The 115,343-nt window shown below is 50.1% G+C and carries 128 protein-coding genes, 11 tRNA genes and 1 other RNA gene (1 of these 140 running past the window's edge); 37 read left to right on the top strand and 103 right to left on the bottom strand.

The genetic code is table 11. The features are described from left to right. A protein-coding gene (gene spoIID / locus FH749_00700) for a stage II sporulation protein D (GenBank protein MTI93996.1) crosses the window boundary here: on the bottom strand, positions 1–656 show its 5' portion. The gene continues 388 nt to the left of window position 1, outside the view; the window shows 656 of its 1,044 coding nt (coding positions 1–656); its start codon is at positions 654–656; its stop codon lies beyond the left edge, outside the window. A 135-nt stretch (positions 657–791) separates the two neighbouring features. Between spoIID and FH749_00695 the strand changes: the two genes are divergently transcribed. Then, a complete protein-coding gene (locus tag FH749_00695) occupies positions 792–1,172 on the top strand; it encodes a hypothetical protein (GenBank protein ID MTI93995.1) in 381 nt (126 codons plus the stop codon). Positions 1,173–1,278: 106 nt separating this feature from the next. Beyond that, positions 1,279–1,629 carry a hypothetical protein gene (locus FH749_00690; GenBank protein MTI93994.1) on the top strand — a complete coding sequence of 117 codons (351 nt, stop codon included), beginning with the start codon at positions 1,279–1,281 and terminating at the stop codon, positions 1,627–1,629. 58 nt (positions 1,630–1,687) lie between these two features. On the opposite strand, the gene murA is transcribed toward FH749_00690, so the two are convergent. From murA to FH749_00415, 55 genes are all read right to left on the bottom strand, one after another. After that, positions 1,688–2,935 (bottom strand): UDP-N-acetylglucosamine 1-carboxyvinyltransferase, encoded by a 1,248-nt coding sequence (murA, locus tag FH749_00685; GenBank protein ID MTI93993.1) that lies wholly within the window; start codon positions 2,933–2,935, stop codon positions 1,688–1,690. A gap of 29 nt (positions 2,936–2,964) precedes the next feature. Next, a complete protein-coding gene (locus FH749_00680; GenBank protein ID MTI93992.1) occupies positions 2,965–3,756 on the bottom strand; it encodes a hypothetical protein in 792 nt (263 codons plus the stop codon). Positions 3,757–3,799: 43 nt separating this feature from the next. After that, positions 3,800–4,378 carry a DUF1694 domain-containing protein gene (locus FH749_00675; GenBank protein ID MTI93991.1) on the bottom strand — a complete coding sequence of 193 codons (579 nt, stop codon included), beginning with the start codon at positions 4,376–4,378 and terminating at the stop codon, positions 3,800–3,802. A 5-nt stretch (positions 4,379–4,383) separates the two neighbouring features. After that, a complete protein-coding gene (locus FH749_00670; protein ID MTI93990.1) occupies positions 4,384–4,797 on the bottom strand; it encodes a F0F1 ATP synthase subunit epsilon in 414 nt (137 codons plus the stop codon). A 12-nt stretch (positions 4,798–4,809) separates the two neighbouring features. Then, complete coding sequence (gene atpD, locus FH749_00665) at positions 4,810–6,195, bottom strand: F0F1 ATP synthase subunit beta (protein MTI93989.1); 1,386 nt, start codon at positions 6,193–6,195, stop codon at positions 4,810–4,812. Between the two features lie 10 nt (positions 6,196–6,205). Continuing rightward, positions 6,206–7,054: an ATP synthase F1 subunit gamma gene (atpG, locus tag FH749_00660; GenBank protein ID MTI93988.1), complete on the bottom strand. Its 849-nt coding sequence runs from the start codon at positions 7,052–7,054 to the stop codon at positions 6,206–6,208. Positions 7,055–7,065: 11 nt separating this feature from the next. Then, complete coding sequence (locus FH749_00655) at positions 7,066–8,571, bottom strand: F0F1 ATP synthase subunit alpha (protein ID MTI93987.1); 1,506 nt, start codon at positions 8,569–8,571, stop codon at positions 7,066–7,068. Between the two features lie 10 nt (positions 8,572–8,581). Beyond that, the gene (atpH, locus tag FH749_00650) at positions 8,582–9,139 is read right to left on the bottom strand and encodes an ATP synthase F1 subunit delta (GenBank protein ID MTI93986.1); all 558 of its coding nucleotides are present in this window, start codon (positions 9,137–9,139) and stop codon (positions 8,582–8,584) included. Then, positions 9,111–9,614, bottom strand: a complete 504-nt coding sequence (gene atpF / locus FH749_00645) for a F0F1 ATP synthase subunit B (GenBank protein MTI93985.1) — start codon at positions 9,612–9,614, stop codon at positions 9,111–9,113. Before atpF ends, atpH begins: the two co-directional genes overlap by 29 nt. 64 nt (positions 9,615–9,678) lie before the next feature. Continuing rightward, complete coding sequence (gene atpE, locus FH749_00640; GenBank protein MTI93984.1) at positions 9,679–9,918, bottom strand: ATP synthase F0 subunit C; 240 nt, start codon at positions 9,916–9,918, stop codon at positions 9,679–9,681. Between the two features lie 31 nt (positions 9,919–9,949). Beyond that, on the bottom strand, positions 9,950–10,603 hold the full coding sequence (gene atpB, locus FH749_00635) for a F0F1 ATP synthase subunit A (protein ID MTI93983.1): 654 nt from the start codon (positions 10,601–10,603) through the stop codon (positions 9,950–9,952). Positions 10,604–10,606: 3 nt separating this feature from the next. Next, positions 10,607–11,062: an ATP synthase subunit I gene (locus tag FH749_00630; GenBank protein MTI93982.1), complete on the bottom strand. Its 456-nt coding sequence runs from the start codon at positions 11,060–11,062 to the stop codon at positions 10,607–10,609. Next, entirely contained in the window at positions 11,026–11,247 is a 222-nt protein-coding gene (locus FH749_00625) for an AtpZ/AtpI family protein (protein ID MTI93981.1), read from the bottom strand. The genes FH749_00630 and FH749_00625 overlap by 37 nt, the downstream gene beginning before the upstream one ends. A gap of 128 nt (positions 11,248–11,375) precedes the next feature. Beyond that, positions 11,376–13,355 carry a cell division protein FtsA gene (locus FH749_00620; protein MTI93980.1) on the bottom strand — a complete coding sequence of 660 codons (1,980 nt, stop codon included), beginning with the start codon at positions 13,353–13,355 and terminating at the stop codon, positions 11,376–11,378. 46 nt (positions 13,356–13,401) lie between these two features. Then, complete coding sequence (locus tag FH749_00615) at positions 13,402–14,391, bottom strand: flippase-like domain-containing protein (GenBank protein MTI93979.1); 990 nt, start codon at positions 14,389–14,391, stop codon at positions 13,402–13,404. An 11-nt stretch (positions 14,392–14,402) separates the two neighbouring features. Then, positions 14,403–14,852 carry a cytidine deaminase gene (locus tag FH749_00610; protein MTI93978.1) on the bottom strand — a complete coding sequence of 150 codons (450 nt, stop codon included), beginning with the start codon at positions 14,850–14,852 and terminating at the stop codon, positions 14,403–14,405. After that, complete coding sequence (locus tag FH749_00605; protein ID MTI93977.1) at positions 14,849–15,478, bottom strand: uracil phosphoribosyltransferase; 630 nt, start codon at positions 15,476–15,478, stop codon at positions 14,849–14,851. The genes FH749_00610 and FH749_00605 overlap by 4 nt, the downstream gene beginning before the upstream one ends. Positions 15,479–15,481: 3 nt before the next feature. Next, the gene (locus FH749_00600) at positions 15,482–16,729 is read right to left on the bottom strand and encodes a serine hydroxymethyltransferase (protein ID MTI93976.1); all 1,248 of its coding nucleotides are present in this window, start codon (positions 16,727–16,729) and stop codon (positions 15,482–15,484) included. Between the two features lie 18 nt (positions 16,730–16,747). Then, complete coding sequence (locus FH749_00595) at positions 16,748–17,296, bottom strand: TIGR01440 family protein (protein ID MTI93975.1); 549 nt, start codon at positions 17,294–17,296, stop codon at positions 16,748–16,750. After that, the gene (rpiB, locus tag FH749_00590; GenBank protein MTI93974.1) at positions 17,290–17,739 is read right to left on the bottom strand and encodes a ribose 5-phosphate isomerase B; all 450 of its coding nucleotides are present in this window, start codon (positions 17,737–17,739) and stop codon (positions 17,290–17,292) included. The genes FH749_00595 and rpiB overlap by 7 nt, the downstream gene beginning before the upstream one ends. Before the next feature lie 28 nt (positions 17,740–17,767). Continuing rightward, positions 17,768–18,214, bottom strand: coding sequence for a low molecular weight protein arginine phosphatase (locus FH749_00585; GenBank protein ID MTI93973.1), 447 nt, complete (start codon positions 18,212–18,214; stop codon positions 17,768–17,770). 4 nt (positions 18,215–18,218) lie between these two features. Continuing rightward, positions 18,219–18,740: a manganese efflux pump gene (locus FH749_00580; GenBank protein ID MTI93972.1), complete on the bottom strand. Its 522-nt coding sequence runs from the start codon at positions 18,738–18,740 to the stop codon at positions 18,219–18,221. A 200-nt stretch (positions 18,741–18,940) separates the two neighbouring features. After that, positions 18,941–20,095 carry a YibE/F family protein gene (locus FH749_00575; GenBank protein ID MTI93971.1) on the bottom strand — a complete coding sequence of 385 codons (1,155 nt, stop codon included), beginning with the start codon at positions 20,093–20,095 and terminating at the stop codon, positions 18,941–18,943. Positions 20,096–20,107: 12 nt separating this feature from the next. After that, positions 20,108–20,551, bottom strand: a complete 444-nt coding sequence (locus FH749_00570) for a transcriptional repressor (protein MTI93970.1) — start codon at positions 20,549–20,551, stop codon at positions 20,108–20,110. Between the two features lie 18 nt (positions 20,552–20,569). After that, positions 20,570–21,130 (bottom strand): hypothetical protein, encoded by a 561-nt coding sequence (locus tag FH749_00565; GenBank protein MTI93969.1) that lies wholly within the window; start codon positions 21,128–21,130, stop codon positions 20,570–20,572. 83 nt (positions 21,131–21,213) lie between these two features. After that, positions 21,214–22,818 carry a Na/Pi cotransporter family protein gene (locus FH749_00560; protein MTI93968.1) on the bottom strand — a complete coding sequence of 535 codons (1,605 nt, stop codon included), beginning with the start codon at positions 22,816–22,818 and terminating at the stop codon, positions 21,214–21,216. A gap of 113 nt (positions 22,819–22,931) precedes the next feature. Beyond that, complete coding sequence (nifU, locus tag FH749_00555) at positions 22,932–23,300, bottom strand: Fe-S cluster assembly scaffold protein NifU (protein ID MTI93967.1); 369 nt, start codon at positions 23,298–23,300, stop codon at positions 22,932–22,934. Further along, entirely contained in the window at positions 23,282–24,478 is a 1,197-nt protein-coding gene (nifS, locus tag FH749_00550; GenBank protein MTI93966.1) for a cysteine desulfurase NifS, read from the bottom strand. The genes nifU and nifS overlap by 19 nt, the downstream gene beginning before the upstream one ends. Next, positions 24,479–24,901: an Rrf2 family transcriptional regulator gene (locus FH749_00545; GenBank protein MTI93965.1), complete on the bottom strand. Its 423-nt coding sequence runs from the start codon at positions 24,899–24,901 to the stop codon at positions 24,479–24,481. A gap of 103 nt (positions 24,902–25,004) precedes the next feature. Further along, positions 25,005–25,451: a hypothetical protein gene (locus FH749_00540; protein MTI93964.1), complete on the bottom strand. Its 447-nt coding sequence runs from the start codon at positions 25,449–25,451 to the stop codon at positions 25,005–25,007. Further along, positions 25,429–26,010 (bottom strand): hypothetical protein, encoded by a 582-nt coding sequence (locus tag FH749_00535; GenBank protein MTI93963.1) that lies wholly within the window; start codon positions 26,008–26,010, stop codon positions 25,429–25,431. The genes FH749_00540 and FH749_00535 overlap by 23 nt, the downstream gene beginning before the upstream one ends. Before the next feature lie 2 nt (positions 26,011–26,012). Next, a complete protein-coding gene (gene sigG / locus FH749_00530) occupies positions 26,013–26,792 on the bottom strand; it encodes an RNA polymerase sporulation sigma factor SigG (protein MTI93962.1) in 780 nt (259 codons plus the stop codon). An 87-nt stretch (positions 26,793–26,879) separates the two neighbouring features. Further along, positions 26,880–27,758 carry a peptide chain release factor N(5)-glutamine methyltransferase gene (gene prmC / locus FH749_00525; protein MTI93961.1) on the bottom strand — a complete coding sequence of 293 codons (879 nt, stop codon included), beginning with the start codon at positions 27,756–27,758 and terminating at the stop codon, positions 26,880–26,882. Then, complete coding sequence (prfA, locus tag FH749_00520) at positions 27,755–28,825, bottom strand: peptide chain release factor 1 (protein MTI93960.1); 1,071 nt, start codon at positions 28,823–28,825, stop codon at positions 27,755–27,757. The genes prmC and prfA overlap by 4 nt, the downstream gene beginning before the upstream one ends. A gap of 18 nt (positions 28,826–28,843) precedes the next feature. Continuing rightward, positions 28,844–29,728: a DUF1385 domain-containing protein gene (locus FH749_00515; GenBank protein MTI93959.1), complete on the bottom strand. Its 885-nt coding sequence runs from the start codon at positions 29,726–29,728 to the stop codon at positions 28,844–28,846. 16 nt (positions 29,729–29,744) lie between these two features. Then, positions 29,745–30,332 carry a thymidine kinase gene (locus tag FH749_00510; GenBank protein MTI93958.1) on the bottom strand — a complete coding sequence of 196 codons (588 nt, stop codon included), beginning with the start codon at positions 30,330–30,332 and terminating at the stop codon, positions 29,745–29,747. Positions 30,333–30,466: 134 nt separating this feature from the next. Continuing rightward, positions 30,467–31,450, bottom strand: a complete 984-nt coding sequence (locus FH749_00505) for a M23 family metallopeptidase (GenBank protein MTI93957.1) — start codon at positions 31,448–31,450, stop codon at positions 30,467–30,469. 75 nt (positions 31,451–31,525) lie between these two features. After that, entirely contained in the window at positions 31,526–32,527 is a 1,002-nt protein-coding gene (locus FH749_00500) for a sodium:calcium antiporter (protein MTI93956.1), read from the bottom strand. A 75-nt stretch (positions 32,528–32,602) separates the two neighbouring features. Beyond that, a complete protein-coding gene (gene glpX / locus FH749_00495) occupies positions 32,603–33,580 on the bottom strand; it encodes a class II fructose-bisphosphatase (GenBank protein ID MTI93955.1) in 978 nt (325 codons plus the stop codon). Between the two features lie 103 nt (positions 33,581–33,683). Continuing rightward, positions 33,684–34,328 carry a fructose-6-phosphate aldolase gene (gene fsa / locus FH749_00490; protein ID MTI93954.1) on the bottom strand — a complete coding sequence of 215 codons (645 nt, stop codon included), beginning with the start codon at positions 34,326–34,328 and terminating at the stop codon, positions 33,684–33,686. An 11-nt stretch (positions 34,329–34,339) separates the two neighbouring features. Beyond that, positions 34,340–35,197: a class II fructose-1,6-bisphosphate aldolase gene (locus FH749_00485; protein MTI93953.1), complete on the bottom strand. Its 858-nt coding sequence runs from the start codon at positions 35,195–35,197 to the stop codon at positions 34,340–34,342. A 2-nt stretch (positions 35,198–35,199) separates the two neighbouring features. Then, complete coding sequence (locus FH749_00480) at positions 35,200–36,018, bottom strand: 3-keto-5-aminohexanoate cleavage protein (protein MTI93952.1); 819 nt, start codon at positions 36,016–36,018, stop codon at positions 35,200–35,202. Position 36,019: 1 nt separating this feature from the next. After that, on the bottom strand, positions 36,020–36,406 hold the full coding sequence (locus tag FH749_00475) for a 3-aminobutyryl-CoA ammonia lyase (protein ID MTI93951.1): 387 nt from the start codon (positions 36,404–36,406) through the stop codon (positions 36,020–36,022). Positions 36,407–36,437: 31 nt separating this feature from the next. Further along, positions 36,438–36,824, bottom strand: coding sequence for a response regulator (locus FH749_00470; protein MTI93950.1), 387 nt, complete (start codon positions 36,822–36,824; stop codon positions 36,438–36,440). 95 nt (positions 36,825–36,919) lie between these two features. Further along, a complete protein-coding gene (locus FH749_00465) occupies positions 36,920–38,521 on the bottom strand; it encodes a CTP synthase (GenBank protein ID MTI93949.1) in 1,602 nt (533 codons plus the stop codon). A 138-nt stretch (positions 38,522–38,659) separates the two neighbouring features. Next, positions 38,660–39,406, bottom strand: a complete 747-nt coding sequence (locus FH749_00460; GenBank protein ID MTI93948.1) for a hypothetical protein — start codon at positions 39,404–39,406, stop codon at positions 38,660–38,662. Then, entirely contained in the window at positions 39,407–40,960 is a 1,554-nt protein-coding gene (locus FH749_00455; GenBank protein MTI93947.1) for a D-lysine 5,6-aminomutase subunit alpha, read from the bottom strand. After that, positions 40,947–42,596 (bottom strand): hypothetical protein, encoded by a 1,650-nt coding sequence (locus tag FH749_00450; protein ID MTI93946.1) that lies wholly within the window; start codon positions 42,594–42,596, stop codon positions 40,947–40,949. Before FH749_00450 ends, FH749_00455 begins: the two co-directional genes overlap by 14 nt. Then, entirely contained in the window at positions 42,577–43,614 is a 1,038-nt protein-coding gene (locus FH749_00445) for a hypothetical protein (GenBank protein MTI93945.1), read from the bottom strand. Before FH749_00445 ends, FH749_00450 begins: the two co-directional genes overlap by 20 nt. After that, positions 43,611–44,849 carry a lysine 2,3-aminomutase gene (gene ablA / locus FH749_00440; GenBank protein ID MTI93944.1) on the bottom strand — a complete coding sequence of 413 codons (1,239 nt, stop codon included), beginning with the start codon at positions 44,847–44,849 and terminating at the stop codon, positions 43,611–43,613. Before ablA ends, FH749_00445 begins: the two co-directional genes overlap by 4 nt. Positions 44,850–44,860: 11 nt before the next feature. Continuing rightward, positions 44,861–45,901 carry a zinc-binding dehydrogenase gene (locus FH749_00435; GenBank protein MTI93943.1) on the bottom strand — a complete coding sequence of 347 codons (1,041 nt, stop codon included), beginning with the start codon at positions 45,899–45,901 and terminating at the stop codon, positions 44,861–44,863. Between the two features lie 10 nt (positions 45,902–45,911). After that, positions 45,912–47,312 (bottom strand): PAS domain S-box protein, encoded by a 1,401-nt coding sequence (locus tag FH749_00430; protein MTI93942.1) that lies wholly within the window; start codon positions 47,310–47,312, stop codon positions 45,912–45,914. A gap of 69 nt (positions 47,313–47,381) precedes the next feature. Beyond that, positions 47,382–48,248, bottom strand: a complete 867-nt coding sequence (speB, locus tag FH749_00425) for an agmatinase (GenBank protein MTI93941.1) — start codon at positions 48,246–48,248, stop codon at positions 47,382–47,384. Further along, the gene (gene speE, locus FH749_00420) at positions 48,248–49,081 is read right to left on the bottom strand and encodes a polyamine aminopropyltransferase (GenBank protein MTI93940.1); all 834 of its coding nucleotides are present in this window, start codon (positions 49,079–49,081) and stop codon (positions 48,248–48,250) included. Before speE ends, speB begins: the two co-directional genes overlap by 1 nt. A gap of 11 nt (positions 49,082–49,092) precedes the next feature. Then, on the bottom strand, positions 49,093–49,551 hold the full coding sequence (locus tag FH749_00415) for an arginine decarboxylase, pyruvoyl-dependent (GenBank protein ID MTI93939.1): 459 nt from the start codon (positions 49,549–49,551) through the stop codon (positions 49,093–49,095). Positions 49,552–49,689: 138 nt separating this feature from the next. Between FH749_00415 and FH749_00410 the strand changes: the two genes are divergently transcribed. Continuing rightward, entirely contained in the window at positions 49,690–51,918 is a 2,229-nt protein-coding gene (locus tag FH749_00410) for a hypothetical protein (protein MTI93938.1), read from the top strand. 144 nt (positions 51,919–52,062) lie between these two features. Here FH749_00410 and FH749_00405 read toward each other — a convergent pair whose 3' ends face one another. After that, positions 52,063–54,537 carry a DEAD/DEAH box helicase gene (locus tag FH749_00405; GenBank protein MTI93937.1) on the bottom strand — a complete coding sequence of 825 codons (2,475 nt, stop codon included), beginning with the start codon at positions 54,535–54,537 and terminating at the stop codon, positions 52,063–52,065. Between the two features lie 59 nt (positions 54,538–54,596). On the opposite strand from FH749_00405, the gene FH749_00400 reads away from it, so the two are divergent. After that, the gene (locus FH749_00400) at positions 54,597–55,262 is read left to right on the top strand and encodes a BON domain-containing protein (GenBank protein MTI93936.1); all 666 of its coding nucleotides are present in this window, start codon (positions 54,597–54,599) and stop codon (positions 55,260–55,262) included. Between the two features lie 29 nt (positions 55,263–55,291). Then, positions 55,292–55,630 carry a DUF1622 domain-containing protein gene (locus tag FH749_00395; protein MTI93935.1) on the top strand — a complete coding sequence of 113 codons (339 nt, stop codon included), beginning with the start codon at positions 55,292–55,294 and terminating at the stop codon, positions 55,628–55,630. Between the two features lie 23 nt (positions 55,631–55,653). Here the strand turns inward: FH749_00395 and FH749_00390 are convergent, their stop codons facing one another. The 28 genes from FH749_00390 to FH749_00255 form a co-directional block, all read right to left on the bottom strand. Continuing rightward, positions 55,654–56,394: a J domain-containing protein gene (locus tag FH749_00390; protein ID MTI93934.1), complete on the bottom strand. Its 741-nt coding sequence runs from the start codon at positions 56,392–56,394 to the stop codon at positions 55,654–55,656. A gap of 22 nt (positions 56,395–56,416) precedes the next feature. After that, on the bottom strand, positions 56,417–56,896 hold the full coding sequence (gene rlmH / locus FH749_00385; GenBank protein MTI93933.1) for a 23S rRNA (pseudouridine(1915)-N(3))-methyltransferase RlmH: 480 nt from the start codon (positions 56,894–56,896) through the stop codon (positions 56,417–56,419). Positions 56,897–56,898: 2 nt separating this feature from the next. Beyond that, positions 56,899–57,066, bottom strand: coding sequence for a CxxH/CxxC protein (locus FH749_00380; GenBank protein ID MTI93932.1), 168 nt, complete (start codon positions 57,064–57,066; stop codon positions 56,899–56,901). A 12-nt stretch (positions 57,067–57,078) separates the two neighbouring features. Then, a complete protein-coding gene (locus FH749_00375; protein MTI93931.1) occupies positions 57,079–58,218 on the bottom strand; it encodes a PDZ domain-containing protein in 1,140 nt (379 codons plus the stop codon). A 50-nt stretch (positions 58,219–58,268) separates the two neighbouring features. Next, complete coding sequence (locus FH749_00370) at positions 58,269–59,060, bottom strand: MBL fold metallo-hydrolase (GenBank protein MTI93930.1); 792 nt, start codon at positions 59,058–59,060, stop codon at positions 58,269–58,271. A gap of 36 nt (positions 59,061–59,096) precedes the next feature. Further along, positions 59,097–60,347, bottom strand: a complete 1,251-nt coding sequence (locus FH749_00365) for a UDP-N-acetylglucosamine 1-carboxyvinyltransferase (protein ID MTI93929.1) — start codon at positions 60,345–60,347, stop codon at positions 59,097–59,099. Positions 60,348–60,380: 33 nt separating this feature from the next. Next, a complete protein-coding gene (locus tag FH749_00360) occupies positions 60,381–61,250 on the bottom strand; it encodes a hypothetical protein (GenBank protein MTI93928.1) in 870 nt (289 codons plus the stop codon). Next, a complete protein-coding gene (locus FH749_00355; GenBank protein MTI93927.1) occupies positions 61,250–62,548 on the bottom strand; it encodes a hypothetical protein in 1,299 nt (432 codons plus the stop codon). Before FH749_00355 ends, FH749_00360 begins: the two co-directional genes overlap by 1 nt. Continuing rightward, complete coding sequence (locus tag FH749_00350; GenBank protein ID MTI93926.1) at positions 62,535–64,325, bottom strand: cell wall metabolism sensor histidine kinase WalK; 1,791 nt, start codon at positions 64,323–64,325, stop codon at positions 62,535–62,537. Before FH749_00350 ends, FH749_00355 begins: the two co-directional genes overlap by 14 nt. Further along, positions 64,325–65,023 carry a response regulator transcription factor gene (locus tag FH749_00345; GenBank protein ID MTI93925.1) on the bottom strand — a complete coding sequence of 233 codons (699 nt, stop codon included), beginning with the start codon at positions 65,021–65,023 and terminating at the stop codon, positions 64,325–64,327. Before FH749_00345 ends, FH749_00350 begins: the two co-directional genes overlap by 1 nt. A 23-nt stretch (positions 65,024–65,046) precedes the next feature. After that, the gene (locus tag FH749_00340; protein ID MTI93924.1) at positions 65,047–65,799 is read right to left on the bottom strand and encodes a hypothetical protein; all 753 of its coding nucleotides are present in this window, start codon (positions 65,797–65,799) and stop codon (positions 65,047–65,049) included. Between the two features lie 70 nt (positions 65,800–65,869). Beyond that, entirely contained in the window at positions 65,870–67,231 is a 1,362-nt protein-coding gene (locus FH749_00335; protein ID MTI93923.1) for a LysM peptidoglycan-binding domain-containing protein, read from the bottom strand. A 103-nt stretch (positions 67,232–67,334) separates the two neighbouring features. Beyond that, on the bottom strand, positions 67,335–68,702 hold the full coding sequence (locus FH749_00330; protein MTI93922.1) for a M23 family metallopeptidase: 1,368 nt from the start codon (positions 68,700–68,702) through the stop codon (positions 67,335–67,337). A gap of 114 nt (positions 68,703–68,816) precedes the next feature. Next, positions 68,817–68,892, bottom strand: a tRNA-Thr gene (locus FH749_00325). A gap of 10 nt (positions 68,893–68,902) precedes the next feature. Further along, positions 68,903–68,978, bottom strand: a tRNA-Phe gene (locus FH749_00320). A gap of 7 nt (positions 68,979–68,985) precedes the next feature. Beyond that, positions 68,986–69,062 (bottom strand) — tRNA-Asp (locus FH749_00315). Positions 69,063–69,067: 5 nt separating this feature from the next. After that, positions 69,068–69,144: transfer RNA gene (locus FH749_00310), tRNA-Glu, on the bottom strand. Positions 69,145–69,151: 7 nt separating this feature from the next. Then, a tRNA-Lys gene (locus FH749_00305) sits at positions 69,152–69,227 on the bottom strand. 139 nt (positions 69,228–69,366) lie between these two features. Then, positions 69,367–70,650: an adenylosuccinate synthase gene (locus FH749_00300; protein MTI93921.1), complete on the bottom strand. Its 1,284-nt coding sequence runs from the start codon at positions 70,648–70,650 to the stop codon at positions 69,367–69,369. Positions 70,651–70,850: 200 nt separating this feature from the next. Beyond that, positions 70,851–71,297 carry a 50S ribosomal protein L9 gene (locus FH749_00295; protein MTI93920.1) on the bottom strand — a complete coding sequence of 149 codons (447 nt, stop codon included), beginning with the start codon at positions 71,295–71,297 and terminating at the stop codon, positions 70,851–70,853. 11 nt (positions 71,298–71,308) lie between these two features. Further along, positions 71,309–71,662, bottom strand: a complete 354-nt coding sequence (locus tag FH749_00290) for a hypothetical protein (GenBank protein MTI93919.1) — start codon at positions 71,660–71,662, stop codon at positions 71,309–71,311. Positions 71,663–71,684: 22 nt separating this feature from the next. Then, complete coding sequence (gene rpsR, locus FH749_00285) at positions 71,685–71,912, bottom strand: 30S ribosomal protein S18 (protein ID MTI93918.1); 228 nt, start codon at positions 71,910–71,912, stop codon at positions 71,685–71,687. A 15-nt stretch (positions 71,913–71,927) separates the two neighbouring features. Then, the gene (ssb, locus tag FH749_00280; protein MTI93917.1) at positions 71,928–72,359 is read right to left on the bottom strand and encodes a single-stranded DNA-binding protein; all 432 of its coding nucleotides are present in this window, start codon (positions 72,357–72,359) and stop codon (positions 71,928–71,930) included. A 17-nt stretch (positions 72,360–72,376) separates the two neighbouring features. Next, a complete protein-coding gene (locus FH749_00275; protein ID MTI93916.1) occupies positions 72,377–72,664 on the bottom strand; it encodes a 30S ribosomal protein S6 in 288 nt (95 codons plus the stop codon). Positions 72,665–72,756: 92 nt separating this feature from the next. After that, complete coding sequence (locus FH749_00270) at positions 72,757–72,939, bottom strand: DUF951 domain-containing protein (GenBank protein ID MTI93915.1); 183 nt, start codon at positions 72,937–72,939, stop codon at positions 72,757–72,759. 13 nt (positions 72,940–72,952) lie between these two features. Then, the gene (locus FH749_00265; GenBank protein ID MTI93914.1) at positions 72,953–73,564 is read right to left on the bottom strand and encodes a hypothetical protein; all 612 of its coding nucleotides are present in this window, start codon (positions 73,562–73,564) and stop codon (positions 72,953–72,955) included. 18 nt (positions 73,565–73,582) lie between these two features. Continuing rightward, positions 73,583–73,927 carry a hypothetical protein gene (locus tag FH749_00260; protein ID MTI93913.1) on the bottom strand — a complete coding sequence of 115 codons (345 nt, stop codon included), beginning with the start codon at positions 73,925–73,927 and terminating at the stop codon, positions 73,583–73,585. 11 nt (positions 73,928–73,938) lie between these two features. Continuing rightward, positions 73,939–74,937, bottom strand: coding sequence for a hypothetical protein (locus tag FH749_00255; protein MTI93912.1), 999 nt, complete (start codon positions 74,935–74,937; stop codon positions 73,939–73,941). A gap of 93 nt (positions 74,938–75,030) precedes the next feature. Between FH749_00255 and yyaC the strand changes: the two genes are divergently transcribed. Continuing rightward, complete coding sequence (gene yyaC / locus FH749_00250; GenBank protein MTI93911.1) at positions 75,031–75,612, top strand: spore protease YyaC; 582 nt, start codon at positions 75,031–75,033, stop codon at positions 75,610–75,612. Positions 75,613–75,637: 25 nt separating this feature from the next. Here yyaC and FH749_00245 read toward each other — a convergent pair whose 3' ends face one another. The 18 genes from FH749_00245 to FH749_00160 all read right to left on the bottom strand — a co-directional run bounded on the left by FH749_00245 (position 75,638) and on the right by FH749_00160 (position 89,328). Next, the gene (locus FH749_00245) at positions 75,638–76,045 is read right to left on the bottom strand and encodes a polymer-forming cytoskeletal protein (GenBank protein ID MTI93910.1); all 408 of its coding nucleotides are present in this window, start codon (positions 76,043–76,045) and stop codon (positions 75,638–75,640) included. 18 nt (positions 76,046–76,063) lie between these two features. Beyond that, positions 76,064–76,987 carry a hypothetical protein gene (locus tag FH749_00240; protein ID MTI93909.1) on the bottom strand — a complete coding sequence of 308 codons (924 nt, stop codon included), beginning with the start codon at positions 76,985–76,987 and terminating at the stop codon, positions 76,064–76,066. 23 nt (positions 76,988–77,010) lie between these two features. Continuing rightward, positions 77,011–77,493: a DUF4446 family protein gene (locus FH749_00235; GenBank protein ID MTI93908.1), complete on the bottom strand. Its 483-nt coding sequence runs from the start codon at positions 77,491–77,493 to the stop codon at positions 77,011–77,013. 140 nt (positions 77,494–77,633) lie between these two features. Beyond that, a complete protein-coding gene (locus FH749_00230) occupies positions 77,634–77,813 on the bottom strand; it encodes a hypothetical protein (GenBank protein ID MTI93907.1) in 180 nt (59 codons plus the stop codon). 38 nt (positions 77,814–77,851) lie between these two features. Next, entirely contained in the window at positions 77,852–78,916 is a 1,065-nt protein-coding gene (locus FH749_00225) for a hypothetical protein (GenBank protein MTI93906.1), read from the bottom strand. Positions 78,917–78,926: 10 nt separating this feature from the next. After that, entirely contained in the window at positions 78,927–79,619 is a 693-nt protein-coding gene (locus FH749_00220; protein ID MTI93905.1) for a DUF554 domain-containing protein, read from the bottom strand. A 5-nt stretch (positions 79,620–79,624) separates the two neighbouring features. Beyond that, complete coding sequence (locus FH749_00215; protein MTI93904.1) at positions 79,625–80,809, bottom strand: aminotransferase class V-fold PLP-dependent enzyme; 1,185 nt, start codon at positions 80,807–80,809, stop codon at positions 79,625–79,627. Between the two features lie 16 nt (positions 80,810–80,825). After that, positions 80,826–81,701 carry a ParB/RepB/Spo0J family partition protein gene (locus tag FH749_00210; protein MTI93903.1) on the bottom strand — a complete coding sequence of 292 codons (876 nt, stop codon included), beginning with the start codon at positions 81,699–81,701 and terminating at the stop codon, positions 80,826–80,828. Next, positions 81,634–82,395 carry a ParA family protein gene (locus FH749_00205; GenBank protein MTI93902.1) on the bottom strand — a complete coding sequence of 254 codons (762 nt, stop codon included), beginning with the start codon at positions 82,393–82,395 and terminating at the stop codon, positions 81,634–81,636. Before FH749_00205 ends, FH749_00210 begins: the two co-directional genes overlap by 68 nt. A 21-nt stretch (positions 82,396–82,416) precedes the next feature. Continuing rightward, positions 82,417–83,241 (bottom strand): nucleoid occlusion protein, encoded by an 825-nt coding sequence (gene noc / locus FH749_00200; protein ID MTI93901.1) that lies wholly within the window; start codon positions 83,239–83,241, stop codon positions 82,417–82,419. Positions 83,242–83,334: 93 nt separating this feature from the next. Next, complete coding sequence (gene rsmG, locus FH749_00195) at positions 83,335–84,039, bottom strand: 16S rRNA (guanine(527)-N(7))-methyltransferase RsmG (GenBank protein ID MTI93900.1); 705 nt, start codon at positions 84,037–84,039, stop codon at positions 83,335–83,337. Further along, entirely contained in the window at positions 84,020–85,906 is a 1,887-nt protein-coding gene (gene mnmG / locus FH749_00190) for a tRNA uridine-5-carboxymethylaminomethyl(34) synthesis enzyme MnmG (protein MTI93899.1), read from the bottom strand. The genes rsmG and mnmG overlap by 20 nt, the downstream gene beginning before the upstream one ends. An 8-nt stretch (positions 85,907–85,914) precedes the next feature. Beyond that, positions 85,915–87,258: a tRNA uridine-5-carboxymethylaminomethyl(34) synthesis GTPase MnmE gene (gene mnmE, locus FH749_00185; protein ID MTI93898.1), complete on the bottom strand. Its 1,344-nt coding sequence runs from the start codon at positions 87,256–87,258 to the stop codon at positions 85,915–85,917. 53 nt (positions 87,259–87,311) lie between these two features. Continuing rightward, a complete protein-coding gene (locus FH749_00180; protein ID MTI93897.1) occupies positions 87,312–87,929 on the bottom strand; it encodes a protein jag in 618 nt (205 codons plus the stop codon). Next, positions 87,926–88,561, bottom strand: a complete 636-nt coding sequence (locus FH749_00175; GenBank protein ID MTI93896.1) for a membrane protein insertase YidC — start codon at positions 88,559–88,561, stop codon at positions 87,926–87,928. Before FH749_00175 ends, FH749_00180 begins: the two co-directional genes overlap by 4 nt. Before the next feature lie 42 nt (positions 88,562–88,603). Next, a complete protein-coding gene (gene yidD, locus FH749_00170; protein MTI93895.1) occupies positions 88,604–88,816 on the bottom strand; it encodes a membrane protein insertion efficiency factor YidD in 213 nt (70 codons plus the stop codon). Next, on the bottom strand, positions 88,810–89,181 hold the full coding sequence (gene rnpA, locus FH749_00165) for a ribonuclease P protein component (protein ID MTI93894.1): 372 nt from the start codon (positions 89,179–89,181) through the stop codon (positions 88,810–88,812). Before rnpA ends, yidD begins: the two co-directional genes overlap by 7 nt. Before the next feature lie 12 nt (positions 89,182–89,193). Beyond that, positions 89,194–89,328: a 50S ribosomal protein L34 gene (locus tag FH749_00160; GenBank protein ID MTI93893.1), complete on the bottom strand. Its 135-nt coding sequence runs from the start codon at positions 89,326–89,328 to the stop codon at positions 89,194–89,196. Between the two features lie 351 nt (positions 89,329–89,679). Here FH749_00160 and dnaA point away from each other — a divergent pair, with 351 nt between their 5' ends. The 31 genes from dnaA (at position 89,680) to FH749_00005 (ending at position 114,898) form a co-directional block, all read left to right on the top strand. Continuing rightward, entirely contained in the window at positions 89,680–90,999 is a 1,320-nt protein-coding gene (gene dnaA, locus FH749_00155) for a chromosomal replication initiator protein DnaA (GenBank protein ID MTI93892.1), read from the top strand. A 258-nt stretch (positions 91,000–91,257) separates the two neighbouring features. Continuing rightward, entirely contained in the window at positions 91,258–92,364 is a 1,107-nt protein-coding gene (gene dnaN, locus FH749_00150; GenBank protein ID MTI93891.1) for a DNA polymerase III subunit beta, read from the top strand. Between the two features lie 18 nt (positions 92,365–92,382). After that, positions 92,383–92,592: a S4 domain-containing protein YaaA gene (gene yaaA / locus FH749_00145; GenBank protein ID MTI93890.1), complete on the top strand. Its 210-nt coding sequence runs from the start codon at positions 92,383–92,385 to the stop codon at positions 92,590–92,592. Further along, complete coding sequence (gene recF / locus FH749_00140) at positions 92,593–93,675, top strand: DNA replication/repair protein RecF (protein MTI93889.1); 1,083 nt, start codon at positions 92,593–92,595, stop codon at positions 93,673–93,675. 2 nt (positions 93,676–93,677) lie between these two features. After that, complete coding sequence (locus tag FH749_00135) at positions 93,678–93,926, top strand: DUF370 domain-containing protein (protein MTI93888.1); 249 nt, start codon at positions 93,678–93,680, stop codon at positions 93,924–93,926. A gap of 2 nt (positions 93,927–93,928) precedes the next feature. Continuing rightward, positions 93,929–95,839: a DNA topoisomerase (ATP-hydrolyzing) subunit B gene (gene gyrB, locus FH749_00130; GenBank protein ID MTI93887.1), complete on the top strand. Its 1,911-nt coding sequence runs from the start codon at positions 93,929–93,931 to the stop codon at positions 95,837–95,839. A gap of 12 nt (positions 95,840–95,851) precedes the next feature. After that, positions 95,852–98,287 (top strand): DNA gyrase subunit A, encoded by a 2,436-nt coding sequence (gene gyrA / locus FH749_00125; protein MTI93886.1) that lies wholly within the window; start codon positions 95,852–95,854, stop codon positions 98,285–98,287. Positions 98,288–98,298: 11 nt separating this feature from the next. Next, a complete protein-coding gene (gene ablB, locus FH749_00120) occupies positions 98,299–99,207 on the top strand; it encodes a putative beta-lysine N-acetyltransferase (protein MTI93885.1) in 909 nt (302 codons plus the stop codon). A gap of 96 nt (positions 99,208–99,303) precedes the next feature. Further along, positions 99,304–100,125: a Ku protein gene (locus tag FH749_00115; GenBank protein ID MTI93884.1), complete on the top strand. Its 822-nt coding sequence runs from the start codon at positions 99,304–99,306 to the stop codon at positions 100,123–100,125. After that, positions 100,122–101,027: a hypothetical protein gene (locus tag FH749_00110; protein ID MTI93883.1), complete on the top strand. Its 906-nt coding sequence runs from the start codon at positions 100,122–100,124 to the stop codon at positions 101,025–101,027. Before FH749_00115 ends, FH749_00110 begins: the two co-directional genes overlap by 4 nt. Then, positions 100,990–101,907, top strand: coding sequence for a DNA polymerase domain-containing protein (locus FH749_00105; protein MTI93882.1), 918 nt, complete (start codon positions 100,990–100,992; stop codon positions 101,905–101,907). The genes FH749_00110 and FH749_00105 overlap by 38 nt, the downstream gene beginning before the upstream one ends. A 90-nt stretch (positions 101,908–101,997) precedes the next feature. Next, positions 101,998–104,067, top strand: coding sequence for an elongation factor G (gene fusA, locus FH749_00100; protein ID MTI93881.1), 2,070 nt, complete (start codon positions 101,998–102,000; stop codon positions 104,065–104,067). Positions 104,068–104,088: 21 nt separating this feature from the next. Further along, positions 104,089–105,210 (top strand): alanine--glyoxylate aminotransferase family protein, encoded by a 1,122-nt coding sequence (locus FH749_00095; protein ID MTI93880.1) that lies wholly within the window; start codon positions 104,089–104,091, stop codon positions 105,208–105,210. A gap of 64 nt (positions 105,211–105,274) precedes the next feature. Further along, the gene (gene serS / locus FH749_00090; protein MTI93879.1) at positions 105,275–106,528 is read left to right on the top strand and encodes a serine--tRNA ligase; all 1,254 of its coding nucleotides are present in this window, start codon (positions 105,275–105,277) and stop codon (positions 106,526–106,528) included. 95 nt (positions 106,529–106,623) lie between these two features. Further along, a tRNA-Ser gene (locus FH749_00085) sits at positions 106,624–106,710 on the top strand. 12 nt (positions 106,711–106,722) lie between these two features. Further along, a tRNA-Ser gene (locus FH749_00080) sits at positions 106,723–106,816 on the top strand. Positions 106,817–106,819: 3 nt separating this feature from the next. Beyond that, positions 106,820–106,896 (top strand) — tRNA-Arg (locus FH749_00075). A 56-nt stretch (positions 106,897–106,952) separates the two neighbouring features. Beyond that, positions 106,953–107,029: transfer RNA gene (locus FH749_00070), tRNA-Arg, on the top strand. A gap of 22 nt (positions 107,030–107,051) precedes the next feature. Beyond that, complete coding sequence (locus tag FH749_00065; GenBank protein ID MTI93878.1) at positions 107,052–107,498, top strand: nucleoside deaminase; 447 nt, start codon at positions 107,052–107,054, stop codon at positions 107,496–107,498. A 7-nt stretch (positions 107,499–107,505) separates the two neighbouring features. After that, positions 107,506–107,598: transfer RNA gene (locus tag FH749_00060), tRNA-Ser, on the top strand. Between the two features lie 8 nt (positions 107,599–107,606). After that, positions 107,607–107,701 (top strand) — tRNA-Ser (locus FH749_00055). Positions 107,702–107,717: 16 nt separating this feature from the next. Continuing rightward, positions 107,718–107,982, top strand: an RNA gene (ffs, locus tag FH749_00050) — signal recognition particle sRNA large type. Positions 107,983–108,086: 104 nt separating this feature from the next. After that, complete coding sequence (gene dnaX, locus FH749_00045; GenBank protein MTI93877.1) at positions 108,087–109,511, top strand: DNA polymerase III subunit gamma/tau; 1,425 nt, start codon at positions 108,087–108,089, stop codon at positions 109,509–109,511. Positions 109,512–109,527: 16 nt separating this feature from the next. Beyond that, positions 109,528–109,845, top strand: a complete 318-nt coding sequence (locus FH749_00040) for a YbaB/EbfC family nucleoid-associated protein (protein MTI93876.1) — start codon at positions 109,528–109,530, stop codon at positions 109,843–109,845. Then, positions 109,845–110,441, top strand: a complete 597-nt coding sequence (recR, locus tag FH749_00035) for a recombination protein RecR (protein MTI93875.1) — start codon at positions 109,845–109,847, stop codon at positions 110,439–110,441. Before FH749_00040 ends, recR begins: the two co-directional genes overlap by 1 nt. Before the next feature lie 515 nt (positions 110,442–110,956). Next, positions 110,957–111,199: a DUF2508 family protein gene (locus FH749_00030; GenBank protein MTI93874.1), complete on the top strand. Its 243-nt coding sequence runs from the start codon at positions 110,957–110,959 to the stop codon at positions 111,197–111,199. A gap of 137 nt (positions 111,200–111,336) precedes the next feature. Then, positions 111,337–112,050, top strand: a complete 714-nt coding sequence (locus FH749_00025) for a hypothetical protein (protein ID MTI93873.1) — start codon at positions 111,337–111,339, stop codon at positions 112,048–112,050. Positions 112,051–112,103: 53 nt separating this feature from the next. Next, positions 112,104–113,189 (top strand): ferredoxin oxidoreductase, encoded by a 1,086-nt coding sequence (locus FH749_00020; protein MTI93872.1) that lies wholly within the window; start codon positions 112,104–112,106, stop codon positions 113,187–113,189. 38 nt (positions 113,190–113,227) lie between these two features. Beyond that, on the top strand, positions 113,228–113,959 hold the full coding sequence (locus FH749_00015) for a 2-oxoglutarate synthase (GenBank protein ID MTI93871.1): 732 nt from the start codon (positions 113,228–113,230) through the stop codon (positions 113,957–113,959). Further along, positions 113,960–114,622, top strand: a complete 663-nt coding sequence (locus FH749_00010) for a pyruvate oxidoreductase subunit gamma (GenBank protein MTI93870.1) — start codon at positions 113,960–113,962, stop codon at positions 114,620–114,622. Positions 114,623–114,634: 12 nt separating this feature from the next. Continuing rightward, positions 114,635–114,898, top strand: coding sequence for a 4Fe-4S dicluster domain-containing protein (locus FH749_00005; protein ID MTI93869.1), 264 nt, complete (start codon positions 114,635–114,637; stop codon positions 114,896–114,898). Positions 114,899–115,343 lie beyond the last annotated feature (445 nt).

Raw genomic sequence — 115,343 nt, 5'->3', positions numbered from 1 at the left:
TCCACAGCCCGCAAGTACGGAATGGTATTCGTCCACACATCTTCTGAGTTTTCCGTGCTGCCGCCACAAGTTGAATGGAACACAGCGTCGATGGGCGCCCCCTGGTGGGTAATGATGCTTCCTCTGGTCTCAGAAACTGCCAAAGTAATTTTGTCCCAGTATGTTCCCTGGCGAAATAATGGCCACCGCTGCATGGCATCTTCCCTGGAGAGCCAGGCTTGGCAATGGGTATGATCGGTACAAATATCTGCTTCCGGATGCTGATCGCAACCAGCGCCCCCCCGGCTCCGCAGTTTGTTGATTGCATATGTTCTCGCCACTACGGCCTGGGCTTTCAAAGCTTCAATATGAAAAGATACCGGCATCTCTGCCGCAACCACACCCAGCAAATACTCCCCCAGGGGCATCGGCATCAATTCCCCCGTCTGATGATTCCAGACCTGCACCATCTCCGGGTCCACTGGCACCCGAGGCACATCCCGGTATCCGCCGCATCCCCGAACAATCAAGGCGGGCACGAGCAAAATAAGCACAAACATCGTTGCCAGCATTACCCCGGCTATCTTCAATGCACGCAACTTCTCGCCTCCCTTCACGACATGATATGCAGGGTGGACAAGTATTAGAAGTGCGCACATAAAAAAAATTGCTGCCACGACGCCACCGGCAGCAATTTTTAATTATTTTCCGCAGACGCATTGGCCATGCTATGATACTATTACTATAGCCAAGCACTCCCTTGAGACAGTTCCTCTGCACTTTTGACAAAATGAAACGCAGGAGGTGGTTATGTGAAGAATAATTTTTTCCCCAGGTTTGGCAATAAGCTGGCTACGGGTGTGCTGATTTTTGTTTTTTGTTACCTCGCCGCCAGCTGGGGACTGGCGTATCTGATAGACATCAGGAATATCGATGTCCTGGGTATTAAGTCCTGGCTGGAAGCTGCATATCCTGAGGCGCCGATTTTGTGGTTGCAAATGTTTCGAGAAGCATCAGTTACTGAGGTTCTGCAATGGACTTTTCTTGCCGGCTCAATTGTCACCGTTGTATTGTATTTAAATCTGAATAAGCGAACTCACGTCCCGCCGGTTACGGGCTGGAAACTGGCTGGTATCGGATTCTCTTTGATGTTCCTGGAAGACACCCTCAACATCCGTCATCGAACGGCTTAATGAAATCGCCTTTCTTTTCGGGCTGGACCCCGCGTCATTGGAGTGGAGGGCGTCTGTCTGGAAAAATCTCATCGAACTAATATTTTACATTCTTCTTAGTATCCTAATGCTAAAATTTTTGCTTGATGTGCTGCGTGACAAGTTACATCAGTTATCAACAAAAATAATGCTACTGGTCGGTTTTGCTCTCTATGGGATCGCCGCTTTCAGTTCTGCCACCAGAAACATTGGCAACTGGTATGTCGTGGTCGGCGAACGGGCGCTAAACTTTATTACAGCCGGCGCCGAGCTCGCCTGGTCGCCGGAGTCGATTATCTATCATGTCTACAGTATGAGCTTTTGGTTTATGGACTTTCTGGTGGAAGAGTCTCTAGAACTCTTGGGCGCAGCCTTTTTGTTGGCGTCGCTACTGAGATTTACTGCCCATCGGCAGACCCAAATTAACAGTACTGACTAACCACCGAAAAAAACACCCCCTGGAGCTTATCAATAGATACGCTCTAGGGGGTGTTAATCTATCCGCGCCAGATATCGGCGCCCAAAGCTTTCATTTTCTCTACGAACCCGGCATAACCGCGATCGATGTGGAAAATATTCCCGACCTCTGTTACACCGTCGGCCACCAATCCGGCCAGGACCAAAGCCGCTCCGGCTCTGAGGTCGCTGGCATTTACCGGCGCCCCGGTCAACTGCTGCACGCCCTCAACGATGGCGCTTCGCCCGTCAATTTTGATATTGGCGTTCATGCGTTTGAGCTCATCGACATGCATAAATCTGTTTTCGAAAATAGTCTCTGTTATTACGCTGGTCCCCCTGGCCATTGTCAGCACGGCCATGGACTGAGCCTGCATATCGGTGGGAAAGCCCGGGTATGGCAATGTCTTGATGTCGGTTGCACTCAACGAATCATTGCCGATAACCATCAGACCCGAATCCTGCTCAATGATACGAACACCGATTTCTTCGAATTTCGCAATTATTGGCTTCAAGTGGTCAACCAATGCATTTTTCAGCAACACTCTGCCCTGGGTAATGGCAGCGGCGGCAATAAACGTTCCAGCCTCAATGCGATCGGGGATAACAGTATAATTAGTGCCCTTCAATTCATCGACACCGGTAATTCGAATCAAGCTGGTCCCAGCGCCCCTGACTTTTGCACCCGCAGCATTGAGGTAGTTTGCAAGGTCGATAATTTCCGGCTCAGCGGCGGCGTTCTCAATGACAGTCGTCCCCTTGGCCAAAGTGGCAGCCATCATGATGTTTTCTGTGGCGCCAACACTGGGGAAATCGAGGTAAATCCGACCGCCCATCAGTCGGGGGGCGACAGCCTCGATAAAGCCGTGGCCCATGATAACCTCTGCCCCCAGTGCCATGAAACCCTTAAGGTGAAGATCTATAGGGCGGGTGCCGATATTACAGCCTCCAGGCAGTGAAACCCGGGCGCGACCTAGCCTGGCCAAGAGCGGCCCCATAACAAGAAAAGAAGCGCGCATCTTTCGAACCAATTCGTACGGGGTTTCAAACTCGCTAATACTTGCGGCGTCAACTTCAATTGCGCCCTGGTTGTTCGTCACCCTGCATCCCAAATCAGTGAGCAGCCGACTGATTGTTTTTACGTCTTCTAGAGGCGGAACCTCTTCAAATCTATTGATACCGGTGGTCAGCAAAGATGCTGCCAATACCGGCAGGGCGGAATTCTTGGCCCCGTCTATTTTTACTTCACCGGACAGCGGATTGCCACCCCGGACATATATCTTTTCCAATGAAATTCCTCCCGCATAGAATGGTGCATTTAATAACTGCCGGGCAAAACCGGGGTGGCCACGCGGACCACTGTTTGCCGGATGGCATCATCATAACTCAGAGATAAACTGAGATTTGCTTCCCCACCGCCGGCAGAGAACGCAAACCGGGGTGAATAACCGCTCCAAACTGTCAAACCGCCGATTTCAGTCCCCTTCAGATAACTGGCGTCCGCAGCGTTGAAAGCATTATAGAGCAAGTCCAGTTTTTCACCTTCTCTCAGTCTAGCATTGAGAGTGCCTTCCAGGCAAGCGGTAATTATTACTGAACCATCCGACAATTTTACAGTTTCCAGCGCGTCTGACAGTTTCTGATAGACCTGCTCAATATTATGCTGGTCTTTCTGTCTAATGTCAATACTGGCATAAGATTGATTGTTAACATACTGGACTTGGATGCGCAACCATTTGGTTTCGTCCTCATGTTCTAATACCGCATAACTATAATCACCGGTAGAGCGGAGAGTTATCTCGTGAATCGCTGGATTCAAACCTAACTCGCTGGCGATACTACCGACAATCACCTGCATTTCTTTCGGTTCCGAAGCTCGTGACAGAGGTGCCCAGCCATTGAATATTGCCCTTGTCGGCTGTGCGCCGGTCGCCGTCAATGAATGATTCAGCAAGCCAACATCGGTTTCCGAAGCGGATACCGGCCGCCAAAATGTCAAACTTCCTTGTTGCCACAAAGCTGCCATCAAAACCAAAACCAATACAGCAATGATTTTTTTCATATTTTTCCCCTCCCTGTCGTTAATAAGTGTAGACACCTTGTCCGACATTTATTCCCGGAGAGGAAAAAAGACAGGACAAAACGTCCTGTCTTTACTCACATATACATTTTTTTCCGCTTAACTTATCCAGCAAATTGTAAGTGCGGTAATTGCTCAGTTCTTCTGGCGCCTTTTCACGCAGTAGTTGTATACACTTTTTGCACACAGGTTGTCCTTTGGCGTCTATCAGAGCGCGGGGCAACCCCAGCTGCTCCAGACGCTCCACCCTGCTGGGCACTAAAACCTGTTCCCGGTCCACCGCCGATTCTGCGGCGACAACCAAGCCAACAGGTCCGGCTAAATCGCTGGAATCAACCGTTGTAAAAGACAACTGATGTTGGCGAGCGAGCCGAATATACTCGGCAGCCGCTTTGATATCTGCCCTCCGGCTAATAATGAGTTTGGCTGCTGCGGGATCGGCGATTGCCGCCTCCACTTCCGGGTATGTTCCGGGCTCGGAGATTTGGTCAAAGGTCAAGGCCTTTATAACCCTTTCCCGAAACTGGCCAAGGAAACGCCGCCGTTCCTCTTTTTTCAGTTCCGGCGTGCCGTGCATGCCCACCAGAAGCGTCTGCTCCAGCGGATCCTTGCTGCTGAATCCTCCTGATCTATGGTTACTGGAATCGGGCATCTGCGTCAACCCTGATCCCGACCGGCTACCTGGAGACGCACCAACGCACGTTGCAATGCCGCCTGGGCGCGGGCAAAGTCCACATCACCCTGATGTTGGGCTAATCTCTCCTCGGCGCGGCTACGGGCAGCTTCGGCCCGGTCGACATCAATCTGCTCGGCCATTTCTGCAGATTCGGCGAGTATTGTCATATGATCCGGTGTCACTTCCACAAAGCCGCCATTGACGGCTGCCTTGCGTTCATTGTCGCCGATTTTGATTGTCATTGGAGCAATCTCCAATGGCGCCACCAATGGGGTGTGCCCAGCAAGCACCCCGATATCGCCCTCGGTGGTGCGGACAATTACCATGTTTACAGAGTCTTGGAATACTCGACTTTCGGGAGTGACCACAGTCAACACAAAGGTTTTTTCGCTCATGCCGCTCCCTCCCTACAGGGATTCGGCCTTTTTGATGGCGTCCTCAATCGTTCCCACCATGTAAAATGCCGCTTCGGGCAGGTCATCGTGCTTGCCCTCGAGTAATTCCTTGAAGCCCCGGATTGTTTCCTTAAGCGGAACATAAACACCGGGAGAACCAGTAAATACTTCAGCCACAAACATATTTTGGGACAGAAAACGCTGAATCTTCCGAGCCCGAGAAACAGTAAGTTTATCCTCGTCGGAAAGCTCATCCATACCAAGGATGGCGATGATATCTTGGAGTTCTTTGTAGCGCTGCAACACACCCTGAACGCCTCGGGCAACATTATAATGCTCTTCGCCAATAACCTGGGGGTCAAGAATCCGCGATGAAGATTCCAAGGGGTCAACCGCCGGGTAAATCCCAAGCTCTGTCAAAGGGCGGGATAAATACGTTGTTGCATCCAAGTGAGCAAAAGTTGTTGCCGGCGCTGGGTCAGTGGGGTCATCGGCGGGAACATAAATCGCCTGCACCGAAGTGATTGAACCCTTGGTGGTTGATGTAATCCGCTCCTGAAGCTGACCCATTTCTGTCTGTAAGGTGGGCTGATAGCCAACTGCCGAAGGCATACGTCCCAACAGCGCGGACACTTCTGAACCAGCCTGGGTAAAGCGGAAGATGTTGTCGATAAACAACAATACATCCTGACCTTCCTTATCCCGGAAGTATTCGGCCATAACCAGACCAGTGAGGCCGACCCGCTGTCGGGCACCGGGCGGTTCGTTCATTTGCCCGAAGACGAGAGCTGTTTTGTCGATGACGCCTGACTCCTTCATCTCATGCCAAAGGTCGTTACCCTCCCGGGTCCGTTCACCAACCCCTGCAAAGACGGAAAAACCACCGTGTTCGTAGGCAATGTTGCGAATCAGTTCCTGGATAAGAACCGTTTTGCCGACGCCGGCACCGCCGAAAAGACCAACCTTGCCGCCCCGGGCATAAGGGGCCAACAAGTCAATAACCTTGATTCCTGTCTCCAAGATTTCAGCGGCAGTCCGCTGTTCATCAAAGGTTGGCGCTGGCCGGTGTATCGGCCACTTTTCTTCAGCAGTTACCGGTTCACCATCGTCAATTACTTCTCCAAGGACGTTAAACATCCGTCCCAAAGTGGCACGACCGACGGGGACAGTGATGGGCGCGCCTGTATCCTCAACGGGCATACCGCGGACAAGTCCGTCGGTGGATGACATGGAAACGCAGCGCACAACGCTGTCGCCTAGCTGATGTACCGCTTCTAAAACGATTGTTTCGCCTGCCTGGTTTTGCAACTTTAAGGCAGTGTTGATGTACGGCAATTGCTGTTCAAACTGCACGTCCACAACCGGACCAATAACCTGCACAATTTTTCCGATGTTCATGTTTTACCTCCTAACCTTCCAAAGCCTGGGCGCCGTTTACTACCTCAAGCAGCTCCTGGGTGATGGCGGCCTGGCGCACCCTGTTGAACGAGAGTGTCAGGGAGTCGATCATTTCGTTGGCGTTGTCGGTTGCCGATTTCATTGCTGTCATTCGGCTGCCCTCTTCGGAAGCCCGGGCCTCCAGCAACCCCTGAAAAACGAGACTGCGCACGTAACGGGGCAGCAGGGAAGCCAGCACTGTTTCTGGAGACGGCTCATATAGGTAGAGCGCCTGGGCTGTGCGTTCCTCGGTTTTCGAGACGTCAACCGGCAGGAGCGGGACCATGGTCGGACGTTGTTGGAGTGCGCTCTGAAACCGGGTATAGATTATGTTCAGGCGACCAAAAACTCCCTCTTCATAATAGCTCAAAAGCGGGTCCATGATTGTTACGGCCTGCTGGTAGCTGGGTTCATCTGCCAGGTTAAGGTACTCGGCGATGATTTCCATATCTAGTTTGCGCATAAAATCACGGGCTTTGCGGCCTACAACTGCCACTGGACCGGGGTCGGCGGCAATTTGATCCCTGGCAAATCGAAGCAGGGTTACATTGTAAGCACCGGCGAGACCTCGATTGCCAGCGATTACGATATAGGCAGTCCGGCCTTCCTTTGGTTCCAACAACGTATGGCTGCTGTCGGCCCCCCGTTCTACAATCCGGTTGATAACCTCCGTCAGTTTAGCTGTGTAGGGGCGGGCGGAAGTCACCCGGGCCTGAGCTTTGCGGAGCTTGGCCGCTGCCACCATTTCCATGGCTTTGGTTATCTGTTGCGTGCTTTTGACACTGTTTATGCGGCGCTTGATATCCCTTGTGCTCTGCATGGGCTCCCCCCTTATACGAAGCGTTCTTTAAACTCTTTAATTGCTTGTTTGAGCTGGTTTTCGCTTTCCTCGGAAAGTTGCTTGCTGAAAGCGATATCCGGACCCAGTTCGGGATATGTTTGTTCAACAAACCGATAAAACTCCTGCTCGAAGCGACTGATGTTTTCGTTTTCAACATCATCGAGATGGCCGTTAATTGCGGCGTAGATAATCATTACCTGGTTTTGAATCGGCAGCGGCTCATACTGGCTTTGTTTTAACACTTCAGATACCTTTTGGCCCCGGTTGATACGGGCCTGGGTCGCTTTATCCAGGTCAGAACCGAACTGGGCAAAGGCCTCCAGCTCGCGGAATTGGGCCAAATCCAGGCGCAAGCGACCGGCGACCTTACGCATCGCCTTAATCTGAGCGCTGCTACCAACCCGGGAAACCGAGCGGCCAACATTAATCGCCGGTCGGAATCCGGCAAAAAACAAGTCACTCTCCAAGAAAATCTGTCCGTCGGTAATAGAAATTACGTTGGTGGGAATGTATGCTGATATGTCGCCGGCCTGGGTTTCGATAATCGGCAGCGCAGTCAGCGACCCGCCGCCTTCCTTATCACTGAGCTTAGCAGCCCGTTCCAATAGCCGAGAGTGCAAGTAAAATACATCACCGGGGTAGGCTTCGCGACCAGGCGGGCGACGCAAAAGCAGAGACATTTCCCGGTATGCGGCCGCCTGCTTTGTGAGATCATCATATATTACCAGCACATGCCGGCCGTTGTATAAGAAATGCTCGCCCATGGCACAGCCGGCATAGGGCGCTATGTACAACATCGGCGCCGGTTCACTGGCCGTTGCCACGACAACGGAGGTATAATCCATCGCCCCCGCCTCAGTCAGAGTGTTTACAACTCCAGCCACTGTGGAGTTCTTCTGACCAATGGCTACGTAAATGCAATATACATCGGTGTCCTTTTGATTGAGGATAGTGTCAACAGCGATTGCAGTTTTACCGGTCCCGCGGTCGCCGATGATCAACTCCCGCTGTCCACGCCCGATGGGAACCATCGAGTCCAACGCCTTGAGCCCGGTATGCAGTGGCTCGTTGACTGACTGCCGGCTGACCACGCCAGGGGCGGGACTTTCCACCGGCCGTGTCTCTTCTGTCTGTACCGGTCCTTTGCCGTCGATAGGTATTCCCAGGGCATTGACCACACGCCCAACCAAAGCGTCACCAACCGGCACCTGAGCAATTCTCCCGGTGCGGCGCACTGTGTCGCCTTCCTTGATATGCGCGTAATCACCAAGAATAACGGCCCCGACATTATCCTGTTCCAGGTTTAGGGCCATGCCAAAGGTATTGTTGGGAAACTCTAACAGTTCATTGACCATCGCCTTCTCCAAGCCGTGGATACGGGCAATACCATCGCCAACATAAACCACGGTTCCCATCTCTGATACATCTAAATCATCTTGGTAACTTTCAATTTGTTTACGCAAGATTGCGCTGATTTCTTCAGGTCTAATTTGCATAGCGTTCACCTCAACTTCCGTGGCTTGGTTGGGCCAATTTACGACCCATACGTTCAAGGCGGCCCTTCAGGCTGCCATCAATAATTTTACCCTCGATGTTTACAACAAAACCCGCCACCAAATCAGGGTCGATAACTACCGAAAGTTCAATTTCCCGGGCACCGGTAAGTGACGCCAACTTGGCCTTTAACTGTTCCTGTTGTTGCTCGTCCAAAGCAGTGGCCGAACGGCACTGGGCGCGGATTCTCCGATTGTGCAGATCATCAAGAATCCTGTATTGGGCAGCAACTGCCGGCAAGTGGCCGATTCGGCCTTTATCCAGAAGCAAATTAAGCGTGTTGAGCAAATAGGTGTCTAAGTTTAACTGCTCTGCCAAGCTGTGCAGAACACTTTTTTTGCGTTCCACCGGCCAACGTGGATCAGTTAACACCCGGCTCAGTAACGGTTCAGCATTCCAGATTGCGGCAACCGCTGCCATTTGGGGTTCTAGCTCCAGCTTCTTATCCCGGGCCAGTTCAAATAAAGCCTGGGCGTACCGCTTAGCTACTGTACTTTGCATAGGACTCATCCAATTCTCTCACAACCGCCTGGAACAATTGGCGTTGATCATCGCTTTCCACCTGACGCCCCAGAATCTTCTGAGCCATCAGCACTGAAAGGGTAACCACTTCCTGTCGCAGCTGTTCCACTGCTTTGTCACGGCTGCGTTCAATTTCTGTATTTGCCCGGGCCAACATCGCCTCCGCTTCTTTGTTGGCAGCTTCAATGATTTCCTGGCGACGTGCCTCGCCACGGCGCTCAGCATCTTCGATAATTGTTCTGGCTTCCTCCCGACCCTTGTCCAGCATTGCCTGGTGCTCTGCCAGCAGCGCCTCGGATTTTTCCTTGTTGGCACGGGCAGTATCAATGTCATCAGCAATTGCCTGACGCCGTTTCTCCATAAATTCGCTAACTGGCTTCATCAACAGCGCGCGGAGAATTACTACCAGTACCAGGAAGTTAACCATAACAAATAATATTCTTTCGACAAAAATATCCAGCACGTTTGCTCACGCTCCTTCCCGGGATACATTAAAAGGGAAATGGGCCGCCCCATTCCCCCGAGATTTAAATCAGACCGTTTACTAGGCCAATCAGGACAAAGGCAATCAAAAGCGCGTAAATCCCAGTGGTCTCAGCAACAGCCTGACCCAGGAGCATTGTCAGCGTAATTGGGCCCCGGGCCTCCGGCTGACGGCCAACGGCTTCAACACCCTTGCCGGCGGCGTAACCCTGGCCAATCCCAGCGCCAATACCAGCAATCATAGCTATCCCGGCGCCCAAAGCAGCAAATGCAGCAACTGTCATCGTATTGTGATCCATTATCAAGTTCCTCCCTTTATTCTATCGCTAAAGTAATAAATACCATTGTCAGCATCACGAAAATAAACGACTGTAGCAGGCCAGAAAAAACATCAAAATACAGGCTCGGCACTACCGGCACAAACAAGGCAATTGCCCCGGTAATCATCGCCATAATAATTGTACCGCCTAAAATATTGCCAAACAAACGAAAGGCCAGCGAAACGGGCTTGGCCAGCTCGCTGATTATGTTTATCGGTAAAAACAAGAACACAGGTTGTGCCAACCCCCGGATATGTCCGAACCCTTTGTTACGGAATCCAGAGTAATGAATTAGGATAAATGTCAACAAGGCAAGTCCAATCGTTGTATTGACGTCCGCGGTTGGCGGCATCAATCCTAAAAGCCCCATCATATTGGACAAGCCGATAAAGAGAAACAAAGCGGCCATGTAAGGCATAAAGTCCTTGCGACTGTCGCCCATGGTGGATGTCACCAAGCCTTCAAATGCCTCAACCACCATCTCAACGACATTCTGCACCTTACCAGGGTAAAGTTCCAGGTTTCGTCGCAGGAGCAGCGCCAGCACAATCAACACCGCCATTACAAGCCAGATATTTAACATAGTCTCTGTTATCTGGAAACCATAAAACTCAAAAACTATACTGGGGCCATCAAAGAGATCTTCCATGTATCAATCCCCCCTTTCCCACCGGGCGGACAGCAGTTTAGCTGTCGCCTGCCGAACGGATACGGCAATCGCTTCTATGATTATTACCGCTTTTACAAGCAGTATCCCCACAATTGCAGCAAAAAAATCCACTTCTGGATTAAGACTCACAACATATAAAACCCCGGCATAAAGCAGATAACGCACCAGGTAACCGACAAAAGCCTGAACCTGAGCAGCGCCGGGATTGGTGTTTTCCAGAACCTGCCTGGTTTTATTCGCCAACAGGCGAAAATTCAGGACTGAGATAATTGCTCCGATGAGAACGCCTAGGGCAGCAGAACCTCGACTGAAGATCAGGGCAAAAACAGCCAATGTCAACGCGAGCAGCGTTGTGCGTCCGATTATTTGCCTGACTTTGGCGGCAACAATGTCCACACCCTTCACTCCCACGGAATCAATTTGCGAAAAGTCGACCATAAAGTGACCCCGCCGGCAGCTACTCCAAGCAAAAAACCGATAATTGTCCAGAAACTGCCCCCCAGCCACGCAGCCAGACGTCCCCCCAGCCACCAGCCAAAATAAATGGAGACAACCATCACAATCCCAACCCAGGTTATCAAAGACAGGTAACGGAGTATCTCAACCCACTCAGAGCGCTTCATGGGATTTCACCTCATAATATTATACTTTGCAGTTCCCATTTTTGCAAACCAAGTGTTTTTAAGCACATAGTGCTTAAAAACACTTGGTTAACCTGGGCTGCCGACTACAAAGCCGTTCTCCACAAACATCACATGGCAGTCCAGAACACCTCAATGCGGTCACCATCTGCTAACTCGGTGGTAAATTCCGCTTCCCGTCCGTTGACGCTAATAATCAGTCGTCCCCGGGCGGAAGAGCAATCAATGTCGGCAGCGGCCAGAGCGTGCATTAACTGATTCTGCCCCGGAGGCAAAGTAACATTCCTGCCATTTACCGAAACCGATAAGCCAGCAGAATCAGAGCTTGCACCGGAAGCGGCGACAGGTGCATCAGCCAATTCACGTTGCACAAACTCTATGCTTTGCCCGCTAGACACAGGACTTTCGCCTCCCGCCAATTGGCCGTTGATGGTAATTGCAAATTGCTCGATATCCACATCCATAAGGGCGGCCAATTCAGCTACAGTCGCCGGCAGGCGGATTTCAACCGCATCACCGGGGCCAATCTCGCTGTCTCCAGATGCAGGCAAATCGTTAATCAAACGCATTTCTGGCACCGAGACCAACTCGCCGTTGACTACCAGATCCAATGTGCAGCCCGCTTCAGCCAGATCCTCCAAATTGCACTTGGCATCGTCGCCGCGGCTGCCAACACTAACCTCGATACTGTCCCCAGGACCGATACTGCTCTCCAGGGTAGCCGGTTGTCCATTTATCCGTACACGGCCAGGAACACCCGGTTGTCCTGGAATTCTTCGGATTTGGCCGTTGAAGTTAAATTCAAGCGGCTGCCCCCTTGCCCCCAGGAGTTCGGCTAAATCCATGCCACTGTGCAACAGGGCCTGGGCAACATTACTTTGCTGCACATTAAACAAAGTGACACTGTCGCCATTTACCTGAACCTGAATGAAGTGTTCACCTTGTGGTCTCAGGGCGGTAAGGGCGATGCCAAGCGGAGTCACCACCTCCGGCCCGGCCAAATCCGGGCTGTCAAATTCGATATTATCAAGGGCTTCCCGGCGCCGAATACCCGTACGCTCCTGGGGAATGTCCAAGTGAATAGAAAGATACTCCCGGAGCAGCGGGGTCTGGCTGCCACCACCAACACAGAATACCGCCGCCGGCGCTACACCGCCATTATGTTCTTTAATTGTGCGGGCAATCGCTGCGGCCAGCTCATCGACCACAGGTTCAATAACTTTGTGTATGTCCTCCCGGGCCAAGTGGTATCTGTTCCCCAAAACATCGGTAAATTCCAGCTCTTCACGCTCGCCCAGGGCCAGTTTTACAGATTCCGCAGTATTGAAATCTAGCAAATAGTGCTGAGCCAATGCTTCCGTCACTTCGTCGCCGGCTTTATCCACCATGGCATAGGCGAATATCGTACCCTCCCGACTGATTGCAATATCAGATGTTCCGGCACCGACGTCCACTAGCGCCAGATTCAACATGCGCAGACGCGGCGGGATGGCCACAGTCATTGCGGCGATTGGCTCCAGGGTAAGACTGCCCACCGCCAATCCGGCTTTGGCAAGAGCGCTGAACAGACTGTCCACCACCACTTGCGGCAAAAAAGTTGCGATTAACTCCACACCGACTTCCGAACCCTTTTGGCCTACAGGGTTTGCAATCAATTGTTGGTTAAGGGTATATGCCACCGGACTGTAACCGACACAGTAAAGATTTTCTGATTGTCCGGAAACCTTTTCTTTGGCGACAGCCAGTCCCTGCATCTCTAGATTGCGTAAATCTTCTCTGGTGATTTCACGGGTGGCGTCAAATTTAAGCGTTGAGTCAGCCCGCAGCGTGGACAGGGCGCGGCCGGCAGCGGCGATGGAAGCTCGCTCCAAAGTGCAACCAGCTGCTGCTTCAAGCTGCTCCTTCACTCTCCGAATCACAGTACTCACTTCCGCCACGTCATGAATCTGCCCATCGAGCATCGCCCGCTGGGGGTGCGCCTCTACATGATGGGCCTCTACCCGCAATACTCCACCGGAAGCAACTTTGCATAAGAGACCGACAACAGTTCGTGTTCCAATATCAAGCGCAAACAGAATATCCTCGCTCATTGTATCACCCCCAGTAAGATTTCGCCTTTGCTTATATAGGTTCCTGCTACTTGCGCCATAAGTTCCTCAAAGCCGCCAGGGCGCCCAACAGCACCAGCAGATAAAAAGTGAACAGACGCCAACTGAGGACGAAGATGCTGATAAATGCTCGAGGAATCAAGCCCTGGTATGCTGCCACCATGGCCAATTCCAGGGCGCCACTACCGCCTGGCAGGGGGATAAAGGGCAGCGCCAACGTCAATACAAACTGGCGACTGACCAATAGCACCGGATCTACCAACACCCCCAACCCTCTGGAGAGCACCGGCAAAATGCCAAAATAGAGCGTCCAATAGGCCCCGCTCATCAGTCCGATGATAATCAGCGACAGCGGGTGTTTACGCCATACAACGTTGATGCCGCGATCAAACTCCCTGGCTTCAAAATCTAGGCGGTTTTGCCAGCGGGCAAATCGCCCCCGTTGCCAACGCTGGGGCATACGTCGCCACAGGCCGGTAACAAGCCCGGGGAATAGCACATAGCTGGCGTTTACAAGCACAGTTATAAAGAAAACCAGAGCCATTACCGAAAACACGTTGTCAGTGATAAGGCCAAATTGAACACGGCTCCGCTGGAAACCAAAGAGATAGATGATAGCGCTTAAAAACACTAGCTTAGTGATGAAACTGCGGGCCACGGCAGCGGCAGCAGCTAAACCGGTGTTTAAGCCAGCTTTTGCATACATTATTGCCAAAGTAGGCAATTCTCCCATCCCCATGGGTGTTACCAAGGCAGCAAAGCTGGTGGTCAGAAATATTGCAATTCCCTGCCGCCAGGACACGCTTCCGCCCATGATGTTGGCGACAAATGCAATGCGTCCGCCTTCAACCGCGATTGCCAGGAGCAGCAGGCCCAGGGCCAACAGCAAAAACCCGGGCCTAATCAGGCCCAGGTTGTCGATTGTATCCTGGTCGAAAGTAAAGGCGATGACAATCATAATCGCGATAATGCTTAAGCCAAGGGAAACCCCCAGGCCCCGCCTTAAATTCAGGTTCACAGAGGCCCCCCCTAACTTTGTTGAAACTGCAAAAGCTCCACTCCCGCCTGCTCCAAAAGCTCTAAGCTTAATTCATCGGGATAGTCACCGGCAAACACCACCCGCTCAATACCTGCGTTTATTAACATTTTAGCGCAGGCGATACAAGGTTGATGCGTAACATAGACGGTGGCGCCAGCGATTGCCGTGCCATGGTAAGCGGCATGGACGATGGCATTTTGCTCCGCATGCAAGCCGCGACAAAGCTCATGGCGTTGACCAGAGGGGATGCCTAATTTTTCACGCAGGCATCCCACATCCAGACAATGGGGCAACCCCCGGGGGGCGCCGTTGTAGCCGCTGGCAAGAATCCGTTTATCCTTGACCAACAACGCGCCCACCTGTCGCCGACAACAAGTGGAGCGGGTTGCAACAACGGTGACTATTTCCATAAAATAGCTGTCCCAACTGGGGCGACTCATTTTGTTCCAAACAGCCGGTCGCCGGCATCGCCAAGACCGGGAACGATGTACGCGTGCTCATTCAGCTTATCATCGACACCCGCTAGATATATCTCCACATCGGGATGTTGTTCTTGAACGCGCTGGATACCCTCTGGGGCAGCGATTAGACACATCAGTCGAATATTGGTCGCGCCCCGTTCTTTAATGAAATCGACGGCGGCGCAGGCAGAGCCCCCGGTGGCTAGCATCGGATCAACTACAATCAATTCGCGTTCAGCTATATCCCCGGGGAGTTTGCAATAATATTCCACCGGCTGCAATGTTTCTGGGTCCCGGTAGACGCCGATGTGCCCTACTTTGGCGGCAGGAATCAGTTTTAGAATGCCGTCCACCATGCCCAATCCGGCTCTGAGGATTGGTATAACGCCAATTTTTTTGCCGCTGAGAACCTGGGATGTCATCTTGCAAATTGGGGTCTGAATTTCGACATCTTGCAAGGGGAGGTCCCTGGTCACTTCATAAGCAAGCAATAACGAGAGTTCTTCCACCAACTCCCTGAACTCCTTGGGCCCTGTGTTGACATCTCTTAAGTAGCTTAATTTATGTTGAACAAGCGGGTGTTCAATAGTGACGACTTTTGACATACTTTACCTCCCGATATTTGGATAAAGAGGATGCTTGGAGCAGAGCTCAGCCACCTTTGTCCGGGCAGCGGCCAGCACTTTTTCGTCTTCATGGTTTTTCAGCACATCGGCTATCAAGCGTCCGATTGCTTGCATATCGGCCTCTTTCATGCCCTTGGTGGTCACTGCCGGAGTGCCGATGCGAATGCCGCTTGTGACAAAGGGACTTTCGGGATCGAAGGGTACAGTGTTTTTATTCACGGTGATCCCAACGCTGTCCAACACCTTTTCTGCAAGTTTACCTGTAATATTGACTGAACGCAAATCCACCAACATCAAGTGGGTGTCGGTGCCGCTGCCAACCAAATCCAGGCCCTGACTCATCAGAGTGTCAGCCAAGGCTTTGGCATTTAAAGTAACCTGACGGATGTATTCCTTAAATTCCGAAGCGACCGCTTCCCGGAAAGCGACGGCCTTGGCTGATATTACATGCATCAACGGGCCGCCCTGCAGCCCCGGGAAGATCGCCTTGTCCACAGCCTTGGCGTATTCTTCGGCGCACAATATCAGGCCGCCCCTGGGGCCCCGCAAGGTTTTATGGGTTGTGGAGGTCACAAAATGAGCATGGGGAACCGGATTGGCATGGAAACCCGTTGCCACTAAACCGGCGATATGCGCCATATCTACCATCAAAAGCGCGCCGACTTCATCGGCAATTTGACGGAAGCGGGCGAAATCAAGGGCATGGGGATAAGCACTGGCGCCGGCAACAATCATTTTCGGCTGCACTTTGCGCGCCTGCTCAGCAACCTGATCATAGTCCAGCTTTCCGGTTGCGGGATCTACACCGTAGGCGTGGAACTTAAAGTAGAGTCCGGAAATATTCACTGGACTGCCGTGGGTGAGATGTCCGCCGTGGGATAAATCCATACCCAGCACCACATCGCCAGGTTTGAGCGCTGCCAGGTAGACTCCCATATTGGCAGAGGCGCCGGAATGGGGCTGGACGTTGGCATGGTCGGCACCAAACAATGCCTTGGCCCGCTCCCGTGCCAGGTTTTCCGCTTCGTCTACTACATGGCACCCCCCATAATACCTGCGTTTTGGATAACCTTCTGCATACTTGTTGGTGAGCACAGAACCCTGGGCTTCCAGGACTGCTTCGCTGACAAAGTTCTCGGATGCGATTAACTCCAGGTGTTTCTGTTGCCGCTCCAGCTCCCGCTGGATTACATCATGAATCTCCGGATCTACCCTGTGCAAATTAGTCATTTGTTGGCCTCCTTGATATTATTCTGGGTAGCGGGCTCTTCGCCCGCCAATCAGCTTTGGTCGGGTTCGGGCACAAACCAACGCCGCCTGGCCGATGAATTTGGTCTCAATTCTGACCGGAACGACCACCGGTCGCAAATGCATGCCGATTAGGGTATTGCCGATATCTATACCTGCCTTGCCCCGCTGCCCCAGGTGCTCCACCACTCGTGGCGCCGTCAGCTCCGAAAGCGCTCTTGAAGCCAGGGCGCCACCGGCATTGGGATGGGGAATTACCGTTACATCATCAAGGTCATACTTCTCAACCGTTTCTTGTTCCACAACCAGTGCGCGGTTTAGATGTTCACAACATTGAAAGGCCGGTTGCACATGCCATTTATCGCAAAAACGCGCGACTTCGAGGACTATTTGCTCTGCCACTTCGGCGTTGGAGGCGGTGCCGATTTTTTGGCCGATTACCTCGCTGGTGCTGCCACCAACAACCAGTAAATCACCGGGCTGCAACTGGGCATGAGCTTGTAGTTCTTCCAACGCATTTCTAACCTGTTTGCCAATCTCCGTCAACATTTGTCAGCACTCTCTAGAGCCATAATTTTGTCCACCCGAGCTTGATGACGCCCGCCAGCAAATTCCGCGTCGAGAAAAGATCGCACTATTTCCCGGGCCAACCCTGCCCCCAGGACCCGCTGGCCAAGGGTGAGCACGTTGGCATTGTTATGCTCCCGGGCCATTCGGGCTGAAAAGCAATCGCTGCAATTGGCGGCCCGGATCCCCGGGATTTTGTTGGCCGTTATGGCAACACCGATGCCGGTTCCACATACGACGATCCCCAATTGACACTCCCCTGAGCTAACCGCCCGGGAGGCAGCGGCAGAATAATCGGGATAATCCACCGACTCCCGGCTTGAACAGCCAAAATCCACATATGTATGGCCCAGCTCGTGGAGAAACTCTTTGAGATTCTCTTTGAGATCAAACCCGCCATGGTCACTGGATAACGCTATTTTCAACTGCAAAACCTCCAATTAGTTTTGGTCGTCACTTTGTTAATCGCGCCAGCACCTTGACCAACGCAGACTCGATTTGGTCCCGGGTCCGGCGATATGTTTCTCGGTCGCCGCCAAAAGGATCTGCCACATCCGTCTCCGTTTCATCTACATACTCAAGTAAGGCATGCACCTTGTCGCTGTGCTCCGGAAACTGCGAGCGCAAAATGGCTGCATGTTGACCAGTCATCGTCAATACGAGATCTGCTTTCGCAAGCAATGTGTTGTCAACCTGCCGGGCCCTGTGCTCGTCCAACGCGCGGCCATCGTCCAGGGCATCACGGGCAAGGGGGGATGCCGAACTTCCAGTGGCGGCGGCAATGCCTGCCGAACTTACCTTGATTTCGCCAAGCCCCCTAGAACGCGTCATTGATTTTAACAATGCCTCAGCCATAGGGCTGCGACAGGTGTTACCGGTACATACAAACAAAATTTCCATAAAATCAACCCTCCAGCAGCATATGAATCGCCAAGATGACCAATACGCCTCCCCCAATCAGCTCAGCGCGGTCGCCAACGCAATCGCCCAGCCTGCTGCCAAACACCAAGCCCAGCCCAGTCATAGCAGCGCCGAACAAACCAAAGATAGCCGAAGCCAAGAATACATTATAACCAAAGGCACCAAGGCTGAATCCCACGGATAGGGCGTCCATGGAGACGCTGCCGGCCAACAGCATGAGCGGCAGGCCACTAAGCACCCAGTTGGCAGACAGACATTCCTTGGTCCCCAGGCATCCCCAAATCATTCTGGCGCCAATAAAAGCTACAATCAGTGCCCCCAGCCAGCGAGCCAGCTCTCCCACCAGCAGCCCGAATAAATGTCCCAGGACAATACCCGCAAGCGGCATAATTATGTGGAAAAGTCCCACTACAAAACTTACCCGCAGCACGTCCTGCCTGCTCACACCCCGGAGGCCAATCCCAACTGATAGGGACATAGCATCTGTGCCTAACGCCACCGCCATCAGAAAAAGCGGGACTAACTGGTTGCCATCGATTATGCCGCCCAGAGTCTCCAAAGCACCGCTCCAAAGCCATAATCTATTGACTAACACAAACAACAGGCAGATAAAGACGATAACCGACCACATCCTGATTAGCCTGAACCCCTTACGCACATCTCCCACCCCGTTTCATTGATAGCTATATTCCGGGGCAGGATTAACTATGCCCTAGGTTGCCCGCCGGGTCGCCTTTTTTGACGACTGATAAAGACAGCAGCAAGGATCGCAGTCAGCGGCACCGCAGCCAACAATCCAAAGCTGCCAGCCAGCGAGCGCACCACCTCCGTGGCTATTAAGTCCATATTGATAATCTGCAGATAACTCATATCGTAGGCCATGAACAACAAGAGCAACGGCAAGGCGCCACCAGTATATGCCAAAATCAGGGTATTTACCATCGTGCCCAGAATATCTTTGCCTACATTATATCCTGATTCAAACAACTCTTTTACAGTCAGACGGGGATTAGCCGCTCGCACTTCGGCCACCGAAGCGGCAATTGACATTGCCACATCGAGCACTGCCCCCAGGGCGCCGATTATAATGCCTGCAAACAACAGACCACGGATGTTTAATTCTCCTGGCAGCTCGGCATATTGCAGCATTTGCGCTTCTTCGCTGCTAAAGCCGGTCAGACTTGAAACCTCGCCAAAGACCCAAGCCATTAGAGCAGCAATAATCAGCCCTCCCACAGTACCACCGATGGCCGCTAAAGTCTTGGCATTAAACCCGCTAATCACAGTAAGGGTGAAAACAGTAATTAGACTGGCAAAGGCCAAAGTCAGCAGAACCGGGTCATGTCCCCGCAGAATCAAAGGCAAAAGCAGGTAGATAATTACCACGCCCATGAACAGCAGGGTGGCCAGCGCCTTAATGCCCTTGATCCTCGCCACAAGCACAAGACCGACGACAAAAGCGGCCGCCAATATGTAAAGATAGCGATCCCGGGCTATATCATGTAGATATACGCCTTCCAGCCGACCCTGCTCCGGATCCAATTCCAGCATCAACAGAACCTGATCACCCGCCTGCAGATACAAATCTCGAAATTCGACACCGGTGTGCAAGTTCTCTATTTCATGTTTTTGCCCCCGGAAAGTTCCGGAAGTAATTTCCACTAACAGCAACTGGCGACCAACAACAAACCAATCGTCATCAATATCCTCTTCGGTAACAACCTCCAGCACCCGGCCGCGTTCAATTTCATTGACGAATACTGGTGTTTCATCGCCAAAATCGTCCTGGGCCAGAGCAATACCGGGAATTAACATTAACGCTAGTAACGGCAGTGCTATCAAAATTGGCAGTCGACGCATTTTCCCTTACTCCTACTCCTTTCCCTTAGTGCAGCACTGGCCGCATCTGCCAAAAAACTTCAGATGATGGCCGTGGATCTCAAAATTATACTCTGATTCAATTTCCTGTTCCAGCTGTTCCAATAAATCCATCGGGACCTCCTCAACTTTCCCGCATGCACTACAGATCAAATGGTGATGATGATGGCTTGAGTCCGCGACTTCATAACGGCTACATCCGTCACCAAAATTGAGCTTATGGGCAAATCCCAGTTCTGCAAGCAGGTCTAAAGTCCGGTAGACTGTGGCCAAACCAATGTCAGGGCGCTTCTTCTGCAATAGTTCGTACAACTCCTCGGCGCTGACATGGGCATCAGTCTGCTCTGACAACAAACTGATTATTTCACTCCGGGGCTCGGTCCATTTAAACCCCTTACTTGTCAACTGTTCCCGGGCTTTTTTCAGCAGTTCTGACATTGCAAACACCTCCTTGCCTTAATCAAAGTAATGAGTGTCCCACCAGGTTTCGCCCTGGAGCACTCTTGCTCCCGGAAAGGGCGCCGGCAGTCCAAGCTGCGCCGGCGTAAGCCGGGAGACAAATAATTCATAGAAATGACCCTCGCCGCAGCCTGTGTCACAGGTATGGGTCAAATCCAACCCGGCAACCACGTACAGGCCGACGCCAGGGAGATACTGCTCAACCAAAGAAGCCACGGTTTCAGCGTCAGCGAGTATTGCCGAAAAAATTCGACTCGGGCTCGGGTGGTCGGGCAGGTTGAAAACAGCAACCGCAACCAGACTGCCGTCGTAATCGTCGATAAGGTAAAAATATGATAATTGGCAATAGAAGGCCGTGCCGGCAATGTGCTCAGCAACCACTCGTCCCTGCCAATTGGGAATTGGTTGTAAGCTTTCGGGCCGGGCAACCGCTCGCAGGGGGACAACCGGATCCGAATCAGCGGGCGTTGCGCCAGGCGGCCAGATTGCAGACAAAGCCACTGCCACCAAAACAATAACCAGGCCGATGATAATCAGTTTACGCATCCTAATAGCCACAACCATAACCTCCTGTTCAGTCCCTTAATTATACTGATATCTTCCAGAGAGTGTCAAACAGCAAAAAGAGAGGCGAATGCCTCTCAAAAGTCACCAAGGACCGCTTGGGCAATGTTCACCGCATGGTCACCAATACGCTCAAAGTTGGCAAGAATATCCAGGTAAATAACCCCGGATGGCGGAAAGCATCGACCCTCGTTAATCCGTCCAATATGTCGTTGCCGCAGTCGTTTTTCCAGTCGATCAATTTCATTATCGTCTATCAGCACTTCCCGGGCCAGCGCGAGGTTTTTAGAGCGAAAGGCGGTAACCGCTTTTGCTGTAATCGCCTGAACCTTATCATACATCTCCTTGACCTCTTCCACCGCCGCCTCAGAAAATGGGTATTTGTCATCAATTTTCTGATGGCAGAGTTGAGCGATATTTTCTGCATGGTCGCCAATCCGCTCGATATCGTTAATTGCATGCAGGAAGAGGGCAATTTGCCGCCCTTGATCCCGGGTAATACTTTGCTGAGCGAGATCAGACAAATAGATGGCAATCTCCTTTTCCAGTTCATCGACCACATCTTCTTTACGTTCAACATTTTTTATCAAGTCTATATTATTCTTGGTCAACAGAGAAACAGCATCACCCACCATTTCTGCTGCCAAATCTGCCATGCGTCCGATTTCCCGTTCAGCGGCGCCCAACCCCAAAGAGGGGGTGCCCAGCATCCGGCGGTCCAAATACTTTGGACCGGTCTCGATCATTTCTTCTTCGCCTGGAATAATCCGTTTGATTATCTTGACAAACACGTTAACAAATGGCAAGAACAGAAGTGTGTTACCGACATTGAATATCGTATGCCCCCAGGCAACCTGACGGGCCACTTCATTGCTGGTCAAGCTAACCAGTTCCGCAAACGGCGTCAGGAAAATCAAAAACAAGAGCGCCCCGCCAATATTGAAAATCACATGGGCCATTGCTGCGCGGCGGGCAGTTATACTGGCGCCGATGCCGGCCAACATTGCTGTGATACAGGTTCCAACATTGGTGCCCAAAATCAGGGCCAGAGCAGAATCCAGCCCCAAAACGCCCTCAAGGGACAAGACGATGATTGTCGCGGTGCTGGCGCTGCTGCTTTGGACCAAGGCCGTAAAAAACGCTCCGGCCAAAACTCCCAACAAGCGGTACTGTCCAAAGGTGGCGAACATTTCGATAAACATCGGATTATCTTTAAGCGCATTGAGACTGCCGCTCATGGTGCTCATTCCAAGAAACAAAAGGCCGAATCCGAGAATGGCTTGACCAAGATGGCGGTAAAACCGACGACGGACAAAAAATGATAACACAACGCCCAGGGCAATCGCCGGCAAAGACAACTCGGTTATTTTAAAAGCAATGATTTGGGCCGTAACTGTGGTGCCAATATTGGCGCCCAATATAGTGCCTACTGCCTGAACCAGGTTCATCAAGCCGGCGTTGACAAATCCAACCACCATTACAGTGGTTGTACTACTGCTTTGCACCAGAACCGTGATTATGATTCCTGTGATAACGGCGATATAGCGGTTGAAAGTAAGTAACTCCAGAATCCGCCTCAGCTTGTCTCCAGCAGCCTTTTGAAGACCCTCGGCCATTAGTTTCATTCCAAAGATAAAAAGCCCCAGGCCCCCGGCCACACCTAAAATAATCTGGACAGCCACAGCACAGCCTCCCTAGTAACAAATGATAATGGACATGATTATGTTATATGAGCAAGAAGCTTGTGTCAACTGCCACAAGCTTCCTAGGCCCCGAGATCCGGGTAAATATTTCATTAAACGCGCTCGCGGTAATCTTTGATTGCGGCCTGAAGCGCATCGGCGGCCAGGTTAGAGCAATGCATTTTGACCGGCGGCAGGCCGCCCAGTTCCGCCGCCACCTGCTTGTTGCTGATTGCCTCCGCTTCCGAAACAGTCATTCCTTTTGCCATTTCAGTGATTACGCTGCTGGTGGCGATGGCTGCTCCGCAACCAAAGGTGCGGAATTTGATATCTTCGATTATCTCGTCTGCCCCCACCTTTATATACAACTTCATAATATCGCCGCACTTCATATTTCCAACCTCGCCGATGCCATCGGCGCCTTCGATTTCACCAACATTGCGCGGGTTTTGAAAATGGTCCATTACTTTCTCGGTGTACATTTGTGTTCCCCCTGTTCCTCTCCAGATTCTCTGATTGGTGACATATCCCGTAAACGCTTCACAACATCTGGTACCACCGTGAGCACATGTTCAATATCTTCACGGGTTGTAGACTTGCCCAGGGTAAGACGCAGCGAACCGTGGGCCTGCTGATGGGAAAGCCCCATGGACATCAACACATGTGAGGGATCCAAAGAGCCGGAAGTGCACGCAGACCCACTGGATACTGCGATTCCCGCCATATCCAGGCTGAGGATCAGTGCCTCCCCTTCTACTCGATCAACGCTGACGTTAACATTTCCAGGCAGACGGTGTTGAGGATGCCCGTTGAGCCAGACATCCGGCAAAGTAGTCAACCCAGAAATTAAATGATCGCGGAGCTCAGTCAAGCGCGCTTTTGTTTCGGGCTGTTCCTGGACAGCAAGTTCCAGAGCCCGGGACAACCCAATGATGCCGGCGACATTTTCCGTGCCTGGGCGCAGCTTCTTTTCCTGGGCGCCGCCAAAGGTAATGCTGTTCAACTTGGTGCCCTTACGAACCCAGAGCAGTCCCACACCCTTGGGCCCGTAAATTTTATGGGCGGACAGGGACAGCATATCAACACCCAAATCCTGAACATCCACAGGTATATTGCCCACCGTCTGAACCGCGTCGGTGTGGAAACGGACCCCCCGCTCCCGGGCCACCGCGGCCAACTCTTTTATCGGTTGAATGGTGCCAACTTCATTATTGGCATGCATTAAAGAAACAAGAATTGTCTCAGGAGTTATTGCCGTCTCCAAGTCAGCTGTTGAAACCCGGCCAAATTTATCCACCGGCAGGACAGTGACCTGAAAACCATGTTTTTCGAGAGACTTGCAAGCATCCAGGGCAGCATGGTGTTCCACCGCGGAAGTAATTATGTGCTTGCCCTTATCAGCCAGCGTAAAAGCAGTACCGATAATTGCAATATTATCTGCCTCAGTGCCTCCGGACGTAAAATAAATCTCTGAACTCTGGGCATTGAGCGCTTGGGCAACCTTATCCCTGGCTTCATCCACAGCAGCGCGAATTTCGCGACCATGGTAATGAATGCTGGAAGGGTTGCCGAATTTCTCAGTTAAATAAGGCATCATTGCTTCCAACACTTCTTCTCGTAACGGCGTTGTTGCGGCGTAATCAAGATAGATTCGTTTCATTTACGGTTCACTCCTTTTAGCTTCACCAAGCAAATCAGCTAAAGTCGTACCAGACAGAACAGCTTCCATGGCCGATTTTAGCTTTTGCCATAATATGCGGGTTGCACAATGTTCCCGGGCGCATAAATCTTCACCGGCTTCTGTCACGCATTCCATCGGGCCAATTGGCCCTTCCAGAGCCTGGATAACTCGGTCCATGCTAATTTGCTCCGGCGGAGCTGACAAGACATAGCCGCCTCGGGCGCCCCGCCGACTGTCCACCAGACCTGCTCGCTTTAACTCTCTGAACAGTTGCTCCAGATATTGTTCGGAAATTGCCTCTGCTTGGGCTATTTCGCGCAGTGGCTTGGGTTCTTGTTGATAATTGTCAGCCAGAACCAGCATTGCCCTTAAACCATATTCTCCCCGGGTAGAAAAACGCATATTCTTCACCTCCCGGCATAATACATAGTAATTTAGTCGGGTTTATTATAGCATTTTTTTTATCCCTCTGTCAATTAAATACAGACCCCGCGGGTCTGTATTTTTAAGAGGTTTTCCATTTTTTTTTACTTGCCACTGAAGCACAGTTTGCGCACCAGGCACGACCAGCCACACTTTTTTTGATGCTGCCATCTTTGTTCCGGGCCACTGTGACCCTGTTTAAGCGTTTGCCACAAAGAGGACAATGACTGTTTGGCTGCCCACTGTCTTTTTCGGCATAAACGTCTTTTTCCATTATCGTACACCCCTGCCTGGACAGCCACCGATACAATTCATCATCACTGCCGGCAAAACGGTCAGCAAACTCGTGAATAAAACAGGTGTAATCGTATAATTCTTTATCATCATCAATATAGCAACCAGTTTCCAGAAAGTACAAGTAAGCGTTAAGCAGTTTCCATCCCATCCCAAATGCCTTATCCTGACTGCCGACCACATTTGCAGCGCCAGTCTTCCGAACCCAATCCTTAACAATCGATGTTTTGTTCATTACAATTCCCCCCGAGCTTTGCAAACAATTTTTGTATTTGCTCCCATAGCCAAAACCTGACCTGAACATCCTGGTGGGATACAGTATGTCCTACGCCGCCCGCATCCACTTCATCTTCAGTGGCCTCCGTAACCAGGCACAGTGATGGAAACAACAAACACCACCAATTTTGTCCGCCCCCCTCGCCCAGCACCACCTGAAGTGAGCGGTAACGGCCGCTGGGCACCAGTGTGCTACCGTAGAGGCGCGGCGGGTAATTTTGCACACTATAGCGCACCGCTACCGGCTGTTCCAATCCCTGGTCCTGCAAGACTTGTTGAGCCATAGCTTCGATTTGCTCCTTGTTTTGCACTAACAGGGCTTCCGCCGCTGGTTGGTCCAGATTGTTCAGTGCTGGTGACAGTGTTTCAACCAACCGGTCCCGAACCAACTCCTTAATCATTTGATCCTGCACCGAGTCGCTGTTGGCGACAACATGCAAGCGAATAACTCCCGAAACCGACAGGACATTAAAGATTACAACCAACAACAACAGTAAAATTCCAGCTATTCTGTCCATATTTATATCCCCATATATTCTTTGATAAATTTAAGGGCGCCTTTTTCCAAACGTGAGACCTGAGCCTGGGAAATATTGATTGCTTTTGCCACCTGCACCTGGGTCATGCCGACAAAAAACCGCTTATGCAGGATATCTTTTTCCCTGGGGGAGAGTCGTTCCAAGGCCTCTTTAAGCAATATTCTCTGCATCCAGCTATTGTCATCGCAGCTGGTATCGGATATTTGGTCCATCAAAAACACCGGATCGGTGCTGTCACTATAGACAGAATCATGCAAGGAGAGCGGATCAAAATTGGCATCGAGGGCCTGTACCACTTCTTCTGGTTCCATTTCCAAAGTGGCGGCGATTTCATCAATTGTCGGTTCCCGCCCCAGAGCTTTGGCCAGTTGCTCCCTGGCCTGCAGGGCCTTATGAGCGGTACGCCGAAGCGAGCGACTGACACGAATGGGATTATTGTCCCGGAGGTAACGCCGAATCTCGCCAAGAATCATCGGCACCGCATAGGTAGAGAATCGTACTCCCACATTGGCGTCAAAATTGTCAACTGCCTTAACCAGGCCAACGCAGCCCACCTGAAACAGATCATCAATGTTCTCGCCGCGATTGTGAAACTGCTTAAGCACGCTCAAAACCAAGCGCAGATTGCCTTGAATAATCTTTTGGCGCGCTTCTTTGCTGCCTTTTTGAAACTCTGTAAACAGCGCTTCCATTTCCTTGGCCGGTAATACTTTAAGATCATATGTGTCTACACCGCTGACAGTGACCCGTTTATTTAACATCTGCAATCCCTCCCGGGAAAATTTTTCCTTTGCCCAGTAGTATTGCCATGTATTAACTGTTTTTAAACATAAAAAAACCCGCCTGGATTAAAAAACAGACGGGTTTGTTTTAGCGGCCCATACTATTCGGTCGTGGCCAGCCAAATCCTTGACCACCCGGGGACAGGCGAATCCAGCCTGAACAAAGACACGCTTTACTCTCCGGGCCTGATTATGGCCAATCTCTACCAACACTATTCCCCTGGGCCGGAGTAGTTCTGGCACAGCCGCCAGCAAGCGCCGGTAAAATTTAAGACCGTCTGGTCCGGCAGCCAAGGCCGAACCGGGTTCAAACCCTCTCACTCCAACCGGCAGGCGGCGATAATCCCTTTGCGAAACATAGGGAAGGTTTGCAACAAGACAGTGTAGCTTGCCACGCAAGTGTTTTAACGGGGCGCTCAAATTTCCACGGTAGAAAAGAACTCTTTCGGCCACCTCTAGGTTGCGGGCATTTTCTGCCGCAACTTGCAGCGCATCCCGGGAAATATCTACAGCGTGCAAATTGCTGCCGGGCAGCATTGCTGTCAAACTAAGCCCAATGGCGCCGCTGCCGGTACCGATATCAGCCAAAAGCAGTTTCTGGCCCGGGAACCTCTGCACAAGTTCCCGGTGTGCCAACTCCACCAAGATTTCGGACTCGGGCCTGGGAATTAAAACCGACCGGTTGACCTTAAATATCCAATGCATGAACTCCCGGTTTCCGGTTATGTAGCTCAGGGGCATTTGGGCGGCACGCTTAAATACCGCCAATTTAAACCTGGCCTTCTCATCATCCGTTAGAATCCGTTGGTCATCAACCATCAGTTTGAGCACAGGGGTTTTAAGCACATGGGCCAGGATTAATTGGGCTTCGCGGTATGGAGCGGGAATATTAGCTGTTTTAAGCAAAGCGCTGGCATCAGCCAGCGCCCTTTTAATTGTCCTCATTCGGTTTCCGCCAGGCGTGCCACCTGGTCCGCCGTGGTCAGAGCGTCGATAATCTCCTGAAGATTTCCGGCCAGAACCTCGTTCAGTTTATGAACAGTCAGGTTGATGCGATGATCTGTTACCCGGCTCTGGGGGAAATTATACGTGCGAATGCGCTCGCTGCGGTCACCGGTTCCTACTTGGGATTTGCGGGCCTGGGCCAGTTCCGCATGCTGCTCCGACTGATATTTGTCAAGCAGTCGGGCCCTGAGCACACGCATTGCTTTATCCCGGTTCTTTAACTGAGACTTTTCATCCTGGCACGAGACCACGATTCCGGTCGGCATATGGGTTATACGAACAGCGGACTGGGTGGTGTTGACGCTCTGCCCGCCGGGGCCGGTGGCGCAAAAGGTATCCACTCTGATTTCATTTGGATTGACCTCCACCTCTACCTCCTCGGCTTCCGGCAGAACCGCCACCGTCACAGTAGAGGTGTGAATTCGTCCTCCTGATTCTGTGGTGGGTACCCGCTGTACTCTGTGAACACCACTTTCAAACTTGAGTTTACTAAAGGCGCCTTGGCCTTCAATAACAAACACAATTTCTTTAACTCCACCGATATCGGTATAGTGAGAATCAAGAATTTCCGTTTTCCAACCGTTGATCTCGGCGTACCGGGTGTACATTTTGAAAATATCGGCCGCAAATAATGCAGCTTCGCTGCCGCCGGCGCCGCCCCTGATCTCCATAATGACGTTCTTATCGTCATTGGGATCTTTGGGAATCAATAACACCTTCAGCCTCTGCTCCAGATGGGCAAGTTCTTTTTCGGCGGCCTGCGCTTCTTCCTGGGCCAGTTCGGCGAAGTCCGGATCGGGAGAGCCGGATAAAATTTCCCGAGCTTCCTTGAGGGCTTCCTTTTGTTCCTTATATTGACGATAAACCGCTACCGTTTCGGCCAGCGAAGCATGCTCTTTGGAAAGTTTCTGCCATTCCTGCTGATTGTTGTTGATGAGTTCAGGATCGGATAATTCCTTTTCCAAACGCAGGTAGCGCTGTTCGAGACTCTCTAATTTGTCCAGCATATGCTACACCTCTTATAATTACTCGATTGTGTCGGGCTTATTATACCGCCCAACACTCTCAGGGTCAATAACAGTCTCCAGTGCTGCCAGCGCTACTTCGACCTGAGTCGCATCCGGCTCCCGGGTAGTGAGCCGCTGCATCATAAGCCCCGGAGCTGTCAACGCCCTGACCAGGAAAAAATTGGAGCGCTGACTTAAGCGGATGACTTCAAAGGCCAGGCCAGCCACCAATGGCAAAAGCAGCAAACGCAACAGCACCTTGTAACCCAGAGCTGTTGGTGAAAACACCGCGAAGACCAGAATGCTGATTAACACAACCAAGAGCAAAAAGCTTGTGCCGCAACGGGGATGCAGGCGGGAGCATGCCTGGGCGTGTTCCACGGTCAAATCCTGCCCCTTTTCCCAGCAATGTATCACCTTGTGCTCCGCGCCATGATACTCAAATGTCCGCTGTATGTCCCTGGCCCGGGATATCAAAACTATATACGCGAGAAATAAGCTGATTCGCACCAATCCCTCAAGAAAATTGATTCCTAAACGATTTAACCCCAACCAGTTGGCCGCCGGCGCCGCCAACAGAATTGGCACAACGAAAAACAAACCGATACCGAGAGTCAAGGCCAGAATAACCGTTATTGCCAAATCACGATTGCTGATTTCAGCCTCGGGTTCCAGCAACTGTGCGGAACGGCCAAGACAACCCACTGCCCCCGATAATGAGTCAATAAGTGCCACCACCCCCCTGACCAAAGGCAGTCGAAAAAATCGGGAACGGCTTGAGAGCGGGCGGAGCCGGGTAACCTCCCGATGAATACTTCCATCACTTACACGTACAGCCAGGCTTTGGTGAGTCTTGCTGCGGAGCATTACCCCCTCCAGCACTGCCTGCCCACCAATTGTCATTTTATCTGTAGTCATCTTATTCACCTTCAGCGCTGGGAACATTATGACAACGGCGACACCGGGCTTCGTATGATTCGGACGCACCAACCAGAATCGTGGGCTCGCTGGACAAAGCCGGTTTGCCGTTTAACAGGCGCTGAGTACGATTGGCCGGATTGCCGCATACCAGGCATATCGCCTGCAATTTGTCTACGTATTCTGCGATTGCCATAAGCGCCGGAGTCGGCCCAAAGGGCAAACCGCGAAAATCCATATCGAGACCGGCGACAATAACCCGTATCCCCCGATCCGCCAAGCGTCTGCACACATCGATAAGTCCCATATCAAAAAATTGAATTTCGTCTATCGCAACCACATCTGTATCAGCTTCCACCTGACGCATCAAGACTCCTGAGTCAACAACCGGTATCGCTTCCGTCTGATCACCATTGTGAGACATAACGTTTGCCTTGCTAAACCGGTCGTCAACCATTGGTTTGAATACCTGCACTTTGAGCCGGGCTATCCGGGCCCGTTTTATTCTGCGGATTAATTCTTCACTTTTTCCGCTGTACATGCTGCCGGAAACTACCTCAATCCAGCCCATGTCTTTCATTATATTCATTTCTCCATTCCTCCCAGCGTTGTTAATAACTTATTCTCTGCCAGAAGCGAATTTCCCTGCCCGGGCCGTTTCTCCAGAACATTGAAATAGGGCAACCGAAAAGAGCGGTTGCCCTAAGCTGGACTCAAAAACTATTATCGGGTCAGTAATGGGAGGGGGTCATATTTAACCCCGTCAATTCGCACCTCAAAATGCAGATGCGGGCCCGTCGCATTCCCAGTTGCGCCTACTGTGGCAATCACATCTCCCCTGTCTACCCAATCACCTTTTGCCACCTTAAGTTGCGAGGCATGGGCATAAGCCGTCACAACATGTTCATTATGACGAACCAAAACCAAGCGTCCATAGCTGCCTGACCAGCCGCTATATTCTACAGTTCCGGCAGCAGCTGCCCGAATTGGTGTTCCCGGGCTTTGGGCAATGTCCAGCCCCAAATGGGTCCCCCCCCGGGAACCAAATACCGATGTGATTGTGCCCTTAACCGGCCACATTAATGAAGGGCCGGAGTAACTTGCCATCCCTGAGCGGGATGCCGTGCTACGTGTGACCACAGGGTCAGGAATTTTTGCCCCGGGAACGATTAGGCGCGTGCCGGCCTCAACCTCATCGCCTTCAAGGCCTCCCATGGCATAGAAAATGTCACGGGCGCTAACATCATACTTTTCAGCTACTTCACTTAAATTCACAGCTTCTTCGGCAGTATATAACACCCCGTCCACCGCCGGGAACTCTAACTCTTGTCCCGGATAGATACGATCAGGATTCTTGATATCGTTGCTGGCGCTAATTGTATTTACCGATACATCAAACCGAGCAGCAATTGCGGTCAGGGTATCACCAGGTTCAACTACATAAGACACAGTTTCAACTTTCAGGGTAGTCAACAGGTATTCCCGGTATTCCTCCAACATTTGCGGAGTGAGACAGTCGAGGGAACTGATGTACTCATCAAAATCAATTTCCGCCTCGCTAACGCTGACAGCAGCTATATGACTATCGTTATTCTCAGGTACTTCAGACGGTTCAACGGGCGCAGCGGCGACCGGAGTTACCGTCATCAGTGTCAGAACCAGGGCGGTGGTCAAGACCACAACCCCCTTAGCACTGAGCTTGAACATTTTTTTCACCTCATTTTTGCAATATTCCCAAGCTCAGCCCTTATTATTGCCGTGAATTTACAGTTTATGCAAATCTCAGATTCCGATACCAGATGCAAACAGCAGACCAAGACCGGCGAAATAAAGTACGATGATCGCAATCGCATCAAAACCAAGGTAAAAAATACTTCTGCGAGAGCGATAAATCAGCCCTGTTACGGCTATCGCCATCAGCACTATTGCTAAAAATCCGGTGATTAAATTGTCCTGGGACACGACGGACAACACACTTCCCTCTCGATAAACCAAATCAGTGACTACTATGATAAATATGTTCATTATGTTGGCGCCCATTATATTGCCTATTGCCATATCGTAGGCCCCTAAGCGAACAGCAGTTAAGGTTGTAACCAATTCCGGAAGCGAGGTGGTCACTGCCACCAAAAACGAACCGACAAAAGTCCCTCCCAAAACAGTTACCCGACTTAGTTCATCAGCTGCAATTGCCACCTGACGCCCGGCAATTACAATCATAATGGCGGCAATTGCGAAAACAATTCCTGCCCGGGGCAGTGTGCAATCCCTGTACCGGGCCTCCTCGGTATCATCACTGCCGCCCCGTTTCCGTTCGTAGCGACCAATCAGGCGCAGCCCGCCCAAAAAGACAGCCAGCAACAACAGTGAATCAAAACCAATTCCCAACACAGGAACGGTGAACTCTGCCCCAATCACTATCCCAAGACAAGTCAACCCGATTAAGATGATTCCGACAGCGGCAGAAAGTATATGGCCGCTGCTGACATAATAAAGTACCGGACCCCGGCCCTGAAACAAGTCGACAACTGCAATGATAAATATATTGAACATATTGCTGCCAAAGACATTGCCCAAGGCAATATCCGGATTTCCCAACACCGTTGCCTGGGTGCTGGTAACAATCTCTGGTAATGAAGTGGCAACCGGCAGAAGCAACGCTCCCACCCAGGCGCGTCCTAAACCGGTCTTCTCCGCTATAATATCAGCATTACGAGACAGTTGTGTCGCTGCAATCACAATTAATGCCGCGAAAGACACGAACCGCAACCACAATATAAGCAATTTCCTCTCTCCTTTGTCAATCCACTGCCACTAAGTATATCCTCAAAACTTATTGAAAATCAATCGGGGCAGCTGTCAGCTGCCCCGAAAGTCTAGTTTTGAAAGGTAAGTCTTCTTTGTAAGATTGTGGGTCGCTTCGACATAGCGGATTGTGCCGGTCTGGGAGCGCATAACCAGTGAGTGGGTGGTTGCCGTATCACCGAAAAATCGGACTCCTCGCACCAAATCGCCGTCGGTGATCCCGGTTGCCGCAAAAAAACAATCCTCGCCGCAGACCAAATCATCCATGGTCAGAATCTGCCGGCAATCCTTAATCCCCATACTTTTGATGCGGGCAACCTGCTCATCATCTTCGGGGCAAAGCCGGCCTTGAATTTCGCCGCCCAGCGCTTTCAGGGCCACTGCAGCCAGCACTCCTTCAGGTGCGCCGCCAATTCCCAGTAGCATGTCGACACCAGATCCAGACACAGCCGCGGAGATTGCAGCATTCACATCGCCATCAGAGATTAACTTTACCCGTGCCCCGGCATTCCGTACTGCGTCAATTATCCGCTGATGCCGCGGTCGATCAAGAATAACCACCACCAAGTCACGAATACTCCGATTTAGTGCCCGAGCGACAATCTCAAGGTTCTCCTTGGGGCTGTTGTCGATATGAATTTTCCCTGCCGCAGCAGGGCCAACAGCAATTTTTTCCATATACATGTCAGGGGCATGCAACAAACAGCCCTTGGGCGCAACGGCGATAACAGCAATTGCGTTTGGCAGACCCTTGGCCACTAGATTGGTGCCTTCAACCGGATCAACGGCAACATCTACTTCTGGTCCGCCGCCACCCACCTTTTCTCCAATATACAACATCGGCGCTTCATCGATTTCCCCTTCTCCAATCACCACTGTGCCACTCACCTGCACCGTGTCGAACATCAGGCGCATTGCATCAACAGCCGCGCCATCTGCTTCTTCTTTCAAGCCCAGTCCCATCCACCGGGCCGAAGCCAGGGCCGCAATCTCAGTAACCCGTACCAGTTCCAAAGCGAGTTCTCTCTCCACCAAACCCCTCCTAATTAGCATAACACTTTTACTCTTTATGCTATATTATTCTTCATTTACCTGATTATTTCCTGCAAAAAAAATGCCGGGTTCCCCCGGCAAATTATTTCTGTAGCTTATCCCAGTCGGCTAAAAAACGCTCAATTCCCTTGTCCGTAAGCGGATGTTCAGCCAACTGCAACAAAACTTTATACGGGACGGTAGCGTAATGGGCGCCGGCCCGCGCAGCAGCAGCCACATGCAGCGGGCTGCGAATGCTGGCAGCGATAATCATACTTTCCAAACCATGATAATTATAGACATCGACGATATCGTTTACCAACTCCATGCCGTCAGTGCAAATATCATCGAGGCGACCAACAAAGGGACTTACATAGGTGGCGCCGGCGCGCGCAGCCAACAGCGCCTGATTGATGGAAAAAATCAAAGTAACATTGGTCTTGATACCCTCGCTGCTCAGTGCCTTCGTTGCTCGCAGACCCTCAACAGTCATCGGTATTTTGATAACGATATCCTGGGAAAGCCTGGCGAGCTTGCGGGCTTCTTCAATCATTCCCTGCGCCTCAAGACTAATTACCTCGGCGCTGATCGGCCCCCGCACCACTTGGGTGATTTCCCGGAGCAAAGTTTCAAAATCTTTACCCTCCCGGGCCACCAACGTGGGGTTGGTGGTAACTCCCTCCACTACTCCCAGGTCCCATGCGTCCTTAATTTCTGCAATATTTGCCGTATCGATAAAAAACTTCAAAACCGTACCTCCTAACGGGCTTTGCCGGCGCTGCCGAACAACTGAATTTTTTCTTTTACTACCGACTTCAATTCTTCACGGGCGGGTCCGAGCAACTTACGCGGATCATATTCGTCGGGCTTTTCTGCCAAAACACCTGCAACCGCCCGGGTAAACGCCTGACGCAAATCGGTGTCGATATTTATTTTGCAAATTCCCAGCTCAATTGCCCGCCGGATAGCCGACTCGGGCACCCCAGATGCACCGTGCAGCACCAAGGGAACATCCACCAGGTTGCGAATTGCTTCCAGGCGCTCAAAATCCAATCGTGGTTCACCTTTATACGGACCATGAGCAGTGCCAATCGCCACAGCCAAGGCGTCAACCCCGGTTTCGGCCACGAACTGCCTGGCTTCTTCTGGCACAGTCATCAGGGCATCAGCTTCATCAACGGTAATATCGTCCTCTGTGCCACCAATCTTGCCCAGCTCCGCTTCAATCGAAACCCCAGCTGCGGCGGCAACTTTGGCAACCTCCCGGGTCCGGCTGATATTCTCAGCCAACGGGTATTTGGAACCATCAAACATTACCGAAGAGAAGCCAGCCCGCATACAGCGGACAGCCTGCTCAAAGCTGGTGCCGTGGTCAAGGTGCAGGGCAACAGGGACATTTACCTGTTCCGCGGCTGCGCGCACCATGGCGACAATGTACTCCAAACCAGCATACTTGATTGCCCCTTGGCTTGCCTGCAAAATAACTGGAGACTCCAACTCATTGGCGGCCTCCACAATGCCCTGGACAATCTCCAAATTATTGGTGTTAAAGGCGCCGACAGCATAACTGCCTTTGCGGGCCGCCTGCACTAATGTTGATAAAGGTACCAAACTCAAATTCAGTTCCTCCCTATATTTAGTATTGCCCTGGTCTCTTCCGGAGTAGCCACTTCCCGCTCCAGCTCCCGGGCTATTCTCACCATGCGCTCCACCAATTGACGGTTACCGGTGGCCAGTTCTCCCTTGCGGTAATATATATTGTCTTCCAGTCCTACGCGCACATGCCCACCCATGGCAATTGACATTGCCCCGAGGGGCAATTCAGCCCGCCCGATTCCGGCCACAGTCCATGTACAATCTCTTGGAATCTGGCTGCGAAGAAACATCAAGCTCTCAGGTGTTCCGGGCAATGCTCCGGGAACCCCCAGAACAAAATCGAAATGCAGCGGCATGCTCAACAGACCTTTTTTTACTAAACCCAAAGCGTTGTTGATCATGCCTGCATCAAAGACTTCCACTTCCGGTTTAACGCCCTGCGCTTTTATTGCCTTGGCAAAGGCCTCGATATCTGTAGGTGTATTCATAAACACATCATCTGCGAAATTAACTGTGCCTGTTGAAAGGGTCGCCATATCTGGTCCCCGATAAACTGGTTGAAGACGTTCGCGGGGGGACATGCCGACCGCGCCACCGGTTGAGACTTGAATAATTACATCACATTTTTCCCGTATCGCTTTGATTATCTGTTCGTATGTATCCCCATCTTGGGTAGGGGTGCCATCAGAGTGCCTGGCATGAATGTGCACTATGCTTGCGCCTGCCTGCCAGCAAGCGTAAGCGTCAGCGGCAATTTCCTCCGGGGTATAAGGAACAGCAGGATTATCGGCCCTGGTGGCCTCAGCGCCGGTCAGAGCGGCAGTGATAATCAGCTTGCTCATGTCAAACCTCCTTCCTCTGACGTTCCCGGGGAACAACGCACGTCCCGACAGCCCGAGCCACCAAAACCGGCTCGTTCAGCGTATCCACAGCCGACTCCGCCACGTCCGGGCGGGATGCTAAAATCTTATATGCCTCAAATTCCAGACCGCGACTGGTTCTTCCCTCTCTAGAGAGCCGGGCAGTAACTTCAATAAAATCACCGGCATACACCGGCGCTTTAAACTCTACCAGGTCATAAGCTACAAAAAGTCCTTCATCGCCGTCCCGCTGCACTAGAAGTCCGGTAGCTGCATCGCCAAACAAGGCCAATATTTTGGCGCCTGCCACCAGATTTCCGGCGTAATGGGCGTCGGCATTGCTCATTCGCACCCTCAGTGTAAATTCCATATGTCTCTCCCTCCCACTATTATGTCACAAGCTAGGAGTTATCACCATTTCCTGAGCCGGTGAATTTATCCACAACTGCATGCAAATGTCCCACATCAAATGGTTTCTCCAGAAAGGCTGCGGCACCCATATTAATTAATCGTTGCCCAAGGTCCTTCTGACCCTGGGCCGTAATCATAACTACCGGCGGCGGAGCGGGAAGCTCAAGGATTGCCTTGAGGGCTTCAACGCCGTCCATCCTCGGCATTTTCAGGTCCAGCAGCACTAAGCTAACCTCTCCGGCTCGGATAACCTCCAAGACTTCCTGACCGGTGGCGGCCTCGGAATAGTGAAACCTGTCAACTCCCAAAAGCTCCATCAACAAGCGTCTGACGCCCTGCTGATCATCAGCAATCAAGACATGTTTCCTGGCAACCATTTTGCTCCCCCTTCTCTTTGCCGAGCAATATCTGGATTCAAGTAGAATTTCGACAAATGAACGGTTGTTCCTGCACACTTTCGAACGAAAGGGAATTATTGTCTGGGCAGGGAAGCACAGGCGGCGACAAAACTCACAAAGAGCGGATGCGGTCGGTTGGGGCGTGATTTAAACTCGGGATGAAACTGACTGCCAAGATACCAGGGATGGTTAGCTGTTTCAACCACCTCCACCAAGGACTCATCCGGCGACAAGCCACTGAGAATAAGACCGTGGCTGGTCAACAGTTCGGCATATTGGTTGTTAAACTCGTAACGGTGGCGATGCCGTTCATAGATAATCTCTGCTCCGTAAATCTGGCGAAGCAGACTGTCTGATTTGGTTTTACACGGGTAGAGGCCTAAACGCATTGTACCGCCCTTTTCCTCAATCTGCGCTTGCTCTTCCATGAGGGCGATAACCGGGTGCCGGGTTTGAGAAAATTCACTGCTGTGGGCATCAACTAAACCGGCCACAGAGCGGGCATATTCCATAACCATACACTGCATCCCCAGGCAGATACCAAATAGCGGGATCCCTTTGGTTCTAGCAAACCGGCAGGCATTTATCTTGCCCTCGATGCCCCGGTCTCCAAACCCGCCGGGCACAATCACCCCCTGGACATCACCCAGCAATTCTTCCGGCGGCTGGGTTTCCAAATCCTCGGAATGCACCCACTTAATATCTATCTCGGTGCCATTAGCGATTCCACCATGACACAAGGCCTCGGCCACACTCAAATAAGCATCATGCAGGGCCACATATTTACCCACCAAAGCGATTCGGGTCACCGTCTTGCGGTTCCTTGCCCTTTCTACCAGTCGAGTCCACTCAGATAAATCCGGCTGGACAGCCGGAATTTGCAGCTGTCTGCAAACAATATCAGCCATTCCTTGCTTTTCCAGCATCAGGGGCACGTCATATATATGGTTCACATCGGTATTTTCAATCACGCCTTCTTTATCGATATCACAGAACAAGGCTATCTTCGCCTTAATATCATCAGTAAGCGGCAAGTGGGTGCGGCAAACGATAACATTGGGCTGAATCCCGATGCTGCGCAACTCCTTAACACTGTGCTGTGTGGGCTTTGTCTTTAGTTCGCCCGACTTATCCAACCAGGGTATTAAGGTTACATGGATGTACATAACTGAATCACGCCCGATATCGCTGCGAAGCTGTCGGATTGCCTCTAAGAAGGGCAGGCTTTCGATATCGCCGACGGTGCCGCCAATTTCGGTTATGACCACATCAGCGTTTTTCTCCGTACCCGCACGCTGGATCTGATGCTTGATTTCATTAGTGATATGGGGTATAACCTGGACCGTATTCCCCAAATAATCGCCCCGGCGTTCTTTTTGAATCACCGACCAGTAAACTTTGCCGGTTGTTATATTGCTGGTCTTGGAGAGGTTGACGTCGATAAAGCGCTCATAATGTCCAAGATCCAGGTCGGTCTCCGCACCATCATCGGTCACAAAAACCTCACCATGCTGATAGGGACTCATGGTGCCTGGATCTACATTAATATAGGGATCAAACTTTTGTATAATTACCCGGAGCCCCCGGGCTTTAAGCAACCGACCTAATGAGGCCGCGGTTATACCCTTACCCAATGATGAAACAACACCGCCGGTAACAAATATGTACTTGGCCACTTAAACTTACCTCCTGTGATTTTCTCCCTCCCATTCTAACCCTTTTTGCCTTTACAGGCAAACAAAATGGATACGTTTACTCTAATGGCCAAAGGTCGGGGGCGCCACCTAGCACCCCCGCGTCAAAGCACATTTGCGTTATGTCCGGTTTCTATCTGCCAACTCCCGGGCAATGAAGGTCGCCACTTGATTTGGTGTGGTACCCGGCCCAAACCCGGCATCATAGCCCAGCTCCAATGCCAATTGGTGGGTGATCCGAGGACCGCCAGCCACAAGCACAACTTTTTGGCGGATGCCCTCTGCTTCCAAAAGCTCCACAAGTTGGGTGAGGTTAGGCAGATGGACATCCCGCTGCGTAACAACCTGGGAAACAAGAATTGCGTCGGCCTCTTTGCGAATCGCTTCGGCAACCAAAGTTGTATTGGGCACCTGACTGCCAAGATTCCAGGCATTTATCCAGGGGTAACGTTCCAAGCCATATTCCTGGTTATAGCCCTTCATGTTCATTATCGCGTCGATTCCTACTGTGTGGGCGTCAGTACCAGTGCAGGCAGCAACCACGTTGATTTTACGCCCGAGTTTGTCACGGATAAAATCATTGACCGCATAGTAACTCATGGTGTCCACTTCCAACTGGGTCACGGTAACGGTGCTCATGTCTATGCTGTGCTGGGTGCGGCCATAAACAACGAAGAAAGAAAATCCCGTGCCCACATCGGCCATGTGCGCCACTTCCACCGGCGAAAAGCCCATTTTTTCCACTAACCGTCGCGCGGCTTCCCTAGCCTGGGGACCCGCTTGCAGCGGCAAAGTAAATGACAATTGAACGGCGCCATCATCCATGGCATCACCGTAAGGTTTAATTATCTGTCTGTTATCGACCATTTACTTCACCCCCTGGTTATTCATTAGGGTTAAAAACGGATTTTGATACCCTTCCGCCTTAAGCACTACACCCTTCAAGCCCTTGCCGCCATCCCGGGGGCGTTGCACATCGGCGAACATACCCCGCTCTAAAGCTGCAAATAACCCGATACCAGCCACTTCCTCCAGCATCAGCATTGCCCGTTCCAGGACATCCCGGGCTCTGGTCTCAATTATCCCCCCCGGCTTAATCTGCAACTCGGACCCAAGACCGCGAGCGTTGTTCATTATATAGCGGGCGCCGTCCAGAGCCAAATAGCGATCTTGCATGTAGGGAGTATGAATTGCTTCGGTGAGCATGCCAAGGAGGTGGATGCCCTGCCCTGTTAATACGGACGCCAGATTGAACATCGAGTTTTGGCCATAGCCTTTAAAAATATCGCCAGTCATGTGCTTGGTGGGCGGCATATATTTCAAGGGCGCCTCCGGAAACAGTTCCCGGGCCAGCAGGGCATGGGCAAGTTCCAGTAAAAAGCCGTCCTCGCAGTCCGGGTTAATCTCGAAAGCATGCCCCAAACCCATCTGCCAGGGTGCAAGGCCTGCCGCCAACGCCAACTGCTCATTGATAAACTGAGACGCTGTGACAGTATGGGCCTCTTCGATTGCATCCGCGGTTGTCAGATAATTATCCTCACCGGTATTGATTATTATCCCGGCAAAGCCGTTTATCACCCGGGAAAAATGTTGGTCAATCAGGGTCCGTTGCATATTTATATCCCGGAACAAAATACCGTAGAGGGCGTCGTTTAGCATCATATCCAAGCGCTCCAAAGCGCCCAGGGCTGCAATCTCCGGCATACACAGGCCCGAACAGTAATTAACCAGCAGTACATAGCGCCCTGCCTTATCCCCCGCCTCATCGAGGGCAGCCCGCATTATCCGGAAATTCTCCTGGGTTGCCCAAGTGCCGCCAAACCCTTCCCTGGTGGCGCCGTCGGGCACATAATCCAGAAGGCTTTGCCCAGTGGTACGGATAACGGCCACAATATCGGCTCCCTGTTCAACAGCGCTCTTGGCTTGAACCACGTCCTGATATATGTCGCCTGTGGCCACTATCACATATAGTAAGGGCTTGGGCCCAGTGCCAAGTTCTTTTAACTTTGTCTCCCTGTGCCGGCGGGCAGATGTTATCTGCTCTAACGCCGGTCCAGCAAGCTCCTTCATCACCGGCCGCAGCTCGGAAGGCGGCGTCTGGGGCAAGCGCAGCCAGTCAAGTTCGCCGGCGGCAACCTGCCGGGCCACCTCCTGGGGTGACAGTTTCGTGTGCTTACAGGCATTTGCCAACCAATATGCGGACCCCATTCCCAATTGCCCGGCTGCCTCCAAATCCTCCACCAGCAGGTTGGCGAGCGGGACGTCACCGGCGGCCTCGTTAATCCCAAACAATCGTAAGACCGTGCGTTCCACGGCTGTAGTGGTCCTGGGTTCAATAAAATCCCTGACATCAGCAGTAATCCGCTGGGCAGCGTCGCGACAACGCTCCACCACTGTTGGATCCAGTTCAAGTTTCAAAATTGGTCACCTCCTGAAGTTCTACACCCAATTCCCGGGCAGCGGAGTCAATAATCTCCTTATCTAATCCCAGAAAGGCCGCAACTTTTAAAGCATCCCGGGGTACTTGGCCGCTTCCCGGGACAAGCGAATAGTCCATCAGTTCCTGGACACTTTTATTCTCCTTGAGAGCGGCATTAAGTTCAGCGGGCGTTAACGCGGCCAGCCCGGCAACCTGAAACAGGTTGACATCGCCGGCCACTCGCGGCTGGTAGTGGGTGGACACAACCACCAGGCTGTTCCCAGTCCGCAGCCAATCCACCAAAGCACCGACAATTGCCGTTCCTTCCGCCGGATTTGTCCCGCGAGCGGGCTCGTCCAACAACATCAGACCCCGCTCCTGATAGCGGGGAAGAATTCCCGCCAGGCTATAGACCTCGGCGCCAAAAGTACTCAGCCCCTGCTCCGGACTGGCATCTTGTTGCGAATAATACACAAATCCCCGCAATGAAAATACCAGCTTATCCGCCGGCACCAACAATCCTAGCTGGGCCATGGCCACTGCCAACCCTGCCGACTTAAGACTGACAGACTTACCGCCCATATTGGCGCCGGTAATAAGTGTTACCTTGGTTGATAAATCTATGTCCACGGGCTGAAATTCCAAACCCTGATGCTGTAGATAGTTGGCAATGGCGGGATGAGTAAATCCCCGGAGCTCAATATGATTATCTTTGCTCAAGATTGGCTCTGTCCATCCCGTTTCCCGTGCCAGGCGAATCTTGGCGAAAAGCAAGTCAATACTGCCCAAGCGTCGGCAAACCGCCAACAGCTGCCTTTGGTAACGAGCGACCTCCTTGCTAAGACGAAGGCGCACCGCCAGTTCTTCCTGCTGAATACCGGTCTCCAGTTCCGCCAATTCCCCGCTTATGGTTAACATCAAACCGCTTTCCCGCAAACGAAACTCAACATCTGTAAAGCCCTCGGCAGCAAGGATAAGGTCGTCGCGTTGACGCAGCTCTTCCAGCAATTTTCCTTCCAACTTACTGACGCGAACCACACCCATAAAGTTGAACTCTACGCCGGTTTCAGCGCTGATCGCCGCCTGGGCTCTGCGCCGAAGACGATTAAGCCTGCTCTGCAATTTCCGCTGTCTTGCCCGTAACTCGGCCAATTCGGGTAAATATTGATCAGACAAATAAAACCCCTGCTCAGATTGTTCGCCAACAGATAATAACGCCGCCAATGTGCTGAAATCCAACAATTCAAGCCGTGGAGGCAAATTGGTCAGCAGATTGAGCTTTTGGGCCAGGCTGGCAACCCGGGACAACCACTGCTTAAACTCAAAGAGTTCAAACTCCTCTAAGGCCATGCCCCGGGCGCTCTTGCCAACCAACCCCCTGATTTCACGAAGTTGATGGATGTCCATCTCCACTGCCTTTACCAACGACGGCTTCTGTTGGCAATCCTCTAGGGTTCGGCGGACAAGCGCCCATTCTTCCTGGAGCTGGCGTTCCTGCCCAGGTCCGTAGGGACGCAGACGCCGACGCAGATGGTCGCCATAACAACTTAGAGTTTGGAAGCGCTGCCAAATCCACGCCAGCCCTATTTGCTCAGCGGTACGATTATCAACAAAATCATCATACCAGATTGCCGGCACCTCCCCCCGCCACTGGATTAAAAACAGGTATATCCTCCAACAATTGCTGCAGCATCGCTTCAAGCTCACCGATCGGGAATTGTCTGCCCCGGGGGTCGACAGGGTTTACTGTGATTGCCGCCAGATGAATTGGGCTCAGCACCCTGACCTCTCCCCCAGCGCGACGGAAACGCTGCCATACAGCAGCAGACACAAACAAACAGGTCCCGTCCCGAACAACAATCTGAAGGCCTTTATAACGACGGGCAGGTTCGACCAAGAGCTCCAATAATTCATCCGCCAGGGCCCCTCCCAGACCTAAAGTTATCTCCGGGCCGGTAATAAAATCGAGAACCTCCGCTGGTCCATCCACTGCCGTAGACAGTGGCAGCACCTTCAGGCCGTCAGCGCCCCAGACCGCCACCTCGCCGTTTTGCACAGATTCAGCCAGCAGCGACGGACAATCCGCCTTGGGGAGGGTCAATAACTCTACTTGATGGGCAGTGACTGCCGCCACAACATGGGGCGTATTTGCCACCGCTGCCCCGGTGGCTAGCACCGTGGCCCGACTTAAGGCGGGGGCAGAAGCCGCCCGCCGGTCCAAGGCGCCATCCACCAACACCAAATCAGCACGCTTGGCCAGGGCAGCCACGATCTGCCGCAAATCAGCGGTCCGCTCTGGTCCGCTGACCTCAACCGTGCCAGCTCTTCGCACACTGGCTATGACGATTTCACCCAAGGGATTGGTCACGCCTGTGTTCTCCAGGATTTCCAGACCGGCCCCTACCCGGTTCAGGCTGTCCCGGGATGTTGCCAGCACCGACCCTGTCGGCAACTGGATGCTGGGCTTTGGCAAGTTGCTCACCACATCTAAAACCTCGCCATCGCGACCCGTGGAGGTCAGGCCAACCCTGAGTCCTTCCCGAGCTGCAGAATCCAGCAAATAATTTATCGTCGTGGTCTTTCCGGTGTTTTTACCCATGCCAACTACAGCCACAGTGCCCAGATTCCGGATTCGTGAAAAAAGGGTTTGCTTCACTTGCGCCGTTTCCCGCGCTCCAATTCCGCGGGCTCCAGGCTGACGCCCTCACCAGCTAGCAATCCGGAGACTCCCAGCCTGGGCGTACAGTACTCACAATCGCTGCAATCCGGTGACTGGTAGTGCGAGGGCTGGGCATAGGTGGCGACGACGCCCTCGTAGTTGCGCAAGACCACCCGCTCCGGAGATTGAGATATCAGATACTGGGGCATAACCGGAATCTTGCCGCCGCCACCAGGGGCATCCACCACATAGGTGGGAACCGCGTAACCGGAAGTGTGCCCCCGCAGCCCTTCGATAATTTCAATACCCTTGCTGACACTGGTCCGGAAATGCTCTATCCCTTTGGAAAGGTCACATTGATATATATAGTAAGGACGCACCCGGTTTCTGACCAGCCCGTGCACCAATGCCTTCATCACGCCTACACAATCATTGACCCCCCGCAGCAACACCGATTGATTGCCCAATGGAATGCCGGCATCTGCCAACCTGGCCAGGGCGCCGCGGGCTTCCGGTGTTAACTCCTTGGGATGATTGAAATGGGTATTAATCCAAATCGGATGATACTTCCTGAGCATAGCGACTAACTCCGGTGTTATTCGCTGCGGCATTACCACAGGCACTCTGGTGCCAATCCGGATTACCTCCACATGCTCAATTTTCCGTAGCCGCTGTATAATATTTTCTAAATGCGCATCGGAAATCAAAAGACCGTCGCCGCCGGAAATCAGTACGTCGCGGACCTGTGGCGTGTTTTTAATATATTCCAGCGCCTGCTCCACCCTTTCTCCCGGCATCGCTTTATCGGTGGCGCCTGCCAATCGGCGGCGCGTACAATGTCGACAGTACATCGAACATTGATCTGTGACCAGCAACAACACCCTGTCCGGATAGCGATGGGTCAGTCCCGGGACCGGTGAATCAACATCTTCCGCCAGAGGGTCAGCCATATCAGTAACAGCCATGTTTAATTCCCTGGCCACCGGCACAGCCTGCCGGCGAATTGGACAGGTGGGATCGACCTCATCCATCAAACTGGCGTAATAGGGTGTGATTGCCATCCGCAAAGTTTCAAGACACCGGCGGATTCCCTGCTCTTCTTCATCTGTAAGTTGAACGACCTGTTTAAGCGTTTCAACATCTGTAATACGATTCTGAAGCTGCCAATGCCAATCGTGCCACTGCTCCTCACTGACTCCGCTGTAAAGGGGAATTTCTTGGTAAGTTCGCATCGTCTTCCTCCTTAGGCATATACCGCCGTAAAAATATCCCGCAGCGCCTGGTTCTCCCGTAGACAGTTAAGGGCTATCTCCGCGTGTCCCCTGGCATAGCCGTTACCAATCAACATCTGTATATCCTTGCCAACGCCTTCCGCCCCGAGGGCAGCGGCGGTAAAACTGGTGGCCATGCTAAAGAAATATACCGTGCCCGTTTCCCGACAACATAAAATCGAGCTCATCTCAGTTCCGGGAATATCTACGCAATTTATCACCACATCGGCCATGCGGCCATCGGTGGCAGTCTCAACCTGGTTCATCGTTTCCACTGCCTTAGTAGCGTCGGCCTGGAGCACAATATCTGCGTAACCGGTACTTTTAACCCGCTCAAGGCCGGATTCCGAGAGCTCCAGCCCAATTACACGCCCCTGGCTGCCGGCCTGCTTGCGGGCCTCGTGCATACACAACAACCCCGACTTGCCGCCAGCACCGATGACAGCCACTGTCTGCCCCGGTTGAACCAATCGCCTGGTTTGGGCTGGTGCTCCCGCCACATCCAGCACTGCCAGCGCCAGTCGCTCCGGCATATCTTCGGGCAGTACCGCATAAATGCCACTGGCAAAAAGAATTGCCTGCCCGTCGATGTCCACCTGGCAGGTCTCTGGGCGCACCGCCTTAATTCTATCAATATGCAGCGGAGTCAGCGACAATGAGACCAGGGTAGCGATGCGTTGGCCCGGCGCCAGTTCGTTCCCGTTCTTGGGACCAATTGCGGCGACAGTCCCTATCAACATCCCCCCCGACCCAGTTACCGGGTTGTGTTGTTTGCCCCTTTGGGCAACTGTGTCTACTATAATCTTGCCAATCTGCTGAGGGTCTCCCTGGGCCTGTTCACTGATCTGCCGGAAACTGGCGGCGTCTATGTTTAGGGTTTCCACGTTGATTAGCAGTTCAGATGCGTACAAATCCATTGTGTTGTCCAGCTTCCACGCAGGCTGGGGCAAGCTGCCCAGAGGTTCTAGACTACGATGGGTTCCATAACGGCAACCTGTCTTGACCACAGACATTCACTCTCCCTTAATTGTTGTTACCATTTATATTGCAAGTATTATGCCAGCCCAACCTCTTCAATTTTCGTTGCAATGTCTGCCTGGGGATTGCCAATAATGATGCCGCCACTGAGATATTATGTCCGCTGGCCTGCATGGCCTCGCTAATCATTTCTGCTTCGCGACGGGCCAACTCCTTGCGCAATCCACGCTGCTGATTGCGCAAGAGGTATTCGGGAAGATCGCTGGTCTGCACTTGTCCTGTGCCTCGAAAGTGCAGTATGCCCTCCAGCAGGTTCGCCAATTCGCGAATATTTCCGGGCCAGGCATAGCTTTTGAAAATTCGCATTACCTCCGGACTGACACCAAGCACCTTGGTGCCCAATTTTTTGTTCAATCTCGTTAGCAAGTAACGGATTAGCAACGGCATGTCCTCAAGACGCTTCCGCAGCGGCGGCAACTCCAAACGCACCACATTAAGCCGATAATACAGGTCAGGCCGCAGCTTCCCCTGTTGCACAAGCTCAGCCGGTTCAGAAGACAGTGCGGCAATAATTCGCACATCCACCTGCCGGGTGCGATTATCGCCAAGGCGTCTCAATTCCCCCCGCTCCAACACACGCAGCAGTTTAGCCTGCAAGGGCAGCGCCATCGCATGTAGTTCATCCAAAAACAAAGTTCCTCTATTAGCAAGCTCGAACAAACCTGCCCGATTATCGGCGCCGGTAAAACTGCCTCGGACGCTGCCAAAAAGAATCCCTTCCAGCAGCCCCTCGGGCAGGGCGGCACAATTCTGGGCCACAAAGGGTTTGGTTTGGCGCTGGCCGTGGTTATGAATTGCCTGCACAAGTAACTCTTTACCAGAACCGGTCTCACCAACAACCAACACGGGGGAATTGGTATGGGCTGCCTGGGCAGCCCGCTTTAATACCTGGGCCAGACTTGAACTTTCTCCGACTATATCGGCAAAAGTGTACCTGGCGCCGGTTGGCCCCGCAGAGGACTGTTCAGCAATGGTATACAGGCGACGGCGCAAGTCCACAACCTGCTCAGACAGCTTTTGAATTTGAGTAATATCTCGGGCTATTTCCACAGCCCCCAACAGTTCACCCCTGTGCCCAAAAACGGGCAGGGTCGTGTTGATTGTGGTGATTTCTGCCCCGCGCATATTAGTATAAGTCTGCTGCAGGTCAAATATTGGGCGCCGGGATACCAGCACTTTTAGCAAAGTGCTGGTATCCCGGCTCAAAGAGGGAAATACATCCAGGACATGCCGTCCCAAAACTGCTTCTGCTTCAAGACCGTCCATCCTGGAGGCACTGGTATTATAACAGCGAGTAATACCCTCTCCGTCAACCAAATGAATGCCCTCATCACTTTGCTGCAATATTACCTGTAATAAAGCTTCAAAAAGCTTATTCACAATCAGCCACACCCCGCATAATTTTTTGCCCCCATCCGCCCGTTTACGGGCACCTGGGGTAAAGTAAAAGCAACCTCAAGGTTGCTTACCATACAACAACAGCGCCTCCCGCACAATTTTTGCGGCGAGAGCAGCTGTAATCCCAGAGGGATCATAGGCAGGCGCCAGCTCAACAAGGTCAAAACCAATTATCTCCCGACTGGCAAGAATTTGCAGTCCTGCGAACAATTCCGTTGGCGTAATGCCCCCACTCTCGGGCGTACCGGTGCCAGGCGCAAACCCAGGATCAACAACATCGATGTCCAAGGTAATATACACTGGCCCCTGGATCTCTTCAATCACTCTCCGCAATGGCTCAGCAAAAGCGAAGGGATAAAATTCTGTTTCTTCCTGAGCCCGCCGATGTTCCGCCTGGGTAGCCGAACGCACCCCAAACTGAAACACCCGCCCAATTGCTAACTCTTTAAGGGCAGCCCCAATGACTGTAGCGTGGGAATACTCCTCGTCCATATATTCGTTACGCAAGTCAGCATGGGCATCTATATGCACCACTGTAAGTCCCGGCCAGCGCCTGCTGCACGCCTTCAGACACGGGTATGAAACCAAATGATCCCCTCCCAGCACAAAGGGCATCCGGTTGTTATCAATTATTTTAATGACTGCCTGCTCAATAAGCTCCAATGAGCGGGACACATTGCCATAGGGCAAATGCAAATCACCGGCATCAAAAAATCGTAAATCATCCAAATTCCTTGCCAGCTGCAAGCTATACTCCTCGAGATTATAAGAAACTTGACGGATCGCCTCGGGCCCAAACCGGGAGCCGGGACGAAAACTGGCTGAATAATCCATCGGAGCGCCCAATAACACATTAGGCGCATCTTCATCATTGACTGCGCCAATAAATGTCCGGCCGGGCCAGGTATCGATTCCCCATTTCATCACTGCTTACCCAGCAGCTCCCGGACGAAGAGCGGCAATTCAAAGCTTGCTTTATGCAATTCCGGAGTATAGTATTTAACAGCTAAATCGGGCGCAGGTTGACGCATTAGGCAGCCCGGCTGGTACTTTTTGGAGGCCATTGTAAAACTCCAAAGCCCGCTGGGGTATGTGGGGATACTTGCCAGATAGGTCGCCGCCTGCCCAAAAACGCTTCTCATTCCTGTGGCTGCCCGTAGCAAAATGTCCTGATTATAGAACGGCGATTCTGTTTGGGCAACCATCAGTCCGTCAGGCTTGAGCGCGTCGAAAACCGATTGATAAAAATCCTGGCTGAAAAGCCCTATCGCGGGTCCCACCGGTTCTGTTGAATCAACCAAGATACAGTCAAACTCGTTGTGACGCTGCTTGAGGTAACTGATTCCGTCCACCACCTGAATATCTACCCGGTGATCATCCAAGGCGCCGGCGATTTCAGGCAAAAAACGCCTGGTGCTCTCAATTACTTCGCCATCAATCTCGGCCAAAACAGCCCGCTCCACTTGGGTATGCTTGAGCACCTCCCGGATGGCGCCGCCATCACCGCCCCCAATTACCAAGACCTGCTTAGGCTCGGGATGGGCGAATAACGGGACATGGGCAATCATTTCATGGTAAACAAATTCATCGGCTAAACAAGTCTGAACCATGCCGTCCAAAACAAGCATGCGCCCAAAGGGCTCCGTATCAATTACTGCCAGCTCCTGAAACTGAGTGCGGGCAGTGTACAGGGTCTCTTTGATTTTGCATGATAACCTAATTTGCGACGTTTGTTCTTCGGTATACCATAGTTCCATCGGATACCCTCCTAATACCAAAGGGGTACCGCCGCAAAAGCGCATCCGGTTTTGTCGACGGCATGTTCACTTGCGGCGATTTTCATCTCTACCAAAGGCAGTTTGCGGGTCTCAAATGCATTCTCCAACATATGGCGAATTTGGGCTTCAGCAAAGGCCCGATCGCCTTTGCCAGCATATTCCATAATCACCCCGAAAGTATCGGCAGTAAATCCGATACCAACGGCAGCGCATATTTTCTCCCCCGGGTTTTCGCTGATCACATAGCCATAAGCTGTGGGCACTAATGAACCGGGCGGAATAAATAAGCCTGAATCAAGCTGAGCTTCCGGGGGCAAAATACTGCTCACTCGAAGTAAATTCACATTGCCGATGCCTGCCGCCAAAAGCGCATTATCAAAGGCGTTCAAAAGGGTTTTGCCTTCGGCGCTGCCAGATACGATTTTAAATTTCTTTGGGGTTGGTAACATTCTAAGTCCTCCTCAATCTATTAAATTATCAATAGCAGCTGTAATTATATAACATCGGGGTTGTTAAGCCAACATCTTTTTATATCTTTGCCCAAACATTGGAATACTACATATAAACTTAGCCTTGGAGTGACTTGAATGGCAGTAAACAAACGCTTGCTTAAAAGGGCTTTCACAGTCGCAGCACTTATGCTGGCGGTCTTTGTTGCCGCAGGCACTATTTACTTCATATATACCTATCAGAGTATTGATTTGGGCCGGGAGCTGGAGCGCCCCTCAATCCTGTTGGACAGGGACGGCAATGAAATCGGCCGGTTTGCCACGGAAATCCGGACAGTGGTAAGCCTTGATGAAATGTCTCCAGACCTGATTAATGCGTTTATTGCCGTGGAGGATTCCCGCTTTTATCAGCACTTTGGCCTAGACGTATGGGGAATCGGACGCGCTCTTTGGCGCAACCTGCAGGGGCGCCGGGTGGTGGAAGGGGGCAGCACGATAACCCAGCAGCTTGCAAAAAACGAATACTTTATTGACACAACCGGCGCCGCCCGCACGCTCCAGCGTAAGATTCGCGAAGCCGTTTATGCGATAAAATTGGAACAGACTTTTACAAAAGATGAAATCCTGGAACGCTATATGAATCGTATATACTTTGACCATGGTCGGTTTGGTGTCGAAGCCGCGGCCCAGTATTATTTTGGTAAGTCGGCTTCCGAGTTGAGTTTGGCTGAATCCGCCCTTCTTGCCGGCATCCCCCGGGGACCGGCGCTCTACTCCCTGCGCAGAAATCCGGAACGGTCCAATGAGCGAAAAAACGTAGTCCTGGCCAGGATGGCTGAATATGGCTATATAACTGAAGCAGAACGGGCGGAAGCAGCGGCCATTACTTTGGAAGCTGCGCCCCTTCAGGAAAGAACAATCCGCGCCAACCACTTCCGACAACGGGTAGAAGCGGAAGCCAGGACTGTACTTGCAGAAAGATATCCTGGCTTGGAAGACAAGGAACTGACAAACCTGATCTATAATCAGGGCTTGCAAATAACCACCACACTCTCCCTGCAAATGCAAATTGCCGCCGAGCAAGTGATTACCGAACGTGGGGAGCAACTGCTGGAGCAGGATGAACGGGTGCAGGCAGCCCTTGTTGCTATTGACTCGGAAACAGGTGGCATTGCTGCAATTGTAGAAAGTATTGACCTGACCGGTGATTTTCCGCGGGCCACCCGAAATTACCGCTTGGGTTCCGCATATAAGGGTGTTCTTTATGCTGCCGCCCTGGAAACGGGATATACTGCCGCCACCACTGTTGAATGCCAGCAGACTGAGTTCACCCGTCCAGGTAACGCAACCCCCTATGTTCCCATCGACTGGAACAACCAGTATCACAATCGACCACTACGCATCCGCGAAGCACTTGTTGATTCATGCAATGTCGTCGCAGTAAAAGTGCATCAGGCAATTGGAACCGAAACAATCCATGAAATGGCCAGGCGGCTAAATCCCCAGTTGGGCGATAGAGACTTAGACCAAAACACAGGCAACCTGCAAACACCTCTCAGCCCTACATCTACAATCATGGACCTAACATTGTCATATGTGCCCCTAGGCAATGGCGGTTATAGTGTTACCCCATATACAATTGAGGAGATACGCGACCAAAACGGCCTTGTTCTCTATCAGGCATCCCCACAACGCGAACCGGTGATTGACCCGCGGGTGGCATACATAACAACCAACATGCTCCAGGATGTCAGAGGCGCCGGCGGGCTCCCTTTCGCTACCGCCGGCAAGACCGGGACCAATCAGTCCCCTAACAATCTGGTCTTTGTCGGTTTAACCAGTGATGTTGTAGCCAGCGTGTTCTTTGGGTTTGACTCAAATATTGAAACAACTCTTGGCGATTCTGTAACCATAGCTGCCCCGGCCTGGCGGGAGTTTATCAGCCGTTCCTATCAAGACTCCCCTCCGCCTGGTTTCAGTCGTCCCCCAGGCATTGATGAAGCAATCATCTGCTTGGACAGCGGTCAGCTGGCGACGCCAAACTGCCCGGAGACTCATAACGAGCTGTTTCTGCCGGGAACCGTTCCCACTAGACGCTGCGAAATCCACACAGCGAATATTATCGAGATCTGCACCAGCACATGGTTATTAGCTAACCCCTATTGCCCGGACAACCTGCGACGCCAAGTTCCACGTGACAGCGTCTGGAACCCCACCAACACCTGCTGGTTCCATGGGCCTGACACTCCTGGAGATGGACAGCAGCCACCAGGTGACGGAGAAGAGGATGGCGAAAATGACGATGAGAATGACGAAGGAAATGGCGATGAAGAAAATGACCTGGATAATAACAATGAAAACGATTAGTTGGGCATACTATTCTTGACTAAAGACTGGAGGGTGAAACAATGATCCTGAAACGACTGCGCAGTGCCTTTAATGGCGAAAACGAGCGACATCGCGATTCAGTCACATTGGACCATTGTCGGCAATGTGAAGGCGACTGCCCGTTTATTGAGGGTTGCTGTTAGGTTCTAAAAATTCTTTCTGACGGAGCAAAACTTCTGACAAGGGCAAATAAATCTGCGGACAGGGCGGCAGCGACTTTAGAAACTGTCGCCCATATCTTTTACTATGGATGCGGTTATCAAGGAGAAGGACCACGCCCCGATCGCTGTTGCTGCGAATTAAGCGTCCAAAACCTTGCTTAAAACGAAGCACCGCCTGGGGGACCTGGAACTGGTAAAACGGATTTTTCCCCTCCGCCGCCAGCTTTTCAACGCGCGCTTGGGTAACAGGTTCATCAGGTACAGTGAACGGCAGTCTTGTGATTATCAAACTACTAAGACTTTCACCGATAACATCCACGCCTTCCCAAAACGAAGCCGTTGCCAAAAGCGCCGAATGGACATCAGAACGAAACATACTCAAAAGCTGCCCCCGAGGAAGCTCCCCTTGGCACAGCAGGTTAATTTGCGCAGCGCTCATTGCTGGGCCAATTGCTTCGGCAGTCTTCCGCAAAAGCGAGAACGATGTAAACAAAACCAGCGCCCGGCCCTGGGTCGTCAGAAGCGACTGTTCTATTGCCCGGGAAATAAAACTGGCAAACTCTTTTTCATCTGGAGCCGGGACATCGCTAGGCACCCCCAGCAGAACCTGGTTGCGATAATCAAAAGGAGATGCGCACACAAGTTCCTTCACTCCATCCCAGCTCTCCAAACCGAGTCGCTGCCGAATATAGCTAAAATCTCCATCCACGGCTAAAGTGGCGGAAGTCAGGACCGTGGTTCGCAGGCGCCTCCAGACTTCAGCTTCCAGCCCTTTGGCGACGCTTAGAGGCGCGTCGACAAACGCTGCCCTTCGCTCACGCCCGGCCGTGTATGCCTCCAACCAGCGCACCCGCTCCGCATCTGGCTCAAATATCAGCTCAGAGAGGTTGGCGTTTGCTGTCGTCAACCGCTTTATTATTGAGCCCAACTCCACGGCCTGGGACAAAAAGTCTTCCAGCTTGGAAGGCCCCAGGTCCTCCACACCATTTAACAAGCTTGTAAGTTCTTTAATTAAAAGATTTAAATTCTGTAAAGCTAAACGCGCCTGGCCCGCGACCCGCTGCCACTCCTGGCCACCAGTCTCAGTGGCAGTCAGACGTAATTTCCCTTCCCCGCGCTGCCGGGAGTCAACCATCTGAAGCGCAAGCGAAAAAAGGTGAGCAATGCTCTCCCGCACCCGGACAATATTACCTGGCAACTGCTGTAGGCGGGAAAATACCGGTGAATCCTTGTGAACATCGGCTGCGAGCATTTTTCGCTCCAGCAGCGGAAGCAGTCCCCGGATCTTATTGCCTTTACTGGCGTACAAGCGGGAAAGCTGACGGGTGATGCCGGGCCCTGTCACCCGCGCGCCAAACCAGGTTGTAGCAACTGCCTCCACATTGTGGGCTTCGTCAAGAATTATACAATCATAAGCGGGCATGACTCCAATATCCACACCCTGAGCCCGCAAGCTGATGTCGGCAAACAACAAATGGTGGTTTGCAACCAGCAAATCGGCATCCAAAGCCTGCCGGCGCGCCCGATGAAAAAAGCACCTATTAAATTCGGAACATTGGATTCGCAGGCAGGTGTCTCCATCGGAGCAAATCAATTCCCAGAGGTTGGAGCGTGGTGTAAAGTTCAGATCTGACCGGCTGCCGTCCTGTGTGCTATCCGCCCAGGGAACGAGGTTTTGTAAGTCTGCGCTGTCCCGATCATCAACCAAGGCCCCGCCTTCTCTGATCACTTCCAGGAACTTGCGAAGGCATAAATAATTCCCGCGTCCTTTGACCAACACTGCCTTAATTTCGGGAATTGCCTTTTGCAAAAGTGGAATATCTTTTTCGATTAACTGTTCTTGCAAGTTTATCGTATTTGTCGAAACCACAACGCGTTTGTTATTTGCATTTGCCCATAACAGGGCAGGGACCAAGTACGCCAGGCTTTTCCCGGTTCCCGTGGCTGCTTCCACAAGCGCATGCGCTCCTTCATTGAGGGCGTCACCGATTGTTCGCGCCATCGCCAACTGTTGCGGACGGGTCTGAAAACCCGCCAGCCTGGTGGCAATCGAACCTTGATTACCCAAAACGGCGTCTATTTCTGAATGGGTTACCGGCTCAGTTATCTCCGGGAGGTGCGGTTCCACAACTACATAGATTTTGCTTGCCTGATTATCGATAATGGCAAAACCAACCCCGTCCCTTCCGAAACGGGCGGCCACCTCGATATCGGCCTGAGAGGGGGTAAGCTCTCCACTGGGATGATTGTGAATCACAAGCATACCCGGCGCGAGTTTGCCGGCAATGGCTGGAACACTGATTTTATTACCACGGGCAAGCACCTGCACCCGTTCAACTCCATTTGTGCCCAGACGGCCGGCAAGAAAGACTTCATTTCCGTTGGCAGCTGCGATTTCCTGTTGAATTTCTTTTTTTATTTCTGGCAATAGTTCCAAAACCTTCCCCCCTCGTGATTATTATAGCACTTGTCCATCGGGTATACTATCGACAGGAGGTGACATTCTTGGGTCCAAAAAAAGGCAGGCCTACACCTAGAGAAGTTCGCTCGCAAAAAGCACAGATGCCGACCCATCATCCCGGTTCAGAGAAGGGCGTAAAATGGCCAATGGCAGTTAAAGACGGCAGCAGTCCCCACAGGGGTACAGTTTCCGATACTGGTTTAAAGGGCAAAGCCGACGACTTAACCTACAAACTTCAACGCGCTTTAGATTCAGATCCCAACCTCTCCGCATACGGCTTAAAGGTTCAGTCCAGTGGGGAAGCACTTCAAGTTACTGGGATAGTCGATACACTACAGGAAAAATACGCTTTACGAGACTTGATGTCTGATTTGGGAATCAGCGAGTTTCAGGATGCCGTCAGTCTTAGCACTGATGGTTCTGTGGATCAAAATGACATTATTGCGGAAGTTCGCGAGGAACTTGATGCTGATCATGAGCTTGATTCAGCCAATATAAACTTGCGCTCTACAGACGGCCATCTGATTCTTACCGGAACAGTCAGTTCCCCGGAGCATAAGCGCCGTGCAGAAAATGCTGCCCGCCGCGCTAGTGGTGTCACCGGAATACAAAACAATCTTTCAACCAGGAAGCAGGATCTCTCACCCGAAGCGCTTTTTCACAGCCAGGTTAACAACGAAGGTCCCCACCCCCGTCCGTAGGCAATGCATGCAAAAGGCAGGCACAGATTATGGATTTTTTTACCCATGGCGTTATCATTTGGTTAGCCGGACTGCTGGATATTTTGGGAGCATTAGTCATTTCCTCAACAGCTGTGATTGTATTTATCAATTACTGGCGGAGGCTGTCCCGGGCCGAGGAAATTCTCCGGCTAAGTTTGGCACGGGGCCTGGCCTTCGGCCTCGAGTTCAAGCTGGGAGGGGAGATATTACGCACCGTCGCTGTCCGCAGCCTGCACGAAGTCTATGTTTTGGGGGCAATAATCCTAATCCGGGCAGCCATGAGCCTTTTAATCCACTGGGAAATAAGACATTCCTTGTCCTGTATCAGCAAGCGCAGGGATAAATAAAACCGAAACCTTTTAGGTTCCGGTTACTTTTTTGCATTTAAAAAGCGGATTTGGGTCGGGGAAATGCTGATATCGATTAATTCTTCGTCCCAAAACTCGCCCTGGGGTTTCGGAACCAGTACCCGGTGCTTATAGACAAAACGACTGATATGCCTGCCAGGGGGCAGGGTTTGAAACCACAGGCAAAAAACCGCCTGGGTCGCGCTGAACATCTCAAAAGACGCCTCTTTATAGCGAAGCGGATGCAATGTGCCACACATTGGTTTGCTCTCGTAAAACTCACCGGTTTGATCAATCAGCACGGCTCGACCGGCCCGGCAATCAATGGTCTGGGAAAAATCCTGCAAGTTCCGCACCCTTATCTCTAGAGTCGTTGCAAACACAGCAGGGGAATTTCCAGTGTCTATGCCAGGCAGAAGTTGGCGGTGCCGACAGAGGCGCTTAAAAAAAACACATTCCGGTGGACAGGGGAAAATTTTGTTGAACTTAAAGCCCTCCAGGGAGAGTTGTAAAAACTTGCCTCGATAACCAAGATTCGACAGTCCGTTCTCGCTTCCACTTGGCTTTGGGGGCTTTATCGGATTTGTCCTTGGCTGCGGTTTGGCCAGAAGCAATTTGCGGTACGCTTCCTCAATCATCCTGGCTCGTTCCGGTTTTCCGCCAACATCAGGATGGTGTATTTTCATCAGCGCCCTAAAGGCAGCTTTAATCACTTCCGGAGGTGCATCGGGAGCAACTCCCAGTATTTTATGATATTCAGACAAGCGCTCCCCCTCCCTCCGGCAATTATTTGTGATACGTCTCGCCTGCGATTATCTTGCACGAGCGATAGAGTTGTTCCAGCAGAATCAAACGCATAAGTTGATGTGGAAAGGTAAACTCGGAAAAACTTAGAACCAGGTCAGCCCGGCTCAAGACTGCTTTACTCAGGCCCAGGGAGCCACCAATAACAAAAGTAAAATAACCCATTCCCTGAACTGCTCGGTGCTGAAAAAAACTGGCCAATTTTTCCGAGCTAAAAGCCTTGCCCGCCGGGTCCAAAGCAATCACATAACTGCGGGGATTTATTCGGGCAAGAAGCTTCTCGCCCTCAGCCTCGATTACACGCCGGGCTTCGGCAGCGCTCTGACTGGCGGCCCAAGGTAAATCGGGAACTTCAACAATTGACAACCCCGCATGGCGGGACAAGCGCTTTTGGAAATCCGTGCAGCCCTGCTTCAGCCAACCGCCACGCAGTTTGCCCACAGCGACAATTTGAAAACGCATTCTTAAACCACCAGATATTCAGGCGGTTGCGAACAGAGGTCGCAGTGTCTCGGCGTCGTCCAATCTGTAAATGAGACCTTTTCCAACAGGTAAAGATCAGGCGGGCTCTCGTATACTTCAACAAACTCATCGATTGCCTGGTCTAAATGCTGGGAGCAAACCACGTACATTAACCATTCCTCCTAATCGGCCAAGTCCTCCAGCCTAACATCCAGGTTGATGATTTCATCGGCGCGATTGATAGTTACCTCCACCATATCCCCTACGCTGCGCCGGCTTAAAGCTACCCGCAAATCGCGAATTGTATTAACATCTGAACCATCAATGCTTACAATAACGTCTTCCGACCTGATGCCGGCTCGCCAAGCGGGTCCGTTGTCAAAGACCTCGGCCACATAGATACCGGAATCAAGCGGTAAGTTGTAACGATTGGCGATTGAAGGATTTAACTCAATGATATTGACACCCAACATCGGGCGCACAACCCGGCCCCGCTCCAGCAGCTCGCCAACCACATCCTGAACCAGGTTGCTGGGGATAGCGAATCCCAGGCCTTCTGCATCGATTAGTTTGACACTATTAATTCCTATCACTTCACCCCGGGCGTTGACCAATGGGCCTCCACTGTTACCGGGGTTTATTGCCGCGTCGGTTTGCAGCAGTCCAAAGACCCAGTCATAGACTTCGATATTCCGCTCCTTGGCGCTGATTACGCCCAAGGAAACTGTCTGTTGTAGTTCCAGCCCTCCGGGATTGCCGATGGCAATCGCGTATTCGCCAACTACCAATTGATCAGAATCACCGAACACCGCTGCCGGTAATGGCTCTTCCGGCTCAATTTTCAGCACAGCCAAATCAGTCCCGGGATCGGAACCAATAATTTCTGCCTCAAATTCAGCTCCATCAGCAAGCGTAACCAGCACTCCTGCCGCATCCTCAACCACATGATAATTTGTAACGATATATCCTTCGGGATTAAACACAACTCCGCTACCAGTGCCGGCAGGAACCAACGATCCACCGGGGTTAAAAAACTCCCGGCTCCGGGAAAACCTGGTCACTCCAACCACAGCCGGACTAACCTGCCCTACAGCGTCAACAACACTTGTACGCTGGTGCTCATATAGTTCGGCCTGGTCACGCTGAGCGTCCCCAGGCGAAATAAAATACTCCTGGGGCGAAGGAACCAACCGGGGAACAATTGAAGGCAAGAGCATGACCGTAAATATGCATCCCAAAACTGCCCCCGCCACAACAAGTGTCAATTGTCGGCCAAAGCCCAGTCCTTTAGATTGGTTTTTGGGTTCTAGGAATTCATCCATCGGTTGTCCACCCCCTATTGTAGTTGCTCAAAAACATTTTACCAAACAGTTTACTCAACCTGCAACAATTCTCCGGGAGCTTGGCGGGGAAGAATCTGCCCGTGCGGTATATCTGCGGCCTTAATGCCCTGGGCCGCCAGAAAGGCGGTCACTGTTTGCCAGGCCACTTGCGGCGTGTTGTTTTCAGCACTTAGATGTCCCAGGCAAAAACCGTTCAATTTTCCATGCTCTAACAAACGGGCAATAACCCGCGCTGCCTGTAGATTCGACAGATGCCCCAGTGGACCGGAGATGCGCTTTTTAAGGAAAAAGGGGTAGGGCCCCTGGGCCAACATCTCTGGGTCGTGATTTGCTTCCAAAACTACCGCCTGGCAAGACATAAGCATGTTAAGTGTTTGCCCGCTGACCTCTCCGGTATCGGTCAGGAATGCTGCCTTGCTCTGGCCGCTGTCGATAACGTAGCTCACCGGCTCCTCTGCATCATGGCTTGTGGCCACCGGTAGGATATCCAAATCTCCCACCTGGAAGGCCTCCCCTGCCCTAACAATGTTCAGCAAATTGTCGGCAACCGGACCTAAACGCCGGGTTCCAGCCCGCCACGTGCCTGCTGTTATGTACAAAGGAAGCTTATAGCGTCGAGACAATATTCCCGCGCCATGAATATGGTCCTGATGTTCGTGTGTAACTAATATTCCTTTTAGGCGGCTAACACAAAATACCCCCGCCAGCGCCTGCTCGATTTTTTTTCCGCTCAGCCCCGCATCTATCAGGATGTTTGTATTCCGATGACTGATAGCATAGGCGTTTCCGCAGCTTCCACTTGCCAGTGAACAAATTTTCATAGAAGTCCTCCAAAAAAAACGGGTTCCCCCGTTTTTTTATATCGTTTTAATTCGGGCGCCAAGCGCAGTAAGCTTGCCCGCAAAATCCTGGTAACCCCGCTCAAGATAGTTTAATCCAGAAACAATTGTTTCCCCGCGGGCAGAAAGTCCAGCGACAACAAGCGCAGAACTAGCCCGCAAATCATGGGCGCTGACAGCAGCGCCGCGCAATTGGACGACACCCTCAATAACTGCAACTCGCCCTTCCACTTTAATATTCGCTCCCATGCGCTTTAGTTCGTCCACATGCCGAAACCGGTTTTCAAAGATATTCTCTGTTATAACACTGGTTCCGCTGCAGGTTGCTAGAAAAGCTGAAAGCGGTTGTTGTAAATCGGTGGGAAACCCGGGATACGGCAAAGTCTTGACATCCGCGGCCGCTTTGACGCCATTGCCGGTAACCCGAATCCAATCGTCTCCCTCTTGCACCTGGGAGCCAGTTTCCCTGAGCTTTGCGGTTAGCGGCTCCATATGGCGGGGGATTAGCCCCTTGATAACGACATCGCCGCCACTTGCCGCAGCCGCAATCATAAATGTGCCGGCCTCAATCCGATCAGGTATTACATTATGCCTGATTCCCTTACGCTCATTGCTTCCGGCTATTTTAATCGTGCCCGTTCCTGCGCCCTTTACGACAACGCCGATTTGGTTGAGAAAGTTCGCCAGATCAATAATTTCCGGCTCCCGGGCAGCGTTCTCAATAACTGTTACGCCTTCGGCTCCAGCAGCCGCCAACATGATGTTGATCGTTCCGCCAACAGTAATGATATCCATATAAACATGGCTGCCAACCAACGGGTCAGCCGTAAGTTCAATCAGTCCTTGATTTAAGTGATAAGTGCATCCCATGGCCTGAAACCCCTTGAGGTGCTGATCAATCGGGCGGGGTCCAATCTTGCACCCGCCAGGCATGCCGACGACCGCACGCCCAAAACGACCAAGGAGCGCGCCCATTAAGTAATATGACGCTCGGAGTTTGGCCGAAAGATGCTCAGGCACAATCGCGGTTTTAATATCTGTCGTATCTACTCGCAAAATATTTGCATCCACCCAATCAATGTGAGCGCCCATCGCTTCCAAAATCTCACATTGGACTAAGACATCAGTCAGTCTGGGAACATTCTCTAAAATGCATTCGCCTTGAGCCAGGATAGTTGCTGGGATGATTGCCACTACTGCGTTTTTGGCGCCACCGATGGAAACATCGCCATGAAGCGGTGTGTTGCCAATAATCTGAAGTTTATCCACTGCTTATGCCCCCCGGATTCTTTGTAATTTACGTTATTCAACATCCTCCAGGATATTTCCTGCCTGAAATAAATACCTGTCTTCCAAATCCCCGGAATATGCATTTATATATAGCACCTCTGATTCCGTCTCCACCACCCACACCGCGGGCACCCTCCACTCTTCTGCCATCAGGGGCCGGCTAAACCACGACAGATATAAGTCGGTGATTTCAGAACGACCGGGAAGATAATCTGCGGCAACCATTAGCGCGCCGGTCGAGGGAATGACAAGGACATTTTCTCCCACCAACTCACCAATCTGAACCCAATAATATTCCATATTCAGCACACCTTGGCCGTCAACCAAGAACCGAAGATAAGAAACCGGGACATGCTTCCTCTGCCAATACTGGCCAAATTCGACAAGATAAATCCCCGGCTCAGTTTCAAACGTTCTCAGATGTCTGGCGTCATCGGGTAGACCGGGCCCCTTCTCCATAAATGTCCGTGCCGTTTCCAGAGCCGAAGCCGGGGTGGTTTCGGTGGTCTCCCGGGGGGCAACTGCATATTCAACACGTCCATCTCGATAGACCCGTATCTCCCCCTGGGATGAAGTATATAGATCATATCTTGTGCGCCTGGACTGGACAAAGGAACCAAAGATACTATGCACAATATCTCTGGATTCAAAATCTGGCGGAGCAAGAGTTAGCATTTGCCGGTGGGCCAGACGTCGGGGAATTTGCGCCGAAATACTGATATTTTTGCTACGCAGGTCTGCTACTCTGGCGTCAATCTGCTGACGACTTATAAACATATCAGAGTCAAAAAAACTGGGCACAACCCATAGCTGAAAAGCAAAAATCAAATTTAAGATCAAGAAGGTTAGTATCAAAATAAACTTGGTTCTTCCCCAATCCACTAAAACCCGCCTCCTTCTTGAATCGAGAGGATCCGTCCATTGGCCGCATCGGCAAATACCTGTTGCCGATGCAGGCTGACTTTCCATGCTGGACGCAATTCTTCGCCTGCATAGAATAAAACCAGGGACAAGTCTCGGATTGATGATGGATTGCGGTCAAACCAGCTGCTGACTTGGGTATGTCCAGACAATAGCTGCACTAAGGGCTGAACCTCGATTACATTTGGAATCCGATCCGAACTGGCAATTAACAGGTTTCTCCTATAACTGCTAACTGTTTGGCCTGTAAGCACTGTTCTCAGGCTGGGGTCCAATGAATAAACCTGCAGTCCCGTTGCCTGGGACACAAATTCCAAACTAAGCTGACTTTCACTGCTGTGCATACTGCCAACAACCAAGGGAACGGGCCAGCCTCCATGACGAGCAACAAACTCCAGAGCCTTTTGCACAGATTCTCCCCGGGACACAAGATTAATACCCGTATCCTCAGCTATGCTGTATTCCAAGGCGCCGGACTCAAAAACTCTCAAAGCCTGTTCGCCATCGGTGTAAATTACCGCACCATCGTTTTCACGAATTTGTGTTACCCGACCCGGGTCAACAAAAAACGAACTGATAATTAGATCTTCTTCAATCTGTAATTTCCTCCACCCCTGAACAGCCACGGAACCGGGAGAAGCGAGATCGTAAACATAACCATCCACCGGCATGTTATTCGCTACTTCCGAGAGCAGCGTCCACTCTAAATCCCACAATTCTTGATCCGCAGCCATTGCATGAGATAAAACTTGTTGATCAAACCTGGTGTTTAAAAGCCAGCCGCCTGCTTCGTTGCTATTGACAAACAACAAACTGCCTTCAGCGGTTACCTGGATTGTATTGACGCTTTCAAAGGGAAAGTCTGCCTGATCATAGTTGTGCATAAATCCGGCCAATAAGTCAGGGGTTAGCGCATAGTCGAAACGAAATATGATTTGTGAATCGAGATTATTCACGGGCAAATCCACCTGTTCCCAGCGTTCCCAGTTCTCCAAAGTATCAAACTCGAGAGTTTTTAGGCTAGCGACCAAATGATTATAAAGCACGCTTTCATTTCGCAGTAACTTCATACCCTGGTCCTTGTGAATATAGACCCGGCCGGGCAATATAACATCAGCTAACCCGGGAGCGGGGCCAAAGTCAATTACGGGAGAATCTTCAACTTGCCCTGGAGACGCTTGCTGCCCCATCAGATTCAGCGCAAGGACGACGCTTAGCAGGACGAGACCAACCAAAATCAGAGTTTTAATCCTCTCCATTTTGCTTCAACCTCCCATAACCACCTGCGGGCAATCGCTTACGGGCCGCGATTGGCAGGGTTACTAAAGCTTCCGTGCCCCTGCCCTCTTCGCTATTAATGGTGATAGTGCCCCCATGGGCCTCCACTATCTGCTTGGCGATCGACAGTCCCAGACCGGTGCCGGCGCCTTTCCCCTTCCGTGTTCTTGATTTGTCGACCTGGTAAAAACGTTCAAAGATTCTGGTTTGCGCTTCCCTCGGGATACCAATACCTGTATCCCGAACAGCAACTTCCAGATAATTATTTCTGCTCTCAGCGGCAACTTCAATGCTGCCGCCGCCCGGGGTGTATTTAATCGCGTTGTTAATCAGATTGAGAAACAGACGATGCAGCTGGTCCCGGTCCCCGCGGACCAAAGGCAGGTGTTTAGGGATGTCAGTACTGATCTCCAACCCCCGGTTTTCCGCCTGTACCCGGTTTTGATCCACTATTTGATATAAAATTTCATCAACCGGTATAATTAAAAACTCCCGTTCACTACCTGCTTCTGTCCGGGACAACACCAATAAGTCCTCAACCATCCGGACCATTCGGTCTGTCTCACTGTCAATCACCTGCATGAACCGAGCTCGCAGCTCCTGATCTTCGTCAGGATTTTCCAATAACGCCTCCGTATAGGACTTGATTGTTGTTAACGGGGTCCGCAGCTCATGGGAAACATTAGCTACGAACTCCTGACGCATGAGGTCTAGCCGGTGCTGCTCGGTAACATCGCTTAACACCACAATCGTGCCCTGCTTCTTGCCGGACTGTAGAAAAGGGAGACGACGTTGACGCAACACTAACCCCATACCATTATCCAGGGAAATCAGGCCGGATTGCTGGTTTAGGACCGGAAAGTCTTCGATTGTGCCTGTTTTAAGCATTTTCGCTTGGTTAACGCCGAACCAGCTGCACGCGGTGGAATTTATATGCATGACTTTGCCCTGATGGTCGAAGACCAATAAACCGTCGCTGAGATTAGTCAAGATTCCTTCAATCTTATCCTTTTCCTGACTGATCTCATCCCAGCTCAGTTCCAGCTGCCGTGCGAGGGTATTAAAGGTATAGGCCAAGCGACCGATTTCGTCCTCGGCGTCGATATCAATCCGTTGCTTAAAATCCCCTTGTTTAAGCGCTTCAGCCTGATGAGTAATCGCCTGTAAAGGTTTGGTTATGGTTGTAGCCAGGTTCAGCCCCAACAAAGCTGAAACCAGCAGGGTTAAAATTGCTCCAGTCACAAGAATTCTTCGCATTTGGCTCAGCGTGTTGTCTATCAAATCCAATGACACAGAAACATAGAGGGCCCCCAGCGTGCTGCTTCCGCTGACCACGGGCTCGGCATAGAAATAATGCCGTTCATTAGTCCCTGGTTTGTAGCGGACAGAATCAGCCGGACGCCCCAATAAGGCAGTAACCACTTCGTTCTGGACCAGTCTACGCTCAATTGATTCTTCCAGGCCCGGCGAAGCGGCCAGAACAAATCCATTCTTGTCCAGAACGTAAATATCCCCCCCCACCAGGGGGCTAAATTCGTTTATTAACAGGGTCAGGCCGTCCAGTTCGCTGGGGTTCATCAAATAGCGCATAACTAAATTGGAAAGCACCGACACCTGTCCATGCACTTCTTCTTCAAGGTCTGTCATGTAATAGTTTTCTATCGAGGTGAGCATATAAACGCCAAAAAGCTCCAATGCAAACAGGAGTAATAGGATATAAATTACTACCAGTTTCCACTGGATGCTTTTCAAAGCCATCAGCTCCCCTTAAAATAATACCCCAAGCCCCGACGACTTAAAATATACTGCGGATTGCCGGGATTTTCTTCAATCTTAACGCGTAAGCGTCGAATTGTCACATCGACAGTACGGACATCGCCGAAGTAATCATAACCCCAGACCTTCTGAAGCAAGTCTTCTCTCGTGTATATTTTACCTGCATTACTGGCAAGAAAATCAAGAAGTTCGAACTCACGCTGGGTCAAGTCCACTGTTTGATCACCGCGTTTAACTGTAAAAAAATCGCGGTCTATAATCAGCTCATTGTCGGAATCACTGGCTTCAGCCCGTGCCTCTCTAATCGGTTGTGTTCGACGGCGCAGGTGTGCCTTGATACGCGCCAGAAGCTCGCGAGCGCTAAAGGGTTTGGTGACATAATCATCTGCCCCCAGCTCTAAGCCCAGCACCTTATCAATTTCAGCATCTTTAGCAGTAAGCATGATTATTGGGCAGTCCAGCTCCTGCCGGACCTGGCGGCAGACATTAAGACCGTCAATTCCAGGTAGCATGATGTCCAAAAGAATTAAATCGGGACGATAATCCAAAGCAACCTCTACTGCTTCATCGCCGGCATAGGCAACCTTTACTTCGAACCCCTCTTTGCTAAGATTGTATTCCAGTATGTCGGCAATCGGCTTTTCGTCCTCGACAACCAGAATTTTACTCTGTTTGACCATTCTCTCTTTAACCCCCTCTGATTTCAAAACTCGTCTAAATCTGTCAAGCTCAAGCCAGTAGCATCATATAAAGCAGCGGGAAAATTTTTGCCAGCCGCCAACTCCTTTAATATTTTATAATTGGCTTGTCCATCCAGATCAGACAAAAACCTGGCCACTTCAAAGGCCCGCCGATAGGCAGATGCCTGACTATCCAAACCATAAAAGTTCTCGTCCAATTCGCTCACGTTATATTTATAATAAGTGTAATTTTCGTTAACGTCAAACCACAAGTAACCCGTCAGAGACCATTCTGCCAACTGAGCCAGTCCTTCGCTATACCAAACTGGGTAGTTTCCCCTGCTTAGCTCATGCACATAATGGTGAGCCAGTTCATGGACCAACACCGCCTGCTCAGGAAGCCCGTTTTCCTTGACTGTCAATAAAACCACGCCTTCACTATAGGCGCCGGCGGTGTCAAGACTATATTCGCTGCCACCAATCATTGCTTGCAAGCGTTCCGGTTTTGTTAGGACGATAAGGGGTTGGTGAACCTCTGCGCCGAAGTATGCATCTAGCTTGTCCTGCCAATAGTCGACTTTGGATTTAAGCGCCGGTATATGCTCGGCAAACTCAGGATTGACACGCAAAACATTGTCCCCTGACGAAACAACCCTGTAACCTGAAGTACGCGCAACCCAGTATATACGGTTGACCAGGCCGAACCCAACTGTCAAGGAGCCTGTTATGACAACAATAACTAGTACAGCAACTATTACCTGCCATAGTTTTCGCATTTGTCCCCTCCCGGTTTACATAATATCATGATTTTGGCGTTAAAAAAAGTCCTGCACAGATTGTACAGGACTATGGATTAAAAAATTGTAGCGGATCAACCGGTGTCGCTTGATTCCAAGTTGAAGCGGGCCGCCGAGTTTCAAAGTGCAGATGTGGTCCCGTGCTTTGCCCGGTACTGCCTACACGCCCAATCATCTGACCTGAGCTGACACTTTGGCCCACCGACAAAGACGAACGGGCCTGCATATGGGCATAAAGAGTAAAGTATCCGTTGCTATGACGAATGACAACCATGTACCCGTACGAGTTGTTATAAGTGGAAGCAACTACAGTACCGGAGGCAGCAGCATAAATCGGGGTTCCCGCTGGTGCGCCAATATCTACCCCTGAGTGACGGGTAGCGCGCCAAGACTGAAAGGCCCCAAAACGGTCTGTTATCCTGCCGGTATTCAAAGGCCAGCGGAACGCGCCGCGGCCACCTGAAGGCCAGCGGGAAGTGCCGCGCTCGATAATCCGATTTTGTGGTTCTGAAACGACTTTGCTGTCGACAACTGTCCGACCAACCTCGCGACCGTTGACATACTCAACCTCATAAGTTATCTGCTTGGTTCCGTTTACGCCGGGCTGGCCGACCCGTTGAGAATAATACCAAACATTGTCCGAATTTCTGTAGGTCGTTGTGAAAGGTATTGACTCATCTTTAGTCTCCGTCTCCACCACCCGGACTGAAATCAACGGTTCGGCAGTAACGAGGTTCAATTCCTGACCCTCATAAACCACATTAGTTTCTTTTAAATCCGGATTAGCTTCCTTAAGCGACGCTTCACTCACATTTGCTGACCGGGAAATTGCCCAGAGATTGTCGCCCCTTTGCACAGTGTAGGTATCGACTGTTTCTCGCCCCTGAATAAGCAAACTAACGGCCTGATCGGCTTCAATTACCTGATCCGGGTCCACCACCTGCTCGATAAAACGAATGTCTTCCTGTACAGAGACGGTTTGCACATTGTCGCCGTTACCGACAAATTGGGCCTTTGCTGTTTCCAAGGCTAATTGCGCCGTATCCTCCGTATCAACAAAAAAACGCACTTCACCATCAATGAGGACAGCGCAGCTGGTAGCTTTGAAAGTTGTTAAGTTTTTTAGGCGGGCCTCCACCTGTTCCGCATCGGGTTCCGGCTGCAGTTGAAACTCCCTGCGGGCGCTGACTTCTTCAGCAAATCCCAGGTTCAGGCCTGTTTTTTCCTCTTCTACCTCCAAAAGCTCCGCCAATACGCCCGTATATTCGTCGGGATTGGAAACAGCGCCGATATCCTGGCCATTGACGCTGACAGCATAGACAAAACCCGGCTGATAGTAAAAATAACCTGCCAAAACAAAAAAAGCAAACAAACTCAAGATTGTAAGTATTGCTGCAACTGATTTCTTCAACGCCAGCTCCTCTCCCCTGCTAAATTTGATTCTATAAGCCCTTCGCTTTACATAGAGAAAATCCTTTAGGTAATTAATAACATAAGCCGGACCAAGGTCCGGCTTAAGGCGCAAAAAAGTTGAGCGGATTTACATGGTTTCCATTGTGGCGAACTTCAAAGTGGAGATGGGCACCGGTGCTTTGTCCGGTGCTTCCCACTTGGCCGATGACCTGGCCGCTACTTACACTCTGGCCAACCGAGACTGACGGGCTTGTGCGCATATGGGCATAAAGAGTAGAATAGCCGCTGCCATGCTCAATAATCACATAATAGCCATAGGAATTATGCCAGCCAGCGGTGCTTACCGTACCACCTGCCGCTGCGCGAATTGGCGTCCCTGGACTGGCAGCGATGTCGACACCTAGATGTCTGCGTCCCCAACGCCTTGAGCCAAAATAATCGCTAATTCTTCCCGAGTCCAGCGGCCACCGAAACATCCCCGTTGAGCGGGAAGGCCAGCGAGATGTGCCGCGGGTCACTACCCTGGTGCTGGGCTGCTTGGTCACATCCACCCTTTCGGTGGTGCGTTTCTGCTCGATTCCATTGAGCAGCTCAACCCGGTACACAACATCGCGGCTGCCAGCGGAACCGGATTCAACAACCTGACTTTGATAATACCACAGGCTGCCCGAGGAATTATACTTCACCGGCGGTGAAATGCTCTCGGTAACACGTAGTTCCTCTACAGTCTTTACATGAAGCAGAGGAGAAGTGCTCTCCAGGTTAAGAACCTGTCCCACCTGAATAAAGTCGCCGTTAACATTGGGATTTGCCTCGCGTAGCTCTGACATGGATAAGTTATTTGACCTGGCGATGCCACTCAGTGTATCTCCTCTTTGCACACGATAAGAGTCTGAGTTTTGCTGCCCTGTCTGCAAAACAGCCAAGCATTGATCGTAGGAGTATAAATCTTCCGGTTCAACGGCCACCTGTTCAATTCGCACTTCCTCTAACAAACTCAATGATAACAATTCACGGTTTCGGGAATTTGGGTGGTACCGAGCCTGAAACTCCTCCAAAGCTGCTTCAGCTTCTTCCTCAGCTTCTAAAATAGCTACTGTCTGACCATCAACTTTAATTGCCCAGCCACTGGTTATGTAGGTTAGCATATTCTCTAAATAGGCCTCTGTCTTTGCCTGCGACAAAGATGGTGACCATTGCCGGACTTGTTCAACACGAATTTCTTCGTTGACAATCAGATTGCAATCCCAGTGTGCTTCCGCTCTGGCAGTGATTTGTGTAACCATTTTTTGATACTCGTCCAAGCTCGGGACATAACCAATAAGGTCATCTTCGACATAGACTGCGTACACAAATTGCGGTTCAACCAAATTCAGTCCCGTGAAAACCAGGCCGCAGCCTAAAGCAACCAATAGTATCATAGCTACCGCGCATTTTACAGTCCGTGCTGCAATTTCTCTATTCACCACCTGGGCAACCTCCTCCTTTCTCGATATAGTATTAACCACAATATAAAAACATTCGCTAATATGGCGGAAAATTCCTTTAAAAAAACAAAAAAACTCCCTTAAGGGAGTACTACTTGGAGCCGGCGATGGGACTCGAACCCGCAACCTGCTGATTACGATTCAGCTGCTCTACCAATTGAGCTACGCCGGCAAAGAAAAAATGGTGCCGCAGGGCAGAATTGAACTGCCGACACGTGGATTTTCAGTCCACTGCTCTACCGACTGAGCTACCGCGGCAAAAGTATGGCGGAGCTGACGGGAGTCGAACCCGCGATCTCCTGCGTGACAGGCAGGCATGTTAGGCCACTACACCACAGCTCCGCTTATGGTGACCCCTAGGGGATTCGAACCCCTGAATGCCAGCGTGAAAGGCTGGTGAGTTAAGCCGCTTCTCCAAGGGGCCTAGAATATGGTGAGCCATGGTGGACTCGAACCACCGACACCCTGATTAAAAGTCAGGTGCTCTACCAGCTGAGCTAATGGCCCAATTGACACTAATAGAGGATACTACAGAAGTTATAGGCTGTCAAGTAGGTTTTTTGTGCCAAATATTACGGATAATGCGACCCAACAAAATAACTAACCTTATTGCTTCGTGCTAAATTGCGTCCCAGAATAAACCTACTTAAAAGACGTCGCCCCTAACAATCGTCTGTTCCCGTTTTGGTCCCACAGAAATCATCGTCACCGGCACTCCGGAAATATTCTCCACTTCACGCACATAATTTTTGGCGTTTTCGGGGAGCTCATCCCAAGTGGCGCATGTGCTAATATCTTCTTGCCACCCAGGCAGCTCCTTAAACACTGGATTAGAACGGCCCAGCTCACGGATGCTGGCTGGGAACCGGGTGGTTGCCTGTCCGTCCAACTCATAATGGGTGCAGATTTTCAAGACATCAAACCCACTGAGTACATCCAGCAGAGTGAGGCAGAGCATATCTAAGCCACTGACGCTGCGGGCGTAGCGCAAAATCACGCCATCAAGCCAACCCACCCGTCTGGAACGGCCGGTGGTAGTCCCGTATTCATTACCGCGCTGGCGAATTTCGTCAGCGGTGTCATCAAATAATTCGGTGGGGAATGGCCCATCTCCAACCCGCGTTGTGTATGCTTTGGCAACACCCAAAACTTTGTCAATCCTAGTGGGCCCCACACCAGCGCCAATGCAGACGCCGCCGGCAACGGGATTAGACGCTGTGACAAAGGGATAGGTACCGTGATCAAGATCCAGTAATGTCGCCTGCGCCCCTTCAAACACTACTCTTTTACCCGCGTCCAGAGCATCGTTAATTAAAGCCGATGTGTCATCAACATATGGACGCAGCAGTTCCGCTACAGTGAGCAAATTTTCCAGAACGGCGCTTGTTTCCAGCCCGGGAACATCGTAATAACGCTGCAGCAAAAGATTTTTGTCGCGTATATTTTCTGCCAGCCGAGCCGGGAACTCTTCTTTATCCAGCAAATCAACGACACGTAAGCCGCAGCGGGCAGCTTTATCCATATAAGCCGGCCCGATACCCTTACGAGTTGTCCCGATCTTGTTGGGCCCGCGGCGTTCTTCTGTAAGTCCGTCAATCAGCTTATGATATGGTAATATTAAATGTGCACGGTTGCTTAACCGAAGATTACTTGTATTGACACCGGACTTTTGCAAACGTGCAATTTCTGCCTGTAGTTCCAGGGGGTCAATAACCATCCCGTTCCCCAGCACACAGAGAGTGCCTTCATGCAAAATGCCCGATGGGATAAAATGTAGCTTATGGGTAGAGGCGCCGTTTTTAATTGTGTGTCCGGCATTATTGCCTCCTTGATAGCGCACAACAATATCCGCCTTACTGGCCAGATAATCAGTTATCTTTCCCTTTCCCTCATCGCCCCATTGAGTACCTACAACAACCAAAGCCGGCATTCTGAGACCACCTTCCTGTATTCTTCGGCACCGCTAATTTTGCTCGGCACTGGGCTCTTATCTTTATCTTTCCCCGCAACAGTTTAGCTTAAATCAATACAGAGGTCAACGCCAAACCGAATTATTTAGCCAAAAATCTCGTTAATGTTCGGGGAAGGCAAAGAAAAAAAGCACCCCCCGGTTTAGTCCAGGGGTGTGCTTTACTCGGCACCAACAACCTTCAATTTCAGAACTGCTGTAATACCAGGATGTAATCTAACTTCCACCTCATGATCACCAAGCTGCTTAATTGGCTCTGGAAGATTAATTTTGCGTCTGTCGACGCGGACCCCTTCTCTGGCCAGCAATTCAGCGATGTCTTTGCCGGTTACAGAACCAAAAAGGCGACCGCCTTCACCAGCTTTGACAGCATAAGTAAAAGTCTCCGTTTCTATTTTCTCGCGAAGTGTTTCCGCCTCTGCCCGCTGACGGTTAGCTTGCGATTTTTTCTTTGCCGCATGCTTTTCAAGATCTTGCATTGATTTGGCATCTGCCTCCACAGCAAGTCCTCTGGGCAACAAGAAATTGCGCGCATAACCATCGGCTACGTCTTTAATATCTCCGGCCTTGCCGATACCTTTGACATTTTGCTTGAGAATTACCTTCACGCGAATACCTCCTAATCGTTGGCCCGAACCCGCTTTCCGCGCCAATAGGTCAAAATCTGCTGCTCGGTCTCCCGCAAACTGTTCCGGGGATTCTCAACCCTTTCCACCAGCTTTTCTTCCACTGCCTGGTCCAGCTCGCGGAAACTGATGCCGGCTCTCCTGGCAATGCCGAATATTATGACCAGAGCGCCGCTGAGGGCCTCAAGCACCTGAGTTTCCAGGCCGCGGTGCAACCCTGAGAACAACTCGGCAATTACCGAGAGCAATTGCACTTTAAGTTCTTCCAAGATCTTTAAGTTCTGCGCGATTGTAAACTTTTCGTGCTCTGACAAAGAGGTTCCCTCCCCCATACAAAACAGGGGCACAAATATGCCCCGTCCTGCGTGTCTATTCAGTTGAGTACGGCATTAAGGCCAAAAAACGCGACCGCTTAATCGCCAAAGTAAGTTGGCGTTGATGGCGGGCACAGTTCCCGGTAATACGACGGGGTAGAATCTTTCCCCGGTCGGATATATATCTACGCAGTTTGTCAGCATTTCTGAAGTCGACATGGTCAATCTTGTCAACACAGAAACTGCACACTCTTTTGCGCTTACGACCTCTCTCTCTGCGCATCAGTATTCCTCCTATCTAAAATGGGATGTCTTCGTCATCGACGTCCCGGCCATAGCTGTCTAGGCCGGAACTTTCCTGCCCGACCTGTTGTCCCGACTGGGCAGTTTGCCCGGTTTGTCCACTCTGAACAGAACGGGGCATAAACCGAACATCTTCAGCTACAACCTCGGTAATATAGCGCCGCTGACCGTCCTGCTCATAACTGCGAACCTGAATCCTGCCATCTACTGCGACCAAACTACCCTTCGCCAGGTAATTGGCACAGTTCTCGGCAGTCTTACGCCAAACGACGATGGGGATAAAATCCGCCTCCCGCTCGCCGTCCCGATTGGTAAAGGAGCGATCCACCGCCAGCATAAAGGTTGCCACAGCAACTCCCGTATTGGGGGTATAGCGCAACTCAGGATCTTTGGTAAGTCGGCCAATCAGGATAACCCGGTTTAACATCAAATTCCTCCCCCGGTTTACTCTTGTGGACGAACAATCAGGTGCCTGATAACACTGTCGGTAATCTTAATTACCCGGTCTAACTCCTGGACCACAGCATTGTTACCGACAAAAGAAACTTCTACATACACACCCTCGCGGTAGTCGTTAATTTCATAGGCCAGACGCCGTTTGCCCCATTCATTTACTTCGGTAGTCTGTCCGCCTTGCTGGGTGATAATAGAAGTGATTTTCTCCTGCAGTTGGTTCAAAGCCTCTTCATCCAAATCGGGCTTGACAACATAAATCAGTTCATAATTTCGCATTTTTTCACCTCCTCCTATGGACTTGCGGCTTCAGCTCCTGGCTGAAGCAGGGGGGCAGATATATATTATATCACAGCAGGTGGGACATGCAACTAATCTGACGAATCCAACAACTTTTTTATTGCTTTTTCCGCTTTTTTTCTCTCCACCAGCACTGAACGCTTGCAGTTTTGGCATTGAAAACGAAAATCCATTCCCACCCGGATGATTGTCCAACGATTACTGCCGCAAGGATGCGGTTTTTTTAGTTCAACAACATCACCAGGTTTGTACATCAAAACCACCCCTTCACAGCAAAAAATTGCCTAGCGTATCGACAAAAACCGTCAGCAGACGAAAAAACAAGTTTAGAAATGCAGACCCGCTTACTGCCTCTGCCAGCACAGTCCCCTGTTCAACTAAGGTAAATACCGGCAGGCAAAACATTACAAACAATGCCAATAAAAACCCATTGAGGAGACCAATGAGCGCAGAAACTAAACTTCGGGGATTGTGGCTCCTGTCCTTGAAGCCAGCCAAAGCCAAGAACAACAATCCGGCAAGAGCAAGCATGATATAAGCGGTAGTATTTAAGGTCAAATTAAGTACTGCTTCCATATATTCCGGACCCGATGCTGCTGGCATAGCCAGTCGATGCTGCCACGGGCCCAGTCCAGCCGCAAGTTTCTCGCTACCGGTGTCGGACACCGCTATCACTAATTTTTCGTCAATGGCTGATGTATATACAGGTGCCAGGGCCGGACGCAGCCACTGGTTCATTCCAGATGCCAGCGGCAAAGCACCAATCACTATTGTTCCAGAAATCAACAGTCTTACTAACCCAAAACGTAATCCACCAGCTGTCAATGCCCAGATCGCCATGACAACCATCAACGCCAGTAGCAGCAAATCAAACCACATCGCGTTTGCCTCCTCAGGTTATCGCCAAACCCAGGCCAAAGCTGCTATCAACACCGGTTCCCAGACCATCCCGCCAACATACGTCAGGATAAGATATACAATCCCGATACCAATTGCCGCCACCAACATATACTGGGCAGTATCCTTGAGATAATCTTCAAAGAAAAAAAACGGATTTTTTCTGGTTATCATCCAAAAAAGAATGTCTCGGGCAATCTTTACCACGAGGAAGCCAAGGGCGAGCAGCAACCAATAATTGGCTACCACCAAAGCCAAGCCCCGGTAGACAAATAGCGCCAGTACAAGCAGCGTTATCATTCTCATTAGGCTGCGGCGAAACTCTTGGCTTGGTTTTTCGTGCATGCCAACCCCCCTTACTGATTACGCCTTTGCTTGCACTTATAATAGCACAATCCCACTAAAAGAACTATATTGCAATAACCCAACAACGGATAAGCTACCCTGACCAGGCTGCTAAAACCCAGCCGGGAGATAACCAGGGCTGCAAGAGCAGAACCGACAACCAAGGGTCTGTATCCTGCTCCATAAGCCGACATCCTGCTTGCCAAGCCATGGATGTTTGCCAGCGCAGTGGTCAGCACAGCCGCCAGCAATGATAATTTATACGCCCAGGCCCAATCACCAAGCCATTTCTCAGCTAAAGCAACCATGGGCAACGGGACGTTGGTTACACCGGAAGTTGCAAGATAGACCATCAACAACATAGAAGCCAGAAATATCCCACCAAGCCATCCTCCCGTACGGGCAGCTTTAGCGTCCAGCTGTTCCCCCAGGGTGGTCAATACCACCGCCGCCATTGCAGTATTGAACCCCACATAAAGCACGGCTGCAAATACGGGTCCGGGACGCAGCAAAACAAAGACCGGGGCGCTCAACTCAACAGCTGAAAGGGCAATGATTCCCACCACCAATACCGGCACCAACACAGTATTGGCGCGCAGCAAGCCGCTGCTGCCACGATAGAGCAGCAATACACATATCGCTAGAAATATTGTGCCAAACAAAATATTACTGAACCCGTCGCCGCCAACCACTGCTGTTGCAGCAGCGGTCATAACACCGGCGCCGATCAGCAGCGACAGGCAAAACACCGCGTCTGCAATGAATACTGCCGGAGGCCAGGTCAAAACTAGTTTTAAAAGACCATGGTAAGAATAAATTTCCTTACTGTGGGTAATATCTAATATGGTCGTGCCCACCCATATAAACAGGGCCAAGGCGACCGCCACCCCCAAAAGCCCCATTCGCCCATACACTGTAAAAAAGTCCACCACTTCGCGACCGGTTGCAAACCCCGCCCCAACTACTGCACCGCAGTAAGTCAACGCCACAGCAACACCTTTTCTGCTCATTGCTCTCACCCCGTTTAACTTTATTAAACGGCTGGTTATTTTATGAGGACCATTTTCATAGACTTTACCATTCAGGGGACAGGGAGGGTGTCTATGCGCAAATTTTTAGCCGGCAGCCAACCACATTATGCAAAGATCCGCTATACGCAACCTGATGCCCGGTCAGCTTTGGCGAAAGCGATTGGAGACGTCTTTACGGATAGCGCTTGTCCAATTCAAGATGTGTTGGTGCTCTGCATTGGCACCGACCGCTCAACAGGGGATAGCTTGGGCCCCTTGGTAGGCTCGCAGCTATTGGCAGGCAACCCCGGATTTCGGGTGCTTGGCTGCCTGGAGCAACCAGTCCACGCGGCAAACTTGGTCCAAACGCTTGATGCCCTTCAGGAAAACCCTCCCGGCAGAATCATTGCTGTGGATGCGAGCTTGGGAAACATGGACAGTGTAGGCTTGGTTAATATCGGCCGGGGAGCATTACAACCAGGGGCGGGTGTCAACAAACGTTTGCCGGCAGTTGGAGACATGTATATAACCGGTATAGTGAATGTAGGCGGCTTTATGGAATATTTCGTTTTACAGAATACCAGGCTTTCGGTTGTGATTAGGATGTCTGAACTAATTGGGTTTGGCTTGATTACTGCCTTGGGAACACTTGGGATGGCCGCAAAAAACACATAAAAACAGCCCCCGAAGGGGCTGTTTATTATTCAGAAGCTTTTTGCTGCTTCTGCTTTTCAGCTTTGGCTGAACCGGCAGTGTCCTGATCTTTACGCATTTCACAGGCGCCCCGGAAAACTGCGCCATCACCGATGGCCAGCTTTGCTACTTTGATGTCACCCAACAGTTTGCCTGTCGGTTCAATCTCCAGCAATCCGGTAGCATCCACATTACCGTTAACGGTGCCGGCTATAGATATGTTTCGGGCGCGAATACCAGCCTCGACCTGGCCGGTAGGAGAAACTATCACGTCTCCGTTGATAATCAGTTCACCCACTAGTTTCCCATCGACCCTTAACAAACCCTTCGCCTCAACAGTACCGTTAAATACGGTATCTTTGCCGATGACAGTGTCGACCTTGGTCACGTCAATTTCTTCTTTCTTTTTGAACATTAACCTCGCCTCCCAGCTTTACGGTAGATAGTTAATTGGATTCACAGGCGATCCGTATCTGCGCACCTCGTAATGAAGGTGCGGTCCTGTAGATGCGCCTGAATTACCCACGTTTCCAATCAGCTGCCCCTTCTCGACCACTTGTCCCGATTGTACACGGATGCGGCTCAGATGCGCATAATATGTCTGCAGTCCGTAGCCGTGATCAACAATAATCAGATACCCATAGCTGGAACGGTAGCCGGCAAAGGTAACCCGGCCATTGCCGGTGGCAAAAACGGAATTTCCGTAAATGCTCGGCCCGGCAATATCTATCCCTGTATGATAGTCCTGACCGCCGCTCAAGGGGTGCCGACGCCAACCAAACGGGGAAGAAATTCTTCCCCAGGTCGGCCAGATTGAGGGTGTTGCCGCTTCTCTGCGCTGTTGTTCTTCAATTGTTTCTTTAAGGTTTTCCATGCGCTCTTCTTGGTCGGGCAAAGCCTCTTGTAGAGCCATTATATTGCTAATAGTACGCTCATAAGTGGTGTAAGAAGAGCGGGAAGCCACCGCACGGTAATTCTCCGGACCGTTTTCCGGTTCTGCCGCAGCGGCAGAAATCATTGACTCGCCTGCCTCATCCATATCGGTGATCTCCATCAGTTCTTGTTCCAGTTGCTCCAAACGCCGGAGGTTGTCCAGGATAACCTGGGTCTCATTGGCCATTTGCTCTATTTGCTCACTCTTAATCTGGTTGTCCAGTCGCAACTCCTCCAGTTCAGGCAAAACGGACTGGACAGAGTAAAAACTGTTGAAGAAGCTGACCAAAATTACTGGAACGAAAACCAAGGCGATACCTAAAAACTGCAACACCAGTAAAGAAAAGCGAAAAATCACTGGCGGTTTTTGTGAATGAGGCACCAGCATAACGGTGAAATTCCTGTCTTTGGAAGTTTTGGCCATACAGTCCCCCCTCCCAAAGATAGTTAATTGCGTGAGTTCAACGCCATTTTAACAGCGTGCTTTTCTTCTTCAGACAGGCTGTATTCAGATTTTCCTGCGCGCAGAGGTTTGGCAAAAATCCGTGACTCTTCCCTGCCGTAAATACTGCTTAGGACAACACCATCACCTGCATCATCGACCAACGCCAGCGAAAAACTCAAATCACTGCCAGTATTGCCAAAAGCGTTAAAGCGCACCAAATGCAGGTTGTGAGGATGGCCGGCTATGTCTGTGCGAATAGATTGTATTTGGCCAGCCAATTGCTGCGAAAAACTGCCCTGCTCCTCAACTTTTCGATGCAAATCATTGATATGTTCCTCTAGATGACCTCCTTTCAATAATTTAGTCAAATTTTTATATGCCTTTAAACGGCGATTTAGTAGAGAAACTCGAATTGAAAAATATACAAACATCGCTGCCATCAAAATAGCGATGATTTCCACAGCATAATGAACAATAAATTCCATTTTCAGCTTCCTTTCGCTCGGGCGTTCCTGTCCATTGTAGCAAAAAGTAAATAAGGTGTAACTAAAAACATATTCGCCACCAAATAGCAAAGTCCTGCAAAACGGGAAAAAAGTCCGCCAATTTGCCGGCGGACTTCTTGCTAATCTTCATTACCTTCCTGCACCCAATTATTGGACCACTCTCCAGAAATAACGCTTGGCCACAATGCGTCGCAGCGATCAAGCCCTGTTATCAGACAATGCTCCTGCTGATTTATATCCATGCCAAAAGCCTGCCGCACATGGGGAAACATCGGGAACGTGCGTTCCTCCCGCCTCACAGCATCACCTCCCAATCTTAGTGTAACCGCAAACGGGACTAACTAGTCCTGCCCCGAACTGTTACCGGCCATTGGGCTCCTGTGCTCAATTCCAGGCGGTCGGCCAGGTTGACAACCGGACACGCGTGGTTGGGAATTATTTCGATCACGCTTCCCGCCGCTGGCAGGTTATCCCCTTCAATCACACCATGTTCTTCCGATAAACGCGTCAGGCGCCAGCCGGGGTCTGAAAGCAGTCCATGGCCCGAGAGGCCACTACTGCCATGGGCGCCCCGGTCTAGGGCCAATGTTTTTGCGCCCGCATCAACAATCGCTCTATCGGGTGCCGGACGGCTGACAACTGTGGTAACCACTTTCAAGCTGCACCGTTCGGGCTTTACAACCCCCAACATCACTTGGGTAGCATCATAAAAAACATAGTTCCCGGGTCTAATTTCTGTTACACCCGGCACAGCGCCAGCCACCATTACGGTAGGAGTGGCGCCAACACTGACAACTTCCACCGGAATCCCCCGGTCACGGATTTCAGCAGCTGCCGCAACCATTTGTTCACCTTCACTAAGGGCAATCTCCTGAACCTCACCCCAGCTTTTGGCGCCGTACGCATGGCCGGCATGGGTCATAATCCCGCGGAACCGGAGGTTTGACAACCCATGCACCCAACTGACAAAATCAACTAATTTTGGCCCCGGCTCCAGCCCGCATCGATTTAAACCGGTATTCACCTTCACCAACACGTCAATGCCGTCAGGCCACCGCAGGTCATTCAAGGCCGTAGCTCCAGCCCGCGAATCAATCATCAGCGTCAAGTGACAGCCAGAGTCCAGCAATGCGCGAACGCGCTCTATTTTCTCTGCTCCAATCAAGGGATAGGCAACAAGAATATCATTAAAGCCCTCCGCAAGCATTCCCTCTGCCTCGCCCAACTTGGCCACCGTGATTCCATTGGCCCCAGCCTCAACCTGTAAACGGGCAATTTCAGCGGTCTTATGGGCTTTTATATGGGGACGCAAATTTATCCCTTGTTGGCGGGCGAAATCCTGCATCGCTTCAATATTGTGCTGCAGTTTCTCCCTGTCCACAATTAATTTTGGCGTATCCATTTTTTTCACCTCACCAAACAGATTGAAAATACGTTAATAAAATTATAATTGGTAACGCGGGCAAGACATTTGCCACTCGAATTTGTTTTATATCCAAGATCTTTAAACCAATCCCAAGAATTAATATCCCGCCAGTTGCTGTTAGCTGCGGCACCGCCGCGTCCATGGTCGCCAAAAATCCGGCCAATCCCTGGGATAACAATGTCAATGCACCTTGGTACAACAAGACAGATAAACTGGAAAACATCACGCCTAAACCCAATGTGGAAGCAAATGCGATTGCCGTCAAGCCGTCAATCGCCGCCTTTGCAATTAAAATCTGATGCTCCCCATCCACTCCACTTTGAAGTGCTCCCAGTACAGCCATCGGCCCCACACAATAGATAAGGGATGCAAAAACGAAGCCCTGCGCCAGGTTTCCCCGCACCATGGCCCCTAGACGCCGTTGGATGTTTTCGCCAACACCTTCCAACCAGCGCTCAATCCCTAGTCTTTCACCGATGACAGCGCCCAATACTACTGCGATGATTACCATAAGTGGGTCGTGCCATTGAAGGGACATTTCAACCCCCAATATCAACACCACCAAGCCCAGCACCGCCAACAGAGTTTCCCGCAGCCTGCTGCCAAAAAGACCACCGGCCAACCACCCCAGTAGACCTCCGAGTATTATTGCCACACTGTTAATTATCGTCCCCTGCAATCAATTCACCTCTTATACTGCCTGGTAAGCGCCGCTACAGCGCCCAAAAAACGTTCTATATCTTCCGATGTATTAAAAAATCCAGGACTGATTCTTACAGCGCCCTGCTCCAAAGTCCCTAAGCTCATATGACCGCGCGGGCTGCAATGCAGACCGCCGCGAACAGCAATCCCATAAACTTCATCCAGCATAAATGCCAATTCAGCAGAATCAAGTTTGCCAATATTAAAGGCTAGGGCCCCTGCTTCGTTAAACCCGGCGCCATAGACCGTTGCCCCAAGCATATCCAGCCCCTGACGCACTTGTTCAAGAAGAACGCGTTTATGCTTGGCAACAGCGTCTAAGCCCTGGTCTTGCAAGAATTTGATTCCAGCAGCCAGCCCTGCTATTCCCGACAGGTTCAGAGTCCCGCTCTCCAACCGTTCTGGCAGCCGCTCCGGCTGACGGGGGCTGGCCGACGAGCTACCGGTCCCTCCCATACGCACGGGTTGAAGCGACTGCTCTTCCCGGATATAGAGACCGCCGATTCCGGGAGGACCAAGCAGACCTTTATGGCCCGGAAATGCGGCAAAATCCAAACCCAGCTGGGGAAAATCCAGGCTCAGATGCCCGGCAGTCTGAGCCACATCGGCACACACAAGCGCACCCGCCGCCTTGGCCATGGCAGTCATTTCTGCCAACGGCCAAACATCCCCTGTTATATTGGACCCGTGGGTAATGATTAATAAATCTGGCTTTAATGCCAACCCGGACTTATATTCTTGCCAATCAAAACCACAGGCAGTCATGCAGTCCCGGTAATCAATCGCTATATCCAGATTTTCACTAAGGGCCGACAAAGGACGCCAGACAGAATTATGCTCAAACCCGGTGACCATAATCCGTCGGCAGGCTTTCGCCAAACCATGAATAACCATGTTCAAACTGTCTGTGGCGCCCCCGGTAAACACTATCTGCCGGGAATCATCCACGCCAAAAAAAACGGCCACCTGCTCCCGGGCCGAAAGCACCATATGCGCCGCCTCCCTGCTTAAAGCATGGCCTCCGCGTCCAGGATTTGCCGCTGCCCGCAGGGCTTTGTCCGCAGCGACATAGACCTGTTCCGGCTTTGGCCAGGATGTGGCCGCATTATCCAAATATATCAACAAAAACACCTCCAAAAATGTTTCACGTGAAACAGGCCCAGCCATGTTTCACGTGAAACATTTACTCAACGATTTTCGTCAGGACCCGTTGGGCATCGGCTTGAGAGTAGAACTCTATTACTATCTTTCCCCCGTTTTGAGAATGCTCAACCTCAACCTTTGTGCCGAGATACTCCATGAGTTGCTCCTGAACAGCTGTAAGGTTGGGATCCAAACGCGGCCTGGGCCTCTTTTTGGTTTGCCCGCGTTTTTTTTCCGCAGCCCGAACAGTCATGCCTGAATCAGCAATGGTGCCGGCGGCAGCAACCTGCTCCTGAGCTGGAAGTGTCAACAACGTGCGGGCATGGCCGGCAGTTAGCTCTCCCCGGGCCAACATTTCCTGAACTTCAGGGGCCAGGTTTAAAAGCCGTAGCGTGTTGGCGATTGCAGAACGGCTTTTCCCCAAACGATGCGCAAGGGTTTCTTGGGTAAGGTTAAATTCGTCAATCAAGCGCCTATAGGCCTGAGCCTCTTCCAGCGGATTTAAGTCCTCCCTCTGCAAATTTTCTATTAAGGCAAGCTCCGCCAGCTGACGATCACTGAGCTCAAGGATAATTGCCTGAATCTCCGCCTTGCCCGCCAATTTGGTTGCCCGCAGCCGCCGCTCGCCGGCAACCAACTGATAGCCGCCCGGGGCCGACCGCACCACGATTGGTTGCAACAGGCCATGTTCAGCTATCGATTGGGCTAATTCTGCGAGGGCTTGTTGGTCAAAATGACGTCTGGGCTGAAAGGGGTTAGGCTCAATCTGGGCAATTGGTAGCGCCACAGGCTCCTTCTCAACTTCAGCGTCTGGAATGAGGGCGTTTAATCCGCGCCCCAAGCCACGCTTACCCACGACGAAGCACCTCGTCCGCCAATTGTTTATAAACTTCTGCCCCTTTGGACCGGGGGTCATAGTCAATGATGGTTTTGCCATGGCTGGGCGCCTCACTGAGGCGAACATTCCGGGGAATTATAGTATCGTACACCTGGTTGCCAAAGTACGCTTTAACCTCCGAAACCACCTGAGCCGCCAGGTTAGTCCTGGGGTCATACATGGTTAGAAGAGCGCCCTCCATTTTGAGGGCTTTATTCAAATGACGCTGCACCAGTTTTATAGTATTCACCAACTGGCTAAGCCCTTCCAAAGCATAGTATTCACATTGGATCGGGACCAAAACCGAGTTGGCCGCGGTCAAAGCGTTGACAGTAAGCAATCCCAAGGAAGGAGGACAGTCAATTAGCACATAATCATATTCCTCCCGGACATTTTCCATGCGTTGACGCAGCTTTTCCTCCCGGGACATCGACGGGACTAGCTCGATTTCTGCGCCCGCCAGCTGTATCGATGCCGGTGCCAATGAAAGACGCTCAACTTCAGTGGGGAGAATGATTGCATCCAAAGGAAACCCCGACACTATTACATCGTAAATACAACGCTTTACTGCCGGCTTGCGCACCCCCAGCCCGCTGGTGGTATTACCCTGGGGGTCGATATCCAACAACAATACATTTTTACCCCGCTCGGCCAAACAAGCGCCCAGATTAATGGTGGTGGTGGTTTTACCCACTCCCCCTTTTTGGTTTGTGACAGCTATAACTTTTCCCATTGTCTAACCTCTCTTTCTTGATTACGCGCGTTTGGGCAGGCGAATGGTTACCTCGAAATAATCCGGGTGTTCGTTTTGCTCCATTATTGGGCTTAACCCAGTTTGCTCAATGGTCGCAACTGCCTGGCGAATTGTGTTAAGTAAGATTCGATAATCTTTAACTATAAACTTATCTGTCCCGGCCTTGTCATCGTCAAGGGTGTCATCCTGATTCAGAGCTTCAATCAAATTCTCCGTTTGCCGGACATTTAAGCCCATTTTTATGATTTTGTTCAGCACCTTTTCCCTGCTTTCGTCGTCGGGCAATTTCAACAACGCCCGGGCATGACGTTCAGAAAGTTGGGCATCAACCAACGCTGAGCGAATTTCCGGAGCCAGTTTTAGCAGGCGCATTTTGTTGGCGATAGTTGACTGACTCTTGCCTATTCTCTGGGCCAATACTTCCTGGGTTAAGCCGAACTCAGCCAACAGACGATGATAGCCTACAGCTTCTTCAAAGTAATCGAGATTTTCCCTTTGCAGGTTCTCGATTAAAGCAATCGCAGCCATGGCCGAGTCATTTAACTCCTTAATCACTGCGGGGATGCGATCCCAACCCAACATCGTACATGCTCGCCATCGGCGTTCGCCGGCAACCAATTGGTAGCCGTCCCTGGCAGGGCGAACGATTATCGGTTGCAAAAGACCATATGTTTTAATTGACTGGGCAAGCTCCTCCAGCTGCTCCTGCTTAAACTCCTGCCGGGGTTGAAATGGGTTTGGTTTGATAAGAGAGCTCTTGACTTCCTTTATCTCATCTTCGCCTCCGGTAAGACCGGTAACCAAGCGGTTAATATTGTCTTTCATAAATTAATCACTCTCCATTACAGGATAGTTGATACTTCGCCATTAACGCAAATATTTCCTGCACATTTCCCGAGATACAAAAACCTCTGCAACTCAGCGCAGAGGTTTTTTGCCAGGAATCCCTGGTTTTCGTGGATATTTCTCAGGAGTGGCCTGGGTTTTATTAATGATAATAATTGTGCGTCGCTCAGTTCCCATTAGTTCATATTCATGAACCGCGCCAATCTCCCCACCCAGCTTGACGATAGCACCCTGCGCGAAATCAAGTTCATCAGAAGCCCGTGGCCCTTTAAGCGCCACAAACTGTCCCCCGGGACGCACTAAAGGCAGACAATACTCCACAAGCACAGGTAATGAAGCTACGGCCCGGGCGCAGACCCGGTCAAATCTTTCCCGCAAATTTCCTCTACCCGCATCCTCGGCCCGAATTTGCAAAATCTCTGCCTTAACATTCAAATGTTGACAACAAGCTTCGAGAAAACGAACGCGTTTGGCTGCTGCGTCCAACAGGCTAAGGTCGACGGAGGGACAATACAACTTGAGTGGAATGCCCGGGAATCCAGCTCCGCTGCCAACATCTGCGAGAGACATATTCTCCGCAGAAAAGAACCGAGTTGGCAACAAAGAATCCAGCACATGCTTAACCGCGTAATCTTCAAAATCTGTGAGGGCGGTTAAATTGGTATGACGATTCCAATTTACTAAAAAAGTATAGTAGTGGACAAATTGTTCGATGGTCCGGGGTGGACAAAACACTTGTTGGGCCTCTAAAACTTCCTTAAGCTTTGTTTTCACTATTGGCACCCCGCTTATGCTGTAAATAAACACTGAGCAGGCTTATATCTGCAGGTGTGACTCCGGAGATTCGGGCAGCTTGCCCAAGCGTCTTTGGTTTGCTGTCAATTAGTTTTTCACGTCCCTCGCTGGAAAGACCAGGAACAAGAGCATAATCCAAATCCGCCGGGATAGAGACCGCTTCCATGCGCTGCAGGCGGCGCACTTGCTGTTGCTGCTTATCAATATACCCCTGATACTTAATTTCTGTCTCTACCCGGAACATCTGTTCCCTATCCAAAGTTGGTGCAGCTGGAAGCAGCGTCAGAAGATCATCCAACCCAAGTTCGGGTCTACGCAATAACTCAGAAAGGGTAAGCGCTTTTTTTAAAGGCGCACTGCCTTTAGCCTCCAACATTGAATCAACTTGCGAAGGATTGACCCGGGTCGAAGCCAACAAATCTTTTACCTGTTCAACTGCCTGGCGCCTGTTTTGGAACTCAAGAAACTGCTGGTCAGAAACCAAGCCTAATTTGTGGCCTAATGGGGTGAGTCGGCTGTCGGCATTGTCATGTCGCAGCAGCAAACGGAACTCGGCCCGGGACGTCAACATTCTGTATGGCTCGTTTGTTCCTTTGACAGTTAAATCATCAATCAGCACTCCGATATAGGCTTCAGAACGGCTTAGTACCAGAGGTTCTCTGCCCAATACCCTGCATGCTGAATTAATTCCTGCCATGAGGCCCTGTGCTGCTGCCTCCTCATATCCGGATGTCCCATTTATCTGACCCGCACAGAACAATCCCGGGCAAGCGCGGCTTTCCAGGGTCAATTGGAGTTGGGTGGGAACCACAACATCGTATTCGATTGCATAGCCGGGGCGCATAATCTTCACGTTTTCCAGCCCTGGAATCGTACGCAAAAATGCCAATTGTACATCTTCCGGCAGACTTGTGGACATACCCTGGACATAATACTCGTTTGTTTTCAACCCCTCGGGCTCCAAAAATAACTGATGCCGGTTTTTATCTGCGAAACGCACAATTTTATCTTCAATTGATGGACAATACCGGGGGCCGACACCTTCAATTTCGCCGGTAAACAATGGTGCCCTGTGCAGATTGTCCCGAATAATTTTATGGGTCTCCGGTGTTGTATGGGTCAACCAGCAATCGACACTGGAGACTCGCGTTGGTTTAGAAAAGACTGAAAAACTTAGATTTCCCTCCCGATCACCGGGCTGGCGCTCCATCCGCTCAAAATCAAGGGTGCTTCCATCGACCCGGGGAGGAGTGCCTGTTTTAAACCGCACCAGCTGGAACCCCATATTCCGCAAAGACTGAGAAAGTCCAGGCGGCCCGGCCTGGGCATTTGGCCCTCCCTCCCAGGATGTCTTGCCTATAATAATTTTTGACGCCATATATGTGCCCGTGGTAACTACCAGTGATTTACATCGATAACGGGCGCCTGTATTGGTTTCAACTCCTGTTACAGATTGACCTCCTAAAATGTTAGTCACAATTGTTTGCTGCAAATCCAAATTATCCTGTGTTTCCAAGACATATTTCATCTGCTGCTGATAGGCTATTTTGTCTGCTTGGGCCCGAAGGGAATGAACAGCTGCACCCTTGTTGGTATTAAGCAACCGAATCTGGATCAATGACTCGTTGATATTTCGTCCCATTTCCCCGCCCAGGGCATCAATTTCTCTGACCAAATGGGCTTTGGCCGGTCCACCGATTGCCGGATTACACGGCATTAGTGCAATGCTGTCCAGATTCATCGTCAATAACAAAGTGCGACAGCCCATCCGCGCTGCAGCCAGAGCGGCCTCGCAACCGGCATGGCCTGCGCCAACAACCACCACATCATATTGATCAGTATATTTCATAAGCTCACCTACTTGCCCAGACAAAACTGTCCGAAAATGCAATCTAGAAGATCTCCCGTCCACACGCGACCAATAACCTCTCCCAGCGCTTCCCAACATTCACGAAGATCAAGAGCCAGTATATCCATTGAGTTTATTTCCCACCCGTTCAAACACCGATTCAGCGAACTTTGGGCCTGTCTAATACATTGAAAATGTCGCTCATTGGTCAATAAATTCTGGTCTGTTGTCCCGGTGCGCACAAAGAGCTCATAAATTTGACGCTTTAATGTTTCAATTCCTTCTCCCTTTTCAACGGATATCTCCACCGCTGGGTTTGTAAGGTCTGGCAGCTCAAACGAACGCGCCAAATCTGATTTATTCAAAATTATTATTGAGTTTTCCCCAGCGAGATCCAATAAACTTCTATCATCTGAATCGGCAGGCCGAGATAGATCAAACATTAACAAGACCAAATCAGCTTGTTGGGCAGCTTCCCTGGCACGGGTAACGCCGATCTGTTCGACAACATCCCTCGTTTCCCGAATGCCTGCGGTATCCAACAAGCGCAAGGGAATTCCATGCACGTTGACGGGAATTTCCAGAACGTCCCGGGTTGTCCCTGGTATATCTGTAACAATCGCTCGCTCTTCACCGGCAAGCAAGTTAAGTAATGAAGATTTGCCTACATTTGGTTTGCCCAGTATTGCTGTTGTTACTCCTTCTCTGTACAGACGACCTTCAGTATAAGAACCTGCCAGGGATTCCAACTGCTGCCCCACAGACTCCAAAACTATCTTGGTCTGCCGCCAATCTTCCGCTTCCATATCAATATCGGGATAATCCATGGACACTTCCAGCCGAGCCAGAACCTCGGTCACCTGGGAACGCAGAGTGTCAATCTTAGTTGAAAGCTTTCCCTGATGCTGGCTAAGGGCAATTCTAAGGGCCTTTTGGGAATCGGCATGAATCATGTCCATTATTGCTTCGGCCTGCACCAAATCGATTTTTCCGTTTAGAAAGGCGCGCTGACTAAATTCTCCCGGACGCGCAGGTCGAATATCCAGAGCTAACAGCTCCCGCAATAGAGTTGTTAAAATCGTCATGCCGCCATGACAATGAAATTCAACGATATCTTCGCCGGTAAAACTGGCCGGGCCGCGAAAATAAACATAGTAACCGCTGTCTACAAGTTTGCCGTCGGCGCCGACAAATTTAGCATAACGCATTTGGCCGGGCCGGGAAGTTTTACTGCTGCCTGCAACCAGTTTCAAGGCCTCGGTATACGCAGTCGGTCCGCTGACTCTAATTATACCAACCCCGCCTGTTCCCGGAGGCGTTGCAATCGCCGTGATATTTTCCTGGGCATACATCGAAACCCAATCCTCCCTCTTATAAAACAGACCGGCCCCGGGCCGGTCTGAGATTATTTCTTTTCTATAACAACTTTTCGCCTGGGTTCATCGTCAACGCTGTAAGTATTCACCGCATTATCATTACTCAATGTCATGTGAATGATGCGCCGGTCAGCTGCATTCATCGGATTGAGCGTAACCTTTTGCCCGGTTTTTTTAACTTTGCGAGCAGACTGTTCCGCCAGCCTGGCCAAAGACTCCTCACGCTTCTTGCGATACTCGCCCACGTCGACAATCAGGGGCACGAACTTGCCTGCCCGTTTATTAACGGCTAGGGTGGTCAAGTATTGTAGTGCATCCAGAGTTTGTCCATGTCTGCCAATAAGGGCCCCTAAATCCCTGCCATAGACATTGAGAAAAAGAGTTTCTTCTTCCTGGACGGCCTCTACCCGGACTTGACTGCCCATATGTCCGATAAGTTCCTCAAGCCATTGGCAAGCAAACTCAGCTGGATTAAACACTTCTTTCACAAGAACCTTGGCCTCTTTCCCCGCCAAAATACCCAACAAACCTTTGGTGGGAAGCTCAAGAATCTCGATATCCACCTGGTCCCGGCTGAGTTTGAGCTCAGCCAAAGCAGTCTCTATAGCTTCAGGGACAGATTTGCCAGTAGCGGTTACCTCTCTCATGCGCCTGTGCCACCGCCTTCCCGGGCGCCTACTTGCGCCACAATATAATGCTGTCCGATGGAGAACAAGTTACCCACCAGCCAGTATAAAGGCAATCCGGCAGGCAGTCCAATACTAAAAGCCACAATCATAAATGGCATCAACATAGTCATCATTCCCATACCACCTTGTTGGGGCTGCTGGGCAGAAGTTTGCTTGGTTTGCACATAGGTAGTCAGACCAGCGAGAATAGGGATGATAAAATAGGGATCTGTCTGGCTGAGGTCCAAAAGCCCCATAAACTCGGGACTAAAGTGTTCGCCAATCCGCTCTGCCATCAGCTCAGTCTCCCTCAGAACCTGGAACACAGAAATTAGGACCGGAAACTGAACCAGCAAAGGAAGACAACCCGCCAGCGGGTTTATGTTCTTTTCCTTATAAAGTTCCATGGTCGCTTTGTTTAATTTTTCTTTGTCGTCCTTATACTTTTCCTCAAGCTTTTTACGTTCGGGCGCAATTTCCTGCATTGCCCGGGTTGAGGCAATCTGCTTCATGGACAGTGGTAAAGTTATCAAACGGACGGCGATGGTAAGCAGTATAATCGACAATCCATAATCATTGGTAAGGCTATAGAAAAATGCCAGGGACTCCATAACTACATTTCTTAGAAACTCCACAACAAATATTCCCCCTTGTTATACTAAAGGGTCATATCCACCCGGATGAAAAGGATGACAGCGCATTATGCGGCGCAGGGTGAGATAAGTTCCCTTAAAAAATCCATACTTATTATAGGCCTGGATGCCATATTCTGAACAAGTGGGAACAAACCGACATCTCGCCCCCAGCAACGGAGATAGAACCCGCTGATATAAGCGGATGATGATCACCATCAGGTTGCTCAACATTGGTTCTTCTCCAAACCTGCTTTTTTTAAAAGGCGCAGGACGACAGTTGATATCTGCCCAAAATTGTCCCCGACTATTTTCGGCCTTGCAACAAAAACAAAATCATATCCCCGGGGAAACCGGGTTAACAGCAAGCGGATAACTTCCCGGAGCAAGCGTTTGTGGCGGTTGCGAATGTGGGCGCCGCCAACCTTTTTACTCACCACAAACCCAAACCGTGACTCATTGCCAGTCGGCAAATAGTAAAGAACGAGGGAGCGGCTGACAACATAACGGCCTTGCTCATAAACCCGCCTGAAGTCTCGATTACTCAGCAGACGCTTTTCTTTTTTTAGCATAAACCTTAAAAGGCGCAAAAAGGCCACAAACGCGGCCTTTTACGCAGATAATTTTTTTCTGCCTTTACGGCGGCGGCGCTTGATAATATTCCTTCCACCAGGGGTAGCCATACGACTGCGAAATCCATGGTTTTTTTTGCGACGCCTTACTTTGGGTTGGTATGTCCTCTTCAAAACGGTCCACCCCCTTATTTTACGCTAAAGCAAATTATAGCCCATAGAGAAGGAAGCGTCAAGAAAAATAAGCATGTTTGGCTTGGGGATATGTGGATTACTATATTGCGACTTGGGGATAATTTTGCTAAACTATTCTAAAAGACCGGCCTTTACCTACGTTGAGGACCACTTATCAACAGGTTGTTGATAAGTTTGTGGATATATCCCCTCGCAAACACAGGGATTATCCATTTTTTTGGGGAAAATTGCAGACAGATATCCTCAGCCGCTGTGGATAAATCAATGTAATATGGTTATCCACAGTTTTTTATTCTATTTCTTACTATTTTTTTTGGAGGGGGACTACTAATGAAAGATATTCAAAACATGTGGACACAAACGCTGACCCTGATTCAACAAAAAGTCAGTGGTCCCAGTTATGAAACATGGCTTAAAGACACCGAAGCAATTGAAATACAAGACAACTGCCTTGTGGTCTCTGTCCCAACCGAATTTGTCAAAGAATGGCTGGAAAATCGCTATGCCCAGTTGATTAGAAACGCTCTGCAACAAGTCACTGGCTCTTCCTTGCAAACAAAGTTCATCGTTGCCGGAGACTACACACCCGATCCACCATCAATCGCAAACGCCAAAGATGAAGTTATATCTGCCCAACTAAACCCCAAATATACCTTTGAAACCTTTGTAATCGGGAATAGCAACCGGTTTGCCCATGCCGCTTCTTTAGCAGTTGCCGAAGCGCCGGCAAAGGCCTATAACCCTCTGTTTATATATGGCGGTGTTGGACTTGGCAAAACTCATCTGATTAATGCGATTGGTCACTATGTTTACAAACATTTTCCTGCTTCCCGGGTAGTTTATCTCTCAACCGAGAAATTCACAAATGACTTTATTAACTCCATCCGAGACAATAAAACTGTTGAATTTCGAAACAAATACCGCACCATCGATGTGCTACTTATAGACGACATACAGTTTCTGGCCGGCAAAGAACAAACCCAGGAAGAATTTTTCCACACCTTCAATGCCTTGCATGAAAACAATAAACAAATAATTATATCCAGCGACCGGCCTCCCAAAGATATTCCCACCTTAGAGGACAGATTGCGCTCAAGGTTCGAATGGGGATTGATAACAGATATTCAGGCGCCAGATCTGGAGACGCGAGCTGCAATTCTGCGCAAAAAGGCAGAGCTTGAAAATATCGAAATGCCGGATCAGGTTTTTATGTTGATTGCCAACAAAGTGACGACCAACATTCGTGAGTTGGAGGGCGCCCTGACCCGAATTAAGGCCTACGCAAATATGAATAAAAAGCCTGTTACCGAAGAATTGGCAGAAGCATGCCTGCGGGACTTATTCCCCGACAGCAAGGATGAACCAGTGACAATCGAAAAAATCCAGCGGGTAGTTGCTAGTTATTACAGCCTAAATATTGAAGACTTAAAAGCAAAGAAACGAACAAAAGCCTTCTCCCATCCCCGACAAATTGCCATGTATTTGTCCAGAGAGTTAACCGATTTATCACTGCCAAAAATCGGGGACGAGTTCGGCGGGCGGGACCATACCACCGTGATCCATGCCCACGAAAAAATAAGCTCTGACTTGAAGAGTCAACGGCAATTGGGTCGCGAAGTAGAAGCAATCAAAGCTATCCTATTTAATTAGTGCTTTTTTACACCGAAGGATTTAAAGGTACACATCCTTAAACAAACACCAAAGTGTCGCGCTACCAAAAACTAGCTATCACCGATTGTGGATAACTTTTACCACTTATCAACAGCTTACTCCCAAGCAAAAACTCCACAAATCAAACTGACAACAACTAATTCACAAATCCACAACCCTTATTACTGGTACTACTACAAATAACTTATATTATATTAGAGGTTTCCAAAAAATATTCCTAAAAAGGGGGATAAAATAATGGATATTGTCTGTGAAAAAAGTGTGCTCTCTTCAGCCCTGGGTATAGTCCAGCGGGCAGTGGCCGCCAAGTCGCCTTTACCGACCCTAAAGGGAATTTTATTCGACTGTAAAGATGATCAGCTTTATCTTAGCGCAACAGATTTAGAACTAGGGTTACGCTGCACGGTTAACATAGAGGTAAGATCTCCGGGTTCGGTGGTACTGCCAGCTAAATTACTTACAGAATTTGTCCGTCGTCTTCCGGAAGGAAATGTCCGATTGTTCTCAGATAATGAAAACCCAATGCAGGTAACTATTGCCTGTGGCGCAGTTAAATTTAATATAACTGGTTTTTCAGCAGAAGAGTTTCCAAAGCTGCCAGAAACATCAGACCCAAATACAGAATTCGCTGTCAACGAAGGTTTATTTAAAGAAATGTTGATGCAAACCGAAGTGGCTATTGCCCGGGAAGAGACCAGGCCAATCCTTACCGGTATTTTGCTGGAAGTAGATAACGACAAAATCAAGCTTGTCGCCACCGATGGACACAGACTTGCTTACCGTCAAGCCAAGGTTGAGATCTCCGAAACCACAAAGGCAGTAATTCCTGGCAAGGTTGTTCAGGAGCTTATAAGAATCCTTGATGACGAAGGCAATGACCTCAAGATTCACATCGGAAATTCTGATATTACCTTTATGGTCGATTCGATTGTACTATCTTCACGTTTGCTGGAGGGAAAATATCCACCTTATCAACAAATCATTCCATCAGATTTTAAAACTACTGTTGTCACTGAAGCGAAGCCACTCCTTGCTGCTCTAGAGAGGGCAGAAGTAGTTGCCCGAGAGGGAGCAAATAACCTGGTTAAGTTATCTGTTGGAGAAGAGCTCAATATATCTGCATCGAGTCCCGATATTGGTAATTTGGAAGATACAGTCGCTACAGAGAAAACAGGCGAAGATCTTGATATCCGGTTTAATGTTAAGTTGCTTTTGGACAGTCTTAAAAACATAAAATCACAACAAGTCAGCATCGACTTAACAGGCGAATTCAGTCCCTGTCTGATTCGCCCACTTCATGACCATAATTATATTCACCTGGTGTTGCCTGTCCGACTTTCCTGATGAACAGGAGTTGTTGCAATGAAAGTAACCATTACAACCGAGTTTATTACGCTGGGCCAGTTCCTTAAACATGCAGATTTGGTTGCCACTGGCGGCCAGGTCAAGCCGTTTTTGGAATCAAACACTGTTTTGGTCAATAATCAACCAACTGTACAACGGGGGAAAAAACTTTATCCCGGCGATTCTATATCGATTAGGGGTAAAATGTATTTGCTGGTGAAAAGATAAATGTTTTTAGACACCTTTAGCCTGGATGGTTGGCGAAATTATACCAAAGCAGGGTTACAATTTTCTCCCAATGTGAATTTTCTAATAGGCGATAATGGCCAGGGAAAAACCAACCTATTGGAAGCAGTGTACTTTGTTTGTACTGGTCAGGCGCCTAGGGCGTCGCGTCTCCATGAACTGATAAACTGGTCGGGCAAATATTTTTTTCTCCGCGGTATGCTCCGCGATAGTGAACGCGACATTTGTATAGAAAGTGGTTTAGCCCGAGACGGTCGTCGGGTTCATAAAGTTGACGGCGTTAATATGGAAAAAATTGCCCAACTGGGGGAAACTGTAACCGCGGTATTCTTTATGCCGCAAGATGTGGATCTTGTCCGGGAGGGGCCCGGTGTAAGACGTCGGTTTCTTGATATCGAGATTGGCCAGCTGAGCAGACAATATAAACATACACTTAGTCGTTATGCAGAGGTATTAAAAGAAAGAAATTCTCTCTTGCGTTTTCGCTGTAAAGATGAAATTTTATTAAACGTACTTACTGAAAAGCTAGTTGAGCTTTATCCACCAATCGCTGCTCAGCGGCAGCAGTTTCTCAGCCGGCTGAACAGCCTGACGCGACTGAGACACAGGACTTTAAGCAATAACAAAGAGAATTTGGAGATAATATACAAACCCTCACTGGCGCCCGAGCTCAGTAAAGAACAAGCGCTTGCAGAGTTTGAGTCGCTCCGGAAGTCCGAGCTCCAGTACAAAAAAACACTTTTGGGACCGCATCGGGATGACTTTGTTATAATGATAAATGGAGTTGAACTCCGTTCTTATGGTTCCCAGGGGCAGCAGCGGACTGCCGTTTTAGCGATAAAATTAGCAGAAATAGAATTGTTTCGCGGGCAAACCGGAAGTTATCCGCTTCTACTTTTGGATGACGTGTTTTCAGAGTTGGATAATTCCCGCAAAGATTTATTGCTGTCATATATACAGAGTAAAACCCAGACTTTTATAACCAGCGCGGAACCAATAGATGCGTATAAAGCGGCACGGGTTTTTGTTGTGACTAATGGCAACATACAGATGAAGGATGATTGAGAATGTTATTACATGTAGGTGGGGGTACAGTAATCTATCATGACCAGGTAATAGGAATTTTTTCCGTTGAGATTACCGAGTCACCGTTGTCCCGGGAGTTAATGGAGCTCTCTGACTGGCAGCGGCGCACAATTCACCTGGATGATAATCCCAAGGCGATTGTGGTGACTGAGTCACAAATTATCTTCAGCCCGGTAACAGTCGCTACTTTACAGCGCCGGTGTGAAAAAAGTTTAGGTCGGAGGTCGTAGAGATGAAAGATCAAATGCAATATGATGCCCAGCAAATCCAGGTCCTGGAAGGTCTTGAACCCGTTCGCAAGCGTCCTGGCATGTATATTGGTTCTACAGGAGTAAAAGGACTACATCATCTTGTGTATGAAGTGGTGGACAATGCCATTGATGAGGCCCTGGCAGGCAGGTGCGATAAGATTGTAGTAACCATCCATCCGGATAATGTTGTTTCGGTGCTGGATAACGGGGTTGGAATTCCCGTGGGAATCCACCCAAAACTGGGAATTCCTGCCCTGGAAGTTGTCATGACACATTTGCACGCCGGCGCAAAATTCGGCGGTGGCGGGTATAAGGTTTCAGGCGGCCTCCACGGCGTGGGGGTTTCTGTAGTCAATGCCTTGTCAGAATGGCTGGAAGTAGAAGTATATACAGAGGGCAAGGTTTATCATCAGCGTTTTAGCAGAGGAAAAAAACAGACTGAACTGACAGTAAAAGGGTCGACAAAAAAACAGGGAACGCTGGTCAAATTCCGTCCTGATGCGGATATTTTTGAAACAATAGATTTTAATTACGAAACGCTAAATCAAAGAATCCGCGAACTAGCTTTTCTGAACAAAGGTCTGGAGATACATTTTTCCAATGAAGTAACCGAAGAAAAAAACAAGTACAAATATGACGGTGGCATCAATTCGTATATTCAGTTTCTTAATAAAAACCGGGATGTTCTGCATAAAAAGCCCGTTTATTTTGAAAAAACCAAGGATGATGTAGTAGTTGAGGTCGCCATGCAGTATCACACAGGTTATCAGGAAAATCTTTTTTCTTTTGCAAATAACATCCATACCCATGAGGGCGGCAGTCATGAGGTAGGATTTAAAACAGCATTAACACGCATTCTCAACGATTATGCTCGTAAAAACAATCTTCTGAAGAATGGTAAAAATGGAAGCAACAGTCTTTCCGGTGAGGATATCCGCGAGGGGTTAACCGCGATTGTCAGTGTCAAGCTCCATGATCCACAGTTTGAAGGTCAGACAAAAACCAAATTAGGAAATACCGAAGTGAGAGGAATCGTTGATTCTATTGTCAGCGAAGAGTTAGGTTTTACTCTGGAGCAATCTCCATCCCTTGCTAAAAAGATTCTGGAAAAGGCCATCACAGCCGCCCGAGCACGGGAGGCAGCCCGCAGGGCGAGGGAGCTTACCAGAAGGAAAAACGCTCTGGAGATTTCGGCACTACCGGGCAAGCTGGCAGATTGCTCTGTTCGTGATCCCGCCCTGGCCGAGCTATTTTTGGTGGAGGGCGACTCTGCCGGCGGCAGCGCTAAGCAGGGACGTGACCGTCGCAATCAGGCTATTTTACCTCTGCGTGGAAAGATAATAAATGTCGAAAAAGCTCGCCTGGATAAAATTCTTGCCAATGAAGAGATTAGGACGATAATTACTGCTTTGGGCACTGGAATCGGTGAAGATTTTGACATAGCCAAAGCTCGTTACAATAAAATAATAATCATGACAGACGCCGATGTTGACGGTTCGCATATCCGCACTTTGCTTTTAACATTCTTCTATCGTTATATGCGGGCGCTGTTGGAGAAAGGGTATGTCTACATTGCCCAACCGCCGCTCTTTCTCTTAAAAAAGGGACGGCAGGAGTTTTACCTATACAGCGAGCGGGAGTTAGAGCAGAAGGTAAGTGAACTGGGTAAGGACGGAATCACCCTGCAACGGTACAAAGGTCTTGGTGAAATGAACGCCGACCAGCTTAGTGATACAACAATGAATCCGGAAACAAGAACACTGCTTCAGGTTACTCTTGAGGATGCGATTGTAGCAGATGAAATTTTCTCGGTGCTGATGGGTGATAAGGTGGAACCACGCCGGGAATTCATCAACAAACACGCGGGCATGGTCCGCAATCTTGATGTTTAGGAGCGAAGCCCGATGACAGATTTTACCCACGGCAAGATATTGCCCCGTGATGTAAATACCGAAATGAAGCAATCCTATGTGGATTACGCCATGAGCGTTATTGTTGGCCGGGCTCTGCCCGACGTCCGGGATGGTTTAAAGCCGGTTCATCGTCGTATTCTATACGCGATGAACGATTTAGGACTCGGTGCCGGCAAGCCCTATAAAAAGAGTGCCCGGGTTGTCGGGGAAGTTTTGGGTAAATACCATCCCCATGGCGATGTAGCCCTTTACGACACGATGGTAAGAATGGCCCAGGATTTCTCTTATCGGTATCCGCTAGTTGACGGACATGGTAACTTTGGTTCTATCGACGGAGACTCTGCTGCAGCGATGCGTTATACCGAGGTGCGCATGGATAAGCTGGCCAGTGTCATGCTGCAGGATATTGACAAAGAAACAGTCGATTATGTCCCCAACTTCGATGAGACTTTAGAGGTGCCTGTCTGCCTTCCCTCTCGTTTTCCCAACCTGTTGGTTAACGGCGCCGCTGGTATTGCCGTTGGGATGGCAACAAATATTCCACCACACAACCTTAATGAGTCCATAGATGGCGTAATTGCCCTAATAGATAATCCTGATGTGGACAGCGACGGGTTGATGGAATATATAAAAGGCCCTGACTTTCCCACAGCTGGAATTATCTTAGGTCGTGACGGCATAAAAAAAGCCTATAACACCGGACGGGGTTCAGTAATCGTCCGTGGCGACGTCCGCATTGAAAGCAATGCCAATGGCAAACAAAGCCTGATTATTACCGAACTGCCATATCTGGTCAATAAAGCGCGACTGATAGAAAAGATCGCAGAATTAGTGCGCGATAAAAAACTAGAGGGCATCACCGATCTCAGGGATGAGACAGATCGTCATGGAATCAGGGTTGTAATTGAACTCAGAAAAGATGCCAATCCCCATGTGGTTCTTAATAAACTCTACAAAAACACCCAGCTCCAGCAATCCTTTGGTATTATTATGCTGGCTTTGGTAGATAATCAGCCAAAGGTTTTATCGCTACGGGACCTTTTATGGCATTATCTTGAGCATCAGCGGGATATTATTAGGCGACGGACGCGTTATGAGCTCCGAAAAGCGGAAGAAAGGCTGCATATTCTCGAAGGATTCCGGGTTGCCTTAGATAATTTGGATCAGATAATCGCAACTATCCGCAAATCTAAAGATGTCGACGAAGCCAGAGAAAAATTAATGACCAGTTTTCCACTAAGCAGGATCCAAGCCCAGGCAATTTTGGATATGCGTTTGCAACGCCTAACGGCTTTGGAACGGACCAAAATAGAAGAAGAATACAACGAGCTGAAGGAACGTGTCAAACGACTGAAAGAGATACTTGCCAATCCATATTTGGTGGATAAAGTGGTTCGGGAAGAGCTGCTGGCGATTAAAGAAAAATTCGGTGATGAAAGACGGACAAAAATCGTCAACAAGGATGGCGATATTGATGTTGTTGATTTAATTGCCGATGAAGATGTAGTAATCACAATTACCCATCAGGGATATATAAAGCGTTTGCCGGTGACAACCTACCGCAGCCAACTGCGGGGAGGACGCGGAATCACCGCACTCACAAGGCGTGAAGATGATTTCGTAGAATTAATGTACATCACCTCCACACACCAAGAGCTTTTGTTCTTTACCAATCTGGGCCAGGTGTATAAGAAAAAGGTCTATGAAATTCCGGAATCGTCTCGGCAGGCACGGGGCACAGCGCTTGTAAATCTTATTCAGCTTCGTCCCCAAGAAAAAATAAGCGCTGTTATCCCTATCCGGGAGTTCTGTGAAGATCAGTATTTGGTAATGTCCACCCGTAAGGGCTATGTAAAGCGCACACAACTTACCCAGTATGAGACCAACCTGCGTTCCGGTCTGATTGGTATTAAACTAGACCAGGGAGATGAACTGATTGGTGTCCAACTTACCGATGGCAATCAGCAATTAATGCTGGTGACAGCAAAAGGTCTGTCCATACGGTTTAATGAGACAGAGATACGCACCATGGGCCGAGTAGCCCGGGGGGTAAGGGGAATCAACCTGGCAGCAGATGATGCGTTGGTGGATATGGTCTACCTCAGGGATAACGGTCATTTACTGGTGGTTACCGAACGCGGCTTTGGTAAACGCACCCGCTTAGATGAGTTTAGAGTCCAAACCCGGGGCGGTAAAGGAATTAAAGCAATCAATGTCACCGCTAAGAATGGTGCTGTCGTGGTTGCGCGTCTTGTTACACCAGGGGATGACGTGATGATTGTCACCGCCAAGGGGATAATGCTCAGACAAAAAGTTGATGGTATCTCAATTATCGGCCGCAGCACCCAGGGTTTGACATTGATTAAGCTGGATACAGATGACAGGGTTGTGGCTGTGGCCCGCGTAGTCAGAGAAAACGAAGCTTAAGAAGGGGGAATTTGGTGGAAATTCGGGAGCTCTATCTGGACAAGAACACATCAACTACAATCCATGGCAATCTATACGGATTGGATTATCAAATCGAGGAAGCTGGTTATCAAACCAAAGTCTACCTTGATTTGTACAATGACCGAATCAGGGTGATTAAATATCGAGGTGAAGACATAACCGGATTAACCCGGCGCTTGGATTATTTGGCGGAAAAAAACAGTTTTGGCAAGGTGTTTCTAAAGGCCCGCTCAGATGAAAGGGAGAAATTTTTGCCCCATGGCTATGTTCTGGAAGGGATTTTTAAGCATTATTTTAACGGTGAGCATGCCTATTGTCTGTCAAAGTTTTATTCCCAAGAAAGGCGTCTTAGTTATCGCTTTGAGGAAGCTACGGCAATCATGGAAGATGTGTCCAGAATAGAGCCTGATTCTATTGCCGATTATCCGGTTGCCGAGGGCTTTGCCTTGCGGGAGGCAACCAGCGAAGATATCCCCGCCCTGTGTAAGTTATACAAGAGTGTGTTTAAGACCTATCCGATTCCGCTGAATGACCCTACTTATTTGGAACTGTTGTTGGCCAGCGATTATTATTTTATTGTGGCCACCGACAAAGATGGACGGATTGTCAGCTGTGCATCGGCAGATATGAGTACCGAATACGGTAACGCTGAGATTACCGATTGTGCTTCTTTGCCGGAGATGCGGGGTAAAGGGTTGATGGCAGCAATTATTAATGCCCTTGAACTGGAGATGAAAAAAAGGGATATCAGTTGTTTGTATTCTCTGGCCAGGGCGCTTTCTCCGGGGATGAATACGGTGTTCCGTAAACACGGCTACACTTTCACAGGCCGATTAGTGAATAATTGCAATATCTTTGGCAAGTTTGAAGACATGAATTTATGGGTTAAAAAAGTATGATGATAGCGGCGCCGCGGGCGCCGCTTTTCTATTCACAATGAAATATTCCTTTCGTTTTGGAGACACTAGGTCAAAAATCAGTTCAGGAGGTCACCAATGCGCCCAATGTGGAAAGGGGCCGTAAGCTTTGGCCTGGTAAACATCCCGGTAAAGATGTACGCTGCCGTTGAAGATCGATCCCTAAAATTTAAGTATTTGCACAAAAAATGTAACACGCCGCTAAAATATAAACGCACCTGCCCCCGATGTGACCAGGAAGTGGAATGGGAAGAGATTGTTCGTGGTTACGAATTTCAAAAAGACCGCTTTGTATTAGTGGAGGATGAGGATTTCGAGAAAATTCCTTCGAAACAGACCCGGGCAATCGATATTATTGACTTCTGTGAGCTAAAAGAAATAGATCCGATTTACTATGAACGTAGTTATTATCTCGGCCCTGAGGAAACCGGGAAAAAAGCGTATAACTTGCTGGTTTCCGCCCTGCGCGATACTGGTAAGGTGGCTGTTGCCAAAGTGGTGATTCGCTCAAAACAAGCTCTGGCTGCAGTGCGTGTTTTTGATGATGTGCTGGTGATGGAGACCATGAATTACCCCGATGAAGTGCGCTCCCGGGCCGATGTTCCTGGCGTGGAGCCATCTCTGGAGGTCTCCGATCGTGAACTGGAGATGGCAACCCAGTTGGTAAGCAGTATGGCGGCACCCTTTGAGCCGGAAAAATATACTGATGAATACCGCAGGGCTTTGCTGGAGCTGATCGAGGCAAAAATTGCAGGCAAAGAGCCGGTGCAACCGGATGCTGCGCCAACAGAGGGAGTTGTCGATTTAATGGACGCTCTCCGTTCCAGCTTGGAAGCTGTAGAAAAGGAGCGGTTCACACCGGATAAACAGAAACCCAGAGAAAAGGGTAAGGTCGTGTGATTGAACCGGGCAAACTTGTGCCCATGGAACCAGTGCTCAAGGAAAAGGTGCAAAATAATCCTGATTATGTTTATCAGGTGAAATGGGATGGAATTCGCATTATCGCTTTTGTTCAAAACGGAGCGGTTGAGCTACAAACAAAAAAAGGGCGTCTGAAAACCCAAACTTATCCAGAGCTAAATGCTCTGGCTGAACTATCCGGGCAGCCACTAATAGCCGATGGCGAAGTAGTGGCCATAAAAAATGGGCGCCCGGACTTTGGCTTGATTCTAAAACGCAACTTCACACACGGGCCAAAGCCATCGATTCCAATCAACTATGTGATTTTTGATTTGCTCTGCTTTGCCGGCCAAGACTTGCGCAATCAACCGCTCAGTCAGCGCTTGGAGAAATTATCCGAAATAAAGCCTGTTGGTGTTAGCTCAGCAATAGATAATTTCATTGACGGCGAAGCTCTCTTCAAAAAAACCGAACATTTGGAATGGGAGGGAATTGTGGCCAAAAAGCTTGACAGTCCCTACCTGCCTGGCAAGCATCCTTATTGGTATAAGGTCAAGCGAACTTTAGTGGAGAAAATGACAGTAATCGGTTACACACTAAACCAGGGACATTTGGCTTCTCTTTTGATGGCCTATGATTTTGGCGAGGGTCTGCAATTTGCAGGTGCTGTAGGATCTGGACTTACCAGCCATCAGCGCCGGCTGTTGTTAGAGATACTTGGCGAGCTTGAGAAAGCAGGTCCAGTGGTTCCGCTGAAAAAGCACCCCAATTGGCGTTTTGTCCGGCCTTTAATAAAGGCAGAGGTGGAGTTTCGGGAGTGGACCAGTAATTTAACTGCGCGGGCGCCGGTGTTTAAAAAACTGTATGTGGGGGACACATGCTTTGAATTACCTCAATATTGAAGGTCGCGAAATTCGAGTCACAAACCTGGACAAAGTGCTTTGGCCGGAGGAAGCTTTGACTAAGGGTCATATGATTGAATACTACATCAAGGTGTCCTCGCTGCTTCTGTCCCATGTTTTCAATCGACTGATGTCCGCGCAGCGATTCCCTGATGGTATCGACAGACAGGGATTCTACCAGAAGAATTGTCCTGAGGGCGCACCGGATTGGGTCGAAACATATAACTTAAAACGGGATAAGGGAAAGGAGACAAATTATATCCTTGTCCAGAACCTGTCTACCTTGGTTTGGATGGCTAATACAGGGGTGATTGAGTTTCATCCCTGGTTATCATCAGTGAGGTCGCTGGATAATCCTGATTTTGCGGTGTTCGACCTCGACCCAATGGAGCGGTTTGGCATCGAGCAGGTGATTGAGATTGCAGCGGCGATTGGAGATTTGCTGGGGCAGCTCAAGCTGCAAGCCGACATAAAAACATCTGGTTCTACAGGTTTGCAAGTTTTTGTCCCGCTAGAGCCTGTCTACACATATAAGCAAGTGCGCGATTTCGTACAGTTATGTTGTAATGTAATTAATCGTCAGTTTCCGGAATGGACGACCATGGAGCGAAATATCAGGGATCGGCAGGGTAAAATTTATCTGGATTACATGCAAAATGCTCGGGAGAAAACAATTGTCGCCGCCTACAGTTTGCGCCCCCGGTCGGAGGCAACCTATTCCGCTCCTTTGCGGTGGGAAGATGTCTATAACAAAAAAGTAAATCCGAAAGATTACACTCTGGCCGCAGTGTTGAATGGTCAGCAACCGCTGCCTTGGATGGCTGGCATCGGTCCGCAGCGCTTGGAAACAGCGGCCGACATACTGGGCAAAATCCTTTAAATTTACGACTGTTGCAGGATTTTCTGATTGTGCAGTCGAAAGTATAACAGAGTTTTCACGTTGGGCTAATATTTTTTAGGAGGAGATTGTGTGAGGAGCTACAGCACCGATAAAATCCGTAACATAGGCATTATTGGCCATGGCAGTGCTGGTAAAACCACGCTGACCGAGTACATGCTCTTTACATCCGGTGCCATTCCCCGGACTGGCCGGGTGGAAGATGGAACGACCACTACTGATTTTGATCCCGATGAAATCAAAAAGCAGATCAGCATCAATGCATCTCTGGCGCCGTTAGAGTGGCAGGAGCATAAGCTGAATTTCGTTGATACCCCCGGATATTTTGATTTTGTTGGCGACGTTGTCGGCTCTCTTCGAGTAGTTGATAGCACACTTGTTGTACTTTGCGCTGTTTCTGGTGTGGAAGTCGGGACAGAAAAGTCTTGGGGTTATGCCAATGCTGGCAACCTCCCCCGGATATGTTTCATCAACAAGATGGACAGGGAGAATGCCAATTTTGATAAAACCCTAGAACAGGCCCGGGAAAGATTTGGCGCCAATGTTGTACCGGTCCAAATTCCCATTGGCAGTCAGGACGATTTCAAAGGTGTTATTGACTTACTAAAGATGCAAGCTCTGGTTTTCGATGGGAATAAATTCACCAGCCAGGAAATTCCCGCCGAGTATCAGGATGACGCAGAGACCTACCGGGAACAAATGGTAGAAATAGCCGCCGAAACCGATGATGAACTGACCATGAAGTATCTAGAAGGTGAAGCGCTGACGGAAGAAGAAATACAAACCGGCGTACAAAAAGCCGTCCAGTCTGGAACAATGGTGCCTGTGCTCTGTGGTTCCGCAACCAAAGGCATTGGAGTCAGCCAGCTCTTGGACTTCCTCGTTTTCGCCGCGCCAGCTCCTTCGGATAAGCTGGAGGCCTTGGATGAAAAGGGCGAAATAATCCAACTGCCCGCAACCGAGTCGGAGCCTTTCCGAGCCCTGGTTTTCAAAACGATGGCCGACCCATACGTTGGCAAGGTAAGCTTTTTCCGGGTTTACAGCGGCAAGATGACTGCCGATTCACAAGTATACAACTTAAACAAGGAAAAAATGGAGCGTGTCGGACAGATCTCTCTTTTCCGAGGCAAAAACCAGATTCCGGTTAGCGAGGTTTTACCTGGCGACATTGCAACTGTGGCAAAATTACAGGACACCAATACCGGTGACACAATTTGCACCAAAGAAAATAAATATAGGATCAAGCCGATAGAATTTCCTGTGCCGATGACGAGTTTTGCTGTTGAACCCAAGTCAAAGAATGATGAAGAAAAAGTGGGAAGCGGTCTGGCAAAATTCCTTGAAGAAGATCCAACATTCCGGGTTGAGCGGAACACTGTGACAAAACAAACATTGATATACGGTATGGGTGAAACCCATTTGGAGATTATCGTCAGCAGGCTGGCGAAAAAGTTTGGTGTCGAAGTTGAGCTGAGCAAACCGAAGATTGCATACAAAGAAACAATCAAAGGCTCAACAAAAGTTGAAGGTAAGCATAAAAAACAATCGGGTGGTCGTGGGCAGTTTGGCCATGTTTGGATTGAGTTTGAGCCGTTGCCCCGGGGAGAGAAGTTTGAGTTCGTCGATAAAATTTTTGGTGGCGCCGTGCCCCGCAATTATATTCCCGCCGTGGAAAAAGGTCTGATTGAAGCAATGGAAGAGGGTGTGCTGGCAGGCTACCCGACCGAAGATATCAGGGCGATTCTCTATGATGGCTCATACCACAATGTCGACTCATCGGAAATGGCATTTAAGATTGCTGCTTCATTGGCATACAAGAAGGGCATGGTGGAAGCGAAGCCGGTTCTGCTTGAACCGATAAACAATGTAGAGATTCAGGTTCCAGAGGCGTTCATGGGCGATATCATGGGTGACCTAAATTCCCGCCGCGGACGGATTATGGGGATGGATCCCCAGGATGACGGTACCCAGGTAGTTAAAGCCCAGGTACCTGAGGCCGAAATGTATAAATATTCGGTGGACTTGCGGTCGATGACTCAGGGCCGGGGAAGTTTCACCATGGAGTTCTCCCACTACGAAGAAGTGCCGGCCAATATAGCTGAAAAAGTTATCGAAGAAGCTAAACGGGAAAAAGAAGAATAGCTTAAAAAGGCCAGGCTGAACATGCCTGGCCTTTTTACGACCAGGAGGGTGCCGATGCTTAAGCAATACTTGGCGCTTCCGGGGCCGACCACGGTCAGCCCGGATGTGCTGCAGCAAATGTCAATGGAAATGATTAATCACCGTGGCCCGGAGTTTGCACAATTATATGAGAATGTAGTTGATAATTGCAGAACATTGTTCCAAACTAAGAATGATCTTTACATCCTTACCAGTTCCGGCACTGGCGCCGTTGAGGCTGCTATTGTGAACACACTGTCTCCGGGCGATTCTGTCCTGGCGGTGATTAATGGCGCTTTTAGTCAAAGATTTGCAGACATTGCCAAGGCTTATGGCGCCAGGGTAACAGAATATCAGGGTCCCTGGGGAGAACAAGCTGACCTCAATGAGCTGGAAATTATTTTAAAGGGAAAAATCTTTAAAGCTATTCTCATCGTTCATTGCGAAACCTCAACAGCGGTGTTGAACCCGCTACAGGAATTGGCAGCAATGAGAGATCGCTTGCAACCCGAGGCTTTAATGCTAGTGGATGCAGTAAGTTCATTGGGCGCTGCAGAAATGCCTGTAGATAAGTGGCGCCTGGATGTGGTAGTAACAGGCTCCCAAAAAGTGCTGGCTGCGCCACCGGGCCTGGCGATGATTAGTTTTGGCGAGCGGGCCTGGCAGGCGTATGAACAGGCGAAAATGCCAAAAGTGTATTGGGATTTGGGGCGTTATCAGCAATATAGTCAGCTGGGTCAGACGCCTTTTACACCAGCGCTCTCTCTGTTTAAGGCTCTTGAGGCTGCCAGTGGAAAGATTGTCCAGGAGGGACTGGAGCGTTCAATCGCCAGGCATCGGCGGATAACAAAGATTATTCGTTCGGGGCTGAAAGAGCAGGGTCTCCGTTTGTTATGCAGTGATGAAGCGGCAGCGACAACAGTAACCGCGGCTTTAACTCCGGAGAGTATTGATATCAACGTTCTGATTAAACATCTGCGGGAAAAGCACGGTTTGGTTTTGGCCCGCGGCCGGGGGCGCTTGTCTGAAAGTGCTTTTCGCATTGGCCATCTAGGACTTGTAAGCGAGGATGATGCGAGCTACTGTTTACGTTTATTGGCTAAAGGCCTGTCCGAGTTGACGTAACTTGTTTGTAGCACTAAATGGTGTTATCATATGAAAATAAAGTAGAGTTTTGGAGGCTGTACCAATGTTAGATTTAAAATTTATTCGCGAAAACGCCGAACTGGTAAAAAAATCAATGCAGAGGCGTGGCACTGAAGACCGAGCCGTGGATCAAGTTCTGACTCTTGATGAAAAACGCAGGGAGCTTTTGGGTTCTGTCGAAGAGTTGAAACGGCTTCGTAACCAAGTGTCGCAACAGGTTGCATCGTTAAAGCGCCAAGGAAATTCAGCCGAGGCTGAGATTGCAAGCATGCAATCGGTGAATGAGCGCATTCGGAACTTAGACGAGCAATTATCATTGGTACAGAATGATATGGAAGAGTTACTCCTTACTATTCCGAATGTCCCTCATGAAACTATCCCGGACGGATGCACAGAAGCTGATAACCAACTTGTCAAAACCTGGGGAGAACCGAATTCTCAACCCAGAGCCAAAGCCCACTGGGATTTTGAAGAATTAGATTTTGAAAGCGCGGGCAAGATTACCGGGTCTAGATTCTGTTTTTATCGGGGTATGGCGGCTAAACTTGAGCGAGCCCTGATAAATCTAATGCTTGATACCCATGGACAGGGTGGCTACGAAGAGGTTATACCACCGTTTATGGTCAATGCTGACAGCATGCGGGGGACCGGGCAGCTGCCAAAGTTTGCAGAGGATTCTTTTTCGGTAAACTACAAAGACTATTATTTAATCCCGACAGCGGAAGTGCCGTTGACTAACTATTACAGGGATTGCACACTGAAAGAAGTTGAGTTGCCAATTAAGTTTGTCGCCTACAGCCCTTGCTTTCGCTCAGAGGCCGGTGCCCATGGACGCGACACCCGCGGATTAATTCGCAACCATCAGTTCAATAAAGTCGAATTGGTAAAATTTTCACATCCCGGGCAGTCTTATCAAGAACTTGAAAAGATGTTAGGGGATGCTGAACGCATACTACAGTTATTAGAACTACCCTATAGAGTGGTGACACTTTGTGCAGGTGATCTTGGTTTCTCGGCTGCAAAGACCTACGATATTGAGGTATGGCTTCCATCCCAAAACTGCTATCGGGAAATATCTTCAGTTTCGAATTTTGAGGATTTTCAAGCACGCCGGGCAAATATTCGCTATCGTCCGGAGGCAGGCGGAAAAAGTCGGTATGTTCATACACTCAATGGTTCCGGGTTGGCAGTTGGGCGTGCGTTGGCCGCAGTGTTGGAGAACCATCAAAAGGACGATGGCAGTGTGATTTTGCCGGCAGCGCTTGCCCGATATATGGGCGCTGAAAAAAATTTTTAATGAAAGATAATTTTTCAACCACTGGATTATACTGACGGTTTTGTTGCATTGACAATCCGGGCAAAGGTATGTTACAATTTCTTTCGTCACCTGTTGGAGGGGTGTCCGAGTGGCTTAAGGAGCTGGTCTTGAAAACCAGTGACTCGCAAGAGCCGTGGGTTCGAATCCCACCCCCTCCGCCATCAGAGTGTTAGGGAGAGATGCCCGAGTTGGCTGAAGGGGATCGCCTGCTAAGCGATTAAGCGGTTTAAAGCTGCTTCGAGGGTTCGAATCCCTCTCTCTCCGCCATACGTGCCCGTAGCTCAGCTGGATAGAGCGTTTGACTACGAATCAAAAGGCCCCAGGTTCGAATCCTGGCGGGCACGCCATTGAATATTCCGTCGCCGACTCTGTTCGGTGGCTTCTTATGCATATGGAATGCTGTGCGCCCGTAGCTCAGCAGGACAGAGCAACGGTTTCCTAAACCGTGTGTCGGTGGTTCGAGTCCTCCCGGGCGCACCATCTATTAAAGCAGGTGGTTTAGATGCGCCATGAGTTTTTTATGCAACTGGCGCTGGCCGCTGCCCGTAAGGCCCAGAGTCAAGGAGAGGTGCCCATCGGCGCAGTGATTGTCCGAGACAGCAAAATTCTTGGCGTGGGATGGAATCGACGCGAACAGTTGAAGGAACCCACCAGTCACGCCGAAATCGAAGCAATTAGGAATGCCGTTAAGCGCTGGGGGGACTGGCGATTATACGGCAGTGATATTTATGTTACCCTGGAGCCCTGTTTGATGTGTGCAGGCGCATTGCTTCAGGCAAGGGTGCGGACCGTGTACTTTGGCGCCTTTGATCCGAAAGGGGGCGCATTGGGTTCACTTTTGGATGTATCTGAAGTGGCAGGATTTAATCACAAATTGGTGGTGCGCGGAGGGCTGTTGGCCGACCGCTGCAGCCAAATTCTAAAAGATTTCTTTAAAACAATACGTTAGTAAGTGCGGAGAGATGGCTGAGTCTGGCTTAAAGCGCTCGCCTCGAAAGCGAGTGGGCGGTAGTCCCGTCCCGTGAGTTCGAATCTCACTCTCTCCGCCACCATTCGCGGAGAGATGGCTGAGTTTGGCTGAAGGCGCTCGCCTGGAAAGCGAGTAGACGGGGTTAACTCGTCTCGAGGGTTCGAATCCCTCTCTCTCCGCCACTATGTTAATTCTTGGCCGTGCTAGATGGGGAGGTAGCGGTGCCCTGTAACCTGCAACCCGCTATAGCAGGATTGAATACCCGTGTTGAGGCCCCGATTCTGTGGGGCTGGCTCCGGCAAGTAGTGTTGACTGCCGGGTCCTGGGCAATTGGCCTCTGTGAACCCCGTCAGATCCGGGAGGAAGCAGCGGTAAGCAGAAGCGTCAATGTGCCCCAGGGGAGCCTGGCACGAGCCAACTACCGGGGTATCGCCCATGGGTCGGTGTCGAGAACGGGGCACGGCCAATTATAAAGCTAGTAACCGCACAACTTTTGGTTGTGCGGTTTTTTTGCAAAACAAGCCGTTGTTAAAGTATAATTAACTTTGTGGGGAAGGGGGAGTGAATTTGCAATACCAATCGCTATATCGGCAGTTTCGGCCTACGGGCTTTACCGAGGGCTATGTAGGACAACAGCATATAGTGCGTACTTTGCAAAACAGCCTGAAGGCCAACCGGGTCGGTCATGCTTATTTGTTTTCCGGTCCCAGGGGGACAGGCAAAACAACTACCGCAAAGATTTTGGCCAAAGCCGTGAATTGCCTATCCGGCGACAGTCCTGTGTCTGAGCCCTGTAATCAGTGTGAGCTTTGCGCACAGGTAAACAGTGGTCAATCTATTGACGTTTTGGAGCTAGATGCCGCCACCAACCGGGGCATAGAGGAAATACGCGATTTACGGGAACGTGTACGTTATGCGCCGGCAGTGGGTCGGTATAAAGTCTACATAATCGACGAAGTGCATATGTTGACTACCGAGGCGTTCAACGCTCTGCTCAAGACCCTGGAGGAGCCGCCTGCCCATGTTATCTTCATTCTTGCCACTACGGAGGCCCATAAAATTCCGGCAACGATTTTGTCCCGTTGTCAGCGCTTCGATTTTCGTCCGTTATCTGAGGAGCAAATTGCCGCCCATCTTTGTCAGGTGGCCAAGTCCTCAGACGTTAGCGTGAGCAAGGCTGCTGCTGAACTGGTGGCTTTTCGCGCCCAGGGTGGCATGCGGGACGCACTCGGCCTGTTGGAGCAGGTTATCGCTTACGCCCAGGGAGAAATCGATGAAACCCAGGTCTGGGAAGCCCTGGGGACGGTTGATCGTTCGCGTTTGATTGAGTTTATCAACTATTTGGGTGCCGGGGAAATCAAGACGGCCCTGGAAATGGTTGCAGATTTTAGCGCCCAGGGTGTGGATATGGTGCAACTGCTTTCCGATATTTTGGACTTTCTACGACAATGTCTGGTGGCAGCAAGCGGAGCAGTTCAGTCCGATCAATACCGGGAAATCACGGGCCGTTGGCGCTCGGAGCAACTTATGGCGCTCATGGATTTAGTGGCGTCTGAACTAAAGGAAAGTAAATACTGGCTTCAGCCCCGGCTGGCTGTGGAAATGCTGGCGGTTAGGGCCTGTCGGGAACAGTTTTTGACCAGACCAGAATCGAAAACAGAGCCGGTAATCCAGCAGAAGGAGATTAATCCAGCAACGCCACCAAAGAAAAAAGCAGATTCGACGCCGGCAGCAGTAGTCCCGACGGAAAAAGTAAGCAGTGCAAAATGGGAGGAATTGTTAAAGATTGTAAAACATGAGAGCATCAGTACCTATGCTTGGCTGAAGGAGGCTTCTGCAAGCCTCAAAGGCAATAGTCTGCAATTAAACTATCCTAAGGGATTCATGTTGCACAGGGATAATATAGTTAAAGGAGAGCATCGTCAAAACATTGTGCCGGCGCTCAAGCAAGTTTTTGGCGTCGACAGCTATGAAGTGGACATAGAAAAATAAGACAGGAGGTTTTATCATGGTTGGTGGAATGGGCAAAGCAATGAAGCAAATTCAAAAGATGCAGGCAGACATGATGAAAATGCAGGAAGAGCTGGGTGAAAAAACTGTTACTGCAAGCGCCGGCGGCGAAGTAGTGGTGGTTGAGGTGGACGGTCATCGAAAGCTGCGCTCAATCGAGGTGAAGCCAGAAGTAGTTGATCCCGACGACATTGAGACCTTGCAGGATCTATTGCTTGTCGCTGTTAATGAGGGGTTGCGCAAGGCAGAAGAGATGGCAGCCGAAGAGATGAAAAAAATTACAGGCGGCATGAAGCTGCCCCCCGGTTTATTCTAATGAAGTACTATGACAGCCTGGCCAATTTAATTGGCCATTTTCAAAAATTGCCGGGCATCGGCGGCAAAACAGCCCAGCGCCTGGCTTTTTTTGTATTGAAAATGCCGGAAGCTGAAGTAAAGAAATTTGCTGCCGCTCTGGTGGAAGCACGTACTAAATTACTGCACTGTAGCCGCTGCGGCAATATGACTGATAAGGACCCTTGTCATATTTGCAGCGACCCCAAAAGAAGCAACGAGACCATCTGTGTTGTTCAGGAGACGCGGGATATTTTAGCGATGGAAAAGACGTTGGAATACAAAGGTTCGTATCATGTTCTAAACGGCGCCATTTCACCGCTGGAGGGCATTGGGCCGGACGATCTGAATATTCAGACTCTGCTCAGGCGGGTAAGTGAAGAAAAGCCCCGGGAAATAATAATTGCCACCAACCCTAATGTCCAGGGCGAGGCAACAGCAATGTATATTGCCCAAATTCTCAAGCCGCTTGGAGTGCTGGTCACTCGAATAGCACACGGGCTCCCGGTGGGAGGCGATTTGGAATATGCCGATGAAATGACTCTCGCCCGGGCGCTTGAGGGCAGAACAAAACTTTAAGGATGGGCAGCCATGTCCGTGAGTGTATAAAGAATCAGGCGACCCGACTCTGATTTGGTGTACAGGCCCTATTCTGAAGCCGGCATGACGGCCAAGCAGCCAAACCCCGGTTTTTTCAATAACAATGCAAATATATTGCTTGTCGCCTTTGCCGACAAGGAGCCCTGTGGTTTTCTATTCGCCTATCGTCTGGATAGTCTCGATTCCCTGTAGCCCATATATTCCATTGATGTTTTTCCGGCCTGGCAAAGACAAGGTGTCGGCGTCAGATTGATCAATGAACTGATGCTGTCAAGGAAAACTGTTCTGAGCTTTTTCTCTTGACAAACGATAGTAATATGGCGGCAAAAGCCCTGTATGAAAAGCTAGGCGGTAAACGCGAAAATACTGATGATGTTATGTACGTGTACGAATTATAGATTTGTTGTAAGCATCTTCTTTATGTTTACCGTCAATTAAAATGGACATAATACCACCTGTAACAGAGTATAAGAAACACAGGTGGTGATTTTTTTATGTTTGCCAAAGCAAGGGCCCGTTTAGAAGAGTGGTTTCGCAGTATTGCTCCAGAAGATACCGAAGCTGCGAGCGCGCCAACGCCTGAAGAGATGTTGGAAGATGCCCGACGGCAATTACATGCTGCCCGCGCCTATTTCCACAATGTCAGTGACCCTGAGCTCGTAGATTACGCCATCAAGTCACTGGAGTTAGCTGAACGTCGTTATGATTATTTGTTAAAATTGGTTAGAAATCCATAAATTATAAACAACGGCCTGCACTGCAGGCCGTTGTTTACTTGACGCTTTAAAACACCGTCTGTTATACTGGTTTAGTAAACCTTGTTATTATAACCAACCCTTTAAAAAAAAGGGCAAAAACAGCTGTTGCATTTAAAATGTTTATCTGTATTATAACAGAAAAGAATGGTGGGAGCTGTGATAAAACAGTGAAGCGTTTTGTGGAAGCGTACATTGGTGAATATGCAAGCGGTAAGAGTGAAAACGCAATTAATCGCAGTCTCGAGTTGTTGGCCCAATCGCGAAAAGTTACGCTGGTTGATTTGGATACTGTTGAGCCGTTCTACACTTTGCGTCCATTGAAAAAGGAATTAGAGACAAAAGGCTTAAATGTCATAGCCTGGGCCCCGGAGGAAGTCATGGGCTTGGGTGAAGCCGGGTCCTTAGTTAACCAGGAAATGCTGTGGGCTCTGCGCAATCCAGGTGACATCATCCTTGATATTGGTTACGGCGTTCATGGCGCGAAGATTTTTAATCTCCTGGAAGGCGCCGATACGGATCCCGATTTTACAGTAATTGCCGTGGTAAATATAACCCGTCCGGTTACCGGCTCGGTTGATGATATTGTTGACTATATTCGTGAATTGGGGCATGTTGATGGGTTGGTAAACAACACTCACCTAGGTGATGAAACTACTCTGGAGATTATTGAAGAAGGCGCAGAAATGATTGGCCAGGCTGCAGATATCCTTGAGCTGCCGATTCTTTATACTGCGGTAACAGAAGAGCTGGCTGCCAAATTCAGCGAGACAGATAAACAAGGCAATCCTGTCAAAGTCATCAAGCGGTTTATGCCGCAGGCATTCTGGTAAGATGTCGTTTGACAATTGTATAAAAATTATACTAAATAATGGAGGTGTTGTTTGTGAGCGATAAGCCTGTACAGGGCGAGAAGCGTGTGTTCATGACAGGTAACGAAGTCGTTGCCTGGGCTGCGCTGGCAGCTGAAGTCGACATCATGTATGGCTATCCGATTACTCCCCAGAACGAAATTATGCATTACTGGACTCGGATGGCGCCCAAATTTGGCCGCAAGTTTTTGCAGACTGAAGATGAAATTTCCGCAGGGTTCACAACTGTAGGCGGGGTAATGGCAGGGAAAAAAGCGTTTTCAGCCACTGCCGGTCCCGGGAACACATTGTTCCAGGAACCGATGTCAATGGCGGAAATGATGCGGATACCCACAGTTGTTGTTATTCAACAGCGTGGCGGCCCATCAACAGCTACAGTTATTTACTCTCAGCAGGAAGTTACCATGACAACCTTCGGTGGTAACGGTGAAGGTTTCCGGGTAGTTTACTCAACTGCTGGACACCAAGATCTTTATGACTATACCATCAAATCCTTTAATACTGCCTGGAAGTATCGGTTCCCGACCTTTGTTTTGGCAGACGGCTACCAGGCTAAGATGCGCGAGCCATTGACCATTTATGATCCGGCTGAAAAGGGTATTGAGATGGTTAAGCCTGAACCATTTGTAGGACGGCCCGGTATGCCGGGTGTAGATCGTCCTACCCAATATTTACGTAATACCTATAATACCGAAGTTGAGCTATATGATGCAGTCATGGACATTGCCAAGGATTATGAAGCAGCTATGGAGGACCTGATGGAGTGGGAGAACTTCATGACCGACGATGCTGAAACCCTGATTGTCGCCCATGGCGTTGTTTCCCGTGCTGCTCAAGGCGCATTGCCTGAGTTGCGGGACGCTGGCATTAAAGTTGGACACTTCCGTCCCATCACCTTGCGGCCATTCGCTAATGAAGAGCTACGTAAAGCGGCTAAGAATGCTAAGAAAATTCTCGTCGTTGAGTCGGCTTATGGTCAATTCCTCAAGCTGGTCAAGGAAGCTCTGTATGGTATGGATCTTCCGATTGAAACAATTCTCCGTCCTGGCGTCGGAATTACTTCCGAAGAGATTGTTGCCAGGATTAAGGAAGGGAGGTAGCGACAATGGCAAAGAATACGGATATCTACAACGCCCCGATGCCCAAGTCCTGGAACCCGGAAACCAAGCCCCATAAGTTCTGCCCGGGCTGCGGTCACGGTTTGGTCTTGAAAGTGCTGGGTGACGCAATTGATGAGTTGGAAATACAAGATAAGGTTGTATTCGGTTGCGACATCGGATGTTCACTGCTAGCATGGGATTTCTTCAACTGTGATTCGATTCAGACCCACCATGGTCGGACGACACCGGTTATTACAGGTGTTAAGAGAGCAACTCCGGACAGGATTGGAATCGCCTACATGGGTGATGGCGGTGGTTACGCCATCGGTTCCCAGCACCTTGTCAATGCCGCTACTCGGAACGAAAAGATTACAGTTATTCTTGTAAACAACACCAACTATGGTATGACTGGTGGTCAAATGGCGCCAACTACTTTGCCAGGACAAAAGACCGAAACCAGTCCTTATGGGCGTGACCCTCTAGACACTGGCTATCCGACTCTGGGTCCTGAAATGGTTTCTGCAATTGCCCGGGAAGGTGCATATGTGGCTCGCGGGACCATGTCAAATTTGCGTCAACTGAAAAAGTTCATCAAAAAAGCGTTGCAAAATCAGATAGACGGCAAAGGTTTTTCCTTTGTTGAGGCGTTATCTAGCTGTCCCACAAACTGGCGCACAAACGCAGAGGCAACTTGGAACTTTGTCGAAAAGGATATGGCCGACTACTTTAAGGTTGGCGAATTTAAAGCTCCTGCAAAGGAGGAAAAATAAATGGCTATTAAAATAGCGCTTGCCGGTGAAGGTGGCCAGGGCGTCCAGGCAATTGCAAACATTTTGGCTGAGGCGGCTGACGCAGAGGGCAAAGAAGCGATTTACATCCCTAACTTTGGTGTAGAGCAACGGGGTGGCGTTTCGATTGCCTATGTCCAGATTGATGATGAACGTATTGGTTCACCCAAGTTCCCCAAAGGCGACATCGTCATCGCTCTCAGTGCGCGGGCCATCGAGCGTACCCGGCGTTATGTTGATGAGCGTACTACTTTTGTCTATGACAGCTCAATCACTGCAGCTGCTGAGATTCAAGAAGATGTCATGGGTGTTCAGGCCAATGACGCCGACCCGCGGGTGCAACGTGAAACAATGACTGTTGATTCCAGCAAGGAGAACAAGTCCGGGCTCAACCTGCCCGATAACGCTGCAAACGTAATTGGCATCCCTGCCAATGATATCGCTAAAAATGATCTCCATCCTCGGGTCTTCAACGTTATTATTCTTGGCGCTGTTATCAAGGCCACTGGTGTTGTGCCTGTAGAGAGCATCAAGAAAGCGATTGAGGATAAACTGGGCAGCAAATTTGAAGCGAATCCCGAATTGCGGGAGCTGAACTACAAGGCTCTGGAAAAGGGCATGAGTCTTGTAGAGCGGGTAGTTTAGGGGGTGAAAACTATGGAAGCTAAAAAATATCGCGCTATTTCCCAACCAGGTAAAAAGGCGAGCTTCAATCTGTTCCCCGATTTGTGTAAGGGTTGCGGCCTGTGCATTCAAAAATGTCCTGTAAACATCATCGAGTGGTCTAAGGACCTGGGGGTTTATGGTACCCCTGCTGTTCGCACCTATGACCAGGATAAGTGTATTGCCTGCAAGATCTGTGAAGATGTTTGCCCGGACACAGCTATCTATATCGACAAAGTTAAGAAAAAAGATAAGTAACAAAGGCGGCCCGCGGGCCGCCTTTGTTATTATAGTAAATCATTGCGCTTTAACTCCGATAATTTTTTGGGTAATAGAAAAGGGAGGAATAATTATGGATGTGGTTAAGCAAATTTGACTACAAATAGTTGACTTAGCAAACGATAATGATGTATATAAGGAAAAGATTTTCACAAAAAAAGTCGGAATAATTTACCAAGGTTCGTTTTGTTGACAACGGCTTGGCGGTGTGTTATATTATGAAAGTCGCCGCGACAACAGCGGCAAGACAAGCAATGAGGTTCGGCATTTTCGGCGCGAACCGACAAGCAAAGAGGTTCGTTATTTTCGACGGCTTCGCCGGCGAAAAAACGGAGATCCTTGAAAACTGAACAGTGAGTAAGAGAAGCGATTTAAACCAGTTGTTTTTGAGAGTTTCAGACTCTCTTCGAAATTTTTTTGGAGA

This window comes from Bacillota bacterium (assembly GCA_009711825.1).
Lineage (GTDB): Bacteria > Bacillota > Proteinivoracia > UBA4975 > VEMY01 > VEMY01.
The sequence above is the reverse complement of the archived record's forward strand: the minus strand, read 5'-3'. Positions and strand labels throughout refer to the sequence as shown.

Bases quoted from the DNA above. Each gene is read 5' to 3' on its own strand.
- FH749_00105 (MTI93882.1), top strand. From the start codon at position 100,990: ATGTGGGGGACACATGCTTTGAATTACCTCAATATTGAAGGTCGCGAA.
- FH749_00245 (MTI93910.1), bottom strand. From the start codon at position 76,045: ATGTTCAAAAAGAAAGAAGAAATTGACGTGACCAAGGTCGACACTGTC.
- FH749_00025 (MTI93873.1), top strand. From the start codon at position 111,337: ATGTTTATCTGTATTATAACAGAAAAGAATGGTGGGAGCTGTGATAAA.
- FH749_00535 (MTI93963.1), bottom strand. From the start codon at position 26,010: ATGGACAGAATAGCTGGAATTTTACTGTTGTTGTTGGTTGTAATCTTT.
- atpG (MTI93988.1), bottom strand. From the start codon at position 7,054: ATGCAGAGCACAAGGGATATCAAGCGCCGCATAAACAGTGTCAAAAGC.
- FH749_00575 (MTI93971.1), bottom strand. From the start codon at position 20,095: ATGCGTCGACTGCCAATTTTGATAGCACTGCCGTTACTAGCGTTAATG.
- FH749_00655 (MTI93987.1), bottom strand. From the start codon at position 8,571: ATGCAAATTAGACCTGAAGAAATCAGCGCAATCTTGCGTAAACAAATT.
- FH749_00605 (MTI93977.1), bottom strand. From the start codon at position 15,478: ATGTCAAAAGTCGTCACTATTGAACACCCGCTTGTTCAACATAAATTA.
- FH749_00410 (MTI93938.1), top strand. From the start codon at position 49,690: ATGGCAGTAAACAAACGCTTGCTTAAAAGGGCTTTCACAGTCGCAGCA.
- FH749_00065 (MTI93878.1), top strand. From the start codon at position 107,052: ATGCGCCATGAGTTTTTTATGCAACTGGCGCTGGCCGCTGCCCGTAAG.
- nifS (MTI93966.1), bottom strand. From the start codon at position 24,478: ATGAAACGAATCTATCTTGATTACGCCGCAACAACGCCGTTACGAGAA.
- noc (MTI93901.1), bottom strand. From the start codon at position 83,241: ATGAAAGACAATATTAACCGCTTGGTTACCGGTCTTACCGGAGGCGAA.
- ablA (MTI93944.1), bottom strand. From the start codon at position 44,849: ATGCGAACTTACCAAGAAATTCCCCTTTACAGCGGAGTCAGTGAGGAG.
- FH749_00225 (MTI93906.1), bottom strand. From the start codon at position 78,916: ATGGATACGCCAAAATTAATTGTGGACAGGGAGAAACTGCAGCACAAT.
- FH749_00670 (MTI93990.1), bottom strand. From the start codon at position 4,797: ATGAGCGAAAAAACCTTTGTGTTGACTGTGGTCACTCCCGAAAGTCGA.
- FH749_00690 (MTI93994.1), top strand. From the start codon at position 1,279: ATGCTAAAATTTTTGCTTGATGTGCTGCGTGACAAGTTACATCAGTTA.
- dnaA (MTI93892.1), top strand. From the start codon at position 89,680: ATGAAAGATATTCAAAACATGTGGACACAAACGCTGACCCTGATTCAA.
- FH749_00510 (MTI93958.1), bottom strand. From the start codon at position 30,332: ATGAATATAATGAAAGACATGGGCTGGATTGAGGTAGTTTCCGGCAGC.
- FH749_00215 (MTI93904.1), bottom strand. From the start codon at position 80,809: ATGGCTGGGCCTGTTTCACGTGAAACATTTTTGGAGGTGTTTTTGTTG.
- FH749_00180 (MTI93897.1), bottom strand. From the start codon at position 87,929: ATGAGAGAGGTAACCGCTACTGGCAAATCTGTCCCTGAAGCTATAGAG.
- FH749_00210 (MTI93903.1), bottom strand. From the start codon at position 81,701: ATGACCCCCGGTCCAAAGGGGCAGAAGTTTATAAACAATTGGCGGACG.
- FH749_00265 (MTI93914.1), bottom strand. From the start codon at position 73,564: ATGTGGTTTGATTTGCTGCTACTGGCGTTGATGGTTGTCATGGCGATC.
- FH749_00010 (MTI93870.1), top strand. From the start codon at position 113,960: ATGGCTATTAAAATAGCGCTTGCCGGTGAAGGTGGCCAGGGCGTCCAG.
- FH749_00375 (MTI93931.1), bottom strand. From the start codon at position 58,218: ATGGATGAATTCCTAGAACCCAAAAACCAATCTAAAGGACTGGGCTTT.
- nifU (MTI93967.1), bottom strand. From the start codon at position 23,300: ATGTACACCGAGAAAGTAATGGACCATTTTCAAAACCCGCGCAATGTT.
- dnaN (MTI93891.1), top strand. From the start codon at position 91,258: ATGGATATTGTCTGTGAAAAAAGTGTGCTCTCTTCAGCCCTGGGTATA.
- rpsR (MTI93918.1), bottom strand. From the start codon at position 71,912: ATGCGCAGAGAGAGAGGTCGTAAGCGCAAAAGAGTGTGCAGTTTCTGT.
- FH749_00205 (MTI93902.1), bottom strand. From the start codon at position 82,395: ATGGGAAAAGTTATAGCTGTCACAAACCAAAAAGGGGGAGTGGGTAAA.
- FH749_00475 (MTI93951.1), bottom strand. From the start codon at position 36,406: ATGGAATTTACACTGAGGGTGCGAATGAGCAATGCCGACGCCCATTAC.
- FH749_00380 (MTI93932.1), bottom strand. From the start codon at position 57,066: ATGTACGTGGTTTGCTCCCAGCATTTAGACCAGGCAATCGATGAGTTT.
- FH749_00460 (MTI93948.1), bottom strand. From the start codon at position 39,406: ATGGTCGATAACAGACAGATAATTAAACCTTACGGTGATGCCATGGAT.
- rlmH (MTI93933.1), bottom strand. From the start codon at position 56,896: ATGCGTTTTCAAATTGTCGCTGTGGGCAAACTGCGTGGCGGTTGGCTG.
- serS (MTI93879.1), top strand. From the start codon at position 105,275: ATGTTAGATTTAAAATTTATTCGCGAAAACGCCGAACTGGTAAAAAAA.
- FH749_00340 (MTI93924.1), bottom strand. From the start codon at position 65,799: ATGCGAAAACTATGGCAGGTAATAGTTGCTGTACTAGTTATTGTTGTC.
- FH749_00540 (MTI93964.1), bottom strand. From the start codon at position 25,451: ATGAACAAAACATCGATTGTTAAGGATTGGGTTCGGAAGACTGGCGCT.
- gyrA (MTI93886.1), top strand. From the start codon at position 95,852: ATGACAGATTTTACCCACGGCAAGATATTGCCCCGTGATGTAAATACC.
- FH749_00415 (MTI93939.1), bottom strand. From the start codon at position 49,551: ATGTTACCAACCCCAAAGAAATTTAAAATCGTATCTGGCAGCGCCGAA.
- FH749_00270 (MTI93915.1), bottom strand. From the start codon at position 72,939: ATGTACAAACCTGGTGATGTTGTTGAACTAAAAAAACCGCATCCTTGC.
- FH749_00355 (MTI93927.1), bottom strand. From the start codon at position 62,548: ATGGAGAGGATTAAAACTCTGATTTTGGTTGGTCTCGTCCTGCTAAGC.
- FH749_00585 (MTI93973.1), bottom strand. From the start codon at position 18,214: ATGGAAATTTTGTTTGTATGTACCGGTAACACCTGTCGCAGCCCTATG.
- atpE (MTI93984.1), bottom strand. From the start codon at position 9,918: ATGACAGTTGCTGCATTTGCTGCTTTGGGCGCCGGGATAGCTATGATT.
- prfA (MTI93960.1), bottom strand. From the start codon at position 28,825: ATGCTGGACAAATTAGAGAGTCTCGAACAGCGCTACCTGCGTTTGGAA.
- speE (MTI93940.1), bottom strand. From the start codon at position 49,081: ATGGAACTATGGTATACCGAAGAACAAACGTCGCAAATTAGGTTATCA.
- FH749_00570 (MTI93970.1), bottom strand. From the start codon at position 20,551: ATGTCAGAACTGCTGAAAAAAGCCCGGGAACAGTTGACAAGTAAGGGG.
- FH749_00505 (MTI93957.1), bottom strand. From the start codon at position 31,450: ATGTTCAAGCTCAGTGCTAAGGGGGTTGTGGTCTTGACCACCGCCCTG.
- FH749_00675 (MTI93991.1), bottom strand. From the start codon at position 4,378: ATGCCCGATTCCAGTAACCATAGATCAGGAGGATTCAGCAGCAAGGAT.
- FH749_00545 (MTI93965.1), bottom strand. From the start codon at position 24,901: ATGCGTTTTTCTACCCGGGGAGAATATGGTTTAAGGGCAATGCTGGTT.
- FH749_00350 (MTI93926.1), bottom strand. From the start codon at position 64,325: ATGGCTTTGAAAAGCATCCAGTGGAAACTGGTAGTAATTTATATCCTA.
- FH749_00370 (MTI93930.1), bottom strand. From the start codon at position 59,060: ATGAAAATTTGTTCACTGGCAAGTGGAAGCTGCGGAAACGCCTATGCT.
- atpB (MTI93983.1), bottom strand. From the start codon at position 10,603: ATGGAAGATCTCTTTGATGGCCCCAGTATAGTTTTTGAGTTTTATGGT.
- recR (MTI93875.1), top strand. From the start codon at position 109,845: ATGAAGTACTATGACAGCCTGGCCAATTTAATTGGCCATTTTCAAAAA.
- FH749_00040 (MTI93876.1), top strand. From the start codon at position 109,528: ATGGTTGGTGGAATGGGCAAAGCAATGAAGCAAATTCAAAAGATGCAG.
- FH749_00680 (MTI93992.1), bottom strand. From the start codon at position 3,756: ATGTCGGACAAGGTGTCTACACTTATTAACGACAGGGAGGGGAAAAAT.
- FH749_00260 (MTI93913.1), bottom strand. From the start codon at position 73,927: ATGCACGAAAAACCAAGCCAAGAGTTTCGCCGCAGCCTAATGAGAATG.
- FH749_00345 (MTI93925.1), bottom strand. From the start codon at position 65,023: ATGGTCAAACAGAGTAAAATTCTGGTTGTCGAGGACGAAAAGCCGATT.
- FH749_00630 (MTI93982.1), bottom strand. From the start codon at position 11,062: ATGGTCGACTTTTCGCAAATTGATTCCGTGGGAGTGAAGGGTGTGGAC.
- FH749_00435 (MTI93943.1), bottom strand. From the start codon at position 45,901: ATGTCTGTGGTCAAGACAGGTTGCCGTTATGGAACCCATCGTAGTCTA.
- FH749_00095 (MTI93880.1), top strand. From the start codon at position 104,089: ATGCCTGGCCTTTTTACGACCAGGAGGGTGCCGATGCTTAAGCAATAC.
- yyaC (MTI93911.1), top strand. From the start codon at position 75,031: ATGCGCAAATTTTTAGCCGGCAGCCAACCACATTATGCAAAGATCCGC.
- FH749_00175 (MTI93896.1), bottom strand. From the start codon at position 88,561: ATGGAGTCCCTGGCATTTTTCTATAGCCTTACCAATGATTATGGATTG.
- prmC (MTI93961.1), bottom strand. From the start codon at position 27,758: ATGAGGACAATTAAAAGGGCGCTGGCTGATGCCAGCGCTTTGCTTAAA.
- yaaA (MTI93890.1), top strand. From the start codon at position 92,383: ATGAAAGTAACCATTACAACCGAGTTTATTACGCTGGGCCAGTTCCTT.
- speB (MTI93941.1), bottom strand. From the start codon at position 48,248: ATGAAATGGGGAATCGATACCTGGCCCGGCCGGACATTTATTGGCGCA.
- atpD (MTI93989.1), bottom strand. From the start codon at position 6,195: ATGAACATCGGAAAAATTGTGCAGGTTATTGGTCCGGTTGTGGACGTG.
- FH749_00300 (MTI93921.1), bottom strand. From the start codon at position 70,650: ATGCCGGCTTTGGTTGTTGTAGGTACTCAATGGGGCGATGAGGGAAAG.
- FH749_00470 (MTI93950.1), bottom strand. From the start codon at position 36,824: ATGGTTGCCAGGAAACATGTCTTGATTGCTGATGATCAGCAGGGCGTC.
- FH749_00275 (MTI93916.1), bottom strand. From the start codon at position 72,664: ATGCGAAATTATGAACTGATTTATGTTGTCAAGCCCGATTTGGATGAA.
- FH749_00235 (MTI93908.1), bottom strand. From the start codon at position 77,493: ATGGAATTTATTGTTCATTATGCTGTGGAAATCATCGCTATTTTGATG.
- ssb (MTI93917.1), bottom strand. From the start codon at position 72,359: ATGTTAAACCGGGTTATCCTGATTGGCCGACTTACCAAAGATCCTGAG.
- FH749_00015 (MTI93871.1), top strand. From the start codon at position 113,228: ATGCCCAAGTCCTGGAACCCGGAAACCAAGCCCCATAAGTTCTGCCCG.
- sigG (MTI93962.1), bottom strand. From the start codon at position 26,792: ATGTTAAATAAACGGGTCACTGTCAGCGGTGTAGACACATATGATCTT.
- mnmG (MTI93899.1), bottom strand. From the start codon at position 85,906: ATGAAATATACTGATCAATATGATGTGGTGGTTGTTGGCGCAGGCCAT.
- FH749_00595 (MTI93975.1), bottom strand. From the start codon at position 17,296: ATGTTGACGGAGATTGGCAAACAGGTTAGAAATGCGTTGGAAGAACTA.
- FH749_00515 (MTI93959.1), bottom strand. From the start codon at position 29,728: ATGACAATTGGTGGGCAGGCAGTGCTGGAGGGGGTAATGCTCCGCAGC.
- FH749_00255 (MTI93912.1), bottom strand. From the start codon at position 74,937: ATGAGCAGAAAAGGTGTTGCTGTGGCGTTGACTTACTGCGGTGCAGTA.
- FH749_00480 (MTI93952.1), bottom strand. From the start codon at position 36,018: ATGAGCAAGCTGATTATCACTGCCGCTCTGACCGGCGCTGAGGCCACC.
- FH749_00600 (MTI93976.1), bottom strand. From the start codon at position 16,729: ATGACTAATTTGCACAGGGTAGATCCGGAGATTCATGATGTAATCCAG.
- gyrB (MTI93887.1), top strand. From the start codon at position 93,929: ATGAAAGATCAAATGCAATATGATGCCCAGCAAATCCAGGTCCTGGAA.
- FH749_00005 (MTI93869.1), top strand. From the start codon at position 114,635: ATGGAAGCTAAAAAATATCGCGCTATTTCCCAACCAGGTAAAAAGGCG.
- FH749_00240 (MTI93909.1), bottom strand. From the start codon at position 76,987: ATGGCCAAAACTTCCAAAGACAGGAATTTCACCGTTATGCTGGTGCCT.
- FH749_00115 (MTI93884.1), top strand. From the start codon at position 99,304: ATGCGCCCAATGTGGAAAGGGGCCGTAAGCTTTGGCCTGGTAAACATC.
- recF (MTI93889.1), top strand. From the start codon at position 92,593: ATGTTTTTAGACACCTTTAGCCTGGATGGTTGGCGAAATTATACCAAA.
- FH749_00030 (MTI93874.1), top strand. From the start codon at position 110,957: ATGTTTGCCAAAGCAAGGGCCCGTTTAGAAGAGTGGTTTCGCAGTATT.
- FH749_00625 (MTI93981.1), bottom strand. From the start codon at position 11,247: ATGAAGCGCTCTGAGTGGGTTGAGATACTCCGTTACCTGTCTTTGATA.
- FH749_00395 (MTI93935.1), top strand. From the start codon at position 55,292: ATGGATTTTTTTACCCATGGCGTTATCATTTGGTTAGCCGGACTGCTG.
- atpH (MTI93986.1), bottom strand. From the start codon at position 9,139: ATGAGTCCTATGCAAAGTACAGTAGCTAAGCGGTACGCCCAGGCTTTA.
- mnmE (MTI93898.1), bottom strand. From the start codon at position 87,258: ATGTATGCCCAGGAAAATATCACGGCGATTGCAACGCCTCCGGGAACA.
- FH749_00135 (MTI93888.1), top strand. From the start codon at position 93,678: ATGTTATTACATGTAGGTGGGGGTACAGTAATCTATCATGACCAGGTA.
- FH749_00620 (MTI93980.1), bottom strand. From the start codon at position 13,355: ATGAGCGAGGATATTCTGTTTGCGCTTGATATTGGAACACGAACTGTT.
- FH749_00580 (MTI93972.1), bottom strand. From the start codon at position 18,740: ATGGCGGTGGCGTTAGGCACAGATGCTATGTCCCTATCAGTTGGGATT.
- yidD (MTI93895.1), bottom strand. From the start codon at position 88,816: ATGTTGAGCAACCTGATGGTGATCATCATCCGCTTATATCAGCGGGTT.
- FH749_00610 (MTI93978.1), bottom strand. From the start codon at position 14,852: ATGAGTCGCCCCAGTTGGGACAGCTATTTTATGGAAATAGTCACCGTT.